The 115,343-nt window shown below is 40.9% G+C and carries 89 protein-coding genes and 2 riboswitches (2 of these 91 only partly in view); of the genes, 59 read left to right on the top strand and 30 right to left on the bottom strand.

Annotation, left to right across the window (positions count from 1 at the left end):
- The 13 genes from BM192_RS02440 to BM192_RS02380 form a co-directional block, all read left to right on the top strand.
- Positions 1-795: the 3' portion of a glycosyltransferase family 4 protein gene (locus BM192_RS02440; RefSeq protein WP_037444780.1), read on the top strand. Its footprint begins 363 nt before the window's first position; 795 of the gene's 1,158 nt are visible here — the last part of the coding sequence; the start codon falls outside the window, past its left edge; its stop codon occupies positions 793-795.
- A complete protein-coding gene (locus tag BM192_RS02435) occupies positions 789-1,913 on the top strand; it encodes a glycosyltransferase family 4 protein (RefSeq protein ID WP_037444772.1) in 1,125 nt (374 codons plus the stop codon). Before BM192_RS02440 ends, BM192_RS02435 begins: the two co-directional genes overlap by 7 nt.
- A 17-nt stretch (positions 1,914-1,930) precedes the next feature.
- Positions 1,931-2,878, top strand: a complete 948-nt coding sequence (locus BM192_RS02430; RefSeq protein ID WP_074963871.1) for an acyltransferase family protein — start codon at positions 1,931-1,933, stop codon at positions 2,876-2,878.
- Positions 2,856-3,977, top strand: coding sequence for a glycosyltransferase (locus BM192_RS02425; RefSeq protein WP_037444770.1), 1,122 nt, complete (start codon positions 2,856-2,858; stop codon positions 3,975-3,977). The genes BM192_RS02430 and BM192_RS02425 overlap by 23 nt, the downstream gene beginning before the upstream one ends.
- 92 nt (positions 3,978-4,069) lie before the next feature.
- The gene (locus BM192_RS02420; protein ID WP_037444769.1) at positions 4,070-4,507 is read left to right on the top strand and encodes a S24/S26 family peptidase; all 438 of its coding nucleotides are present in this window, start codon (positions 4,070-4,072) and stop codon (positions 4,505-4,507) included.
- Positions 4,508-4,532: 25 nt separating this feature from the next.
- Entirely contained in the window at positions 4,533-4,817 is a 285-nt protein-coding gene (locus BM192_RS02415) for a PqqD family protein (RefSeq protein WP_037444768.1), read from the top strand.
- Complete coding sequence (locus BM192_RS02410; protein WP_037444767.1) at positions 4,807-5,904, top strand: nucleotidyltransferase domain-containing protein; 1,098 nt, start codon at positions 4,807-4,809, stop codon at positions 5,902-5,904. The genes BM192_RS02415 and BM192_RS02410 overlap by 11 nt, the downstream gene beginning before the upstream one ends.
- Before the next feature lie 3 nt (positions 5,905-5,907).
- On the top strand, positions 5,908-7,533 hold the full coding sequence (locus tag BM192_RS02405) for an ABC transporter ATP-binding protein (RefSeq protein ID WP_037444765.1): 1,626 nt from the start codon (positions 5,908-5,910) through the stop codon (positions 7,531-7,533).
- A gap of 11 nt (positions 7,534-7,544) precedes the next feature.
- Positions 7,545-8,519: a phosphoenolpyruvate carboxykinase (ATP) gene (locus BM192_RS02400; protein WP_051760287.1), complete on the top strand. Its 975-nt coding sequence runs from the start codon at positions 7,545-7,547 to the stop codon at positions 8,517-8,519.
- A gap of 10 nt (positions 8,520-8,529) precedes the next feature.
- Positions 8,530-9,324 (top strand): polysaccharide biosynthesis/export family protein, encoded by a 795-nt coding sequence (locus BM192_RS02395; RefSeq protein WP_201771432.1) that lies wholly within the window; start codon positions 8,530-8,532, stop codon positions 9,322-9,324.
- Between the two features lie 5 nt (positions 9,325-9,329).
- On the top strand, positions 9,330-11,714 hold the full coding sequence (locus BM192_RS02390; protein WP_037444762.1) for a GumC family protein: 2,385 nt from the start codon (positions 9,330-9,332) through the stop codon (positions 11,712-11,714).
- A 78-nt stretch (positions 11,715-11,792) separates the two neighbouring features.
- Entirely contained in the window at positions 11,793-12,980 is a 1,188-nt protein-coding gene (locus tag BM192_RS02385; RefSeq protein WP_234797498.1) for an OmpA family protein, read from the top strand.
- A 139-nt stretch (positions 12,981-13,119) separates the two neighbouring features.
- Complete coding sequence (locus BM192_RS02380) at positions 13,120-13,548, top strand: hypothetical protein (protein WP_037444757.1); 429 nt, start codon at positions 13,120-13,122, stop codon at positions 13,546-13,548.
- Between the two features lie 30 nt (positions 13,549-13,578).
- Here the strand turns inward: BM192_RS02380 and BM192_RS02375 are convergent, their stop codons facing one another.
- Positions 13,579-14,325 carry a sulfite exporter TauE/SafE family protein gene (locus tag BM192_RS02375; RefSeq protein WP_037444755.1) on the bottom strand — a complete coding sequence of 249 codons (747 nt, stop codon included), beginning with the start codon at positions 14,323-14,325 and terminating at the stop codon, positions 13,579-13,581.
- Positions 14,326-14,520: 195 nt separating this feature from the next.
- Here BM192_RS02375 and BM192_RS02370 point away from each other — a divergent pair, with 195 nt between their 5' ends.
- Positions 14,521-14,892 carry a hypothetical protein gene (locus BM192_RS02370; protein WP_037444753.1) on the top strand — a complete coding sequence of 124 codons (372 nt, stop codon included), beginning with the start codon at positions 14,521-14,523 and terminating at the stop codon, positions 14,890-14,892.
- Between the two features lie 159 nt (positions 14,893-15,051).
- On the opposite strand, the gene BM192_RS20700 is transcribed toward BM192_RS02370, so the two are convergent.
- Together BM192_RS20700 and BM192_RS02365 are read right to left on the bottom strand one after the other, a co-directional pair.
- Positions 15,052-15,204 (bottom strand): lmo0937 family membrane protein, encoded by a 153-nt coding sequence (locus BM192_RS20700; protein ID WP_139218388.1) that lies wholly within the window; start codon positions 15,202-15,204, stop codon positions 15,052-15,054.
- Positions 15,205-15,281: 77 nt separating this feature from the next.
- Positions 15,282-15,779, bottom strand: a complete 498-nt coding sequence (locus tag BM192_RS02365) for a DUF892 family protein (protein WP_074586308.1) — start codon at positions 15,777-15,779, stop codon at positions 15,282-15,284.
- Between the two features lie 223 nt (positions 15,780-16,002).
- On the opposite strand from BM192_RS02365, the gene BM192_RS02360 reads away from it, so the two are divergent.
- From BM192_RS02360 to BM192_RS02350, 3 genes are all read left to right on the top strand, one after another.
- A complete protein-coding gene (locus BM192_RS02360) occupies positions 16,003-16,851 on the top strand; it encodes a helix-turn-helix domain-containing protein (protein WP_037444746.1) in 849 nt (282 codons plus the stop codon).
- Between the two features lie 81 nt (positions 16,852-16,932).
- Positions 16,933-18,279 (top strand): amidohydrolase, encoded by a 1,347-nt coding sequence (locus tag BM192_RS02355; RefSeq protein WP_037444744.1) that lies wholly within the window; start codon positions 16,933-16,935, stop codon positions 18,277-18,279.
- A 3-nt stretch (positions 18,280-18,282) separates the two neighbouring features.
- Positions 18,283-19,473, top strand: coding sequence for an MFS transporter (locus BM192_RS02350; protein WP_037444743.1), 1,191 nt, complete (start codon positions 18,283-18,285; stop codon positions 19,471-19,473).
- Positions 19,474-19,619: 146 nt separating this feature from the next.
- Here the strand turns inward: BM192_RS02350 and BM192_RS02345 are convergent, their stop codons facing one another.
- The gene (locus BM192_RS02345) at positions 19,620-20,192 is read right to left on the bottom strand and encodes a hypothetical protein (RefSeq protein ID WP_037444742.1); all 573 of its coding nucleotides are present in this window, start codon (positions 20,190-20,192) and stop codon (positions 19,620-19,622) included.
- Positions 20,193-20,555: 363 nt separating this feature from the next.
- On the opposite strand from BM192_RS02345, the gene BM192_RS02340 reads away from it, so the two are divergent.
- Positions 20,556-21,107 carry a hypothetical protein gene (locus tag BM192_RS02340; protein WP_037444741.1) on the top strand — a complete coding sequence of 184 codons (552 nt, stop codon included), beginning with the start codon at positions 20,556-20,558 and terminating at the stop codon, positions 21,105-21,107.
- A gap of 18 nt (positions 21,108-21,125) precedes the next feature.
- On the opposite strand, the gene BM192_RS02335 is transcribed toward BM192_RS02340, so the two are convergent.
- Positions 21,126-21,359: a hypothetical protein gene (locus tag BM192_RS02335; RefSeq protein WP_037444740.1), complete on the bottom strand. Its 234-nt coding sequence runs from the start codon at positions 21,357-21,359 to the stop codon at positions 21,126-21,128.
- Between the two features lie 138 nt (positions 21,360-21,497).
- A riboswitch (SAM riboswitch) is annotated at positions 21,498-21,605 on the top strand.
- A gap of 297 nt (positions 21,606-21,902) precedes the next feature.
- Here BM192_RS02335 and BM192_RS02330 point away from each other — a divergent pair.
- Both BM192_RS02330 and BM192_RS02325 read left to right on the top strand, forming a co-directional pair.
- Complete coding sequence (locus tag BM192_RS02330) at positions 21,903-25,076, top strand: SusC/RagA family TonB-linked outer membrane protein (RefSeq protein WP_037444738.1); 3,174 nt, start codon at positions 21,903-21,905, stop codon at positions 25,074-25,076.
- Positions 25,077-25,086: 10 nt separating this feature from the next.
- The gene (locus BM192_RS02325) at positions 25,087-26,520 is read left to right on the top strand and encodes a SusD/RagB family nutrient-binding outer membrane lipoprotein (protein WP_037444736.1); all 1,434 of its coding nucleotides are present in this window, start codon (positions 25,087-25,089) and stop codon (positions 26,518-26,520) included.
- Positions 26,521-26,616: 96 nt separating this feature from the next.
- On the opposite strand, the gene efp is transcribed toward BM192_RS02325, so the two are convergent.
- Complete coding sequence (gene efp / locus BM192_RS02320) at positions 26,617-27,177, bottom strand: elongation factor P (RefSeq protein ID WP_037444734.1); 561 nt, start codon at positions 27,175-27,177, stop codon at positions 26,617-26,619.
- Between the two features lie 178 nt (positions 27,178-27,355).
- Between efp and BM192_RS02315 the strand changes: the two genes are divergently transcribed.
- A complete protein-coding gene (locus BM192_RS02315) occupies positions 27,356-29,764 on the top strand; it encodes an outer membrane beta-barrel family protein (protein WP_037444731.1) in 2,409 nt (802 codons plus the stop codon).
- 43 nt (positions 29,765-29,807) lie between these two features.
- Here BM192_RS02315 and BM192_RS02310 read toward each other — a convergent pair whose 3' ends face one another.
- The gene (locus tag BM192_RS02310; RefSeq protein ID WP_037444729.1) at positions 29,808-32,303 is read right to left on the bottom strand and encodes a family 20 glycosylhydrolase; all 2,496 of its coding nucleotides are present in this window, start codon (positions 32,301-32,303) and stop codon (positions 29,808-29,810) included.
- A gap of 233 nt (positions 32,304-32,536) precedes the next feature.
- Here BM192_RS02310 and BM192_RS02305 point away from each other — a divergent pair, with 233 nt between their 5' ends.
- Positions 32,537-32,764, top strand: a complete 228-nt coding sequence (locus BM192_RS02305) for a hypothetical protein (RefSeq protein WP_037444727.1) — start codon at positions 32,537-32,539, stop codon at positions 32,762-32,764.
- Between the two features lie 201 nt (positions 32,765-32,965).
- Positions 32,966-35,440 carry a glycoside hydrolase family 95 protein gene (locus BM192_RS02300; RefSeq protein WP_234797497.1) on the top strand — a complete coding sequence of 825 codons (2,475 nt, stop codon included), beginning with the start codon at positions 32,966-32,968 and terminating at the stop codon, positions 35,438-35,440.
- A gap of 4 nt (positions 35,441-35,444) precedes the next feature.
- Here the strand turns inward: BM192_RS02300 and BM192_RS02295 are convergent, their stop codons facing one another.
- Positions 35,445-36,560, bottom strand: a complete 1,116-nt coding sequence (locus BM192_RS02295; protein WP_234797496.1) for a LacI family DNA-binding transcriptional regulator — start codon at positions 36,558-36,560, stop codon at positions 35,445-35,447.
- A gap of 68 nt (positions 36,561-36,628) precedes the next feature.
- On the opposite strand from BM192_RS02295, the gene BM192_RS02290 reads away from it, so the two are divergent.
- Complete coding sequence (locus BM192_RS02290; RefSeq protein ID WP_037444725.1) at positions 36,629-37,342, top strand: DUF4397 domain-containing protein; 714 nt, start codon at positions 36,629-36,631, stop codon at positions 37,340-37,342.
- 69 nt (positions 37,343-37,411) lie between these two features.
- Here BM192_RS02290 and BM192_RS02285 read toward each other — a convergent pair whose 3' ends face one another.
- Positions 37,412-38,203 carry an endonuclease/exonuclease/phosphatase family protein gene (locus tag BM192_RS02285; protein ID WP_234797495.1) on the bottom strand — a complete coding sequence of 264 codons (792 nt, stop codon included), beginning with the start codon at positions 38,201-38,203 and terminating at the stop codon, positions 37,412-37,414.
- Positions 38,204-38,587: 384 nt separating this feature from the next.
- Between BM192_RS02285 and BM192_RS02280 the strand changes: the two genes are divergently transcribed.
- Positions 38,588-39,307 carry a DUF3891 family protein gene (locus BM192_RS02280; RefSeq protein ID WP_051760285.1) on the top strand — a complete coding sequence of 240 codons (720 nt, stop codon included), beginning with the start codon at positions 38,588-38,590 and terminating at the stop codon, positions 39,305-39,307.
- Here the strand turns inward: BM192_RS02280 and BM192_RS02275 are convergent, their stop codons facing one another.
- Together BM192_RS02275 and BM192_RS02270 are read right to left on the bottom strand one after the other, a co-directional pair.
- The gene (locus BM192_RS02275) at positions 39,308-39,964 is read right to left on the bottom strand and encodes an HAD-IIA family hydrolase (RefSeq protein ID WP_234797494.1); all 657 of its coding nucleotides are present in this window, start codon (positions 39,962-39,964) and stop codon (positions 39,308-39,310) included.
- A gap of 207 nt (positions 39,965-40,171) precedes the next feature.
- A complete protein-coding gene (locus tag BM192_RS02270; RefSeq protein WP_051760282.1) occupies positions 40,172-41,296 on the bottom strand; it encodes a Gfo/Idh/MocA family protein in 1,125 nt (374 codons plus the stop codon).
- A 149-nt stretch (positions 41,297-41,445) separates the two neighbouring features.
- On the opposite strand from BM192_RS02270, the gene BM192_RS02265 reads away from it, so the two are divergent.
- Both BM192_RS02265 and BM192_RS02260 read left to right on the top strand, forming a co-directional pair.
- Positions 41,446-42,033, top strand: a complete 588-nt coding sequence (locus BM192_RS02265) for a Crp/Fnr family transcriptional regulator (RefSeq protein WP_234797493.1) — start codon at positions 41,446-41,448, stop codon at positions 42,031-42,033.
- A 109-nt stretch (positions 42,034-42,142) separates the two neighbouring features.
- A complete protein-coding gene (locus tag BM192_RS02260; protein WP_037444720.1) occupies positions 42,143-42,805 on the top strand; it encodes a DUF1349 domain-containing protein in 663 nt (220 codons plus the stop codon).
- Positions 42,806-42,855: 50 nt separating this feature from the next.
- Here BM192_RS02260 and BM192_RS02255 read toward each other — a convergent pair whose 3' ends face one another.
- The 3 genes from BM192_RS02255 to BM192_RS02245 all read right to left on the bottom strand — a co-directional run bounded on the left by BM192_RS02255 (position 42,856) and on the right by BM192_RS02245 (position 45,761).
- Complete coding sequence (locus BM192_RS02255; protein WP_234797492.1) at positions 42,856-44,241, bottom strand: BamA/TamA family outer membrane protein; 1,386 nt, start codon at positions 44,239-44,241, stop codon at positions 42,856-42,858.
- Positions 44,242-44,358: 117 nt separating this feature from the next.
- Positions 44,359-44,844, bottom strand: coding sequence for a hypothetical protein (locus tag BM192_RS02250; RefSeq protein ID WP_037444717.1), 486 nt, complete (start codon positions 44,842-44,844; stop codon positions 44,359-44,361).
- A 47-nt stretch (positions 44,845-44,891) separates the two neighbouring features.
- Complete coding sequence (locus BM192_RS02245; protein WP_037444715.1) at positions 44,892-45,761, bottom strand: AraC family transcriptional regulator; 870 nt, start codon at positions 45,759-45,761, stop codon at positions 44,892-44,894.
- A 103-nt stretch (positions 45,762-45,864) separates the two neighbouring features.
- Between BM192_RS02245 and BM192_RS02240 the strand changes: the two genes are divergently transcribed.
- Positions 45,865-47,580: an IlvD/Edd family dehydratase gene (locus BM192_RS02240; RefSeq protein ID WP_037444712.1), complete on the top strand. Its 1,716-nt coding sequence runs from the start codon at positions 45,865-45,867 to the stop codon at positions 47,578-47,580.
- Positions 47,581-47,584: 4 nt separating this feature from the next.
- Positions 47,585-48,355, top strand: coding sequence for an SDR family NAD(P)-dependent oxidoreductase (locus BM192_RS02235; RefSeq protein WP_201771430.1), 771 nt, complete (start codon positions 47,585-47,587; stop codon positions 48,353-48,355).
- Between the two features lie 59 nt (positions 48,356-48,414).
- Here the strand turns inward: BM192_RS02235 and BM192_RS02230 are convergent, their stop codons facing one another.
- Positions 48,415-49,410: an NADP-dependent oxidoreductase gene (locus BM192_RS02230; RefSeq protein WP_037444709.1), complete on the bottom strand. Its 996-nt coding sequence runs from the start codon at positions 49,408-49,410 to the stop codon at positions 48,415-48,417.
- Positions 49,411-49,676: 266 nt separating this feature from the next.
- Between BM192_RS02230 and BM192_RS02225 the strand changes: the two genes are divergently transcribed.
- The 5 genes from BM192_RS02225 to BM192_RS02205 all read left to right on the top strand — a co-directional run bounded on the left by BM192_RS02225 (position 49,677) and on the right by BM192_RS02205 (position 58,445).
- Entirely contained in the window at positions 49,677-51,872 is a 2,196-nt protein-coding gene (locus tag BM192_RS02225; protein WP_037444707.1) for a M28 family metallopeptidase, read from the top strand.
- A gap of 7 nt (positions 51,873-51,879) precedes the next feature.
- On the top strand, positions 51,880-52,449 hold the full coding sequence (locus BM192_RS02220; protein WP_234797491.1) for a TlpA family protein disulfide reductase: 570 nt from the start codon (positions 51,880-51,882) through the stop codon (positions 52,447-52,449).
- A 107-nt stretch (positions 52,450-52,556) separates the two neighbouring features.
- Entirely contained in the window at positions 52,557-54,983 is a 2,427-nt protein-coding gene (locus BM192_RS02215; protein ID WP_037444703.1) for a zinc-dependent metalloprotease, read from the top strand.
- A gap of 116 nt (positions 54,984-55,099) precedes the next feature.
- Positions 55,100-57,781 carry a DNA ligase D gene (ligD, locus tag BM192_RS02210; RefSeq protein ID WP_037444701.1) on the top strand — a complete coding sequence of 894 codons (2,682 nt, stop codon included), beginning with the start codon at positions 55,100-55,102 and terminating at the stop codon, positions 57,779-57,781.
- Positions 57,782-57,830: 49 nt separating this feature from the next.
- Positions 57,831-58,445, top strand: a complete 615-nt coding sequence (locus BM192_RS02205) for an alpha-ketoglutarate-dependent dioxygenase AlkB family protein (RefSeq protein ID WP_234797490.1) — start codon at positions 57,831-57,833, stop codon at positions 58,443-58,445.
- Between the two features lie 432 nt (positions 58,446-58,877).
- Here the strand turns inward: BM192_RS02205 and BM192_RS02200 are convergent, their stop codons facing one another.
- On the bottom strand, positions 58,878-59,480 hold the full coding sequence (locus tag BM192_RS02200; RefSeq protein WP_037444699.1) for a DUF4142 domain-containing protein: 603 nt from the start codon (positions 59,478-59,480) through the stop codon (positions 58,878-58,880).
- Between the two features lie 80 nt (positions 59,481-59,560).
- Positions 59,561-59,929, bottom strand: coding sequence for a YccF domain-containing protein (locus BM192_RS02195; RefSeq protein WP_037444697.1), 369 nt, complete (start codon positions 59,927-59,929; stop codon positions 59,561-59,563).
- 102 nt (positions 59,930-60,031) lie between these two features.
- Between BM192_RS02195 and lspA the strand changes: the two genes are divergently transcribed.
- Positions 60,032-60,526 (top strand): signal peptidase II, encoded by a 495-nt coding sequence (gene lspA, locus BM192_RS02190; protein ID WP_037444693.1) that lies wholly within the window; start codon positions 60,032-60,034, stop codon positions 60,524-60,526.
- 50 nt (positions 60,527-60,576) lie between these two features.
- Here the strand turns inward: lspA and BM192_RS02185 are convergent, their stop codons facing one another.
- The gene (locus tag BM192_RS02185) at positions 60,577-61,407 is read right to left on the bottom strand and encodes an SMP-30/gluconolactonase/LRE family protein (RefSeq protein WP_037444691.1); all 831 of its coding nucleotides are present in this window, start codon (positions 61,405-61,407) and stop codon (positions 60,577-60,579) included.
- 204 nt (positions 61,408-61,611) lie between these two features.
- Here BM192_RS02185 and BM192_RS02180 point away from each other — a divergent pair, with 204 nt between their 5' ends.
- Entirely contained in the window at positions 61,612-63,765 is a 2,154-nt protein-coding gene (locus tag BM192_RS02180) for a S9 family peptidase (RefSeq protein WP_037444689.1), read from the top strand.
- A 95-nt stretch (positions 63,766-63,860) separates the two neighbouring features.
- Positions 63,861-64,355: a hypothetical protein gene (locus BM192_RS02175; protein ID WP_037444687.1), complete on the top strand. Its 495-nt coding sequence runs from the start codon at positions 63,861-63,863 to the stop codon at positions 64,353-64,355.
- A gap of 71 nt (positions 64,356-64,426) precedes the next feature.
- Here the strand turns inward: BM192_RS02175 and BM192_RS02170 are convergent, their stop codons facing one another.
- From BM192_RS02170 to BM192_RS02155, 4 genes are read right to left on the bottom strand one after another with little or no spacing between them, the layout of a single operon-like run.
- Entirely contained in the window at positions 64,427-65,293 is an 867-nt protein-coding gene (locus tag BM192_RS02170) for a glycine betaine ABC transporter substrate-binding protein (protein ID WP_037444685.1), read from the bottom strand.
- A gap of 18 nt (positions 65,294-65,311) precedes the next feature.
- The gene (locus BM192_RS02165) at positions 65,312-66,142 is read right to left on the bottom strand and encodes an ABC transporter permease (protein ID WP_037444683.1); all 831 of its coding nucleotides are present in this window, start codon (positions 66,140-66,142) and stop codon (positions 65,312-65,314) included.
- Positions 66,139-67,377 (bottom strand): quaternary amine ABC transporter ATP-binding protein, encoded by a 1,239-nt coding sequence (locus tag BM192_RS02160; protein WP_037444681.1) that lies wholly within the window; start codon positions 67,375-67,377, stop codon positions 66,139-66,141. The genes BM192_RS02165 and BM192_RS02160 overlap by 4 nt, the downstream gene beginning before the upstream one ends.
- A gap of 14 nt (positions 67,378-67,391) precedes the next feature.
- The gene (locus tag BM192_RS02155) at positions 67,392-68,567 is read right to left on the bottom strand and encodes a hypothetical protein (RefSeq protein WP_201771429.1); all 1,176 of its coding nucleotides are present in this window, start codon (positions 68,565-68,567) and stop codon (positions 67,392-67,394) included.
- Between the two features lie 450 nt (positions 68,568-69,017).
- On the opposite strand from BM192_RS02155, the gene purL reads away from it, so the two are divergent.
- Positions 69,018-72,677, top strand: coding sequence for a phosphoribosylformylglycinamidine synthase (gene purL / locus BM192_RS02150; RefSeq protein WP_037444677.1), 3,660 nt, complete (start codon positions 69,018-69,020; stop codon positions 72,675-72,677).
- 10 nt (positions 72,678-72,687) lie between these two features.
- Positions 72,688-73,200, top strand: a complete 513-nt coding sequence (locus BM192_RS02145; protein WP_037445075.1) for a hypothetical protein — start codon at positions 72,688-72,690, stop codon at positions 73,198-73,200.
- 71 nt (positions 73,201-73,271) lie between these two features.
- Here BM192_RS02145 and BM192_RS02140 read toward each other — a convergent pair whose 3' ends face one another.
- From BM192_RS02140 to BM192_RS02130, 3 genes are all read right to left on the bottom strand, one after another.
- Positions 73,272-73,859 (bottom strand): DUF4142 domain-containing protein, encoded by a 588-nt coding sequence (locus BM192_RS02140; RefSeq protein ID WP_037444675.1) that lies wholly within the window; start codon positions 73,857-73,859, stop codon positions 73,272-73,274.
- 158 nt (positions 73,860-74,017) lie between these two features.
- Positions 74,018-75,523 (bottom strand): RagB/SusD family nutrient uptake outer membrane protein, encoded by a 1,506-nt coding sequence (locus BM192_RS02135; RefSeq protein WP_170844837.1) that lies wholly within the window; start codon positions 75,521-75,523, stop codon positions 74,018-74,020.
- A 22-nt stretch (positions 75,524-75,545) separates the two neighbouring features.
- Entirely contained in the window at positions 75,546-78,632 is a 3,087-nt protein-coding gene (locus BM192_RS02130) for a SusC/RagA family TonB-linked outer membrane protein (RefSeq protein ID WP_037444673.1), read from the bottom strand.
- Between the two features lie 477 nt (positions 78,633-79,109).
- Between BM192_RS02130 and BM192_RS02125 the strand changes: the two genes are divergently transcribed.
- Together BM192_RS02125 and BM192_RS02120 are read left to right on the top strand one after the other, a co-directional pair.
- A complete protein-coding gene (locus tag BM192_RS02125; RefSeq protein ID WP_037444671.1) occupies positions 79,110-80,084 on the top strand; it encodes a 3-keto-disaccharide hydrolase in 975 nt (324 codons plus the stop codon).
- Positions 80,085-80,214: 130 nt separating this feature from the next.
- The gene (locus BM192_RS02120; protein ID WP_037444669.1) at positions 80,215-81,534 is read left to right on the top strand and encodes an amidohydrolase; all 1,320 of its coding nucleotides are present in this window, start codon (positions 80,215-80,217) and stop codon (positions 81,532-81,534) included.
- A 47-nt stretch (positions 81,535-81,581) separates the two neighbouring features.
- On the opposite strand, the gene BM192_RS02115 is transcribed toward BM192_RS02120, so the two are convergent.
- Positions 81,582-81,962: a DoxX family protein gene (locus tag BM192_RS02115; protein WP_037444667.1), complete on the bottom strand. Its 381-nt coding sequence runs from the start codon at positions 81,960-81,962 to the stop codon at positions 81,582-81,584.
- Positions 81,963-82,187: 225 nt separating this feature from the next.
- Positions 82,188-82,381: riboswitch (cobalamin riboswitch) on the top strand.
- Between the two features lie 94 nt (positions 82,382-82,475).
- On the opposite strand from BM192_RS02115, the gene BM192_RS02110 reads away from it, so the two are divergent.
- Positions 82,476-84,560 carry a TonB-dependent receptor plug domain-containing protein gene (locus BM192_RS02110; protein WP_051760277.1) on the top strand — a complete coding sequence of 695 codons (2,085 nt, stop codon included), beginning with the start codon at positions 82,476-82,478 and terminating at the stop codon, positions 84,558-84,560.
- On the opposite strand, the gene BM192_RS21105 is transcribed toward BM192_RS02110, so the two are convergent.
- Complete coding sequence (locus BM192_RS21105) at positions 84,537-84,710, bottom strand: hypothetical protein (RefSeq protein ID WP_234797489.1); 174 nt, start codon at positions 84,708-84,710, stop codon at positions 84,537-84,539. The genes BM192_RS02110 and BM192_RS21105 overlap by 24 nt on opposite strands.
- 16 nt (positions 84,711-84,726) lie before the next feature.
- On the opposite strand from BM192_RS21105, the gene BM192_RS02105 reads away from it, so the two are divergent.
- From BM192_RS02105 to BM192_RS02095, 3 genes are read left to right on the top strand one after another with little or no spacing between them, the layout of a single operon-like run.
- Positions 84,727-85,701: a YncE family protein gene (locus BM192_RS02105; RefSeq protein WP_234797488.1), complete on the top strand. Its 975-nt coding sequence runs from the start codon at positions 84,727-84,729 to the stop codon at positions 85,699-85,701.
- 11 nt (positions 85,702-85,712) lie between these two features.
- Positions 85,713-86,816, top strand: coding sequence for a DUF5074 domain-containing protein (locus BM192_RS02100; RefSeq protein WP_037444663.1), 1,104 nt, complete (start codon positions 85,713-85,715; stop codon positions 86,814-86,816).
- Between the two features lie 12 nt (positions 86,817-86,828).
- Positions 86,829-87,779 carry a hypothetical protein gene (locus BM192_RS02095; RefSeq protein ID WP_037444661.1) on the top strand — a complete coding sequence of 317 codons (951 nt, stop codon included), beginning with the start codon at positions 86,829-86,831 and terminating at the stop codon, positions 87,777-87,779.
- 7 nt (positions 87,780-87,786) lie between these two features.
- Here the strand turns inward: BM192_RS02095 and pepE are convergent, their stop codons facing one another.
- Positions 87,787-88,494 carry a dipeptidase PepE gene (pepE, locus tag BM192_RS02090; RefSeq protein ID WP_037444660.1) on the bottom strand — a complete coding sequence of 236 codons (708 nt, stop codon included), beginning with the start codon at positions 88,492-88,494 and terminating at the stop codon, positions 87,787-87,789.
- A 19-nt stretch (positions 88,495-88,513) separates the two neighbouring features.
- Entirely contained in the window at positions 88,514-89,557 is a 1,044-nt protein-coding gene (locus BM192_RS02085) for a hypothetical protein (RefSeq protein ID WP_037444658.1), read from the bottom strand.
- Positions 89,558-89,763: 206 nt separating this feature from the next.
- Here BM192_RS02085 and BM192_RS02080 point away from each other — a divergent pair, with 206 nt between their 5' ends.
- From BM192_RS02080 to BM192_RS02050, 7 genes are all read left to right on the top strand, one after another.
- Positions 89,764-90,369 (top strand): RNA polymerase sigma-70 factor, encoded by a 606-nt coding sequence (locus BM192_RS02080; protein WP_037444656.1) that lies wholly within the window; start codon positions 89,764-89,766, stop codon positions 90,367-90,369.
- Positions 90,370-90,444: 75 nt separating this feature from the next.
- Positions 90,445-91,755, top strand: coding sequence for a FecR family protein (locus tag BM192_RS02075; protein WP_051760276.1), 1,311 nt, complete (start codon positions 90,445-90,447; stop codon positions 91,753-91,755).
- 113 nt (positions 91,756-91,868) lie between these two features.
- Complete coding sequence (locus BM192_RS02070) at positions 91,869-95,384, top strand: TonB-dependent receptor (protein ID WP_081857577.1); 3,516 nt, start codon at positions 91,869-91,871, stop codon at positions 95,382-95,384.
- Between the two features lie 41 nt (positions 95,385-95,425).
- Positions 95,426-96,937 carry a RagB/SusD family nutrient uptake outer membrane protein gene (locus BM192_RS02065; RefSeq protein ID WP_081857576.1) on the top strand — a complete coding sequence of 504 codons (1,512 nt, stop codon included), beginning with the start codon at positions 95,426-95,428 and terminating at the stop codon, positions 96,935-96,937.
- 18 nt (positions 96,938-96,955) lie between these two features.
- Positions 96,956-99,697 (top strand): M14 family metallopeptidase, encoded by a 2,742-nt coding sequence (locus BM192_RS02060; protein ID WP_051760274.1) that lies wholly within the window; start codon positions 96,956-96,958, stop codon positions 99,695-99,697.
- A 218-nt stretch (positions 99,698-99,915) separates the two neighbouring features.
- Complete coding sequence (locus tag BM192_RS02055) at positions 99,916-103,413, top strand: TonB-dependent receptor (RefSeq protein ID WP_051760272.1); 3,498 nt, start codon at positions 99,916-99,918, stop codon at positions 103,411-103,413.
- Positions 103,414-103,436: 23 nt separating this feature from the next.
- Positions 103,437-104,915 carry a RagB/SusD family nutrient uptake outer membrane protein gene (locus BM192_RS02050; RefSeq protein WP_037444650.1) on the top strand — a complete coding sequence of 493 codons (1,479 nt, stop codon included), beginning with the start codon at positions 103,437-103,439 and terminating at the stop codon, positions 104,913-104,915.
- A 73-nt stretch (positions 104,916-104,988) separates the two neighbouring features.
- On the opposite strand, the gene BM192_RS02045 is transcribed toward BM192_RS02050, so the two are convergent.
- Positions 104,989-105,618: a DUF4159 domain-containing protein gene (locus BM192_RS02045; RefSeq protein WP_037444648.1), complete on the bottom strand. Its 630-nt coding sequence runs from the start codon at positions 105,616-105,618 to the stop codon at positions 104,989-104,991.
- A 151-nt stretch (positions 105,619-105,769) separates the two neighbouring features.
- On the opposite strand from BM192_RS02045, the gene BM192_RS02040 reads away from it, so the two are divergent.
- The 7 genes from BM192_RS02040 to BM192_RS02010 all read left to right on the top strand — a co-directional run.
- Positions 105,770-106,768, top strand: coding sequence for an AAA family ATPase (locus BM192_RS02040; RefSeq protein ID WP_037444647.1), 999 nt, complete (start codon positions 105,770-105,772; stop codon positions 106,766-106,768).
- Positions 106,768-107,655: a DUF58 domain-containing protein gene (locus BM192_RS02035; RefSeq protein ID WP_037444644.1), complete on the top strand. Its 888-nt coding sequence runs from the start codon at positions 106,768-106,770 to the stop codon at positions 107,653-107,655. Before BM192_RS02040 ends, BM192_RS02035 begins: the two co-directional genes overlap by 1 nt.
- Position 107,656: 1 nt before the next feature.
- The gene (locus BM192_RS02030; RefSeq protein ID WP_037444642.1) at positions 107,657-109,087 is read left to right on the top strand and encodes a BatA domain-containing protein; all 1,431 of its coding nucleotides are present in this window, start codon (positions 107,657-107,659) and stop codon (positions 109,085-109,087) included.
- On the top strand, positions 109,080-111,242 hold the full coding sequence (locus BM192_RS02025; protein ID WP_037444641.1) for a DUF4175 family protein: 2,163 nt from the start codon (positions 109,080-109,082) through the stop codon (positions 111,240-111,242). The genes BM192_RS02030 and BM192_RS02025 overlap by 8 nt, the downstream gene beginning before the upstream one ends.
- Positions 111,243-113,039 carry a hypothetical protein gene (locus tag BM192_RS02020; protein ID WP_037444638.1) on the top strand — a complete coding sequence of 599 codons (1,797 nt, stop codon included), beginning with the start codon at positions 111,243-111,245 and terminating at the stop codon, positions 113,037-113,039. It begins immediately after the preceding gene.
- Between the two features lie 88 nt (positions 113,040-113,127).
- On the top strand, positions 113,128-114,762 hold the full coding sequence (locus tag BM192_RS02015; RefSeq protein ID WP_037444636.1) for a TldD/PmbA family protein: 1,635 nt from the start codon (positions 113,128-113,130) through the stop codon (positions 114,760-114,762).
- Between the two features lie 2 nt (positions 114,763-114,764).
- A protein-coding gene (locus BM192_RS02010) for a TldD/PmbA family protein (protein ID WP_037444634.1) crosses the window boundary here: on the top strand, positions 114,765-115,343 show its 5' end (the start). Its footprint extends 738 nt past the window's final position; 579 of the gene's 1,317 nt are visible here — the first part of the coding sequence; the start codon lies at positions 114,765-114,767; its stop codon lies off the right edge, out of view.

Genomic DNA, 115,343 nt, shown 5'->3' with positions numbered 1-115,343 from the left:
CTTGAGATCCATTTCTCTCGTTATAAACGTTTGCAGTACGGCAGGAGGGGTATTAGAAAGTTAATTGACCAATTCCGTAGCCGGACAGATCTGGATACGGCGAAAAAATATGACAGTTTTGTCGTATTGACTCATGAGGATAAAGGATATTGGGGAGATTTGCCTAATATAAATGTAATTCCAAACTCGAATAGCTTCATTCCTCAAGCACAAGCTCCTCTCCTTGAAAAAAAGGTAATAGCAGTAGGAAGATATGATTATCAAAAAGGATTTGATGAATTGATCCAGGCTTGGAAGCATGTATACAAGGTGCATCCTGACTGGTCGCTTTCCATTTTTGGACAAGGACCATTAGCAGACGGGTTGCAAAATTTGATAAATGACCTTGGGCTACAAGGTGTGGTGTTTTTACGCGCTCCGGTAAAAAATATCGAAAATGAATATCTATCGAGTTCTATTCTCGCTATGACGTCCCGTTATGAAGGCTTACCTATGGCTTTATTAGAAGGACAAGTCTGTGGTTTGCCTTTAGTATCCTATGCTTGTAAATGTGGACCAAAAGATATTATTCGCGACGGAGAAAATGGTTTTTTGTTGCGCGAAGGCGACCAGGCAGAATTAGCCAGAAAATTAATTCATTTAATGGATGATACCGGACTGCGAGTGCAGATGGGGCAGAATTCCCGTTTGCTGTCCTCGAATTATGCTGAAGATCTGATTATGCATCAATGGTTATCGCTGTTCAAGCAGATAACTAGTAAAGACGTAGCTCCTAACAAACTTCCAATATGCTAAAGACCCAAGAACCTCATACAACAATTGTCGTGTCAGCTGTCAACCTTATTGAAGGAGGAACACTAACTATTTTGCGGGAATGCCTCGCTTATCTTTCGATACTCGCCACTAAAGAGAACTACCGTGTCGTCGCGCTGGTATTCAAAAGAGAGCTCGCAGATTATCCTAACATTGAATATGTTGAAATTCCTTGGCCCAAAAAATTATGGGTGAATAGATTGTGGTTTGAGTACGTCTCGGCAAAGAGAATGTCTAAAAAACTTGGCCCGGTCAGCCTCTGGTTGTCCTTACATGATACTACTCCCAATGTTGTCGCAGAAAGAAGGGCGGTATATTGCCACAATCCTTTCCCTTTCTATAAATGGAAGTGGAGAGAATGGTTTTTTACACCTAAAATTGTTTTACTTGCAATATTTTCTAAGTTCATTTATAAAAAAAACATAACTAAAAACACTCATGTTGTTGTACAGCAGGAATGGATTAGGGAAGCATTTCTACAGATGTTTTACTTGCATTCCAAGCAAATAATTGTTGCATCACCGGACAGACCCTCCGAAGATAATATTTTAGATCTCTCCGCTGGAGAGGAAAATTATAATTTTGTATATGCAGCCTCGCCGAACAGTCACAAGAATTTTGAATGTCTGACGGAAGCGACAGAAATACTTCAAGATCTTGGTGTACTAGGTTTTAAAGTAAGTATTACCGTAAAAGGCGAAGAAAATGCCTACGCACACTGGTTATATAAAAAATGGGGGCATCTTTCCAGCTTAAATTTTGCCGGTTTTATGACGCGAGAAACGCTATTTGGTTTTTATGCTAAAAGTCATTGCCTGGTATTTCCCTCGAAAGTAGAAACTTGGGGTTTGCCTATAACAGAATTTGGTGCGTTTGATAAGCCAATGTTACTCGCTGATCTTCCTTATGCATATGAGACGGCCGCCGGGTGCAATCACGTAGCCTTTTTTGACCCGAATAATCCTCAGGAACTGGCGAAATTAATGATGAGTCTAATTCGCGGTGATTCTAAAGGCCTGGAAAAAGTACAAGAAAAAGTCAAAACTCCTCATGCGGTTAGCTCATGGGAAGAAATGTTTAAGACTTTATTATTTAGTTAGGTACTTATTATTCTGACATGGAATTAGATATTCAATCTTCAAAGATATTAAAAGGTGCGCTAAGCATTTTAATCGTATTACATCATCTTCAATACGGAGTAGAAGTGCCGTACTTTAATATTTTTAAGCATGTAGGTGCGCCTGCAGTATCTATTTTTTTCTTTTTATCTGGATATGGCCTAATGTCATCTTATATTCAGAAAGGAATAATCTATTTAAATGGTTTTTGGAGAAAAAGGATCTGGCATATCGTCAATCCGTTCCTAATAGTTACATTTCTTTACTTGCTTATGAACTATTTTGATCAAAACAGTTTTAACTCAGGTATGCTAACTGATTTGATCTCGGAAGGAATTACACCTTTGCCTTATTCATGGTTTGTTTTTACTATAGTCGTATTCTACACATTTTTCTATTGTGTCTTTAGATCGGCAAATCTGGATATTAATTGGAAAATCATTTGTCTTCTACTGCTAACTGTCCTTTATATTCTGACCATTAAAAATATTTTAGACTATGATAGAGCATGGTGGGTCTCTGTATTAGGCTTTCCGATGGGAATAATTTACAAATTTTATCAAAAGGCATTAACTGGAATATTGACGGGTATATATAGGATATCAGGCATTATAGCTCTTTCAGTGTTATGTGTTTGTTTGATTTTAACTAAGAATGAATGGTTATATATTTTTGTTTATGCATTTATACCTGTAATTACAATTCTATTATTTAATTGTGTAGAGATGCCTAAACCCAGGTTCATAAGTTTCCTGGGGAATATATCTTACGAAATATATCTATTCCACGGGGTTTGGATTGTTTTGTTAAGAGGCAACCATATTTTTATTATATCCAATATTCTTTACGTGTTGGCGGTCTTTTCATTAACCATTGTCACTTCTTATCTATTAAATATCTCGTTAAATAAAAAGAAAAGTCTTCATGAAAATACTTCAAGTCGGTAAATTTTACCCTATACGCGGGGGAGTAGAAAAGGTTATGTACGATCTGATGCTCGGTCTATCTGCCCGGAATATCCACTGTGATATGCTTTGTGCAACTACAGAAGATCATCCGGGGGGCATTTTGTCGGTAAACTCATTTGCTAAAGTAATAGCGATACCGACACAGATTAAATTCGCAGCGACGATGATCGCTCCTAAAATGATCCTGAAACTTCGTCAGATAGCTGGCGATTATGATATTATTCATATTCATCATCCTGACCCTATGGCAACCCTGGCCCTTTTTCTTTCAGGTTATAAAGGCAAGGTTGTTTTACATTGGCATAGTGATATTCTCAAACAAAGAATGTTATTGAAGCTATATAGACCATTGCAGGATTGGGTGATTGAAAGAGCAGATCTGATAGTAGGTACCACACCGGTGTACGTAAATGAATCACCTTTCCTAAGTAAGGTACAGTATAAGGTAGATCATATTCCTATTGGAATAGAGTCCATCACACCAGAAATTGCACAAGTCGAAAAAATTCGTCAAAAGTACGGGGAAAAGAAATTGATTTTCTCGCTGGGAAGATTGGTAGAATATAAGGGTTATGAATATCTGATTCGTGCAGCACAGTATCTCAATGAAAACTATCAGATCGTTATCGGAGGTAAGGGGCCACTTTATGACGCATTGCAACAGTTAATTCTGGAGCTAAATGTAAAGGACCGCGTCGAGCTTATAGGATTTATTTCCGACGAAGATCTTCCTGCTTATTATGGTGCATGTGATATTTTCTGCCTGAGCTCGATTTTGAAAACTGAAGCTTTCGCAATTGTACAGATCGAAGCAATGTCTTGCTCAAAACCAATCGTATCCACGCATATTCCCGGGTCAGGCGTGAGCTGGGTAAATGCAGACGGAGAATCCGGTCTGGTTGTTGAGCTCGAAAATCCAGAGGCGCTAGCCAATGCAATTAACAGTATTTTGCAAGAAAAAGAAAAATATGACCAGCTGTCAGCTGGAAGTTTACAACGTTATCAGACATTTTTCACCCTCGAAAAAATGGTCGATAAATGTCTGAATCTATATCATAAACTCCGCTCAAATCTCTGAGAAATATCGGGCCGTATAAATGCACAAAATGAACAGAGGTATATTTCCTTCTATTTCATATTTTGAACAGAATTTAACGGTGGAAGACATTATTGCTATACAAAGATAGAATTACGATACCCAATAAACTTCTTTTTGAGCAGGTACTTGGCTACATAAAGCAAGGCAAATATGTAACCATACCGGTCAAAGGGACTAGTATGCTGCCTTTCTTAAAAGATGGCAACAGGGTATCGCTTAAATCTTTTCACGTAAGTGAGTTAACCAAAGGTATAATTGTATTAGCAAACGTAAAAGGCGAGATGATACTTCATCGTGTGGTGAAATACGATAGTACAAAAATCTACCTGGCAGGTGACGGGAACGTTGCAGCGCATGAAGTCGTCAATTACGATGATGTGGTGGCAATTGCCCACACCGTCTATCGTGGTGAGACCGAAGTTAAATTAAATCAGAGAAAGTGGCGCTATCTCGGGCAGATTTGGTACTTGATTCGCCCTGTCCGAAGAGTAGCGAGGAAATTGTTCTGAAAATTGTGTTGTAATTAACGGCTTTATGAAAATAAGAGAAGATTTGGTGTTGAGGCATATAGGAGATGATCATATTATTGTCGACCCTGGGCAAGATATGGTAGATATGTCGAAGGTTTTTACGCTGAATGATTCTGCAGCTTGGTTATGGGAGAAATTGGCAGGACGTGAGTTCACCAGTAGCACTATGGTGGATTTGTTGGTGGAACGCCACGATTTGCCATATAATCAGGCCGAAGAGGATATTCGCAAGTTAGTTGAGGTTTTAGAAAAGAATGGATTGCTGGACAAATTAGCTAATGCCGGATAACAAAATTCACAGGGCATTACTATCGCTATTGCGATCAGGACTTTGGGGTGAGAATGAGAATATTATATCATTTCCTTTATCCGGTGAGCAATGGGTTCAGCTATATAATTTTGCCAGGCAACATACTATAGAAGGTATTGTATTTGACGGTGTTCAGCGGTTACCTTTCGATATGTTGCCTCCGCGTGAGCTGATGTTGAAATGGGCTGTAAAGATTGATCAGATTGAGCGGCGTAATATGCAGATGAATGTCTGTATAGAAGAAGAGCTGAACTTTTTTAATGGCCAGGGTTTATATCCAGTATTACTTAAGGGGCAGGGTGTTGCCGCTTGTTATGCTGTTCCAGAACATCGAGTTTGTGGAGACATAGATTGGTATTTTGAACAGAAAAATCAATACCAGAAAGCAAATAGAATACTTAAACAGCGGGGAATTAAGAGCTCCGGTACAGCTGGATTCAGCACTGAATACGTATGGCGCGGAATTCTCACGGAACATCATACACGAATGTTTGATATTCATAATCCTTTCTGCTTCACTTATCTGGATCGTTTGCAGAAACAGTTTTATAACGAAAGACTGAAAAGTGAGTTTCAGGGACACACTTTACTTTTGCCGGCACCTATACTTATGGTTTTACAAGTAAATGTTCATATTCTGAAGCATCTGTTATCGTTTGGAGTTGGATTGAGGCAGTTATGCGATTCAGCGAGAGTATATCATACTTATCAAATGAAGTTAGATGGGCAGGAGCTTAAGCAGATTTATCAAACATTGGGAATTCTAAAATGGATACATCTGTTACATACCGTTTTGGTCAAGTTTATGGGATTACCATCGGCGTCTTTACCTTTTGAACTTCCCGATGCGAGCGATGCAGATTGGATGATGGATGAAATTCTCATGTCGGGGAACTTCGGCTTTTTTCATCCCCGGTTTGAAGGACAAACTGAAAATGCTGGTTTAGTGAGAAGCCATGTGACCCGCCGGCTATGGTCGAATATGAGAAGATACTTTAAGTTTGCACCAATGGAAGCAGTTAGCTTTCCACTGGTGCAATTTTACTCAAAATTAGCAGTAAAATAACCAATGAATAGCACAGCTCTACATCAAATTAATTGGGTGTGGTCTATAACGAAAGGACATAGATCAGCATTACTCATTTATTTTTTGCTTGAGCTCGCAGCAATAGCACTTTCCCTGCTATTTGTACTCTGGTCTAAAAGAGCTGTCGATATCGCAATGCAGACAAATGCTTCCGATATGAAAATGGTGCTGATACTCGTAGCAACCAGCTTGTTGTTCGCTTTAGTTATCCGTGGTTTTTCAGGTTGGTTGAGTGAGCGTACCACTTTGAAGATGGGCCTGCGTTTGCAGCAACAAATGATTGAAGTTCAGATGATGTCTTTATGGAAAGTTGTAAAAGACTGGCACTCGGGCGATATACAGTCACGTATTCATTCAGATTGCAATGAAGTGGTTAGTATGGTGGCGTATTCAGGTATTTCATTTCTGCTGACATTGATCAGATTGCTTGCGTCTTTTGCCTTTCTCTGGAGTATGGATCCCATGCTCGCTTTCATGATTCTGGCCATTACACCTCTCTTTTTATTTTCAAAGGTATACTTCAGGAGAATGCGGCGCCTAAGCAGGGATGTTAAACAGAAAGAAAGCGATTTCTGGAGAATTTTACAGGAAAATTTAAGGTTCCGGATGGTAATTCGCGCAATGGATCTACTATCCGGCAGGAGAGAGAAACAGGAGAATAGCCAGGATTTGATTTACAAGCTGAAATCAGAACAGTTGAATTTCGCCAGCTTTACCCAATTGGCCATGAAATTTACAATCAATATTGGATACTTGCTGACATTTATCTGGGGTGTTTATCGCCTGCGTGCCGGAGAGATCTCATTCGGGACCATGACGGCATTTCTACAATTAGTAGGAAGAATTCAGACACCAATTTTGACGCTTAGTGGCTTTTTCTCGCTTTTTATCAGATTCAGAACTTCCCTGGAAAGAATAATGGAGCTAATGTCAGGAGAAAGAGAACCATTTGTAGCCCCTCAAAAAATACGTGGACTTCGTACGCTTTATATTGATAACCTGACTTTCAAATATGAAGATGAAAAGGTTATTGATGGGTTGACTATAAAAGTAAAGATTGGCGAACCAGCGGCAATTATTGGTTCGAGTGGAAAAGGTAAAACCACTTTAATGCGTTTACTACTGGCATTACTGCAGCCAGAGAATGGCTGGATATGGTTAGCAGACTATCGTCAGAAATACGTTTTGACAGCCGGCCATCGTGTGAACTTTGCCTACGTCCCTCAGGGAAATACATTGTTTAGCGGCTCTATTCGGGAAAATTTATTAATCGCGAACCCTCAGGCAGACGAAGAAAAGTTAAAGTATGCTTTATGGCTTTCATGCTCAGAATTCGTGTATCATTTACCGAATGGTATAGATACGGTAGTGGGAGAGTCAGGACATGGACTATCGGAAGGACAGGCTCAACGTATTGCTATTGCAAGAGCGATGATGCGCGATTGTGATATCTGGCTCTTTGATGAGATTACATCGGCATTAGATAAAGAAACAGCAGGCAATTTAACCGGAAGATTGATAAAAGCCGGTGAAGATAAGCTCTGCATATTCGTTACGCATGATTTTAATCTGGCCGAAAACTGTAGCCAAACCATATACATTAATTGATTAGCGGGAAAATGGTAAATCATATTCAACAAGATGTAATGCCACAGAAAGCGACTTATCAAGTAGCCGGGCTTTATCTGGAACTCGTTTTTCCGGCGATGCTTAAACGCGCAGAAATATTGCCTTCTTTTGAACCTTTTTTAGAAGAGCATGGTATAAACGAAAAATGTATATGCTCCATTGAATTAACTTTTCAAGACGTATCAGTGCAAAATGAGGATGGAAAGCTCCTAAGTGATCTGTCTGTGGTGTGGGGTGATAATTTCCGTTTTTATGAAAGCGAGTATTGCTACACCACAACCATCTGGAGTGAATTTGACGATGGTTTCTGGAAAATGAAAAGTAGTAAAGACTTTAGTCATTCCGTCATATATCTGGTAAATAGAAAAGAGGCTATAAATAACGCACTAAGCTGGTTGGTTATGGTTGCTTTCGGGCAGGCATGCTTATTATATAATACTATTCTAATACATGCCTCTGCCATTTCTAAAAGTGGAGAAGGATATGCTTTTTTAGGTAAGAGCGGAACAGGAAAAAGCACGCACAGCAGACTATGGCTGGAAAATATTCAGGGGACACAGTTACTTAACGACGACAACCCGGCAGTCCGGCTTGAAAATGATGGCCATGTCTATATCTACGGTACCCCATGGAGCGGCAAGACTAGCTGCTACAAAAATATCAAAGTTCGTTTACAAGCATTTGTACGGCTTAAGCAGTCACTTTATAATCGGCTGACACAGAAAAAAGGAATGGCAGCTTTTGTTTGTGTTCTGCCAAGTTGCACAGCAATCCGTTGGAACAACCGGCTTTTTACCGCAATGAGTAACACTGTGGAACACGTTTTACAGAGAGTTATGATTGCTGAACTGGAGTGCCTTCCCGACCGGGAGGCAGCCCTGCTTTGCTACCGCGAAATTTTAAAAATTGATAAACAAAGTTTACAAAATTCCGGCTACCAGGAGGTTACGGGAACTAAAAATTAATTACACCTATATGAAAAAATGTCTACTTATTCCCTTTGTCGGCTTCGTACTACTTTTAAACTCTTGTGTTGTGAGTAAAAAAGTGGTATACGTCCGCGATATGGAGCCGGATACCACTTATCGCGCCATGTCCGCTCCTCCGTTACGTATTCAAAAGAGTGACCGCCTGAGTATTGTTGTTAGCGCTAAAACCCCCGAACTGGCTATTCCTTTTAATCAGGGCGTTGGTGCTTATCAGGTTAATGATCAAGGTGATATATCTGCGGGATCATCTGCAGCAACAGAAATTCAAGGTTATCTGGTGGACGATAGTGGTGAAATTGAATTCCCCATACTCGGTGCATTTAAAGTGGAAGGAATGACACTGGAGGAAATTAAAAATTTGATTAAAAGCCAGTTGGTTAAGGAGAAATTGATTAATAACCCAGTCATCAAGGTCGAATTGTTAAATCTTAAAATCAACATGATGGGGGAAATTAACAAGATAGGTGTGCTAACTGTACCTGATGCCAGAATTACGCTTCTTGAAGCGATATCGTGGGCAGGCGGCTTGACTGTAAATGCCTCTCCGGGTAAAATAACTGTAATCCGTGAGGAAAATGGTGTACGTAAAATGGTGATCAATGACATCCGGTCAAGGGATATTTTTAATTCACCCACCTATTATCTGCAGCAAAATGATATCGTATATATCGAACCCCTGGATGCACAGCCAACACCTAAGGTCCAGACCAATTGGCGATATATCACAACAGGTCTTGGCTTAGTGGCAACTGTATTTACTATCATCAATGTTTTTAAATAAGCTGTATGGATAATCTTAATAACATTAACCTTATGCCAAAGGCAAAGGAAGAAAAATCCATCAACTTGCTGGATATTCTGAAGTACCTGCTCTTTCAGTGGAAGTGGTTTTTATTGTCAATATTCATATTCGGCGGATATTATCTATATCAGTATAGTAAGACACCATTTATCTATAGCCGTTCCGAGACCATTATGATCAAGACTCCGCTGAATACGATGCCGGGTACCCGTATCACAAGGGCTAATTATTACAACACTGTAAATGTTGCCAGTGAGATTCTGCAGCTTCGGTCTAAGGAGCTAATGCGTAAAACTATTGATCGGATTGAAGGTGATATAAGTTATACTGTAAAAAAAGGATTGCGGGAATATGAACTATATAAAGACGCGCCCGTTAAAGTTCAGTTTATAGATGCTAAACCTGAAGTTGGTTTTTCCTTGCAAATAGAGGCTGTAGATCAGGATCACGTAGCACTTTCTTCATTTTCAAAAGGAAATACGTCTCAAGTTCTTAAGATTAAGCTGAACCAAACCGTTCGTACACCTATAGGTCTGCTTAAAGTCACGAGATCACCTGGATATAAAGTTTCGGATTTTGATAAGCCTGTAATTGTCCGGAAGTATCCGCGTGAAGCAATGGTTGGCTATTATATGGCCAATTTGAAAATTCAGCAAATGGAGGAAGATGCATCTTTATTACAGGTTTTTGTAGAAGATAGCTCGCTGCAGCGTGCAGATGATCTGATCACTACTTTGATTACAGTATATAATGAAGATGCAGTCGAAGATAAAAATAAGGTTGCAATTAATACAGCTCAATTTATAATGGATCGGATTCAGATCATACAAAGTGAGCTGGGGTCTGTAGAGTCTAATTTAGAAAACTTAAAAGTATCAAATCAGGGAATTGATGTGAACGCGGCCAGTCAGATGTATGTGAGCGAAGGAATGATGCATGAATCTGCTGGTAACGATGTTCAGACGCAGCTGAAGCTGGTAGAGATGATGCAGAACTATATGCGTGATGCAGATAAAAAGGATGACTTGATTCCTAATAATACAGGATTGGTAGATGTCAATATTGAAAACCGGATTAATGAATATAACACAGCCTCACTTAGAAGAAACCGGCTGCTGGAAGGGAGCAGTTCTGAAAATCCTATTGTTCAAGATCTGAATATAACCCTCGCAGCCATGCGTAAGAACATCTACCGGGCGATGGAAAATGCAGTTAGTGGTTTACAAATAAAGATTAATAATCTAAAAAAAGAACAAACACAAGCAAGAAATAAGGCAATGGCTGTTCCAGCGAAACAGCGGATGATGCTTTCAGTAGAGCGTCAGCAAAAGGTGAAAGAAGAACTATATCTGTTACTGCTTAATAAACGCGAAGAAAATGCGATTAACCAGGCAATGACAGAAGATAATGTCCGGATTATTGACCCGGCTTCAGGTTCGGATGCACCTATTTATCCTAGCCGTATTAAGAAATTAGCACTAGGTGTAGGAATCGGTATCGCATTGCCAGCTATAGTGTTTTTATTAATGCTTATGTTGGATACGGGAGTACGCAGCCGTAAAGACATCGAAGAAGTATTGTCTGTGCCCTTTCTGGGTGAGATTCCCTTCACCCTTAAAGATAAAGGAGGTGAAGCTGTTGTTGAGGAAAAAGGACGGGATTATACATCTGAAGCATTCCGTATTCTCAGGACAAATATTGGTTTTATGGCTGCGGGAAAAGAGCAGCGTGTAATCACCTTTACATCTTTTAATATTGGAGCCGGAAAGACATTTACAGCGATTAATCTTGCCGCAAGTTTTAGGTATTTGAATAAGAAAGTCTTGTTATTGGATTTAGATCTGCGAAAAGGGACCCTAAGCAATAGGGTAAATGCCCAAAAAGAAAAAGGGTTGGGTGTGACAAACTTTTTAGCAAATCCAAAAGTAACTGTTGATGACATTATTTATCAAGGTCTTGTAGGCGGTATAATAGATGTTATTCCTATCGGTGTAATTGCACCAAATCCTGTAGAACTTTTATTGAGCACAAGGCTAGATGAATTGATCATTGAATTGAAAAAAAGGTACGACTATATCATTGTAGACAATGTGCCTGTCAATTTGGTTGCTGATGCTTCAATTGTAGACCGTATATCTGAATTAACAATTTTTGTGGTCCGCTCAGGAAAGATGGACCGCAGGCAACTGCCTGAAATTCAATCCTTATATGATCAACGAAAAATTTCCCATATGGCAGTGCTGCTGAATGGTGTGCGTCTGAATAAAGGGGGGTACGGATACGGCTATGGATACGGTTATGGGTATGGTTACGGTTATGGGAACGAAACCAAAAAGACTATCTGGGATAAATTATTTGGAAAACGCTAGTAAGTGTGCATTTGTGGTATTCGCTCCATAATGCCTCCAGATTTTACAATAATATTTTAAACAAAAACAATTATGATTATGAAAAAAGAATTAATGATTTTGCTCTGTTTGTTTTGCGGTGGTGAAGCATGGAGCCAATCTGTAGAGTCGGTAAAAGATACTGTAGTTCAGCAAAGTACCGATAAATATAAGGTTGAAACAAACAGGTTTTTTGACAACTGGTTTATCGGTGCTGGTGCCGGTGCACAAATTTTCTTCGGTGATCACGACAAACAAATGAAGTTTGGAGATCGTTTGACTCCGGGATTTGAACTTTATCTTGGTAAATCGTTCTCGCCTGGGGTTGCGGTACGTTTAGCAGTGAACGGTTTCAAAATTAAGGGTCTCACCCAGAATGGTGCCCATTCTACCGGCGAAGTGTTCGACGCTGGGAAACGATTGTCAAAACAAGAATTCAATTATTACAACGTGCATGGTGATGTACTATTCAATTTAAACAACCTTTTAAGTGGTTACAAAGAAGATCGCGTTTATACTTTAAGTCCATATGCGGGTTTAGGATGGATGCACACATGGGATAGGCCAGTGGAAAGCGGTGTGAGCGCTAACGTTGGTATTTTAAATGCCTTCCGTGTGAGTGACGGCCTTGATATCACAATAGATCTGCGTGGAAGTATGGTTGATGACCGGTTTGATGGCGAGACTGGAAACAGAAAACAGGATGGTCTTGCTACTGCAGCTCTGGGTTTGAAATATACATTTAAAAAGCGCAATTGGGATAGAAGTTCTACAACCGTTATCCGTCAAAGTGATAAAGAATTGAATGCACTGCGTGATCAAGTAAATACTTTAGCAAATGATAATGAAATTTTACGTAAACAATTAGCTCAGGCTGGAAATAAATCTGTTACAGATGTAGTTGTCGAGAAAAATATTATAGTTGCACCTGTACTGTTGACGTTTCCAATTAATAAAAGCGTCATTAGTAATGAAATGCGTGTAAACCTCGGATTCCTCGCGAAAGTGATTAAAGACGGTGGTGCAAAGGTTAAATATCGTGTCACTGGTTACGCAGACAAGGGCACAGGGTCTAAAAAGACTAATGAGCGACTAAGTAAAGAGCGCGCTCAGGCAGTCTACAATATTTTAGTAAAAGAGTTCGATGTACCATCATCACTGATCGATGTTTCTTATGAAGGTGGGGTAGATAATATGTTTTATGATGATCCTCGCCTAAGTCGTGCAGTGATTACCATTGCAAATTAATTTATCGGCTAACAGGGTTTAACAAAAACAGGCAGATCATTTTGAAATGATCTGCCTGTTTTTGTTTGGAATTATGTGTAGCGTTTTTCGAATGGTTTACGTTATACCAGTATTAACCATTATAAACCTTATTTAAATTATGAAAAGAGCGCTTTCTCTCCTCAGCATTACCCTCTGTATGACGGTTTTATTTATTGCGTGTAAGAAAAACAAAGACGGGGAACCAAACCATGAATTGGTTAATCGATGGCAGGAAAAATTATCCGGAGGATTTACAAGAACACTAATTTTCAGTTCAGATGGTAAGTTCTCGATGGAGTTTGCCGGTGGTGATGAAAATTCAGTAGTGAACGGAAAATATATTGTCAATGGTAATTCACTGAAAGTGAATTTAACCGAGTCTCTTTCGAAACTAGGTACTTCAAATGTCGTCAGGACGAAAATAGATTACGAACTGTTTGAGAAAGGCACCTATAAGATTGAAGGGGCGGTGTTAAAAATTCAATATATAAGTTATCCTGCAGATGCACCTGTACAAACTGAGACGGAATACACTTTAACCAAATAGATGCCCATACCATTTAGATTATTAACCGGCTTATCCTTTAGTATTCATCAGTGAATTAATTACTAAAAACCCGCCTATTAATATTAAACCATAATAAACATATTTGAAAAAGGAATCATTTTTAAGTTTCTGGTTTAGATACCTTCCTAGAAAAATTGCAGGTATAATTGCAGGTAATGAGATTAGAAAATATTTGAATACTTCATAAGTTAGCAGTCCTTTGAACATATATCCCAATATCCCGATGAAACTGGCTGGCAGAAAATAAGCCTGAAGGGTGGCGCGGAAGTGTTTTGCACTCCAGTTTCTCATATTACCATAGACAACAAGAGGTGGGCCATTCACTCCGTAAGCACCTCCCAAAATACCTGATAGAAATCCACAGATGAATAACCACCATTTATTATCATTTGGGAGTTTGATACTTTTTTTACCATATAATGCATAAGCTGAATAAGCGATAATTAATATCCCAAGTCCAATTTTAACCCAAAATTCATTGCCGTAAATCAAGATTAGCAGCCCGACTGGTATCCCTAAAATTGCAAAAATAATTAACCATTTCGCGCTGTCAATATGAATCTGGCTATGGTCCTGAATTACTACAACAAGCCCAACCAAAACTGACATTAAAACAGATAGCGGTACCGCGACATCCAAAGGCATAAACAGAATGAACAAGGGAACGGCAATTAAGGATTCGCCAAATCCAAACGTTGATCTGACTAAAGTGGCGACGAAGGAAATAATTAATATAAAGAGGTAAGTAAGCTCCATAGAAATAGTAGGAATCTAGATTTATAGGGATTGGAACTGGTGATTCGAGAGCATTAAAGATACGGTTTTTGCAAAGAAAAACCGATTGAAATGTAACCTTTTGACCCTTCTGTGCGTCTTATAAAATATTGGTGTACCTGATTATTATCAGAAATATAATCAGGGCGGCCGATACTTTATCTAATATATATAAATATGATAATCCTTAAGATTTCTATCCTATGCGGAGTTTTGCTTTTGAACGCACAAAATTATACCAAGAACTGGGAGGGTAGTGATCTGCCCGGCCATAGCTTTGCTAAGTTCGAAGATTTCAACGGAAAGCAGGACTTTAAAGTTAAGCTCGATAAAAATGAAAGTTTCGTTTTTAATTACACAGCTAATGTGAAAAAGGGCGAACTTCATCTGGAAGTTAAATCTCCAGGCGGAACGGTATTCACAAAGAACATTACAGGGACAGATTCAGGTGAGTTAAAGGTGCTGAACCTAAAGGGAGAACAGTACAAATTCATTTTCCGGGCCAAACATGCCGAAGGCAACTTTGACATTAAATACAAAAAGATATAGGAATAATGACCCTATCTTGTGATTACACAACAGTCACTGAGTAGAATCAATGCAAAATATACATTGAGGCTTATTCGTAAAAGTAAAAAGGCCCGTTTTACTCTACCCATAGATAGTGTCTTATCTTTAGGATCGGTGTTAAAACGGGCCTTTTCTTATTTAGGCGGCTCGTCTGATTACCCCTAAAATGATTGCAATGATAGCGATTACAATAAGGACGTGAATAATTCCGCCGGTGTAATATCCGCCTAAGAAACTAATGGCCCAAATGATGACCAGTATGACTGCGATAGTATAAAGTAAATTTCCCATAGGTTTGAGTTTTAATTAGGATTCGAATCTACAACCGCTTTCAACGCATTTTGTTTTTGGATTTTTTCAAAAATAATCTACATAGACTCTGGATAGATAATATTTCCAGAGATTTGCAATAGATAACTATTGCTGTTTTGATTATCTTTTGAGCACTGTTCTAATAAGATAGCATCCTCATCTTGCTGTAAAGTCAGGGCCATAAGATGTAAGGATTGATAAGCAGAAACTTTCAGCTGAAAGATGAGCTGACCATACTCCAAAATGTCAATATCTCTTGCACGTGATGATTTTTTTTTGGGTTTTATTAAATCAGCACACAGCTTTAGTAGTGTGTCAGTCAGGATGTCGTTTGTGTTTGCGCCCTTAATTTTTTGACGTGTCATACATTGTTTGAGCCTTTCAATATGCTGATCCATTTCCGTAGATGACGGAGAGAGAGCCGTTTTTAACTCGTCGGTAAAGGCTGCTGCTGACATGTCACGGAAACATTTCAGATATTTCTTTTCCCTGTCCATCAGAGCTGCCAACCGTTGAGAATATACAGCCGACAGATTTAGTGTAGTTTCGTTCATATGTTCCAATTTTATGCTTTTGTAGAGGAGAATGAGACAACAAAACCAAATCGAATAGGTTTAGGTTATTCGTTTATGAACTAAAAAAGGGGCAAGGTGAAAAACATTGAGCTCGACGGCCCAAAATTCGCTATGAAGCCCGCTTATGAACACATATGTCGAAAAAGATAACCGGCCAATTACAAGTTTATATTATAATCGAATGATTTTGTAATTTCCCCTGGTGAAAGCAAAATCCAACATCCCGGTACTTCGAATCAACGATTTTCAAATTGATCTGCAGTCAGACGGCAGTATTCAGTATCATGAAATTTTTGGTTCCAGGTTGATTGATAAAGCTCATCAGCACGACTTCTTCCTTTTTCTGCTATTTGAAAACGGTGGGGGCACCCATACTATTGATTTTATACAACACGACGTTTCCTCACACCAGCTACACCTGTTATTCCCGGGTCAGGTACATACCTGGAGCTTATCCGAAAACACACGTGCTTTTCAGATAATGATTAGCAAACGGATCTTTGAGATCTTCGCTACTTCATTGCGTTATGATCTGATACGCTATCAGGAAAATCCTGTACTGGCACTTAGCGCGACAGCCTTTCAGCAGCTTTTATACGAATTTAAAGAAATTCAGGCAGAACTAAGCCTGGAAACCAGGCTGTGGGACATTATCAGCTCCAGATGCAGGATTATTGCGCAACTGGCTAGCCGTGAAGCTGAAGAAAGATTCGCCGGGCTGACGGCTTATCAAACTAAACCGATATTAGCCGACTATCTTTCCTTAATAGAGCTGAACTTTAAACAGCAAAGGTCGGTGGCATTTTACGCTGAAAAATTAAATATAACACCAAACTATCTTAATATACTCTGTAAAAAACACTTTCATAGTTCTGCAACATCATTCATACATAATAGATTAATTCTGGAGTCTAAAAGACTATTACTCACCTCTAAAAATTCGGTAAAAGAGATAGCTTATGAATTGGGGTTTTATGATCTGGCTTACTTCTCTAAATTTTTTAAAATGCAGACCGGCACCAGCCCGAGAGAATTCAGGTTACCATTATAATTATAAATTTTACAAGTAATGGGATGAATTAGACCATCTGTAACTACGGTGCGGTTATAACTTTGTATAAAAAAGAATATTATGTCTGTACAATCAATTTCACGCAAAGATTTTATAAAAAATTCATCAATTCTGATAGCAGCCGGTACCGGTATATTGGGGCCTTCCTCCGCATCTGCCGGGGACAGATCTCCTAACGATTTATTAAAAGCTAAATCCGCCGCAGATAAAGGCTTTATTTTAAAAAACGTCAGACTGGAAACCGGTTTTGATTACGAAGATGATGAAGTCAGCCATACCAAAACCGACCTTTTTACTGTGCAAGTCAGTGATGGTAAGATTAAGTCGATTTTGCCTAACCAGCCCAATTCAGATGCAATCGATGCAAAGGGACTATTGATGCTTCCGGCATTTCGGGATATGCATATTCATTTGGACAAGACGGGCTATGGTTTACCCTGGAAGGCCAATCCGAGTAAACGCAAGACTGTGAAAGATATGATCGCATATGAACAGCAAATTATCCCTGAATTGCTTAAAACGTCAATTCCAAGGACAGAGAAGTTGATAGAACTGATGCAAAGTTACGGCACAAACTACGCCAGGACACATGTAAATATTGATCCCACGTCTGGGCTTGACTCTTTAAGGCATCTGGAGAAAGCCCTAGAGAATAAAAAAGACTCTTTTCATGCAGAAATAGTGGCTTTCCCGCAACACGGTATTTATTACACAAAGTCGGAACAGCTCATGAAGGAAGCTGCAAAAATGGATGTAGATTTTATAGGTGGACTGGATCCTTATACCATAGACGGTGCCATAGAAAAACATATGGATCTGGTTGTTCAGCTTGCGCTGGATAATAATAAAGGTATCGACATACACCTGCATGAAGCGGGAGAGTCAGGGATGAAAACCATAAATTATCTGATAGATAAAGTAGTGGAGAACCCAAAGTTAAAAGGTAAAACATTTATAAGTCATAGCTTTGCGCTGGCGAATCTTGATGACGCTAAAACAGAAGAGATAGCGGAAAAACTGGGTAACGCGAAAGTTGGAATTACTTCAACTATACCATTCACACGCAATGTGATGCCAATCCCTACGCTTTATAAATATGGAGTAGACGTCATGGCAGGGAACGATTGTATTATTGACTGGTGGAGTACATTTGGAAGTGGTAGTATATTGCAGAAAACGAATCTTTCTGCACAGTTATACGGGTATCGTAATGAGTTCGACCTTTCCAGAAGTCTGAGATTGGCTACTCATCATGTTCTGCCATTAGACGACAAAGGAAATCAGGTTTGGCCGAAGGCTGGTGATACAGCAGATTTCGTGCTTATAGATGCTAGTTGTTCAGCAGAAGCGGTTTCCAGAATATCACCCGTGAAATCGTTAGTCCATCGTGGAAATATTGTATACTAAATAATGAAACAGAATAAACCAGAACTCACTAAGACTACATTATGGCTAATGACTATTGCCAGCGGGCTGGTGGTTGGAAATAACTATTATAACCAGCCTTTATTGGGTTTGATCGCCAGAGATCTGTCTGTGACTGAAAGTCAGGTGAGCAATATTGCAATGCTTACACAAGTAGGTTACGCATTTGGATTACTCTTCATTGTCCCTCTGGGTGATATGTTTCTTAGAAAACGGCTTATTCTGATTGATTTTTGTTTTATCATCCTTTCCTTGCTCGGAATGACCTTAGCTCCAAACCTCGGTTGGCTGTTACTTGCAAGTTTTACAGTTGGTTTTACCTCGGTAATCCCACAGATGTTTGTTCCGATGGCTGCAGAACTAGCCAAAAGAGAAAAGCAGAGCTCTGCAATCGGGATGGTTATGAGCGGGTTGTTAATTGGTATTCTCTTGTCTCGAGTGGTCAGTGGCTTTGTCGGGGATTTATGGGGTTGGAAAGCGATGTACTATATTGCTGCAGCACTGATGGTAATCCTGGCTGGAATGGTCGCTGTAAAATTACCTGAAGTTCCGCCGTCATTTAAAGGCAGTTATACTGCTTTGATGAAATCCCTTATTCATTTGACCAGAACTCAGCCCGTACTTCGCCTTGCAGCATTCCGCGGAGCGGTGGGTTTCGCTGCATTCAGTGCATTCTGGACGATATTGGTGTTTCATTTGAAGGGTCCGCCATTTTATGCGGGCGCTGCAGTTGCCGGATCATTTGGAATAATTGGTGCCGCCGGTGCGCTGGCAGCAGCACTAGTCGGTAGAATTAGTAAAAGCGTAAAACCTTTCACTATTGTTCTGGCAGCAATTATGATGCTTATTTTGAGTTGGGTAGTTTTCTATTTTGCCGGGTATACATATATCGGGCTAATTTGCGGCATAATACTTATTGATCTGGGTTTACAATCCATGCATATTATGAATCAGGCTGGTTTTTTTGCCTTAAATCTGGGAGCGACCAATCGCCTGAATACAGTTTATATGTTTAGTTACTTTATAGGTGGTTCGATAGGTACTTATCTGGCATCTTTAGCCTGGGGATATTACCAATGGGATGGGGTCGTTATGGTTGGTTTATTTTTTACGTTTCTGGCTCTTGGAGCGCATTTGCTATACGGGAGAGTTGACCTAACCGTTGACGACAATTGAGGAAATTTTAGTGCAATGTTCCTTCTATATCGAGAAATTTCATCGTGACAGCGGGGGAGATTTCATCACTTGTATGTTGAGTATACTCAAGTTTACATTTAGTTGTATAGCTAAATGTAAACTTATATCCTGGGTTCTGTTTTAATTTATTTTCTCAGCAAGTATGATTTCTTGATCTTAAACAAGTGGTTTTTGCTCATATTAAGCAACTTAGCTAATATCGCTGCATTAACCCTGAACAGAACTGATCTCTGGTTTTTAGCAAAGGCGTTAAATCTTTCTTTAGCATTTGTCATTCTGAGCAGTATCTCTCTTTCTTTGGCTAAATGAAGGCTTTCTTCCTGTATTTCTAAAAACAGCTTACATAAATATGGACTGTCCCGAAGTATCAATTCCGCTGTATTCATCTCTAGTGCATACACCCGTGATTCTTCAATTGCCTGTATATTTTCTTCGAATGGTAACTGATTGGAAAAGACCCCGGCAGGCGATATAAATCCGTTGTCGATTATCCAGGAAGGATAGGTTAGTTCGTTGATGATGCAGCTACCCATCACCAGTCCCTCTTCTACATAGTATAAAGTAGGATATGAATATCCACTGTTGTCCAGTGACATTCCCTTTCTGACTGTAAGTTCTACAAAAAGATCTTTGAAGGCCGTAATATCGTGGAACTGGGTAGCCCGCATAGACAATAATTTTTTATGTAGTTCTTGCATAGTACAATTAAGCAAATATCTTTTATATAAAAGATAACATTTGATTCTATTTGAACATGATCATAGTTTTTGTTGAAATTTTTCCTATTTAAAATCTAACTAACTCTACAAATACTAAATACCTATATAGTATTTTGTATATTTCCCCATAGATGCATTCATTTTGCGTAAGCAACTGGTTAAAGCTTCATCCAAATTCCTTATCTGGCAAAATGGAAAAGTCGATCAGGCTTGAGCTGTGAATTTAGGTTGGACTGAGAAAAAAATCTATCAATTTCTAAAGCTCTTAAGGTTTTATATAGCGAATATCCTGTTTAGTTTATCTTTGTCTCCGCAATAATGCCGAGCTCAATAGCTATTTGAATGAAATCTGTTAAAAAATGTGACCTATCTGTATTCGTGTTGATTTTCTTTTGCTGTTTATCTTTTACCCTATCTGCACAGGAATCCAGAAGTGGTGCGCGTAAGCTTTCAGACAGACCATATTTTCTGGAACACGAGCTAAAAAGTAAGGATAGCCTGTTTGCCGTAGACACTCTTACGCTCAAAAAGTATATCACATTTGACAGTCTTGATGTGGAGTTGCTGAAAGCACCTGTATTAAGGGAGATTTTATTAGGAGAAGCCAGGATTGGCAGGCCCGCAACTTATCAGACAATGGTAACTTATATAGCTTACTACCGGCAGACAGTCGCTTACAGAGAGTTTCGTGAAAATTTGTCGCTATTTAAACGAATGGAATCTCTGAAAGTAAACCCTTTGAATTGGGAAATGGACAAGGTGCTTTTTAACCGCCTTGGGTTTACTGAAAGCGATCTGGAAGATTTTAAGTCCTACATTTCGTCTCCTGAACATGCTGATATGAACTATAAGCAGGCCTATATAGGTTACATGAATGAAATAATGGCCTTATAAATGTAAATTAACTATTGATTAATCCTTGTCTTGTGTTGGTGTGGTTAACATTTCCTTCCCACTTCCTTTGCTGTTTCTTCGGACTTCCTTCGCTGTTCCTTCGGTCAGAATCGAATAAGGAGCGAGGGAAAAGCGGATGATTTTTAAATGAAAATCGACCAAATGTAAAACTGTATACTTTCTTCCGGAGAAAATATAGCGGCCTAATAAAGCGAAGCTGAAAAAGCTTAATAAAAAGCTTTTTATTTTCATCGGTCAGCTTATTAGGCTACTAATTAAATAGTCAAATATAGCTGGCTATTATGCGCAGATAAAAAATATTCAAATAAATTCTACAGAATAAGTAGTTTTTAAATTATGAATGATATATTTGCCCCGGTTATTTTAAAGAACTTATCAAGAAAGGTGGAGGGAATGGCCCTTTGAAGCCTTAGCAACCGTCCGTGAAAATGGAAATGGTGCTAATTCCATCCCGGGACAGCCCGGGGTAGTTAAGTCAGTTGAATGCAAATAATTTATGTCTGACATAAACGCAAGCACTTCTGATTTTCAGCGGTGTTTTTTTTTGCCGCTTTTAATTGTATTGGATGTTTAATTTAAATGAGTACAGATGTAAAAACATTACCTAAAGAGTGATCTACCCTCAGCCAGACCGGATTACGTTTACGTATTGGCTGTCTGGACAAACAAATTTTAAAGACACCTCCTGTTATATTTCGAGTTTAAAAAAAAGCGGACGTAAGCCGCAGTGGGATTGGTATGTCTAAATTTTCTTATCATCAATAATCAATAATTATGTTTAAAAGTATAAAACTGTCAGCGATACTCTTCCTGATATTGCTTTCACAACTGACTTTCGCACAGGATACCACTATTAAAGGAGTTGTTAAAGCCTCCACGGGGGAGACATTACCGGGGGTGTCCGTAGCCCTTAAAGGCTCCTCTCAGGTGGTTGCTACAGACATCAACGGCTCTTTTTCTATTGTCGCGCCGGACAGAAGCATACTGGTGTTTTCTTATATAGGTTTTCAAGTACAGGAACTCCAGATTAATAGAAATGCAGGCGCATTACTGGTCACATTACAGCCGACTGAAAATGCGCTTAATGAAGTTGTCGTGACCGCACTGGGTATTAACAGGCAAAAAAAATCATTGGGGTATGCCGTGCAGGAAATTAAGGGTCAGGATTTGGCGGAGGCGAAAGAAACGAATTTAGTTAATGCGCTGGCTGGAAAAATCGCCGGTGTGAGAGTAACGAACAGTCAGGGAGACATGGGTTCCTCAAGAGTGGTGATACGTGGGGAAACCTCTATTTCAGGAAATAACCAGCCTCTGTTCGTAGTAGATGGGATTCCGGTGGATAATTCTCAATTGAATTCTGCAGGTGCACGTGATTATGCTAATGCCATTTCGGACATTAATGCAGACGATATAGAATCGATCAGCGTACTGAAGGGGCCAAATGCAGCTGCGCTTTATGGATCGCGTGCTGCGGCTGGTGTCATCATCATTAAAACGAAGACTGGTAAATCAAAACGAGGAGTGGGCATCACAGTAAATTCCAATACTGTGCTGGAGACTATTGCTACATTGCCTGTTTATCAAAATGCATTTGGCCAGGGTTCTGAAGGCCTGTTCAGTTATGTCGATGGAAAAGGAAAGGGTCTGAATGATGGGGTCGATGAAAGCTGGGGACCAAGAATGGATGGACGTTTATTGCCTCAATTTTTTTCTAAAGGTGTCGCGGTTCCATTTGTCGCACACCCGGATAATGTACGTGATTTCTTTCAGACAGGATATTCATTGAATAATGGTATTGCAATTGCAGATGCAACTGAGAAATTTGATTACCGGTTATCATATAATAATTTAAAACAGGTCGGTGTAGTTCCGAATTCAGGTCAGGGAAAAAATTCAGTGACCTTGAACACAACATTAAGGCTTACACCGAAATTGAGTCTCACCGCCAATGCTAATTATAGCAAACTTGGCTCAGACAATCTTCCTGGAACTGGTGGCTCAAGGTCTACGAGTACAATGCTTCAGTTCGCTTGGTTTGGAAGACAGGTAGATATTAATGAGCTCAAAAATTATCTGGATGAAAACGGAAATACGTTCAACTGGAATAATAGCTACTATTCTAATCCTTACTGGGTTGCCTACGAAAATACGGTGTCCCAAAACAGAAACCGTTTAATTGGAAGCGTAGGTCTGAATTACAAAATTATTGATGGTCTGGACTTTAATTTTCGTACAGGTACAGATTATTATAATGACCGCAGAAAGGTTCGTGTAGCTTACGGTACGAACGGATCGCCTTTCGGCTCTTATACAGAAAGTGCTTTCACTGTTAGTGAGACTAATACAGATGGGACGCTGAATCTTAATAAAAAACTAAGTTCTGACTTTACACTAGAAGCACTCGTAGGGGCAAATATCCGGTCGAGGTATATCGAGCAGAATGATCAGAGTGCACCGCGTCTTGCAGTAGCCGGTTTGTATGCGCTGAATAACTCACGTGATCCGCTCACTTCGTCAAATATTTATAATAAGCTGAAATCTTACAGTATTTATTCTTCCGCGCAACTCGGTTTCAGAAATTATCTTTTTGCAAATATTACGGCACGTAATGATTGGTCTTCTACTTTACCGGCGCAAAACCGGTCTTATTTTTATCCTTCATTTAACGGAAGCTTTGTTTTAACGGAGGCTCTGGATATTAAGAGTGAGGTACTTGATTACGCCAAAATTCGCGGAGGCTGGTCTAAAGTTGGTAAAGATGCAGATCCTTACCGTTTAATTAACACTTACGGTTTTAGTGCCCCATTTGGGTCCAATCCACAGTTGAGTCCTTCCACAACAGATCTTAACCCTAATTTAAAACCGGAAACAACGACTTCAACTGAATTAGGAGCAGAAGCGAGTTTCTTTAACAAAAGAGTCCGTTTGGACCTGAGTTTATATAATACAAATAGTTATGATCAGATCTTGAGCGTAGATGTGAGTCAGAGCACGGGTTTTAAGTCTAAACTGCTGAATGCCGGAAAGATAAATAACAAAGGTATTGAGGTTCAATTAGGTGTAACTCCTGTTAAAAAAGCTTTCACCTGGGATGTTGATGTTAATTTTGCGGCGAACAGGAGCAGAGTCATTTCACTGGATGATGCCGGACTTCTGCAAAATTACGTAGTTGCTACTAACTCTGCTCAGGTAATTGCGTCTGTTGGACAGCCTTATGGTACCTTATTTGGAAATGCTTTTCTGAGAGATGCCGGCGGAAATATTATCGTTAACTCTACAGGCGCGCCACAAACAGATCCCTCTAAAAAGGTATTGGGAAAATATACACCAGATTGGATAGGTGGCATTTCAAATACTTTTAGTTATAAAGGACTAAGCCTTGGTGTACTTATCGATGCGAGTATCGGAGGTTCAATTTACAATGGCACTTATGCTACTGGTACTTATACAGGTGTATTGGCATCTACACTTCCGGGAAGGGGCGCCGAATTTGGCGGCATATCGTATTACTATCCGGATAATAAAAAAGCTAATGGTACTGTCCGGGTGGGCAATGGGGCTGCTGCTCCAACTGGCGCTGTTGTTTATGACGATGGTATCGTATTTAATGGTGTGAGTGCCGACGGTAAGCCAAATGAAAAAGTTCTGCCTGCACAGCAATATTATAAGTCATTCCGTACAATAGATGAGGCCAATATTTTTGATGCTTCTTATGTCAAATTAAGAGAGGTGAAATTGAGCTATAATTTACCAGCCAAATGGATTCGTCCTTTAAATCTTCAGGGAGTCTCAGTTTCTTTAGTTGGCCGTAACCTTCTGATAATTCACCGCAACGTTACTGACATAGACCCTGAAGTTGCTTTTAATACCGGAAACGGGCAGGGGCTGGAAAGTTTGTCAAATCCGACGACACGAAGCTACGGCTTCAACATTAACATCAAAATTTAATAATCTGGACATGAAAAATAATAGACTATATATCATAGCTGCACTGGCATTCTCCCTGGCGTCCTGCGCAAAGGAACTGGATAAAATTAATATCAATCCAAATGCAACTGAAAAAGCACAGCCTGATTATCTGTTGACAGGCGCAATTAAAAATACAGCAGATGTATATTGGGGAACTACCAATAATATGAATTCAAGCCTGCTTTTTTCTCAGCAATTTGCAAAGGTTCAATATACAGAGGAAGATCGCTTTATCTATTCGAACAGTAGTTTGACTACATTGTGGTCAAATGGTTATTCTCAAGGTATCATTGCTTTTAACAAGATAATCGAAGCCGGCGATGCACAGGATAATCCGAATTACCGGGGCGTTGGCCTGGTCTTACGTTCATGGGTGTTTCTTCTGCTGACAGATGCGTATGGCGATGTGCCTTATACTGAGGCCGGGAAACTAAACGAGTTTATTACGCCTGCTTATGACAAACAGAAAGATATATATTTCGGCTTGCTGGAAGATCTGAAAGCCGCTAAAACGGTACTCAATCCGGCTGGCAAGGCAATCGGAGGCGATATTATTTACAATGGAGATATTTCGCGCTGGAAAAAACTGGCTAACTCACTCCGGGTCCGGATTGCATTGCGTATCGCAGACCGGGAACCTGCAAAAGCAAAACAAGTATTTGATGAGATTAAGGCAGATAATGATGCATTGATTAGTGAGAATGCAGATATAGCACAGTTAATTTATCAGACCTCTCCTCAACAGAATCCGATTAGCGCACAGTTTGAAACCCGTGACGATTACCGGATCAGCAAAACAATCGTCGATAAGTTGTCCGAGCTTAAAGATCCCAGACTAGCAGTTTATGCCAGTAAGACGCAGACGCCTACACCAGAAGAGTATGTTGGTTTACCAAACGGACTAACGAACTCTGAAGCGAGTGCATTAGGTTTTGCAAAGGTATCTAAGCCAGGCGCTTACTTTCTTTTACCTCAGGCCCCGGCTGTAATCTTCAGTTATGCAGAATTACTGTTTGACAGGGCAGAGGCTGCTGCCAGGGGATTCACAACTGAAAATGCTGCAGATCTTTATCAGCAGGGGATTAAAGCTTCTTTCAGACAGTATAATATTTCTGATGCCGCTGCGGCAGCTTATGTAGCTCAGCCCTTCGCTCAATATGATCCGGGTAACTACAAGAAATCAATCGGTGAACAAAAATGGCTGGCTTTATTTGGGCAGGGCCTTGAGGCCTGGGCCGAGAGGCGCAGGTTGGATTATCCGGTGCTGAAAGCCTCGGTTAACACGGTTTTAAATGGCGAAATTCCGGTACGTTTCATTTACCCCGGAACAGAACAATCTTTAAATATTCAAAGCTATAAAAATGCAGTTGCGAGCCAGGGTCCCGACCTGCTGACCACTAAGTTATGGTTTGATGTGAATTAGCTGAAAGGCCAATTCTGAGTCATAAAAATGCCCCCGGAAAGTGTCTGACTTTTCGGGGGCATTTTAGGATATCCGTGATGCTTTTTTGAATGTAAATTATTTTACACGCTCTATGTATTCACCTGTACGGGTGTCTATTTTAACTTTATCACCTTGATTCACAAACAAAGGTACCTTAACTTCGACTCCATTTTCTAATGTGGCATATTTTAATGCACCTGAAGAAGTATCACCTTTTACAGCTGGTTCCGCATAAGTAATTTCCAGTTCTACAAAATTCGGTGTAAGGGCCATAATAGGTTCTTCGCTTTCAAAAGAAACCACTACGCTCATTCCTTCTTTTAAATATTTAGCAGCCGGTCCAAATAATGCTTTAGGAATGTTAAACTGATCAAATGTTTCATTATCCATTACCACAAAATAATCACCGTCTTCATACAGGTATTGATAGTCATTGGTTTCAACACGGCATATTTCCACCTGCTCATCTGTTCCTAAACGTGCTTCAACTATTTTTCCGGTTTTAATATTACGGAATTTACCTAAGTAGAAAGCTCCGCCTTTACCTGGTGTACGGTGAATGAATTCTGTAACTGTTACCAGTTCACTGTTGTAACGTAAAATATTTCCTACTTTAATTTCAGATGCCTTTGCCATAAAGAATATAATTGTAAAATTTGAGCCTAAAGATAAATGCTTTTTTGAATTTATAAGATTAATCTGATCAGAATAGTCTCAAGCCAATTTTTTATTTGTCTTCTCCGAAAATCCCTATATTGTAGAGGAATTCTTTAATCTAAAGAATGTCAGCCTCTTAAAACCTAATATTTATTGTATGCACAAAATTCTACAAGCGGGATTACTTCTTCTCCTTCCTCATGCTGTCTCAGCTCAACTATCCTCAAAAGGTAAGGTTAGCAACGAAAATAAAGAACCCGTGGAATTGGCAATAGTCAGTATTAAAAAAGGCAACGTGATAATCGGAAATACTATCACAGACAGTTTAGGCCATTATCAATTTCCGGATCTTAAAAATGGAGCGTATACTATTTCGGTGAAGAATATAGCTTTTAAGGATACTACCTTTCTTGCTGTGGTCGATGCAAATACCTTACCTGATATTTCTCTGCGTCGTATTGGCGACCTGAAAGAAGTGGTTGTAACAGCCAAAAAGCCTGTTTTTCAACGTGAAATTGATCGCCTGCGTTTTAATGTCGGAGAAACGGACCTGGTGTTCGGAAACAATATCTGGGATGTTATTGAAAAAACACCACTTGTAAATGTTTCCTCGGACGGAACCATTCAGATCAGCGGTACTTCAGGTGCGATTGTATACATTAATAATAAGCGAAAAGTGCTTAGCGGTAATGCGCTGAAAAATTATTTAAGCAGTATTCCGTCAGATAATCTGGATGCAATTGAAGTTATAACTACACCACCGAGCAAATACGATGCAGAAGGTGGCGCAGGAATTATTAACATCCTGACCAAAAAGAATAAGGAAGAGGGGCTGGTCGGGAATACCGTGCTTAGTTCCAGGCAGACTGCCGTTAATTCGCAGGGTGCCAGTGTCTATTTGAATAACCGTCAGGGGAAATGGAATGTATACTCAGATTTTTCTATGGGTAACCGGAGCAGGCAGCCGGAGTTTAAAAAAGATATATATTATCCTGCCTCCGGTACAAAAAGTCTTTTACACCGGAATATTACCTCTAATACCGATTTTCAGAACCTATATCCCGGTGCGAATCTTGGAATTGATCGTGAGATTAATGAAAATCATGTAGTCGGTTTATTATTTGATTATGCAGGTAGCTGGCACAAGGAAACGCGGGATGCATTCAGACGCGATTATTACCCGGACACGGACTCACTCAGCAAAACGAATAACAGGGATAATTTGAGTTCACAGACTTTCTCGCTTAACCTGAACTACCAGGGCAAACTGGATTCTTCCGGCAAAAAAATCAGCATTGATTTTGATGCACTGGAATACACTGCTAAAAACAACTCGGTAAGTAAGACGAATGCTTTAGACCTTGGCACGCAACAACCACTGTTCACAGAAGATTGGTTTAGAAGTGCATCTCCGCAGAAAATCAGTAATCAATCGGTTAAAGTTGATTTTGAATGGCCGGTTAATAAACGTGTCGGTGTAGAATTTGGGTCCAAATTATCCTTCTCCAATATTGATAATACCCTTCTTTTCGAAAACAGAAACGGAGATGATAACTGGGTGAAAGATTTGAGCAGAAGTAATCTTTTCAGGTATCAGGAAAATATCAATTCTTTATATGGACTGATAAAGCATAAGGTCAGTGCAAAATGGTCATATCAGCTGGGGTTGCGTTTGGAAAATACAGTTGCAACAGGATGGCTGGAAGGTGTAAAGGAAGTAGACAGAAACTATGTTAATGTTTTTCCTACTGCCTTTCTGAAATATACAACCAGCCAGAACAGATCATTTGTGCTTGCGCTCTCCAGCAGAATCACCCGACCAGGTTACTGGGATGTTAATCCGTTTCGTACTTATACTACCGATCAGACTTATTTTGAGGGAAATCCATTTTTGTCTCCGTCTAAATATTACAGACAGGAGCTTAATCATACGTTTAGTAGTCAAAACGGCACATTTTCTGTCCAGTTTGCGGCTGGCCAGTTACTGGACGAGTTTTATGCACTTCCTTATAATCCTTCGGGCAATATTATCGCGAACAAGAAAGTTAACTACGGGAATAAATACAGCTATTCCAATACGATTACCTATTATAACCAGATTTTACCGTGGTGGAAATTTACAGGTACGACGCTAACTGGATATGTGGTATCAAAGGGGAAATATGCGAATGATGTGATTATCGATAACAAGACAATGTTATTGAGTATCTCTACCAATCAAACTTTTACGCTTTCTAAAAAGGAATCTCTTTTCTGTACTGTAATTGCGAATAATACTTTTCCCGTAACTATTGTAAACACAGCTATCGGAAACAGACTGGAAACCGAAATAAGGTTGAGGAAATCATCGGGCCCGTGGAATATCACTTTATCCGCACAGGACTTATTGAAGAGTAATAAAGACCGGTATAAAGTACTGCTAAACGAACTGAGTATTGTTGATATGAATTACTATGACACTAGAAGCGCAGCACTGTCTGTAAGCTATAGCTTCGGCAAATCTTCTGTTAAAAGCAAAAGAGACAGGGATGCAGGATACGAAGCAATTAAACAAAGGCTGTCGTAGTTAAAGATTGCCGAAATAGACGTGTATACACGTCTATTTCGGTTTACAACTGTACTTTAATTAAGTTACTTCCCCGTCCTTTAGCATTTATGGTTTTAAAAGTATAATTTCCTTTCTGGCTGATCGGTGCGGTATACTTCTGGCTGTTCTCATTAGGGTCAGAGCCATCTGTTGTATAAACTATGGTTAATCCCGGGTAAAGAACGTTTGCGGACAATGTTCCGTTTTCCACCTTAAGTCCGGGAGTAGGGATCCGGTAATTAAATCCACCAGACAGATTATCAAGCCTTGGGAGTTCATAGTTGCCAACGGAGTTTAGAAATGACTGGTACGCAGCATTATACTGCGCTTCTGATTTTGCTGCATCTTTTTCTAATGCCCATGTCGGATCCTGTGCCCAGGCTCTTTCGGCCAGCCCGAATAATTTCGGAAAAAGCAGGTATTCGAATCTTTCTTTGCTGAATATAATCTCGCTCCAGAGTGGTGCTTGTATACCTACAATATTAGACTTTCCAAATTCGGTAAGCTGTACCATGTTTTTGAAATGACCAGGGACAATTGCGTTTCCACGTTCATCTTCCTTCTGGTTTTTGGTGTAGTTATAAGGAATAAAGCTGAACGGTTTATCGATATCTACATAACCGCCCCAGTATTGACCGGGCTCTGCGTAACTTTTGCTGTATGCCAGATCCAGGTAGAGGTTGGTAACATTGGTCAGCACTACTTTGTAACCAGCATTGGCCAGTCTGTAAGCGAGGTCTTCGTTACCGGATAAATTATTCCAGACATCTGTATGGAAATTACTTTTAGCAAACCTTTCATTGACCACCATCTTTCCCTTGACTTTATGAAGGCCGATTTCTTCCCATCCGGAAAGATATAGCCCTTTGCGTTTTAACATCTGGTCCAGTTTATTAAAGTAATAGGGCCAAAGCTGCCCGGTGTTTTTAACTGAAGGATTTTTTCGCATCAGCGATAATACTACCGGAGATTTTTCCCAGACGCCTGCAGGTACTTCATCTCCGCCGAAGTGGATCGTTTTTAATGGAGCATCTGCAGTTTTATACATCGCGATCAGTTCGTCAGTTACCTTTTCAAGAAAAGTGTAAACAGAGGGCAGAGCTGCGTTTATGACATTATCTTTAAATCCCTGAACAGATCTGTACACAGATTTATCCTGCAAATCCCGCAGCAGGTATTTTTCGGCTTCTATTTTATTTCCGGACTTGATCAATCTGTTGTAACGCGCATTCATTGCTACGATTGCCGCTCTGGCATGCCCGGGAGTTTCTATTTCCGGAATAACAAGAATATGTCTTTCATGCGCAAATTTCAATATTTCGATGAAATCATTTTTAGTCAGGTAACCGCTGCCGGTCAGGTTATCCCGATTTGGCCCTGATCCATAAGAAGGGTTAATCTGGTCATTTTCATCTGTGGTATGTCCTCTGTGCCCACCAACCTGCGTTAGCTCCGGTAAACCAGGTATCTCAAGCCTCCATCCTTCGTCGTCAGTAATATGGAAATGTAATACGTTAACCTTATACAATGCCAATGCCTCAATCAGTTTTTTGACCTCGTCTTTAGGTTGATAATTACGCGCGATATCCATCATAAATGCCCGATGTCCAAATCGGGGTTCATCATTTATTTCCAGTGCATTTATAGCGATGTTAGCTGGTGAACCCGTTCCTTTTTGTAGAGGTAACAGCGCTTTTAAAGATTGGAATGCGTAAAAAACTCCTGCTTTTGTCGCCGTTTGTATCTTAATTTCTTTTGGACTGATATGGAGATTGTAAGCCTCGGGTTTAATTGTGTTTAATAGTTGTACAATAATCTGATTTTCTTTTGCTTTTCCATTTAGCTGTGGTTTGATACCGGTTGCTACCTGCAGGTCATTTAAAAATAACTTTGCCTCAGCAATGAATTCCTTTGGTACAACCAGGTTAGATTGCCCGCTTAGTGAAAAAGAACCTTCCTTTTTGACCAGAGATTTAGGAGTAGGCAGGATCGGAGAAAAACTGTCTGAGCGGGCAGCCATCGTTTTTTCAGTCTTATCATACACCGACCGGGCAATCGCTAAATCTCTGGCATTAAGATCTTCTGTGGTGTTTTGCTTAAGTTTAACTGGAAAAGTCCGTTTGGTGCCAGTGAACGCAATGTAGAACCCTTTTGGGTAGTCTGTTAAGTTTTTGAGTTGTCGGGTGAGGATAGGAAGATCGAGTTCTTCTCCGGGTTTTAAAGCTTTAAAGCCCGATTTAGGAGAAAGGCTGTAAAAGTCTCCGTTAATATAAGTTATAGTCACCGGCGCACTCTCCGGATTCTGTAATTTACCATTTAAGGAGTTATAGTAGATGACCCATCCGGATGCCGGAAGATCCGTTTCTCCCAGATTTTTAAGTTTAAGTACTGAAAGCGCCTGGTTTGAATTTTGATAGTTTGGTTCGGTAACGGACCAGGTAATTTCCAGGTCTGTACTTTGAGCCTGAACAGAAATTACAGACAGGATCAATAAAGTAGTAAAAATCAGGTTTTTCATATTTGGTAAAAGATTTATATATCCCAATATAGTAATTATCGGGGGTAACGCAACTCCTCATTCAGCGTCCGATCACTTAAAGAAAAAGTTCATACTAAGGAATAAATTGATGATGTCTTTGTTTTGCGTTATTTTACTCGAACGTTATTTTTATTTTTTTTTAAAATTGTTTAAACCTTTCCGTATAGTGCCTGTTTACCAGTTGATTATAAATCACCTAAATTTTTGAACTTATGAAAAAGTCATTAATCACTTTGCTGCTGACAGCGTTCTGCTGGACAGCATTTGCGATGAGTGTTCCACAACAGGATACCACCCGCAAAAAACAAGATACGACCAAAAGACATGATCAAAAAAAGAAATCCAAGATGAAAAATCAAAGTAAAAAGGATTCAACCTGGAAAGACAGCACGAAACGGAAAACCTGGGACACTCTTTCCAGGGCACAGAAACCAATGTAGATCATCTCTATGTGAAATATTCTTGATGTGTTCAGATCAGTCTGTTGTTTAAAAGCCGCAGACTGATTTTTATTTTTTTAGCCCTGCTCAATAGAACAAGTTTTTCTTAGTTTAACGTTTTAAGGTCGATTAATGATATATTAAGGTTTTTAATTGCGTCAGCTTAATTTATGCTGAAACCAAATATAATATTAACGGCCTATGCATAATTCTATCCGAAATAAGGGTATGGTTTTCACCATATTTATTTCTCTTACAATTTCTGTCTCCGCACAAAACACCGATCTCAAACTATGGTACAATGCCCCGGCCGAAAATGTATGGGAAGCTGCGTTGCCTGTCGGAAACGGAAGATTGGGGGCAATGGTCTTTGGTAACCCGGGTCAGGAACAGATCAGTCTAAACGAAGCAAGCATCTGGAGCGGCGGTCCAAATCGGAATGACAATCCGGAAGCACTGAATGCTCTTCCGGAAATAAGAAAACTTATTTTTGAAGGTCAGTATCAGCAGGCCAGTAAGATGGCGGCACAGCATATCCAGTCGAAACGCATTAATGGCATGATGTATCAGCCAGCAGGAGATTTCCGGCTAGTCTTTCCGGGACATGAAAACTATGCCGGCTATTACAGGGAGCTTGATCTTGAGAGTGCTGTTGCTAAGACTACCTACAAGGTTGGAAATATCACTTATACACGTACTGTTTTTTCTTCTGTTCCGGATCAGGCTATTATAATTCACTTGACAGCAGATAAGCCGGGTAGCCTGACTTTTGAAGCCTCCTTGCTGAGTGAACATAATTCCAAAGTTATAGTTGCAAAAGATAATATACTTTACCTGTCAGCTCAGAGCAGCGATAAAGATGGGGTTAAAGGCGCAGTTAAATTCGAAACTGGTGTCGGAATAAAGCAAAAAGGCGGTACGATTTCATCGGACAATGGGAATTTGAAAGTGTCCGGGGCAAGTTCTGCTACCGTTTATATTTCAATAGCGACCAATTTTGTCAATTATAAAGATATCAGTGCTGACGAAAAAACGAAAAATGCTGCGTATTTGCATGCGGTAATGCAGAAGAGTTATCGCCGGTTATCGAAAGATCATATAACTGCTTATCAAAAGTATTTTAACAGGGTGCAGATTAATCTGGGGAAAACTCCTTCCGCGGGGCTTCCGACAGACCAGCGTGTCGCAGAATTTGCAAAGGGAAATGATCCACAGCTTGCAGCGCTTTACTATCAGTTTGGACGTTACCTGCTAATCTCCTCATCACAGCCGGGAGGGCAGCCGGCAAATTTGCAGGGAATTTGGAATAATAAGATGAATCCACCCTGGGGTAGTAAATACACTATAAATATTAACACAGAAATGAACTACTGGCCTGCAGAGGAATCAAATCTCTCAGAAATGCACGGGCCGCTGATTGAAATGGTGAAAGAACTCTCAGAGACAGGGAAAGAAACTGCCAGAGTTATGTACGGAGCCGCGGGTTGGGTTACGCACCATAATACAGATTTATGGCGTATAAGTGGTCCGGTTGACGCAATAAATTACGGCATGTGGCCAATGGGCGGTGCCTGGTTAAGCAGGCACCTTTTCGAAAAGTATCTTTACAATGGTGACCGGGAATATCTGAAAACAGTCTATCCAGCTTTAAAGGGAGCGGCGCAGTTTTACCTCGACTTCCTGGTAGAAGAGCCCGTAAAGGGTTGGATGGTTGTAAGTCCGTCAATGTCGCCTGAGAACTCACCTAAATCTCATCAGGAGATCTCGATTGCCGCTGGCACAACTATGGATAATCAATTGGTTTTCGATCTGTTTACCAATACAATCCGTGCTGCAGAAGCCTTAAACACTGATGTGGTTTTAATCGACAAACTTAAAAAAATGAGAATGCGTCTTCCGCCGATGCAGGTAGGACAATATGGTCAGCTACAGGAATGGATACAGGACCTGGACAATCCAAATGATAAACACAGACATGTTTCCCATTTATTTGGTCTTTATCCGGCCGGACAGATTTCACCTTATCATACTCCTCAATTATTTGAGGCTGCAAAAAATAGTATGATACAGCGTGGCGATGTTTCCACCGGCTGGTCAATGGGTTGGAAAGTGAATTTATGGGCCAGGCTGCAGGATGGGAACCATGCCTATAAACTAATAACTAATCAGCTTACACCTGCAGGGGTAAATCAGGGAGAAAACAGTGGGGGTGGCACCTATCCGAATCTGTTTGATGCACATCCGCCTTTTCAAATCGATGGGAATTTTGGCTGTACTGCCGGAATTACAGAAATGCTGATGCAAAGCCATGATGAAGCCATTCATTTGTTACCTGCTTTGCCCGATGCCTGGAAAGATGGAAGTATTAGTGGTTTGAGAGCGCGTGGCGGATTCGAAATCGAACGCCTGGTATGGAAAGACGGCCATCTGTATGAAGTCGTTATAAAATCTACTTTAGGAGGTAAATGCCGGTTGCGTGTTCCTAACCAGATCAAAGGAAGAAAATTGGCAGTAGCCGCAGGTAATAATCCAAATCCATTCTTTCAGTCTCTGGAGGTAAAGCCTGCTATTATTTCAGCAACTGCGGGTCTGCGACCTGCTGAAATTAAAGATACCTTACTTTACGAGGTGGATACTAAACCCGGTAAAACCTATAAGTTTAAAATTAGTCAGTAAATTATTAAACCCGGTTTTTATTCCTGAGTGTCGATGATCTGACGATTAATTGAGGCTTAATACTCACCGTTTGCGGGTGGCTTCCATTGTCCATAAAATCGATCTCCTGGAAGTATAGATTAGCTATAGCTTTACCCATGCTCACACTGTACTGATCAATCGTAGTTATAGAGGGGCTTGTTATTTCTGTAAATGGCTCATTAGAATAGCCACAGATTCCGAGTTCTTCTGGTACTTTCAAGCCTTTTTTTGTTGCTACCTCTAAGACACCTAATGCGGAGAAGTCAGAGGTAGATGCAAAAATGGCGTCTGGAGGTTCAGGAAGGCTTAATAGTTGCCGGGTAGACTCAGCACCTAGCTCTTTCGTCCATGCATTTTCCTTAATTAATTCCGGTACTAGCGGGTAGTTATGTTTTTTCAATGCTTTGAGATAACCTTCTTTTCTTTGTCTGAAGATATTAAGGTTCTGCGGCCCTTCCAGTAGTGCAATTCGTTTGTAACCCTGTTCGATCATATGACTCACGGCTTCCATTGACGCCTGCTCGTTATCATTTAAAACTTTAAAAGTGTCCAGGGTATCTGTAACCCTATCAAATTGAATAAGAGGAATACCATGTTCTTTAATGTTCCTCAGATGACTGTCGTCTTCAAAATCAGCACAAATGGAAATCGCAATGCAGCTTACATGCTGATTAATCAGCGTATTTACACACTTAATTTCTCTCAGATAAGATTCATTGGACTGACAGATAACCAGATTGTATCCTTTTTGATAAGTTACTTCTTCCAGTCCGGCAATGATGTCAGCAAAAAAATTCTGATTAATGTGGGGAACGATTACACCTATGGTCTGATTCTGCCCCTTACGAAGATTCGATGCCATACTGTTTTGCTGGTAATTAAGTTCTTTCGCAGTTGCCAGGATTAATTGCCGGGTAGCTTCGCTCACATTACTGTTGTTACTCAGAGCTCTGGAGACAGAAGAAGCATTTAAATTCAGCTTTTTCGCTATATCATAAATAGTTGTTCTTTTCTGCTTTTTCATAACGACGTAAAGATGGCTAAATAATGAGAAATAATTATTAGGATTTGGAATACGGTTATTATAGGAATTCATCATAAAATATAGCTGGCACTGTTGCATTTCGGTCTCGACAGGAGTTTTCCTTAAAACAATCAACACGATCAATGATGGAAACAAAAAACTACACAACCACATTTTTAAAAAAAGGCATAATGATTCTGCTTGCTGTATCGGCGTTTACCGCCTGCAAAAAAAAGGACGATAATGCTTCTTCGCCTGATCAGAAGGCAAAACTTGCGATATTGATATCTTCACCAGGTGCAAGTGAATTATCATTTTATATTAATGGCAACAAGACGGGTACCACCAATGTCTTAAATTTCAATACAGTAGTCAATTATTTTGCCACCGAACCAGGCACCGGAGAATTTGGATTTTCTAAAAAAGACTCAGAAGTGATATTAGCAAAAGTAGCTTATGACCTTAAACCGGCCAGTTATCATTCTTTAATATTCACGGGAAGATCTCCCGAAAGTGATGTGATTCTGGTAGAAGATGATCTTTCTGCTCCAGCAACAGATAAAGCTAAAATACGCTTTGCCAACCTTAGTCCGGACGCGCCCGCACTGGATCTATATATGCAAGGAAAAACAGACCCAGGACTAAGTAATAAGACATTTAAAACAGTATCAGGATTCATCAACGTTGACCCGGCAGTGAATCCAAAATTCGAAATAAAGACTACCGGAGGGACAAATGTGCTGGCGAGTCTCGAAAATTTTAAGATTGAAAAAGGAAAAATTTATACGATTTGGGTGAGAGGACTAATCGAGGCAGGCGACGGGCCTAAGTTAGGCTTAGAAGCAATGACAAATTAATTAAATCATGCTGCACAGCAGGGGGTAAAAGTCTTTTGTTATCCTGCTGTGCTTTGATAAAACTGTTTTTTAAAAAATCTCGATTGGCTTTGCCAATTTTTCTTCTGCGAGCTCCTTGTCTTCCTGATCAGCTACCGGAGCTTCATTTCGAGCTTCTGAGTCACTGTCAAACTGAAGATCGGCACACATCGGAAAATGATCAGAACCACAACTCTCTAATCGCTGAATACTCGTTAAGGTGAAATCGGTGGAACAGAAAATATGATCCAGTGGGAAACGGAGGAAAAAGTATTTAGCGTTAAAACTATTAAAAAATCCACGACCTCTTCTTGGGTCTAACAGCCCGCTTATTTTCGAAAATAGTTCGGTTGTATAACTCCATGCCACATCATTCAAATCACCTATTACAATTACAGGCTGAGCACATTTTTTCGCTTTTTTCGCAATCATCAATATCTCCTTATCCCGTTCTGTTGATCTCGGGTTTTCCTGCGGCACAGGTGGCTGTGGATGAAGGCAGAAAAGCCGGATCAGTACTCCGGACCTGAGTCTTACATCTACCTCAATAGATGGAATATCGTCCTCTACCAGAAAATTTACTTGTCCATTTTCCAACTCAAATCTGGAATATAATATCATGCCGTACGTGTTCTCAAGCGGGATCTTCAATTGATGCGGATAATCCGAACTTATAGAATCCATTTGCTTTTGCCACCATAAATTAGTTTCAACAAGAAGAATCAGATCGGGGTTGCATTGGTCTATTATGCGGTGGTAATCTGCAGCGCGGCGATTTTCCTGATAGACATTTGCGATGAGCAGCCGGACATTATTATCGCCGGGAGGATTTCGGCTCTTCACAATTTGTTTAGTCCCCAAAATTGTAAAAGGGTATACCTGGTAGCACAGATATAATAAATTTAAGAATAGTGCAGCTAATACTATCCAGGCAACGGTATTTTCCGGCATATACCAGACAGTAATTATCAAAATTACGATCAGATTTAAAATTAGTTTTTGAAGTCTGGGATACTCAAATATTCTAAAAATCCAGTAATCATGGCGAATTAGTGGAATCAGTGTGGAGATAATGAGGAATAAACTGAAGCAGAGTAACGGGAGTGGGAGTGTCAACGATTAGAGTTTAAATGAAATTATTCAGATCCTAACCAAATAACAGGCCAGTTTTTTATTTAGGGTTCGTAAAAATGCAAACCATTATTGCCTGTATATGTTAGGCAAAAGATGATTGTAAATTATACAGAGTCCGGTTGGCAAGTTATTACACAACGTTCACATGGTTTACTCGCCGCTCAAATCTGTGCGAACTGGAAATTTAATGAACAATATGGAAGCAGGTGGATTGAGACTTTGACTGCTGTAGCGGAGCATGATGACGTTTATAACGAATTTGAAAATGATGATTTGTTAAACGAATACGGTGGACCGGTCAATTTTAAAATGACTGTTTTCAGAAAAGACTATTGTACGCGTCTGATCGAGATGGCTATAACAAAAAGTTCCTGGATTGCCTTACTGGTTTCCCGCCATATTCAATTTGTCCACGGTAGCAATCCGGCTGCTGCTAACTTTATCAAGGGATTGAAAAAACAGGAAAAGGATTGGATCAGTACAAGAGGTGTCACATCAAAAGAAGTCAGTGAAGCATATTTGCTGCTGCAGTTTTGCGACGCGTTTTCACTATTAATTTGTCAGGGAATGATTCAGCCCGAGCAGCGAAAAATTGAGATAAGCAAAGGCCCTGGACAAGTTAGTTATATGTGTGTGGCAGGTGGTATAAATAAGTTGCTGGTAACCCCCTGGCCATTTGAAAAAGAAAAGTTCAGGGTGAGTTTCGAATCCAGAACGCTGCCAAGGCTTACTTTTAAAAATGCGGCAGAGTTCCGGAAAGAGTTATGGAGTGTGGAAACCGTTGTACACCAGTTCAGTATTAGCGCTTTTTGATTACCACCAGGCGAGCGGGAACTCAATTTCGTCCACGGAGCTTGCAATTAAATCGGGTTTAAATGCATAGTAACTTAATCTCTCTTTGGTGGAGATTCCCGAAAGAACCAGGATCGTTTTATAACCCATCTGTACGCCCCCCTGAATATCCGTTTCCATAGTATCGCCGATTACTGTAGTTTCCGAAGTTTCCAGGCCTAGAAATTTTCTTGCCGAACGCATCATTACCGGACTCGGCTTGCCTGTAACAAATGCCTTTCTGCCGGTAGCTTCTTCGATCATAGCTGTTGTAGCAGCGATTCCCAGATTATTCCATCCCGGTTTTTTAGGAGACGGATCCCTGTTCGTCGTAATAAATTTGGCTCCTGCAAGGATCATATCCACTGCACGTTGTACCATTTCCAAAGTAAAATTCCTTCCTTCGCCCAATACTACGAACTCCGGATCGGTATTGACCAGTGTAATTCCATTTTCATGAAGGCTGCTTAGTAAACCTCCTTCGCCAAGAACATAGGCGGTACTGTCCGGACTCTGATCGCGCAGAAATTTGCCGGTTGCCATTGCGCTGGTATAGACGTGCCGGGCTTCCACCTTTATTCCCAGACCTTTAAGTTTCCTTACGACCTCCAGACTGGTGCGCTGACTGTTATTAGTCATAAATGCGAAAGGGATATCTTTTTTATCAGGTTATTGATGAATTTATCGGCACCGAAAATTAGCTCTTCGCCACTGTAGATTACACCGTCCATATCGATTAAAAGTCCTTGTTTCATAGCTGATAGCTTTAGAATTGAAAGATACAAAGAATCATTAATTTCCATTGTTTCCGATCAACTAGCAGAAAGTTTTTTTTTAACCGGTAACTTATTTTAAATAAACTTTCTGACCTTTTTTTGCAGATTCTTTCGCCGCCTCCAAAATTTTAACAACGATTAGATTATTCTCTGTTGAAGACAAATCATTAGCCGGGTTTATCTGACCTTTCAGAACTGCGGAAAGATAACCCAGATAGCCACTAGCAGATGGAGCAAGTGCGGCCGGTTGAGTAGTTTGATAGGTATCGCGGTTATGTTCCCTTGAGCGCACATTTCCAGGGTCAACAGCCTGTAAATAACCAGTCTGGCCAAATACTTCAAAGTCTTTGATATTGAACGGCCAGTTCCAGGAAGCTTCGATGATTCCGGTTGCGTCTGGATATTCTAAAAGGATAGTCGCATCATCATCGACCTTAGGATAAACGTCCTTTTTAATTTGTTTAAGAACAGCGGTCACCGATAACGGAGCTTTACCATCCATCATCCAGGTCATAAGATTGGCTCCATAGCAACCAAAATCAATAACAGCGCCCCCACCATTTTTAACAGGATCTGTTAACCATGCTAAAAACTCTTTACTGACTCCAATTTCTTTCGGACCCTTATGGCCGTCATGGGCGACCATTTTTCTGATATGACCTATAGACTGGTCCTTTTTTATTTTTTGATAAAGTTCCTGATTGCTTGCATACCAGGTAGTTTCATAGTTTGTCAAAAGGTGTATATTGTATTGTTTGGCCAATTGAATCATGCGTTCCGCATGTTTGACAGAGACAGCAAGCGGCTTTTCCACCATGACCGATACATGGTAAGGTGCTGCCGTTTCTACGACAGAAAGGTGATCCTCGATGGCATTAAATGCTAGAACGGCATCAGGTTTTTTATGTTTTAATAAGTCGTCCAGTGTGTTGTAAAATATAGAATCGGGGAGCTTAGCTCTTTTCTTAAACTTTTCAATCAGATCTTTATTTGACTCCGCAATTCCAATTATATGAACCAAGCCTTTGGAATAATCATTCATAATCAGGTTCACGTGATCATGACTCAGTCCGGCAAGTGCCACATTCAGTTTTTCCTGACCATATACTTTCCGAAATGAAGAGCCTGTCAGCAGGACCGTAAAAAAAAGGAGGGAATACACAGCTCTTTGAGCGTACTTCAGCAGCTTAATCATCGTATTTATATTTGGTTATTAGTTTCCATTCAAACTACATAAATAAACCGTGAATTCAATTTTTATGATGGCAATGGATGCGTGGCAAATAAATCAATAGTGCAGGGCCAGCAGATGCTTGGAATATCAATTAATATTATATTTGCGGGGTGGATACAAGTAAAAACAGACATATATTTTTCAGGACGCATATCAGCCAGATTGTGCAATTGACTGACGAAGAATTCGAACAGGTATTAAACTGTTTCACCTTTCGGAAATACAAAAAGCATCAGTATATCACGCAGCAGGGAGAGATTGGTTCACACGAACATTTTGTGCTTAAAGGAATTGTAAAGTCTTCTTATACGGATCCGAGCGGGAAAGAACATATATTACAGCTGGCTATGGAGGAATGGTGGTTTTCGGACATTAATGCTTTTAACAATGAACAACCGGCCACTTTCAATGCTGATTGTCTTGAAGACACTGAAACCTATTCTATTTCTTTCGAGAATAAGGAGAAGCTCTGCGCAGAATCTAAAAAAATGGAGTACTTTTTTAGAAAAAAGTATACTTCAGGCAACATTGCACTACAAAAAAGAGTACTTGCACTTTTATCCAGCAGTGCAGGTGAAAGGTATAATCAGTTATTGATTCAATATCCTTCATTATACAAACGGGTGTCTAAAACAATCATAGCTGCCTATCTAGGTGTAAGCCGTGAAACACTCAGCCGATTATCCAGTACCGGTTAATCCGTGATATAGCTCAATTAAAATAGTGATGTACATCCTTTAGAATCCTCCCTGATTGCGCTAGTTTTGAGATCAATTAAGTTCTGTACCAAACAAACATACTGTATCAATGAAAATCAAATTACTAGCCGTAGCGGGAATCCTGGCTCTATCTGCAGTTCAAACTGTATCGGCACAGAGCCTGGAAAAAATGAACTGGTTCAATGAACCGGAGCAATGGAGCATTCAGAATAAGAATACATTTAAAATGTCAGTTCCTGGTAAAACAGACTACTGGCGCATCTCTCATTATGGATTTACAGTCGATGACGCCCCTTTTTATTATGCAACTTATGGTGGTGAATTTGAAACTAAAGTAAAGATCACTGGTAATTATGTGACAACCTTCGATCAGATGGGTATTATGTTGCGTATTGATCATGAGAACTGGATCAAGGCAGGAGTGGAGTTTGTAAATGGCAAACAAAACGTAAGTGCGGTAGTGACACATAAAACCAGTGACTGGAGCGTAGTCGAATTGGAAAAGGCACCTTCTGCGATCTGGATTAAAGCAGTCAGAAAATTAGATGCAGTTGAGATTTCATACTCACTTGATGATAAAAAATATACAATGATCCGTACAGCGTGGTTTAAAGACAATTGCCCTGTGATGGTTGGTTTGGTTGGAGCCAGCCCGGATGGTAAAGGTTTTGATGCTGTATTTGAAAATTTTAAAGTTATACAAACACCAGACCAGCGTAGGGTAGACTGGGCAGACAAACAAAAAAAATAGAATCGTATTATTTTTTAATCCACACGCTTTCACAACCGGAAAGGTGTGGATTAAAATGCTTCGTTTAAACCCAGAAAGAAACCCCTTGCGCCATAATTTCCAAACGCGTAGTCCAGGCAAAGATTTGTCCGCGTTGCTTTGTTAAAGAGTACACGTAAACCAGCGCCGCCTCCGGGCTGCCATTTTTGAAATAACTTCGTCGCAATATCATCACTGGCTGTCTGTACATTAAAAAATGTCACACCACTCAGGAATTTATTCCTGGTGATCGGAAAGCGATATTCCAGTTCAGAGTAGAAATATTTCGGACCCTTAAAATACCCGACCGTATAACCCCGCCCACTGCGGAAGTTTACATCCTTTCCAGTTCCCGGAAGCTCAAGGTATGGCAATGCCCCACTAATCAGATAAGACCCCCAGTTCCAGAAAGCGAGAACATGTTCAGGATTTGTTTGAGAAAGGCTCCAGTATTTTCTAAAGTCGGTAGTGATCTGTACCGCACTTTTAGAACTTCCCATCCACTGTTGATTTACCCTGACACCAGCATCGGCATAGATCCCTTTATAAGAACGGTTTTGATTATCTCTGGTTGTGTATTGCAAATTGAAAAGTAGGCCATTAGACATGTAGTTGTCCCGGTCAAAACCGTAACGATCTGTATAGATATTATATGGCGTCATTTCAGTTTCAGTCCTTCTATCCTCAATTTTTCTTCGGATATCAAATGATACACCTGCACCAACGAACAGGTTGTCCATAATCTGTTTATAAACCTTCTCGCGAATATTGTAAAACTGGGCATGCAGAACATAACCTTTACGATCTGGGTTAGTCAGCGCCAGATCTTCCTCACTGCCATCTGCACCCTGTCCTATACCGAGCCCGTAATCTGGTGTGACTGTTTTTGCAGCGACCAGACTCCCCTGGAAATTCCATTTATTACCGGGGGTGAATACATTATGGCTGAGGTAGAAATACAGAATGCCTTTGGTGGTGATAGACGCAGATGAGGCCGCTACCGACATAAAAGTATTTGGTTCGTTTCCAAGCACTTTACCAGCTACAGCTTTAATGCCAATCTGCGCACCGATACTTGGATTATAAGCAATGTTGGGCATGGGTGTGATGCCAGATTTCTTTTTAAGTGGTTTAGGTGGACGGTTTGGATGTATGATGTCCCTGATTAAATCTGCAACATCATATTGCACCACACTTGAGTCCGGGACACTTTGTTTTTTGATAGTATCCTGTGGAATGACTGCGGAAGGAATAGTATCTGCAGTTTTCGTTGAAAAATGATCAGGGATACTACCGGCAAAAGATGAATACTGAATCCCGGCCAGAAAAAACGCCAATAATATCTTCAGGTACAGCATAGATTTGAAGGGCGCAGAGGTGATTCCGGCTTCTGTACGTATCAGTTTTGTATATTTCAATATCTTTATATTTTTTTTGAACTGACAGCAAATTTTACACCAATAAATGGATAATGCTGTATTTCAAGCTAGTCGCTAATCCGAATTCTATCGATAACCCCTGTTTTTTGAGATTGATTATCTCGCAGTTTCGCGCAAATACTTTTCGGTAATTGTTCTGTCTACACCAGCCTTCTCAACTTTCTCCACACCTGTTTGTACGAGCGTATCACCCTGTATTTTAATGGTGAAAGTAAATGATTTCCCCTCCCAGTTCGGATCGTTATAGAAATCCAGTGATTCTGTATACTGGTCTCCGATGAGCTTATAACTTCCGCCACCAGCATCGAAATTGTTTTTACCTGCTTTATTGGGTTTAAGGTCATGTTTTAAAAAAGCAAAATGATCGTCATTAATAATTTTGATCATCCTTTGAGCTTTGGAGTAGTCTTGTACCGTGGTTTTTCCGTTCTCGAGCGTTACCGCTGAAAGTAAACGCCATGAACCTTTGAGCTGGCCAGCCAGTTCATTTTTATTATCGTCGGCCAGGTTTTCACTCTTTTGCTGCGTACAGGAAATGCCTGCTGCCAGGCAGCACATAAATGGTAGAAGGTATAATTTCATTGCTTATAAATTTAAATAGGGTTTAAATTAAATTTGGGGTTTAATAATTAAGACAGGTTAAATTCTCGCCGGTAGGAAAGCGGTGAATTGCCCGTGATCGTGCGGAATTGACGGTTAAAATAAGACAGGTTATTAAATCCGCAGGCAAAGCAGATCCCGGAGACGGCAATATCGGAAACAGTGAGTAGATGGATAGCATGGGTAATTCTCACCGTATTTACAAATTGGGAGAGTGTTTTGGTCGTTCTACGTTTAAAATATCTGCAGAAGGCTGCTTCGTTCATAGATACTATGGCAGCGGCATCCCTGGTAGTAACTTCGTCTTTGAAATTAGCCATAATATATTTGCAGACACGTTCGAGCTTATCTTTGCTTTCCTTTTCCTCTGTGCTGATCCGGTATAACGAACTACTGATATAATTGATACCATGGTCTGGCAGGGAGGAGATATTCTCCAGCATGGATAAAAGGTTAATCACAGCTTTTAATGCGGGAAGTGCAGGGAAAGCCATCATAAACTCCTGCAGTTCATTGGAAGGATCCCTTATTTTAATTCCCCTGGAAGATTCGTTTAGCAGATCTTTCAATTGGCTGAATTCCGATTTTTGATAGAATTCGCGTCCCATAAAGTCTTCGTGAAACTGAACGAAAATAGAGTGAACATGTTCAGATTGCCGATTCAGAGATCTGTCATTGACGAAAAAATGAGGAAACCCAGGACCAAAAAGGTATAAATCACCAGCTTTAAAATTCATTACACTATCCCCGCCATAGAATTTACCCTGACCTTTCACTATATAAGTGAACTCATACCCCTGATGATAATGGAACGGAGCTGTGAACTCCTGGCCGGTTTCCTCTTTCACGATCAGACAGGTGTCCTCCGGCATTGAAAGTTCACGTAGTAATTTTTTCATTTTACACTATTTTGTTCGTGTTTGTATTTATAAATGTAAATAATGTATTAGAAACGGCAAATGGTGTTGTAGTTAAACCTATGGCAGAGTAGTAAGTTTGAATATGAAAGATCAAGTGCTCCGTAGCAGAGAATGGTTTGGCCGTAAAGGAAAAGATGGTTTTATCTACCGTGCATGGATGAAAAACCAGGGCATTCCTGATTATGAATTTAACAATAAACCGATAATAGGAATATGTAATACCTGGAGTGAACTCACGCCATGCAATGCGCACTTCAGGGAGCTTGCAGAGTCCGTTAAAAGAGGAGTATTGGAGGCGGGAGGTTTTCCTGTTGAGTTTCCGGTCATGTCACTTGGAGAAACTTTGATGAAACCTACTGCTATGCTTTACAGAAATCTGGCCAGTATGGACGTTGAAGAATCTATCAGGGCAAATCCGATCGATGGGGTGGTTTTACTTTGTGGCTGTGATAAGACTACCCCGTCACTGGTTATGGGGGCTAGCAGTGTTAACTTACCCACAATTGTCGTATCCGGGGGACCAATGCTTACAGGCAATCATAGAGGAGGGCATATCGGTACCAGTGATGTTTGGAGATACCATGACGAGGTAAGAGCTGGAAAGATGCTGGAAGAAGAACTGTTAACGATAGAATCTGCAATGTGTCGAAGTCAGGGACATTGTGCGGTTATGGGAACAGCATCGTCTATGGCTTGTATGGTGGAGTCTCTCGGACTAAGTTTGCCGGGGAACGCTGCAATCCCCGCTGCTGACTCCAGACGTAAAGTATTGGCGCAGCTTTCCGGCTTGCGGATCGTGGAAATGGTTGCTGAAGACTTTAAACTATCAGATATTTTAACCACCCAGGCATTTGAAAATGCAATAAAAGTTAATGCGGCAATTGGCGGATCGACTAATTTTGTTATCCATTTACTAGCGATAGCCGGCAGGATAGGGATTAAACTAAACCTCAATGACTTCGACCGGCTTTCGGCGGCTGTTCCATTGATTGCCAATCTGCAACCATCCGGTAAGTATTTTATGGAAGATTTATTCTATGCCGGAGGTTTACCAGCCGTTCTCAGAGAGCTGGATGGGATGCTTAACCGCGATTGTATCACTGCAAACGGAAAGTCCATTTCGGCTAATTATGAGCATGCAGTTTGTTATAATCCAGATGTGATAGCCACTATTGAAAAACCTTTTAATACTGCAACAGGGCTGGCAGTGCTCACTGGCAATCTGTGTGAGAGTGGTGCGGTTATCAAACCTTCAGCAGCCAGTCCGCATTTAATGCAGCATACCGGAAAAGCAGTTGTATTTGAAAATATCGAAGATTTTAAAGCAAGAATAGATACCGATGAATTAGAGGTTGACGGAGACAGTGTATTGGTTTTGAAAAACGTCGGGCCCAAAGGTTATCCGGGAATGCCGGAAGTCGGTAATATGGGCATTCCCAAAAAGTTGTTGGAAAGCGGTATAACTGATATGGTTCGTATTTCCGATGGAAGAATGAGTGGGACAGGTTTCGGTACGGTGGTGCTGCATGTATCGCCTGAAGCTGCTGCCGGAGGTAATTTTGCAATGATCAGGACGGGAGATATGATTACACTTGATGTTCCAAATCGCAGATTGGATACGGATATTGGAACTGCAGAATTGGAGCGTCGCAAAAGGGAGTATATTGAACCATTACCTGTAGCGGAAAGAGGATATATTAAATTATACACTGATCACGTACAGCAGGCACACTTAGGTGCCGATATGGATTTTTTAAACGGCGGGTCAGGAAGTAAAGTATTAAGAGATTCACATTAAAAGAATGATGAGATTTAAAGATAAAGTAGCAATTGTTACCGGTGCAGGACAAGGCATTGGATTTGAGATCTGCAGAATGTTGAATTTGGAAGGTGCTGTGGTTATCCTGAATGACGTCGATCCGGAATTGTGCCGGCAGGCAGCAGAAAAAATCAATGCCGCAGGGCATGAAGTCTGTATTCCCCTCACTGGAGATGCCGCAGATCTAAATTTTATTCAGGAACTCGTAGATACAGCGGTTAACCGGTACGGAAAACTCGATGTGGTTATTGCCAATGCAGGTATTACATTGTATGGAGATTTTTTTAGTTACAGCAAAGACGCATTCGATCAGGTGATGCGGGTAAATCTTGCCGGAACTTTCTTTTTGGCACAGGCAGCGGCTAATCAGATGAAAAAACAAAACGGCGGCTCCATACTTTTCACTTCTTCGGTGGTCGGACACAGGGCATTGAAGGATCTCGCGGTGTACGCAATGACTAAAGCAGCAGTAGAAATGCTGGCCACAAATCTGGTTATTGAGTTATCGGCTTATGGTATTAATGTGAATACTGTCGCCCCTGGCGCCACGCTTACTGAACGTACTGCAGAAGAAGCTGATTATGAAAAAGTATGGTCTGAGATTACGCCGATGGGCCGGCCGGCTTATGCAGCTGATATTGCCACTGCAGCGCTATTTTTTGTGTCTGATGCTGCAAGGCACGTTACAGGCCAGCATTTAATTGTTGACGGTGGATGGTCAGCTATAAGTACATTGCCGCAGGGACTTAAATAATTGCCGGAGCCGTCAGCAGCCGGAAGCCCAGCCACTGGCGGGTAGCCAAGCATGAAATTTTAGACCTTAACAATCATTTTACCTTCATTTTTACCCTCGAAAAGATCAATGAAAGCTTGTGGGATTTCATCAAAACCTTCCACGATAGTTTCTGTATAATTTAATTTTCCTTCTTTCAGCCAGGTCGTCAGTGTTTTTATGGCTTCAGGAAATTTATCGGCAAAGTTTGAAACTATAAAACCTTGCATCAATGCGCTGTTTTTTACCAGAATCGCTTGTACACGGGGCCCCAGGGATACTTCTGTGTTATTATATAAAGATATTGCACCACAAACGGGGACGCGTCCGAACTTATTTATATTGGCTAAGACCGCATCAGATATTTCGCCACCAACATTATCAAAATAAATATCAACTCCCTCAGGAGCAGCATCTTTAATAGCTTGTTGCATATCTTCGGTCGTCTTATAATTTATAGCCTCGTCAAAACCAAATTTGTCTTTTAAGAGCGCTATCTTCTTTTCAGAACCGGCAATTCCGATTACTTTACAACCCAATATTTTCCCGATTTGACCAACGACACTTCCGACAGCTCCGGCTGCTCCGGAAACTACAAGCGTTTCGCCTTTTTGGGGCTTTCCGATCTCCGTAAGTCCAAGGTAGGCCGTTAAACCGGTCATTCCCAGAATACCGAGATAAGCGCTCGGACTTGCAGCTTCCTTGTCTATCACCGTTAATCCTTTTCCATCTGAAACCTGAATCTCTTTCCAGTCAAGGTTACCAGACACAAAATCTCCTTCTTTAAAATCCGGATGATTTGATTCTGTAACTTCTGCAACAATTCCAGATTGTATAGGGTCACCAACTTTAAAAGGCGGTACATAAGATTTAGCATCACTCATCCTGCCTCTTAAATAAGGGTCGACCGAGACATATTGTGTCTTCAGCAGCAGTTCATTCTTACCAGGCTGCGCTACAGATTCATTCTTGAATTCAAAATCTGTTAATACAGGTTTTCCAGCGGGTCTTTTTTGTAATAAAATTACTTTACTCATGATAAGGGGTATTTAATTGAAACATTCTCCTAGTTCCAACACACCGCTCCGGGTATTGTTTGTGTTCTAGGTAGCTTTTGGGCAAGGACCGGTTTCAAAGGGATATTATTTCATTGAAATAAATACTACTAAATTAATAGATATTACTATATTTAGGGCCTAAACCCAAACCTATTAAGCATTAACAAACGTAAACCACCACATTCTGGTGGGCGGGAATCCCTATGCCTTAAAGTGGGACTTTAAATAATAAGCAATAATGAAAAATGAATAAACGACTACTATTCTCCACACTCTCAATGAGCCTGATTTCAGGTTTTGTATTTGCACAGCAACCTGACGGTCAAACTCAATTGGAAAACCGGTTTGACCAGTTTTTAAGTAAAGAAAATATTGGACATTCTATTAAAGAATTATCCGCTAAACCCCATCATCTGGGCTCGGAAGCAGGAAAAGAGGTAGCCTTAAAACTCAATGACCTATTTAAGTCCTATGGCTGGAATAGTCAGATTGAGACCTTTTATGTATTATTCCCGACACCTGTGGAGCGTAAGCTGGAACTCCTTTTACCTGTCAAATTCAGCGCTACTTTAAAAGAGCCTGCAGTACCCGGAGATGCAACTTCCGGTCAGCAGGGACAGCTGCCAACCTACAATGTATGGGGAGCTGACGGCGATGTAACTGCACCACTGGTTTTCGTTAACTATGGTTTACCTGCCGATTATAGAGAACTGGCAAGCCGCGGTATAGATGTAAAGGGCAAAATTGTTATCGCTAAATACGGGAACTCCTGGAGGGGAATTAAGCCAAAGGTAGCCTATGAACATGGCGCTGTAGGCTGTATTATTTATTCTGATCCGATAGACGATGGCTATTATCAGGGAGATGCTTACCCGGAAGGCCCTTTCAAAAATGAACATACCGTACAGCGGGGTTCAGTAATGGATATGGTCATCTATCCCGGAGATCCCCTAACTCCGGGATATGCCTCGGTTAAAAACGCTAAACGCTTAACCAAAGACGAAGCAGTTACCATATTGAAAATACCAGTATTGCCTATTAGTTATCATGATGCCAAACCACTGCTTGAGGCATTGGATGGACCTGTCGCACCTGCATCCTGGCGCGGGGCATTGCCATTTACTTATCGGATTGGCGGCGGAGATAAAACAAAGGTCCATTTGAAAATTAAACAGAACTGGGATATTGTGCCGGTCTATAATGTCGTTGCAAAAATCAAGGGGAGTGAATATCCTGATGAATGGATTATTCGTGGAAATCACCACGATGCCTGGGTTAATGGGGCATCTGATCCGGTCAGCGGGCTGGCGTCTTTACTTGAAGAAGCAAAAGCAATAGGTGAGCTGGTTAAACAGGGGTATAAGCCAAAAAGAACCTTGGTATATACGGCATGGGATGGAGAAGAACAATCTCTTTTAGGATCGACAGAATGGGTGGAGCAGCATGCTGAAGAATTAAGTGAGAAGGCAGTTGCTTATATCAATACCGATAATAACAGCAGTGGGTTTTTTAGTGCCGGAGGATCGCATGCTTTATCGGACCTGGTGACCTCTATTACTAAATCAGTTAAAGATCCGATTACGCAGGCTACAATTTTTGACCGTAAACGTGCTTCTGAGATTATCAAGGCTAGTGGAACAGCGAAGAAAAAAGCTTTGCTGGAGAGTCCGGACTATAATTTAGGTGCATTGGGTACGGGTTCAGACTATTCTGCCTTTTTACAGCACTTAGGTATTCCAAGCTTAAACTTCGGTTTCGGCGGAGAGAGCACTGGTGGCGAATATCATTCAATCTATGATTCTTATGATAATTATATTCGGTTTAAAGATCCCGGATTTAATTATGGACTAGCATTATCGCAGGCAGCAGGCAGGGCTGTTCTAAGGCTGGCAGATGCAGAGAAATTACCTTTCAACTTTACAGGACTTTACACTGCTGTTCAGAATTATACCGATGAGGTGATCGGATCAGCGAAAAATTTACAGCAGGAAGCTGGGTTACAGCACCAGTTGATTGACAGTGATATTTATAAGCTGGCTGCTGATCCGAAAGAACCCTTTCAGGCTAAAGAAAAAACAGTCGAAGTTCCCACCTTTGATTTTATACCGCTTACGGATGCACTGCTCGGTTTGAAGAAAGAAGCCGCCGCGCTCCAGCTAAGACAGCAAAAGTTCACAGGCGATCAGAAGGCTATCCGTCAGAATAATCAAAAGCTATATCAGGCAGAAAAAACACTACTGCTGGAAAACGGATTGCCTAGAAGGCCATGGTACAAGCATAGTATCTATGCGCCTGGATTCTATACAGGCTATGGTGTTAAAACACTTCCTGGTATCAGAGAGGGGATAGAGGAAGGACATTACGACGAAGCTAAACAAGAATTAGTTAAGCTAACCGGTGCGATAAATAAACTAACACAGTACTTAACAACAATCTATTAAATCAGACATGATGAAAAAAACCTTATTTACATTAGCTATGGCCTGTTCGTTCCTGCTGTCTGTTGCGCAGGATAAACCACAAAAAGGCCCGCAGTTTGAAAATCCAAACAGTGACAGCAGGGGATACCTTGTGAAAGTCGGCGATACTGCACCTTCAGATTTTCAACTGGTATTACATGACGGTACAAAGACTTCACTGGCAGAATTAAAAGGTAAAATTGTGATCCTGCAATTTACGGCTTCCTGGTGTGTGGTATGCAGAAAGGAGATGCCGGAACTGGAGAAAGAGGTTTGGCAGGCTTATAAAGATAAAGGAGTTGTACTTATAGGTGTCGACCGTGACGAGCCGCTTGATGTGGTACAGAAATTCCATAAAGATATGAATATCAGTTATCCGCTTGCTTTAGATCCCGGAGCCGGAATTTTTCAGCGCTTTGCCGATAAAAAAGCAGGTGTTACACGAAACGTGGTTATAGACAGGGACGGTAAAATACAATACCTGACCAGGCTCTATAACCAGGAAGAATTTGAAGGTATGGTTAAGGTTATAGAACAATTGTCTATAACAAAATCGTGACAGTATTCCGGTTGCCATCAAACAATGATATTTAATGGTTAAAACTTCTGTAATTTTCCTCATCAATCTAAATTAACGGCGCCTAAACCTCTAATTATTAAACAGACATGAGAATCTTTACCAGAAAACTTTTACTGTTAATCGCCATGTCCTGCATCTTGAATACCGTTCAGGGACAGGATATGCTCTCCATTGTAAAAGGTCTAAAAAAGTATGATGGCTATTTCCCATTTTACTACGATGCAAAAAATGGAAAAATACTACTGGAAGTAAATAAGCTCGATCAGGAGTTTCTTTACTTCGCGTCCCTGCCTGCTGGCGTGGGATCTGGTGGTCCGGAACTCGGCAAAGCCAAATCGGATATCGTAAAATTTACGCTATTGGGTGGCAAATTATTATTAATTCAACCTAATTACCGCTTCCGCGCAGTCAACGGAAATAAGGATCAGGTCAGGTCGGTGGAAAATGCATTTGCTAAATCTGTGATCTGGGGATTTAAACCTTTGGCTACAGAAGGAGATAAAGTGCTCATTGACCTCACTCCATTTTTAATTTCCGACAGCCAGCAGATTGGTGGAACTCTCGGTAAAACACCTTATAAACTCGATGAAAGCCGAAGTGCTATCGCTATCGAAAACACAAAAAACTTTCCGCAGAACACAGAATTTGAGTCACTTATCACATTTACCGGCGGTGCTCCTTCAGGTGGTTATGGCGGTGGTGGTATCGCACCGGATCCAACTGCTGTAACTGTTTCGATGAGACAGTCATTTGTCGCATTACCCGAGCCGGGATTTAAGCAGCGGAAATTTGATCCGCGATCAGGTCTGAATCCGTTTAATTATTATGATTTCAGCGCTGATATGGATCAGCCGTTGATAGCCAAATTTTCAAGAAGACAAAGGCTGGTTAAGAAAAAACCAGGATTAGCACCAAGTGAGCCAGTTAAACCGATTGTATATTATGTAGACCGTGGAGCGCCTGAAAAAATCAAACGGGCACTCATAGAAGGTGGGAATTGGTGGAACGAGGCATTTACTGCAGCGGGTTTTATCAATGGATTTGTTGTAGAAGAACTGCCGGAAGGAGTAGACCCGATGGACATCCGCTACAATGTAATAAACTGGGTAAACCGCAATGGCAACCCAAGAGGTTATTCTTTTGGAAATTCTTATATAGACCCGCGTACCGGCGAAATTATTAAAGGTGTAGTAACACTTGGATCTGACAGACACCGTCAGGATTATTTAATTGCCGAGGGTTTACTTCAACCTTATCAAGAGGGAAAGCCGGTTCCCAAAGAACTGGAAGAGCTTACATTGGCGAGAATTCGCCAGTTGTCTGCACATGAAATCGGGCATACCATTGGTCTCTACCATAATTTTGCAGCCAGTGTAAAAGACAGGGCATCGGTAATGGATTATCCGGCTCCGTATTTTACAATGGATAAGAACGGAAAGATAGATGTTCAGCACGCCTATGCTAAAGGAATTGGAGAATGGGATAAAAGAGCGATCATGTGGGGTTACAGCGAATTTGATGCTGGTACAGATGAAAATAATGCGCTTGATCAGATCATGAAAGAAACCCTTGCCAAAGGTTTTATACAAATTCCGGATGTCGGCGGAGATGTGCACCCGCTTTCCCATCAATGGGATAATGGTAACGGCGATGTAACTGGCGAACTGAACCGTTTACTGGAGATTAGGAAACAGCTGATCACTAATTTTTCAGTGAAAGCAATTGCTGCGAATGCACCGATGAGTACGCTGGAAGAAGTTTTGGTGCCGATTTATTTGCTGCACCGGTACCAGATAGAGGCTGTTTCGAAACTGATCGGTGGATTATATTTTACACATGCATTGAAGGGCGACGGGCAAGTTCCAACGGCGCTAATCCCTCCCGGCCAGCAGAAGGCTGCATTAGATGTTTTACTATTGACGATAAAACCCGAAAATCTTCGTATTCCGGAGCAATTACTTGAAAAAATTCCACCCAGACCTTCAGGATTTCCCGGGGGAAGAGAAGTATTTTCCAGAAAGACAGGGCCGACATTCGATCCTTTATCGGCTGCGGAGTCTGTCGCTGGTTTCACCGTTGCATATCTGCTTGACGGAAAGAGAGCTGCCAGGTTAACCGAATATGCAGCCAGGGATGCTAAACAACCAGGGTTTATTCATATTGCCGGACAACTCATCAACCAGACCTGGAAGGCACCAGATGCAGGTGGTATGGATGGACAGTTGCAGATCGTTGTCAATAACCTTGTGCTTAAGTATCTGCTTGCTTTAGGTACTGGAAAAGACGTCTCCGAAAACGTACAGGGACAGGCCTTGCTGAAAATAGAAGAACTGAATCACTGGCTGGAGGCTAACAAATACCTGGGCAGTGACCAGCAGAATGCAAACCGCCTTTTCGCGCTGTCTCAAATTAAAACATTTCAGTTAGATCCAGCTAAGTTTGAGATTGCTCCTGCGGCAGAAATGCCTCCCGGCGCTCCAATAGGTATGGATAACCCTAATCTATTGCAATAGGCATATTCAGGTTAATGCTGTATAAAGAGCTTTTATCTTTCGAAGATGAAGGCTCTTTTTTGTTGCACAGAACATTACCGCCTGGTCATTGTTAATGAGCAAAACGGATATTGGTTATGGCACTGGAACAATACAAAAAGAAACGTGATTTCAAAAAGACTACTGAGCCACAGGCCGGTACGTCAAAAGATAACAGTAAGTTACACTTTGTTATTCAGAAGCATGCAGCCTCGCATCTTCATTACGACTTCCGGCTGGAAATGGAAGGCGTGTTGAAAAGCTGGGCCGTACCAAAAGGACCATCGACAGATCCTAAGACAAAGCGTCTGGCGATGATGGTAGAGGACCATCCTTATAGCTACAAAGATTTTGAAGGATCTATTCCCAAAGGAGAGTACGGCGGAGGGACGGTTATTGTATGGGACCATGGGACGTATGAACCAATTGAAACTATAAAAGGTAAAAAAGCACAGGATAAACATTTGCTGGCGCAGCTGAAAGCAGGTTCGCTGAAGATTAAGCTAGACGGTGAAAAATTAAAGGGAGAATACGCACTGGTTAAAACGCATGGGATGGGAGAGAATGGATGGTTGCTGATTAAACATAAAGATGAGTATGCAGCTACGGCTGACATCACAAAAAAAGACAAATCAGTACTTTCCGGTAAGACGATAGCTGAAATGGAAAAACATAGTGAAAAGGTGTGGCAGCATGGTGCGGAAGAGGATATTGAACTGAAATCTGATGCTGAAAAACCAGAAGCAGAGATTACATCGATTTTAAAAAAAGCAAAAAAGAAGAAAATACCGATTGGCATGAAGCCTATGCTGGCTACGCTTGTAGATGAACCTTTTGATGATCCTGACTGGTTATATGAAGTTAAATGGGACGGTTACAGGGCATTGGCGTTTCTAAAAAAGAATGGTGATACCGAGTTGCTATCCAGGAATAATAAGCAGTTTAATGAACGGTTTTATCCGATTTATAAAATACTGCAAACCTGGAGTATGGACGTAGTGCTTGACGGCGAGATCCTAGTGCTTAATGAAAAGGGGATCTCCAATTTTGGTAAACTGCAGAACTGGAGAAGTGAAGCAGACGGAGATTTGGTGTATTATGTATTTGATGTACTTTGGTATGACGGTAAGGACCTGACAGAATTGCCTTTAGTTGAAAGGCAGGAAATCCTGGGTAAAATTCTGCCTCAGGAGGATGACCGTATCCGGCAGAGTAAAGTGTTCCGTACCTCCGGAAAAGAGTTTTTTAAGGCTGCGGAAAAAATGGGTCTGGAAGGTATTATAGCTAAAAAGGCATCGGGTTGTTATACTTTCAACAACCGCTCATCGGATTGGCTCAAAGTGAAAGTGCATCAGAGACAGGAAGTTGTAATCGCGGGGTTTACCAAAAATGAGAATACATCTAAATCGTTCAGTTCGCTGTTGCTTGGTGTCTATGAAAATGGAAAACTTACTTATGTTGGAAAAGTGGGTACAGGGTTTTCTGACCAGCTGCAACGGGAAATGATGGCCCAATTTAAACCGTTGATCACCAGTAAAAGTCCTTTTGAAATTTTGCCTGATGTGAATAAACCTTCGCGTTTCCGGCCCAATCCTCCGAAAGCTAAAGCGACCTGGCTGAAACCAGAACTGGTCTGCGAAGTCGCTTATAGTGAAGTGACGTCCGATGGTGTTTTCAGGCACCCTTCTTTTAAAGGGATGCGGGAAGATAAGCCGGCGCTGGACGTGGTCCGCGAAGCCGCTGTCGAAACTGAGGCCGTGATTAATTTCGATGAGATAGCCGAAGTTAAAGTGAGCAAGGAAGTTTCGCATGCGAAGGCTATTAAACCGCCAAAAGCCAGCGGACGCAAATCTTTACTTAATCCTAAGGATGAAACGCAAGTGAGAAAGGTTTGTGGACATGAGTTGAAATTTACGCATTTAAGTAAATTGTACTGGCCCGAAGATAAGGTGAGTAAGCGAGATATGTTTAACTATTATTATCAGGTGGCAGACTATATTCTACCTTATTTAAAAGACCGTCCTATGTCTTTAAACAGGTTTCCTGGTGGAATTAACGGTAAAGGTTTTTATCAGAAAGATGTAAAGGGGAAAGCTCCGGATTGGGCGAAAACTTTTCCTTACAGTACTGGTGAGGGCGAAGAAAAGGAATACCTGGTCGGCGCAGATGAGGCAACGTTACTTTGGATGGCATCTTTGGGATGTATAGAAATGAACCCCTGGTTTAGCCGGGTGAGTGCGCCGGATAATCCAGACTATTGCGTAATTGATCTCGATCCGGATCAGCACAGCTTTGATCAGGTTGTGGAAGCTGCACTCCAGGTTAAAAATATACTGGATCAGATTGAGGTCCCAGGCTACTGTAAGACTTCTGGATCCACAGGGATGCATATTTATATTCCTTTAGCGGCCGCTTACACCTATGAGCAGTCACAAATGTTTGCCAAAATTATCGTTAGTCTTGTACACCGGCATATTCCTGAATTCACAACTCTGGAAAGAATGATCAAGGCGCGCGGAGGGAAAATGTACTTGGATTTTCTTCAGAACAGACCAGGCGCCACCATTGCAGGGCCTTATTCATTACGTCCGAAACCAGGGGCGACGGTTTCTATGCCGCTGCATTGGGATGAAGTGAAGCCAGGTTTGGCAATGAAAGATTTTAATATTTTTAATACGGTAGAGCGGTTGAAGTCAGAGGGCGATCTTTTCAATGGAGTTTTGGGTAAAGGGATTGATCTTGCAAAAGCCATAGAAAAAGCTAAAACCGTGTTTGGCTAAATAATTTAGTAATTTTTTTGTTGGCTAATATTTTTAGTTTAAATTTGTAATGATGATGGAACAGCTTAGTTTTTTCTCTGAATCGGGGCATACACCCGGTCTTCCTTCCGATTTATTACAGTATACACCGGACTTTTTCAGCGAGTCAGAGAGTGAAATTCATTTGGCGCATTTAATCGCAGAAACACCCTGGAAACAAAAAGTGGTTAGTATGTATGATAAGCAGGTTGTTACGCCGCGGTTGAGCGCTTGGTATGCCGACCCGGAAATTTATGATTATACTTCTTTGCGCAAATCTTCCCCGAATTTCTGGACTCCTGAATTGATGCTTATCAGGAATAAGATCGAAGCTTTCACCGGAATTAAATTTAATAGTGTGCTATTGAATTACTACAGGGACGCTAACGATTCTGTGGCCTGGCATAGTGACAATGAAGAAGCTTTAGGAACACATCCGGTGATCGCCTCACTAAGTCTTGGGCAGGTAAGAGGATTCGATATTAGAAATAAACAAAATCATAAGCAAAAGTATACTGTAAAATTGGAGAACGGGTCTCTTTTGTTAATGAAAGGGAATCTTCAACAACACTGGGACCATAGAATTGCGAAATCCACTAAAAAGATGAAAGAAAGACTAAATCTTACTTTCAGAATTGTACACTAGAAAAAAATATTATCTTTTTTTTTCTAGTGTACAATAATATCAACGTAAGAGCGTCTATATATGTGAGAGCGTTAATTAGATAAGCGGTGAAAGGTTGTAATGACCGTTCACCGCTTTCTTATTTGTGGTATTTCCATTTTGAGAAATGTCAACAGAAATTTGAGTCTGAGGGTCAGTAAAGGCATAAATTCTAATGGTATAGTATTCTCTTTTTATGATAATATATATTTAGGGTTTCGTATTGCCAGGTTGGATGACGCTTCAATACCTAACCATACTTCCCTCGTTGATCGTTCAAATCCGATTGAACAAACAATGAAGGAAGTATGAAGAAACATTGAACGAAGTTTGAATAAAACAAAAGCATTTCCCTACCAATGCCAGGTTAACTGGTGGTTAAAATTTCAGGACACGTTGGAAGGATCTGTGGTTTTATCTTTTGTTTTGATCGAATTTTGAAGCCAGTTCGCGTGCCTGTTTGTAGTGTTTCTGCAAGGTAGGGAGTAATTTTAGCGCATAATGGCTGACAGCGGTGTCCGGAGATTTAGAAGCACCTTCAAATAATGCAATATCCGTGAGATGGTTTTCTACCATCATGTTCGTATAATAACTGTCAAAATCTTTCCCTGTCATTTGGCTCAGGTCAGTGAGATGTTCCTGTTTTTCAGCAGTAATTGTTAAGGGTAAAGTTAAATTTTTCGCTTTAGCGATTTCTGCAAGCCCAGTGCCGGCCACTTTATGATCTCGTTCAATTGTAGCCGCATAGTCTTTTATCGCTTGCAGTTGTGCTTTTTGCTGCCCGATTCTACCCATTTCATTTTCCAGCAGGCCCGAAACCGCCGCTTCACTAATAAACTGGGCAGAAGGGTCTTCTGAACCTGCCTTATTTGCAGGGGTGCCGGCGGTATCCGAGCCAGAAGGCCGTGCATTACTGTTTACAGTAGTATCCCGGCGATCTTTTGATTGTTCAGAATGGCAGGAGGTCAAAGACGCCCCTGCAACTAATAATAGGGTGGCAATAGCTGTGGTTTTCATAAGCCTGGTTGCTTTTTAAATTCATAACAAGCGATTTGTCCTGGTGTTTTAAGATTGACAGAATTGCAATGTTATTTTATTTAAAAGATGCTCTTACCGAAAGGAGAGAACGCCAGATTCATTAGCTTGAAGTGCTGTCTGCCGAATGGTATGCCTACAATGGTTAAGCATAAAAGTGCACCAAAAAATAAATGGGTAAGTGCAATCCAGATACCTCCAAATATTAACCAGATTATATTCATAACAGTCGAAAGGCAGCCGGTATCGGATGCAGTATCTGTAATTCGCACGCCAAATGGTGCCAGCCCGACAAATGCGAATTTAAAACATTGAAGGCCGAATGGGATTCCGACAATAGTCAGGCAAAGGATTAGTCCGCCAATTATATATTCAAAAAATATAAATATCCCACCAAAGATCATCCAGATGATATTACCAATTAAATTCATTTCCTAGTTTATTTTAAGACGCCTCAGGGGGTACGGATGTTACAATTTTATATTTAGCTGGTGAAATTTTAATAAATTCAGCCGGAATTAAGTGCCATATAGATGCCGGAGAAGAAGACCTATAGTAATTATTTTATAATTGTACTCATCATGGGGAACTTGATCTTAGATCAGCTCTCTAAATATCTGGTCAGGGTGTACCTGATTCCACATGATATTGTAGAAATTATTGGTAGAAACTTAATTTTTATGCATGTAGAAAATACCGGTGCTTTTCTAAGCGCGGGAGCGTCGCTTAATGATACTTTTAAATTTATAACCCTTACCGTACTGCCGTTTATGGCATTGTGTGCAGTGATTGTATTTATGCTGAAATACAAGTCTTTACCTTTATTGCTGGTAATCGGACTGAGTTTTGTTGTGGGGGGAGGGTTAGGTAACTTATTTGACAGGTTCCAGTTTGGGGCTGTTACCGATTTTATTCATTTAGATTTCCTGTTTATTAAAACCGGAATATTCAACCTGGCCGACGTTTCGATCATGATAGGGGTAATTTGTCTTGCACTAAATATTTATTATAAAAAGATATTGCGGTAAAAGGGCAGGGAAACGAATACCGATTAATAATACGTCTCCCTGCCCGGTTGCTAATTCTTACTCAACTGGTAGGCAGCGACGCTGTTTTTAAAGAACGTCGGTACGTAAACAATCTGCTTTACCGGGTCATAACCGATATCAGCCGCATTGATCTTATCTTTTTGTGTATCCAGCAGTAATTCGTTCCTGCCATCCGCATATACGTAATAAATTAATCCACCCCAGGCTGAGAAAAGAAAATCTCCGTTACCGATTGGTTCTATCCCATCTCCACCATGTGGCAGTCCTGCAATCTTAGTTAGTTTTTTTGAGGCATCGGCCTTTAATAGATTTTTACCGCCGCCAGCAATAAAAAGGTCTGATCCCACTGCCTTAAGGCCATTCAAACCGTCTATCTCTTCAAGATATACAGTAGTCTGCTTGTTTTTATGTTGATGTATGCGTTTTGTTTTTGAATCCGAAACATAGATTACACCTTTGTCGTCTGCGGTCACGTCATTTAAGAATGCCGATCCGGGGATTTCTATACGCTGTTCGATTTTTGAAGAGGGTATGTCTATAATAACCAGATCTGTAATATCTGCGACATATAATTTATCGCCATGTCTGGCCATTCCCTTGGGAGAATTCATTCCGGTAATCCAATCCATATTTTTGACCTTGCCATTCAGGTCAAAAATTGCGACGCCACCTATACTGTCTTTGGTATCGGAAGTCTGTCCCATCACAGCGACAAACAGATGTTGTTCTTTGGCGTCAAATAAGACAGATTCGGGTAAATCAATGGGTGTGGTCGTCTCCCAGATTTTAACAAGTTTAGGTTGCGCTTTCGCCTGCACACTTAATAATGCAATGAGGATAATTCCGAAGAGTTGTTTCATAATCTATTCTTTGATCTTTTAGATAATTGGTTGATTTACTTAAATATAGTAAATTTATGAGACAAGATCCGCTTTCTTGTTAACAGATGGTTAAAAAGGAGGAGTGACCAATGTAAATATGGGGTGAGATTTGTAAAAAACAGACTACAAGCGAAGAATGATTTTAAAAATACTTAATTTTCTGCCCATACCTAAACCTCAATTATGAAGAAACTGATACTTGTTAATTTTTTGATTTTCAGCACTACGGTAGTCTGCTGGTCGCAGACTGGAAAAGATGCTGTTCAGATTACAGACATGCTAAAGATACAGCGTGCCGGACAACTGGATATTTCACCAGACAAAAAGAAGATCCTGTTTACAGTGCAAAAGATTCAACCGAAAGCTATCGATTCAGCAAACTTTGAATATGAAAACCAATTATGGATAGGTGATTTGGGTAAAGATCATAATCTGCGCCAGTTAACTTTCAGTAAAGAGAATCCCGGGCAGGCATCATTTTCTCCGGATGGAAAATCTATTTTGTTTATTCGTAATGTTAATGGCAAAGGGCAGTTTTTTATCCTGCCATTAACAGGGGGTGAGGCCAGGCAGTTGACCACTTGTAAATACGGCGTCGGATCTCCAAAATGGAGTCCTGATGGTAAAAAGGTCGTATTTTCAGTGAATCTTAAACTAAATGACCTGATTTCAGACCTGACCTTGAATCCCAGCCAGCAGGTTCCTGTATGGAGCAGTGAGAAACCTGGATTTGCCAAAAATGATTATTTCTCAATTGGTAAAACTAAGGGAGACCCAAATGGTGATCTAGCCCAGATCAGAGCATACCTGAATAAAAATGAAATTGATAATAAAGCCAAAGTTATTAATAAACTGCAGTTTCAGGGTGAGTCGGCAACCTCTGCTGATATTCAGCTTAGCCAGGTATTTGTATTTGATGTCTCCGGTAAATCTGAGCCTGTTTTAGTCACTCCGGGATTCAATTCCTACAGCGACCCTTACTTTGTAAATAATCAGGAAATACTGGTAAATGGTCGCCTGGATGAAAATGTTTTTCCTGACCGCTCACAGGAGTCCGCTATATATAAAATTAATATTCAGACTAAAGCTGTTAGCACGGTTTTAGGAAAAAAAGAAAGCAGCTACAGGATCGGATCAGTAGCTCCATCGGGTAAGTACCTTGTTTATGGAGTGTCTGAAATCGGAAAGCCTAGTGTGGGAAAAGTATCTGTTCAGGATCTTGGATCAGGAAAAGATATCAGTACAATTCAGCTGGATCGTAATCTGAATGGGTTCAAATGGTCAGATAAAGAGGATATACTTTATTTTACAGCCCAAAGCAATGGCGGCGTCCCTTTATACAAAACAGCGGTTAGAAATGGAATAGTGAGTAAACTATCTGACGAATCTGAAGGAATTGAAGATTTTGTATTGGGTGAAAAATCGTTTATTTACAGTAAAACCAGCGTGCAGAACCCCTCAGAACTGGAAATTGCCGATGAACAATTTAAAAATACGAAGGTAATTACCGCTTTAAACTCAGGTTGGCTGGCACAAAAGAACATAGTTTTACCAGAAAAACATACTTTTAAGAATGATGCTGGCATGGATGTGGACTATTGGGTTATGAAACCAGCTAATTATCAGTCCGGTCAAAAATATCCTTTATTACTGGAAATTCATGGTGGACCAAGTGCGATGTGGGGCCCGGGAGAAGCAGGAATGTGGCATGAATATCAGTATTTCTGCTCAATGGGTTACGGAGTAGTATATAGCAACCCTCGTGGTTCAGGAGGTTATGGAGAGCAGTTTCTCAGGGGGAATGTAAATAATTGGGGTGAGGGTCCGATGAACGATGTAATGGGCGCATTAGACAGGACTGTTGCTGAAGGCTGGGCAGACACCACTAAACTGGTGGTTACCGGCGGTTCTTACGCAGGTTATCTGGTCAGCTGGATAGTTGGACATGACCAGCGTTTTAAAGCTGCTTGTGCGCAGCGCGGAGTTTATGATCTTAAAACCTTTTTTGGGGAAGGAAATGCCTGGCGGTTAGTACCTAATTATTTCGGTGGCTATCCATGGGAAGAGACCGCAGGTAAAACTATCGAGCGTGAGTCTCCGATCAATTACGTCGCGAATATTAAAACCCCGCTTATTATATTTCACGGAGAAAATGACCTGAGAACAGGGGTTATCCAAAGTGAGATGTTGTATAAGAGCTTAAAAGTTTTAAACAGACCGGTTGAATACGTAAGACATCCTGGTGCTACACATGAAATTACGCGGAGCGGTGACAACAGGCAACGCATTGATCAAATGCTGCGTACTTATGAGTTTTTCGAGCGTTTTATTCATTAATTGAAAGCTTACAGTTTGAAAATTCTGGTATAATTATTATTATTACATTGTTTTATAAGTTTATCTCAAGCATTTTTTTGAATAACAAATATCAAATGAAAAAAATAATTCTGACTGTCGTTCTGATGTCTTTCTCTGTTTATGGTTTCTCCCAGTTTAAAGTTGGCCGTTCTAAAGAGGAAGTGAAAGCAGACAAAGATAAAGTGACACCAAAAAGGATTGGAGTTAAGACAACTGCGTTAACTGCAGACTATGAGCTTTATGCTGTCGGAGACGATAAAGAGTTTTTGCGGTATATTACTAAAGGCGGAATGGGAACCGAAATTTATGAAGTGATTAATTTCACAGATATGAAAGAGGAAGCTGATTTTTATAAATACGTCCTCGGGTTATATGACGATTTTAAAGATAATGAGATCTTAATTAACAAGATGAAGATCGTGCCCCGTGAAATGAAATTGCTTGGTATGAAGAATATCATGTTTGACGTATATCCAAAAAGCAATTCTGATTATAAGAATTCTACGATCATGTTGTCAAAAAAAGCCTGGGTTAACTTGTTTAAAAACTCCAGAATCCATAAATTATAAATGCAAAATAGAAACGCCTCCTCATTAATTAAAATGACGAGGCGTTTCTTACAGCACAACAAATCAAATCACTAATTAACTGCTTCTGTTTTAATAAAGGAACTGAGTTGTCTTTCCAGATCCTGGTTTTGCTCCAGCCATTTTTCAACAGCTGCCTTATCATCACCTGCGCCAGCGAGCTCACCCATTAAAGAGCCCAACTGGACTTCATTCAATTTAAAGTTTCTGAAAAACGCAGTTACTTTTGGATTAGAGCGGATAAAATCTTTGTTGGCAACAGTTTGAATAGTTTCTACATCGCCAAAAATACCTTTAGGGTCTTTTAGGAATTTCAATTTATAATTGCTGAACATATAATGAGGAGACCATCCTGTTACTATAACAGGGGTACCTGCATCAATGCTTTTTTTAACAGTAGCCATCATAGCTGCTTCACTGGCGGACTGAAGTTCCAGTTTTAGGCCATAGGCTTTAATAGCTTCTTCTGCTTTGTTCATAATGCCAGCGCCGGCATCAATACCCACTATTTTACCATTAAATAACGCAGCATTAGTATTTAGTTCATCTATGCTGTTAATGTTTACAGATTCGGGTACAACGAACCCGATGCGGGCGTTGTCAAAATTAGTACCAAGTACCTCCAGCTTCGCACCGAATTTTTCGAGATATTCCTTGTGAGTTACCGGCATCCAGGTGTCTAGAAATACATCGGCATCCCCACCTGCAACGGCTGCGAATACAGGTGCGACGTCTGCATTTTTCAATACTACGGTATAACCTTCTTTTTCCAATAGTACCTTAGATAACTGTGTCATTGCCACTCCTTCTGCCCAGTTCACATAAGCAATAGTTACTTTCTTATCGTCATTTTTTGGACTGCATGCATACATTGATGTCAATATAACAGCGACGAATATTCCTATAATTAATTTCTTCATGTGTATTCTATTTTTTGATTAATCAGATATTTTAACTTTTTTTGAGCCGAATGATTGTGTAATTCTATCCAGTATAATCGCCAGGATCACAACGGAAATACCACCTTCGAATCCAATCCCTATTTTTAATTGTGTAATTCCTTTTAAAACAACTTCACCTAATCCGCCCGCTGCAATCATGGCGGAAATAACTACCATGGACAGGGCCATCATAATCGTTTGATTTACACCTGCAAGGATAGTCGGCAGGGCGAGTGGCAATTCGACTTTAAATAATAACTGTCTGGATGTTGCGCCAAAGGAACGCGTTGCCTCTACAATATCTTCTGGTACCTGGCTTATCCCGAGTGTAGTTAAGCGTACGGCCGGCGGCATGGCAAATATAATTGTTGCAAATGCTCCGGGAACTTTACCTAATCCGAAAAACAGTACTGCAGGAATCAGATATACGAAGGCTGGCATAGTTTGCATGAAATCCAGGATTGGTCTGATGATCTTTTTAGCCATTGGATTTTTTGCTGCCCAAATGCCAACAGGAATTCCCAGTAGAAGGGCAATAAATGCAGAGGAGAGAATCAACGCTAGCGTTGCCATCGTCTGTGACCAATACCCCATAGCCCAGATGAGCGTTAGTCCAAATAAGGTTAAAATAGTAACACCCATTCCTGTTCTTTTCCAGGCCAGGAATGCTATAAGTAATATAATTACGTAGAAAGGTGGAAACATAAAAACCCATTCTACACCGTTCACTATCGATTCGACTACAATCTTAATGGCGTCAAAAAGACCTGAAAAATGCAGTGTCAGCCAGTTTATAAATTGTTCTATATAAGGTCCTATATGTATCATATAATTTCATTTTGTAAGTTATCAATTGAATTTCCTGTGATATTCTCCCAGGATGTTCCTGTAGTTTCAATTAGCAGGGAGGTCTGTGCGACAATACCCAGTAATTTACGGGTGTCTTTGTCAATGATCGGAACAGCGCGGCCGTTCTCTGCTATAAATGGAAGCATAGTTTCTACAGTTGTTTCCGGATAAGCCACGGGAATATCAGTGATAATAGCCGCTTCAATCGTATGATGACCTTTTGCTTTAATCTCCAGAATATCTTTCAGGTAAACAAAACCAAGAAATTCTTTGTCAGTGGAGACTGCGGGCAATGCTGTGAGGCCCGAACTACGCATCTTACGCAGGGTACCCTCGACACCGTCTTTTCTGAAAATTGCGACTGTCGGTTTTTCGAACATCAGGCTTGCTGCAGTAATAATAGACTTACGGTCAACTTTTTCCACGAATGAAGACACGTAGTCTGTAGCTGGGTTTGTCAGAATCTCTTCCGGAGTACCAATCTGGATGATTTCACCATCTTTCATGATGGCAATTCTGTCTCCCAGACGTATAGCCTCATCCAGATCGTGCGTAATAAATACAATCGTTTTATGCATGGTTTTCTGCAAATCAATTAACTCATCTTGCATTTGAGTCCGGATCAGCGGATCAAGGGCGGAAAAAGCTTCGTCCATGAGTAGAATCTCAGGCTCATTAGCCAAAGCCCTGGCCAAACCGACCCTTTGCTGCATACCTCCTGAAAGAGCAGCAGTTGGCTGGTTCTCATAACCCTGCAAAGAAACAAGCTCAATTACTTTCTTCGCTTTTTCCTCGCGTTCTTTCTCCGGAATATCCTGTAATTCTAATCCGAACGCAACATTTTCGAGTACAGTACGATGCGGGAGTAAACCGAATTTCTGGAATACCATTGCCATTTCTTTACGGCGTACATTTTGCAGTTCTTTATCACCCAGGCTGGTAATATTTACCTCGTTAAGTATTACATTTCCAGAAGTTGGCTCAATAAGCCTGTTCAGACAGCGTAAAAGACTGGACTTACCACTACCGGATAGACCCATGATAACAAAGAATTCGCCTTTTTCAATTTCGAACGCCGCATTTTTAACAGCTACTGTGCATCCGGTTTCTTTCAGGATTTCTGCTTTAGTACTTCCTTTCTTTAATAGCGAAAGGGCCTCTTCTTTTTCTTTTCCAAAAATAAGGGTGAGGTCTTCTATTTTAAGTATGGACATTTCTTTAGTTTATATTAGAAGTAATAACCGATATTAATATTAAACCGGCTGTGCCATTTGGCATCCGGATTACCTTGTGCAAGGCCATTTTGCCATTCAGGACCTAACCAGGGTTGGTTTTTCCCTGCTGCCCAGTCTATATAAGTAACCAGGTTACCTGCGGCAATCATGCATCCTGCAACATTCATCTGGGTATCTGCATAACCTTGCTGTGGTTTTTGCATATAGGCGTAATTCTCGTAGAACGTGATATCTGTAACCGGGCCAATTTTTACCGGTTGTTTGTACGAGAAAGAAGCAGTATGAATTGCTGCCTTACCCGCCACGGTGTACGACGAACCATATGCTGCCAGGTCTACAGTACTGTTAAATCCAGCGGAATCTGCAGGATTATAATGATAGTACATCGATTGGAGCTTAACATTAAGCTTTCCAAAAGTAAGATCTGTGTGTAATGCTGCCGCCCATCGGGTACCCATGTTACCGGTTGGTATATTGTATACACCACCAATCATGCCGGAAATGCCTATTTGCTTATCTTCAGCAAGCATATAAGCGGTTTTTATATTACCCTGATTAACTTCTTTATTCCTTCCGGCGACATCATATGAGTATCTGGATGGATCTGTTTCAGTCTGGTCGCCAAAGTTAAGTTCCATTGCATTTTTAAAGAAAGCGATATCATATACCCAGCGATTCCGCTGTTGGTGAAATTTAACACCCATTGAGAATTTATCTTCAAATCCAAGATAATAGGGGAGATTAAAAAACCAGTTGTGGGAGTTGTAAGTAGTGTTTCCGAAGGGATTCTGTACCAATCCGAAATCTAATTGCGTTCTGTTATCTACATGATAGCGGACATAACCTTCTTTTAAAAAGCCTCCGCCAAAATCTTTTGAATAAAATCGGTATTCCGCATGCAGGTCTAACTTTTTAAATGCCGCATCTGCATTGATTCTAAACATGTCCAGGCCGAAATCTCCGCCTCTTTTGACCTGTTCCTTTTTCCAGGTGGAGAGGTTGTAGTTGAATCTTAAGGCTCCACCAATCTTCAATGTAGGTTTTTCTGGTCTGTTTTCCACCAAACTGGTGTCTGTTGCGACCATAATGCTATCCTGAGCAAAACTTGCGATGGGAAGGAAGAGTGTTAATCCAAGGTATTGTAATTTGTATATGAATTGTTTAATCATAAAATAGTTTAGATATGCCAGCCTAATTGCTGCATATAAAAAATGCTTTAAATAAACATTTGTATTGAAAAATCAGGGGGCAATCCCCAAAGACATTTAACCAGATAAGAAGCTGCTCCTGACAAAAACACGAACCCTAAATAGGACGGGTACAGCGGTGGTTTAAATGAAAAACGATGCAAAGGTAGGCAAAAATAAGTTAATAGGCAAATATTTGTTTCAAAAGGATGTTTTTTAACCCAATAAGCAATATGATTATGATTTTTGTTTTTGCTGTAAATGACGCCTTATTTTACTTAAACCCAGTAAAATGGAAATTGAGCCTTTGTGTCTTCATCATGGATTTTAAAATTTATATGAACTGGAAAACACGTCAGATAAATGCTAATTATTCACCGTTTTTAGGTACAACGTGTAATTTTGGTTAACTTTGCGGCATAAAATAAAACCATGATTTATTTCTTTTCCAACGAGAGCAATACTGTATTTGCTGTACAACTAGAACGAACCCTCAATTCGTCTGATATTTCGAAATTAGCCTGGCTGTTTGGCGATGCCAAATTGAATGAAGAAAATTCCCTGCAAGGTTATTTTATCGGTCCGCGTGCTGCGATGATTACTCCATGGAGTACAAACGCTGTGGAGATTACTCAAAATATGGATTTGCATGGTATCGTAAGGATTGAAGAATTTCAGGTTTCTGCTACGGAAACTCAAGATTTTGACCCGATGTTGCTGCAGTTGTACAATGGATTAAACCAGGATATTTTTACAGTAAATATTCAGCCGGAAGCAATTTTGGCGATAGGGGACATCGCTGCTTACAATCAGCAGGAAGGTCTGTCCTTAAGTGAAGAGGAAATAGATTATCTAAATAAATTATCAGAGAAACTTGGCCGTGAATTAACCGACTCGGAGGTCTTTGGATTTTCGCAGGTCAATTCAGAACATTGCCGTCACAAAATATTTAACGGAACATTTGTAATTGATGGGGTAGAACAACCAACCTCCCTTTTTAAAATGATCCGTGAGACTTCAGCAGCAAATCCTAATGGCATTGTTTCTGCTTATAAAGATAACGTCGCATTTGTAAAAGGTCCTACCGTTCAGCAGTTTGCACCAAAACGTGCAGATGTACCTGATTATTACGAAATTAAAGACTTTGATTCAGTAATCTCTTTAAAAGCTGAAACGCATAACTTCCCGACAACTGTCGAGCCATTTAACGGGGCTGCTACTGGGTCCGGGGGGGAAATCAGAGACAGATTAGCGGGCGGACAAGGCTCATTGCCTTTGGCAGGTACTGCAGTTTATATGACCTCTTTTTCACGCCTTCTGGCAGATCGTCCCTGGGAAAAAGCGATGGAAGAGCGCAATTGGCTATATCAGACACCAATGGATATTCTGATCAAAGCGTCTAATGGTGCTTCAGATTTCGGCAACAAGTTTGGGCAGCCATTAATCACAGGCTCTATCCTAACCTTCGAACATGAAGAAGATGCAAGAAAGCTTGGTTATGATAAAGTGATCATGCAAGCTGGTGGTATTGGATACGGAAAAGCGAGTCAGGCTAAAAAATCTACTCCGGCTGTGGCAGATAAAATTGTCGTACTTGGTGGTGAGAATTACCGGATCGGGATGGGTGGTGCAGCAGTATCATCTGCAGATACCGGTGCAATGGGCTCAGGTATTGAGTTGAACGCAATTCAGCGCTCTAATCCGGAAATGCAAAAAAGAGTTGCAAACGCTGTCAGGGGAATGGTTGAAAGTGATCATAATGCTATTGTATCAATTCATGATCATGGTGCAGGCGGCCACTTAAATTGCCTGTCTGAATTAGTTGAAGAAACAGGCGGTAAAATAGATTTGGATAAATTACCGGTAGGGGACCCAACTTTGTCTGCAAAAGAGATTATTGGGAATGAATCTCAGGAACGTATGGGATTGGTTATTGGTAAAGCAGATGTAGAAACACTGCAAAAGATTGCTGACCGGGAACGCGCACCGATGTATACTGTCGGCGAAGTTACAGGCGACCATAGGTTTACTTTCGAATCGGCAACCACCGGTGCTAAGCCAATGGATCTGAAAATGGAAGATATGTTTGGCAGTTCTCCTAAAGTGGTTATGCAGGACCAGACTATAACAAGAAAATATGAACCGGTTACTTATGATATTTCACAGATAAATACTTATCTGGAAGCTTTGCTTCAATTGGAAGCTGTGGCATCAAAAGATTGGTTAACAAATAAAGTAGATCGTTGTGTAGGTGGCCGTGTAGCTAAACAACAGTGTGTCGGACCATTACAGTTACCTTTAAATAATTGTGGGGTGATGGCTCTGGATTTTCAGGGTAAAGATGGTGTGGCAACTTCGATTGGCCATGCACCACTCTCTGCACTGATTGATCCGGCTGCAGGTAGCCGTAATGCAATTGGAGAATCGCTTTCGAACCTGGTTTGGGCACCGCTTAAAGACGGATTGGACAGTGTTTCCTTATCTGCAAACTGGATGTGGGCATGTAAAAACGAAGGTGAAGATGCCCGTCTTTATGCAGCAGTTAAAGCTTGTTCGGAATTTGCTATAGATCTTGGCATTAATATTCCAACCGGGAAAGACTCGCTTTCCATGAAACAAAAATATAAAGACCAGGAAGTAATTTCTCCGGGTACTGTAATTATATCAGCAGCCGGACATTGCGACGATGTAAAAAATATTATTGAACCGGTATTCAAAAAGAATGGTGGGGCAGTTTACTATATTAATTTATCTGGAGACGAATTTAAACTGGGTGGCTCTTCTTTTGCTCAGATCCTGAACAAGATTGGAGAATCTACACCAGATATCCTGGATGCGGGTCAATTCAAAAACACTTTCAATACGTTACAGGAGCTAATAAAAGCAGGTAAAATTCAGGCAGGCCATGATATTGGCAGTGGTGGTTTAATCACAACACTGCTCGAATTATGTTTTGCAGACAGAAACCTGGGTGCAACAATTGACTTGAGCACATTAGGTAGCCAGGACATTATTGCTAAATTATTTGCTGAAAATATCGGTATAGTATTTCAGGCTGATAATTCCGCGGAAGAATTACTAAATGCAAGAGGAGTGATCTTCCATGAAATCGGACAGGTAAATGCTGAAGCAAAACTGCAGGTTAAAGATGCTGCAGGTGAATGGAGTTTTGACATAGATCAACTGAGAGATGTTTGGTTTACCACCTCTTACCTGCTGGATCAGAAACAAAGCGGACCGGTAAAAGCAAAAGAGCGTTTTGATAACTATAAGAATCATTTGCTTCAATATAATTTCCCTGCGTCATTCGACGGACGGAAGCCGGTTATTGACGAGACTAAACCGAGACCGAAAGCAGCGGTATTACGCGAGAAAGGATCTAATTCCGAAAGAGAGTTGGCTAATGCGATGTATCTTGCTGGTTTTGATGTTAAGGATGTACATATGACTGACTTGATCTCCGGAAGAGAGACTCTGGAAGATATCCAATTTATAGGTGCTGTTGGCGGTTTTTCGAATTCGGATGTATTAGGTTCAGCAAAAGGCTGGGCAGGTGCTTTCCTTTATAATGAGAAAGCCAAAACGGCTCTGGAGAACTTCTTTAAAAGAGAAGATACGCTTTCTGTTGGTGTTTGTAATGGCTGCCAGCTTTTTGTAGAGCTCGGCCTCATTAACCCTGATCATGAGCAAAAACCTAAAATGCTGCATAATGACAGTCAGAAACACGAAAGTGGATTTACTTCATTAACGATTCAGGAGAATAATTCAGTAATGCTTTCAGATCTTGTCGGAAGTACTTTAGGTGTATGGATCTCTCATGGTGAGGGTAAATTCCAGTTACCTTATACTGAAGATAAATATCAGATTGTAGCTAAATATGGTTATGATACGTATCCGGCAAACCCGAATGGTTCAGACTATAATACTGCTATGTTATGCGATAACTCAGGAAGACACCTGGTAATGATGCCGCATATAGAGCGTTCTGTATTCCAGTGGCATTGGGCGAATTATCCGGAAGGACGTAATGACGAGGTTTCACCTTGGATCGCTGCCTTTGTGAATGCGAGGAAATGGATTGAGAATAAATAACATCAAAACTATGAAAAACTATCATTTTCTCTGGTCTGCCGCGATATTATCGCTGGCAGCCTGTACAACGGCTAATAAAGCTGGTTCGACAGCCGACTCTGTTTTAACTCAAACTACTGTTGCTTCTGTAGATAAGGGCATTTTCGCTAAAATGCACATGAAGGATGAGCTGAAAGCAGGAGATTCGCTATTGCTTGACTTTACTGTCTATAACGGTTCAGATACTGCTATGAAATTTTGTAAATGGCACACGCCGTTTGAGCCGCTGATGAGCTCCTATGTGGAGATTAAAGGTGAAAATGGGGAAGAGGCTGCGTATAGTGGCGCAATGGCAAAAAGAATCATGCCACCTCCCGCAGACAGTTATATTACTTTGAACCCGAAGGATAGCCTGAAGACAAAAGTAAACTTACTAAAAGCGTATAGGATCGAAAAGCCGGGAAAATATACGGTGAAATATACTGGTGAAAATATGAGTGGTATTGTGGTGAAAGACAGCGTCACTTTTGTATACAAACCCTAATAGGGCATAAAAAAACTGGCCGGAATAATTCGGCCAGTTTTAAAAAATTAATTAATATCTGTTTATACAGCTTATTTTAACGTTTTCTGGATTTTTGTAATCATATCCAGATGCGTTTGAACAACAGGAGCTGTTTTAGCGGCAAAAGATTTCAAATCTGCATCTTTTCCGTCTTTAGCTTCCTTATTCATTAGATCTAAGGTGCTTTTGTGTCCGTCTACCATTGCATCAGTGTAAGCTTTATCGAAGTCAGCTCCCGATTTCTGTTGCAAATCATTCATTTTCTTCTGGTGTTCTTCATCTACCATTCCAGGAAGCGTAATGTTTTTCATTTTAGCCACAGCCATCAATTCTGCATTTGCCTTTCCATGATCGTTAACCATCATATTAGCAAATTCTTTTAGCTGTGCATTGCTCGTTTTTGTAAGGGCTAGTTTTCCCAATTCAACTTCTGCCATACCACCTACAGCTGCTTTAGTCGCAAATTCGGCATCCGATTGATCAACAGCAATTCCGCCAGTAGCCATTTCATTAGACGTAGTGTCTTTTGTTTTGTTTAAACTGTCTGCAGTTTCTTTGGCATCTTTTGTGCCGCTGTTACATGCCTGAAATGCAAACGAAGTTGCAGAGATGGCAAGGACATAAATTAACTTTTTCATAGGGTTAGATTTTTGTTTGATCTACAACACCCCAGTTCATAATTAGTTTACAAAATTTTCAACTAATTGAAAATCATGCGTATAATCTATTATTTTTACATGAAAAAAGCCTGGGCGATTTAAATTCCCAGGCTTCTCCAAACTTGTAGTAAACACTTTTACTTGTTGATATCAGGATTAGTGTTCAATTCCGACTGTGGAATTTTAAATAGATAGTATGGGCTGTTGGGCACGAATGCAGACCCATCTGGAAATTTCAAAGTAGTATGCGGTCTGGTGCTGACGGACTGAATATTTCCGTTTTTATCTTTGACATTTATTTTCACAGGCTGACCTGTTGCGTCGGTATAAGGTTTTCTAACTACCGCTGTCTGGGTTCGTAAGATATCTGATAGTGCAAAACCTTCGCCCCAAAGTTCTTTTCTGCGTTCTACAAGAATCGCATCAATTATAGAAGTCGCTGTATTACCGGAAGATGAAAACGGCGCAGCGTTCCGTACTTGTCTGAGTTCATTTAAATATTGAACTGCAGAATTCAAATCTCCATTTCTAGCTGAAGCCTCTGCCTGAATAAGCGTCATTTCCGAGGAACGCATTAGCACAATATCACCTGTCTCGTCGGGGCGGAACTTAAACTTTCCGTAACGCAGATAACCCTCTCTGCCTGCCTGTTCGTCCCAGGAAAACAATTTGGATCTGATGTCATTGTCTTCAAATAATAATTTGAAGTTTGGATCTGCCATAAAGCTATAATAATAAGAATTTGGTGAAGTTACATCTAGAAAATGGAATGAATAACTTGCCGTATTCTGGTCTGGCTGCTGCCCGTGCCCCCAGATCCATTCTCCATTAGTAAGGTCATTAAACCCTGCAGCATAGTTTGCAGCAGACATGTAGCTGTAATTTTTACGTGCTTCTGCAGCACTTTTAGCTGCTGATGCCCATTTACCTGTATTTAAAAATGTCCTCGCCTGTAGACCATGTACAACGTCCAGATTGATCTTGTATTTGGCGCCACCTGGTCTGGTATAATTCTGAAGCAATGTCTCGGCCTCCGCAAGGTCTGCGTTTATCAAAGTATAAACTTCTTCCAGGGTGGATTTAGGTTTACCCTGCGTTTGTGAATTAGTGGGCTGAGTATAAATTGGAACTGCTTTTGCATTCGGGTCTTTTAGGTAGGAGAATTGATAATATGTTGCCAATGTCAGATAGCTGTTTGCACGTAATGCCAATGCCTGACCTTTGATCTGTGCTTTTTTCTCTGCTGATCCTTCTGCTGCATCAATTCTGGTTATAATATTATTACAGTTGTTAATCACCTTGTACAAGATGGTCCAGATGGCATCAAGCCGGGTCTGGTTATTTGCAAGCGTAAATTCATACGCATCCCTGTAGCCGTATTTATTAGTGATAATTGCGACATCGTCGCCCATGGCATCACTGGTACGCAGAATAGTGGAGTATCCGGGGTTGGCATAGGTGAAATAGGTGTCGTTCATATAAGCCCAGGTACCATTTAAAACTTTTTCGATATTGTTCACATCACCATAGATCAGTGACTCTGAAACAGCAGTGGTCGGAGTGGTAGTGAGCTCCTTTTTACATCCTGAGGCCACAAGGAGTAGAACAGCGGCAAACAGGGGAGTTATGATATTAATTTTCATGTGGATTTCAATTAAACTGGTGTTAGAAAGTGAGATTAACGCCTGCAGAGAAAGTTCTCATGGCCGGGTAGCGAAAATAGGTTGCCCCGTTTACGGTTTGTTCCGGGTCCATTCCTTTATGACCGTAAAAGGTCAGCAGGTTCTCTCCGGATAATGTAAATCTCAGGTTGTTAATGTTCATTCTGCTTACCATTGCTTTTGGTAAGCTATAACTCAGGCTGACGTTCTTCAGGCGTGCATAGGTGGCATCATATAAAAAACGTGTTGACGTTTGTGTCCAGCCCAGGTTATCTGTAGTTAATCTGGGTACATTTGTGTCTGTGTTTTCCGGTGTCCAGTGATTAAGCATTTCCACAGACCAGGTTCTTCCGGGACTATTTCCATTGTGCATCATTGAGGTATAGTCTCCATCAAGTATCTTACCACCCAGGCTGTAAGATAATAATGCAGAAAGTTCAAATTGTTTATAGGTGAATGTATTGCTGATACCACCCACTAAATCAGGTAATGCACTTTTTTGAACATATTGGGTAGCTTCAGAATAGGTTTCGGTAACTACCTTCTGACCTTGTCCATTATTTTTATACCACTGTGGATTACCATTTTCTGGATTTACCCCTGCCCATTCCCGGAGGTAAAAATCATAGATCGAACCGCCGATTCTCAGGAGTTTATTTCCGGAGATCAGGTTATCCTGCGGTAAGTCTGTAATCTTGTTTTTGAAGTATGTTGCATTAATGCCGAATGTCCATCTGAAATCTGTCGTGCTTATCGGAACTGTATTTAACTGAATCTCAATTCCTGTGTTTTTTAAGGAACCTATATTAGCGTCAATTGAACTAAATCCTGTTGAATTTGGCATAGCTTTACTAAACAACAGGTCTTTTGATCTTCTGTTAAAGTATTCTATGCTACCACTGATTCTGTCTCTGAATAGGCCAAAGTCCATACCGATATTCAGGTTCAGGTTGGTTTCCCATTTCAAATCGGGAGTGGGAAGTCTGGAAGTCACCACGCCATTCTCCCCTAAATTATTTCTGATGGCATATAGAGCATCGTATGCATAGTATGTACCAATATTATCATTTCCCTGAGCACCATAACTGGTTCTGAATGTAAGGTTGGTCAACCATGTTTTGTCTTGTAAAAAATCTTCTTTCGAAGCTCTCCAGGATGCACCTACAGACCAAAATGTACCCCATCTGCGGGCTGGTGAAAATCTGGATGAACCATCTGTTCTCAGGGAAGCCGAAAGCAGGTATTTGTTTTTGAAATCATACTCTGCCTTACCCAGAAAACTCAATAACATATAATCAACGGATGATCCATTAAAGCTATTCAATTGAGCTGCTGCATCCGGTTCAAATAGGTCTGGCAGAACAAAATTCTGTCTGCTCCCCGAAATACTACGTGAATTATATTTGTAGATCTCATGACCCGCTAGCAGATTTAAGTGATGATCTTCATTAAAAGTCTTTTGATAAGTAAAAATATTATTCCAGGTCCAGGAGTAAATTCTTCTGCTGCTTTTTGAAACCGATCCTCCGTTTGCAGCGCCTCCACCTAATAATGGATTGGTGTAATAATGATCATTCATTTCTGAGTAATCCCCGCTATAGGATGTTTTGAATTTAAGTCCTTCAGCTATGTCAGCTTCCATAAATGTTCTGGCAGATACATTGTCCTGCAGGATTTCGCTTTTATCCAGTCCTACAGTTGCTGCGAGATTACTTCTTGGAATTGCTGAACTTGGTCTATAATCTCCGAAGTCATAAACCTTATTTCCCGATGCATCCAGCCGGTAACCTCCATCGACATTTCTCTGATAAACAGGATAGAAACTCGGTACAAGTCTGGAGTAATTAATTACATTACCGGTATTGCTGTCTTCAGATGTCGGGTAGTTCTGTGTAGAGCTTGAGGCTGAGATGTTCAGGCCGACCTTTAACCATTTTTTGGCTTGAGTAGTCAGATTTATCCTTGCGTTGTATCTTTTATAACCTGAACCCAGAGCAATTCCTTTGTCATTGAGGTAACCACCGGAAATGAAATATCTGGTGGTTTCGTTTCCTCCGCTGAAACTCAGATCGGCTTGTGTGCGTAAAGAAGTCTGTTCCATTTCTTTACCCCAATTATCATCCCATAGCGGTGCTGCTCCTGTAACTATTTTGCCATCTGCGCCAACTGGCTGAGGGTAGGCCGCTCCATAGGGGTTAATTCCCAGGTCTGCAATTAGTTGGTTACTGGCGTTTTGTCCGGCCTGTACGTCGTTGATGCCATTGGTTAATTGTTTGTTTTTAAGTGCGAGCCAGTAGCTTTCAAAATACTGGTTTGTGTTCATCTGCGCATAGTCTTTCACAGCACGGTTAGATACACCTTGACTAAAGTTGGCACTGATCAATGTTTCTTTGGAGTTTTTGCCGGATTTGGTGGTTATAATGATTACACCGTTCGCTCCTCTGGAACCATAGAGTGCACTTGATGCTGCATCTTTAAGTACACTGACGGATTCTATATCATTTACATTAATCGAATTGATATCTCCGGAGAAAGGATTTCCGTCTACTACATATAAAGGTGCACTTGATGCATTGATAGAGCCAATCCCCCGGATCCGGATGTCGGCAGTGGTACCTGGCTGACCACTGGACGAGGTTACCTGTACACCAGGAACCATTCCCTGTAGTGCTTTAGATACGTTTGAAACTTGCCTGTTAGCAAGTTGTTCCGACTTAATCTGTGATACTGAACCTACATAACTTGCTTTTGAAGCTGTTCCATAAGCGACTACTATAACTTCATTCAGGGCATTGGAAGAGTTGTCCAGGCTGATATTCATTGGCGATCCGGAGGTGCCAGTTAATTCTTTAGTCTTGAAACCGAGGTAGGATACAATCAAAACAGGCTCGTCGGACTCCGATGAGATGGCAAATAAACCATTTTGGTCTGTTGTTGTTCCTGTTTTAGTGCCTTTGACTAAAATACTCACACCGGGTAGTGGGATTTGCGTATTACTTTCGAAAACCTTTCCGGTTATCTTTTTAGAGGATTGCGCGTAACCCAGATTGATACTGAGAAACAGAAGTAGTATTGGTAAAAATACTTTCATAATTTGATAAAATTGGTGCATAGTATACCATTGCCGGAGCCCGAAGGATGGATACGATATTTGAGAAAAATAGTAGGGTTTTAAATGGCTGTCCGCTGTTTAAAAATTACGGCAGCAGCGATGATGCTGCAAAATAAAGGGGGGGTAATAGGGCATCACATTCGGGAATCTTGAATCGGCTTGTAAAAATAAATTCATCATTATTTGTTTTTTTGAGTGTGTGGTGCCATTGAATGGTAAGCTCAATGTGCCGTTTTAATAATTTAAAAGCATTTCAGTTTAGGTTTGCAATATTAGATAAATTCTACCGGCTAGGTATAGTTAATATTTTTTCTGATTTAAAAATGACAAAGTTTATTGGGCTCAGCTTTGATTTATTAGCTGAGAACTTTAGAAAATCTTATCTTACCGATGAGTAAGTATTTTAACTTTAACTCTTTATTGTAATAAATCTATTTAAATCATAAAATCACTGATATGAACAAGAAATTTATAGTTTTAGGCCTGACCAGCCTTTTATCTGTTGGATCTGCCAGTATTCTGCTCGCGGCAAACCGTAATCCGCAAACATCGTCAGCAGAAACGGTTGCTGATTCTGAATTAATAGGAAGATGGGATATTACTATGGACGACAATGGGAAACCTGCGCCTTCATGGCTGGAAGTGAAGCTTTCTGGAAACAGGATACTAGTTGGCAGCTTTGTTGGTGCTTCAGGTAGTGCAAGGCCGGTTTCAAGAGTAAAACTAGATGGTCAGAAGTTTAGTTTTAGTCTTCCGCCCCAGTGGGAAAGCGGAGATAATGACTTTGTCATAGAGGGGGAGCTGTCAGGTGGGGAAATCCGTGGGACGATCACAACCAGTGAAGGTAAAAAACATACTTTCACCGGGCAGAGAGCGCCATATCTTAACCGGACAGGTACGGTATCATGGGGTAAACCGATAGCGCTGTTTAATGGTAAGGATCTGACCGGCTGGAAAGCATTGGGACAGAATCAATGGATTGTTAAAGATGGTGTGCTGACCAGTCCTAAATCTGGAGCCAATCTGATCTCTGATGAAAAGTTTACAGATTTTAAGTTACATGTAGAATTCAAATACCAGAAAGGTAGCAATAGCGGTATTTATCTCAGAGGTCGTTACGAAGTTCAGATCGAAGACAGTCCTGCTGACCTGCATCCTGCGAGCGTGCTGTTTAGCGGTATCTATGGATTCCTTGCGCCGAATGAAATTGCGGCCTTGGGGCCGGATCAGTGGCAGTCTTATGATATCACATTGATTGGCCGTAAGGTAACTGTGGTTGCCAATGGCAAGACAGTGATCACAAATCAGGAGATCCCTGGTATCACCGGAGGGGCTTTAGACAGCAAGGAGGGGGAACCCGGACCAATTTATATACAGGGCGATCATGGTCCGATTGAGTTTAGAAAAATTACGATTACACCTGTTAAATAATTTTAAAACTACATCAGCTAAGTTTCAGCTGATGTAGTTTTTCTGTTTTTTATAAAAAGGACAAGTCTTGTCACCATTTGAATAGTATTATTCCGAATTATCCTTGATAAATTTGTTCTTTTAACCCGATATGAACAGAAAGAACTTTTTATCCTTATCTACCGGCATGGTTGGTGCCGGCCTCCTGGCTGGTGTACCCAAACCATTAGTGGCCATGACAGCGTTTACTGGAAGCAGTAACAAAGCGGGGAATATCACGCTTAAAAACGTTTTGCTGGAAACTGGATTTGAATCAGATGAGTTTGAAATAACTGCTACTAAAACAGCATTGTTTGTTGTGGAAATCCGTGATGGAAAAATCTTCAGCATACAGCCGAACTCAGATTCGAAGGATGCTGTGGACGCGAAGGGGTATCTTATGCTTCCTGCGATGAAAGATATGCATATCCATCTGGATAAAACTTTTTACAGTGGTCCGTGGAAGGCAAGGTCTAAAAAACAGAAATCTATTGTTGACATGATCCGACTGGAGGAACAGATTATCCCTCAGTTATTGCCTCATTCTACCGAAAGGGCAGAAAAGATAATCGAGTTACTGCAGTCTCAGGGCACAGACTTTGCCCGCAGCCATTGCAATATCGAACCTACTTCAAAGTTAAACTCCTTAAAGAATCTTCAACAGGCCATCTTGAATAAGAAAAACTCGTTCGGAGTAGAGATTGTTGCTTTTCCGCAACATGGACTATTATACTCAAAATCTGAGGGGCTGATGAAGGAAGCTGCACAGCTGGATATAGATTTTATAGGCGGCCTGGATCCTACATCTATTGATCGGGATATGATTAAATCAATGGATCTGACCATCCGCCTGGCACTGGATTACAAAAAGGGAATTGACATTCACCTGCATGAATCGGGTGAATCGGGTCTGGAAACTATCGAATATCTCACTAGACGCGTGATGGAGAATCCAGCGCTGAAAGGTAAGACATTTGTTAGCCACGCCTTCGCTTTAAGCAGACTGGAAAAACCTAAACTGGATCAGGTATGTGCAAATCTTGCCGAAGCGGGTATTGGTATCATATCTACCGTGCCGATAGGGAAATCTGTGATGCCTATACCAACTTTGTACAAACATAAGGTAAGGGTAATGACAGGTACGGACAGTGTAATTGATCATTGGTCTACTTTTGGCTCTGGCAATATGCTGGGAAAAGCCAATTTGCTTGCACAGCTTTATGGCTGGTCGGACGAACTGGCACTGTCCAGATGTCTGCGAATTGCAACCGACGATATTTTGCCGCTGGATGACAACGGTAAACAGTTATGGCCGAAAGTTGGTGATGCAGCTAGTTTTAACCTGTTTAAGGCAAGTTGTTCTGCTGAAGCAGTGGCGCGTATACCGCCATTGCGTGCCAGATACTATAAAGGGGTGGAACAGCAAATTTGATATCCTGATTATGATCCCTGCCACGAACTCCAGCGGCAGGGATTTTTTTATGCAGGAACCGTACTATTCAGTTTGTGATAAGAGGAATAGGAGACCAGCAGGACGATAAACATTACAATCGGACTGTACCACATACCGCCAACTCCGTCTACGGCAAGAATAGCAATAAATGCAGAGATAAAATCTATACCGAAAGCTACATAAGTCCATTCCTTTAACCGCTTCGGGAAAAGAGGTACAATGAGTATAATACCGCCAATGAACTTAGCGATGCCTAATTCCCAGTGAAACCATAAAGGAAGACCAAGGTGTGCTGTGCCATCTAATGCCATTTTACTGTTAAGGAAAAAAATACCTGGGATGATGAATATGGCCAGTATCCCTGTGCTCACCCAATACGTAATTTTTGTTTTTTTTGATTCGGTCATAGGTCTTTGATTTTTTTTAAATCTCTATATTAATATACGAAAAAATCAGGGGAGTATGAGCCAATAATAAGGGCTGTAAAGGACATTGAATTTCATAATCCTGACCTGGAAAATTCCCCGGACGGCGACGGGATCAGGATCGATAAAAAAGTAAGCCGTAAGACTTATTACGCCGATAATCAGATTAAATATATGCCTCAAGACTAAAATCCGGCACGTTTTAATTACATTTGCTTCGCTTTTGGTTCTCTATGTAAGTCGCATAAAGATTAAAAGGGAATCTGGTGTAAATCCGGAACTGTCCCGCAGCTGTAAGCTCTTTATACCAAACCCAATCTATAGTCACTGTTCTGTTCAGAGAATGGGAAGGCGGGGCAAGGAGAGCAAGTCAGAATACCTGCCTCTAGCTTTATAATTCATAGCTTTCGTGGAATGGAGCTGGAATGAAAATACTTATCGTGTTTTTTCATTTATAGTTTAAATCTGGTTTGCTGTGGGGTTACTATACCACACATGGAATTAATTGCGCTTCCTACGCTTTTAGAGCGTAAATACCTTTCTTGGATTCAGTGTTTATATTTCACTCTTTTAGTGTCGATGGTGGTGTGCTGTCCATTCACTGTATCTGCCCAGATCAAAAAAAACATCCAGGATCGCAAAGCGGATACATCAAAATTTTTCCAACTCAGACAGGTTAATATTGCTACGGTAAGGGCAGGTATACGCCATACGTCTGCAACTCCTGTCCAGTTGTTGAAAGGTTCCGAATTAACCAGACTGAATAGTTTTTCTGTTGCTGATGCACTGCGTTTTTTTAGTGGGGTCCAACTGAAAGATTATGGTGGCATCGGGGGGCTCAAAACCGTGAATGTAAGAAGTCTTGGCTCTATGCATACTGCTGTTTTTTATGATGGTGTACAATTGGGAAACGCCCAGAACGGACAGGTAGATCTCAGTAGATTTTCTTTGGACAACCTGGAGGAAATTGCCCTTTATAACGGTCAGCGTAGCGAAATCTATCAACCTGCGAAAGCGTTCAGTGCAGCGAGTTCTATTTATATGAGGTCTGCCAGACCAGAATTTAAGCCTGGCGAGCACCGGCACATTCGGGTTGGTGTGAAAAGTGGCTCCTTTGGTTTAATTAATCCTTCTGTTCGCTGGCAGGAAAAAATAAGTCCGCATTTATCTGCAAATTTAAGTACAGAATGGCTCCATGCAGACGGAAGGTATAAATTCCGGTATACTAATGGAGTTTATGATACTACCGCACGAAGAAGTAATACTGATATTACATCGGTGCGCCTGGAGGCAGGGTTGAATGGTTTAACGGCAGACAGTAGTTCCTGGTTTGTTAAAGGTTACCAGTACAGATCGGAGCGGGGGTTGCCTGGAGCCGTCGTAGCGAATAAGTTTGACTATACTCAGCGACAGTGGGACAGGAACACTTTTGTTCAGGCAGGTTACCAAACGAATGATAAAGGACGCTATAGTTTAATGGTTAATGCAAAATATGCGCATGATTACCTTCGTTATCTTGATCCTGAATATGTGACCACTTCTGGATTTCTGGATAACCGGTTTAAACAGGATGAACTCTATGTTTCTGCTGCCGGCCGCCTCCATCTGCTGCCGGTTTGGGAAATTGCCCTGTCTACAGATTATCAGATGAATAAATTGGACGCGAATCTTTACAGATTTCCTTTTCCAACCCGTCATACCATCCTGACTGCGCTAGCCTCGGAGCTGAAGTTGAAACGCTTTAATCTGCAGGCCTCCGTATTAGGAAGCTTTATACGGGACGAGGTCCGTGAGTATACGAGTGCGGGCAGCAAGCATGAATTTACACCAGCCGTGCTGGCCTCATGGCAACCATTTGATACCGAAGACTTCAGGGTCAGGGCATTTTATAAAAGTATTTTCAGGATGCCTACTTTCAACGACCTTTACTACACATTTATAGGGAATACCTTATTAAGGCCTGAATATACAAGCCAGTATAATTTTGGATTGACCTACCATCATACATTCTTGCACCAGTCTCTGGTGAGCCTGTCTGTGCAGACTGATACATATTATAACCGGGTTAAGGATAAAATTGTAGCTGTCCCCAGTCAGAATCTTTACCGCTGGACAATGTATAATATTGGGGTCGTTGGTATTAAAGGGTTGGAAGCCAATATACAAACAATATGGAATGCGGGTAACGGAGTTGGTATTCAGGCAGGTGTTAATTATACTTATCAGCAGGCCAGGGATATTACCAGCACAGAACGTTATAATTATAATATTCCTTATACACCCATGCATAGTGCTTCGCTGACCCTGGGTGCTGATTATAAAAACTTTGAATTCAATTACAGTTATATATATACGGGCGAAAGATATAATCAGCTAAGTACGGACCAGAATCAGGTGTACAATTATATGCAGCCCTGGTATACCCATGATGTTTCCGCGGGCTATAATTTCTTATTAAACAAACAGCAGTTAAAATTCCAGATAGAGATTAATAATCTACTTAACCAGGATAGGGAGATTATTGCGAGTTTTCCAATGCCCCGCCGGTTTTATCGCCTAAAACTTCAATACACGATTTAATATGAAAAAGCCCAATTCTCTCTTTATCTGCATACTTATAGCTTTTTGTATAGTTTTTTCTTCCTGCCGGAAAGATCCGTCTGTGATTCCTTCCCAGGAAGAACTCGTATTTCCTCCCAATCCTTCAAGTACATTGAAAGGAATGTTCATATTAAACGAAGGAAATATGAATATGAATAAAGCTTCTCTGGATTTGATTGATTTCCGGACAGGAAAGTATCAGCGCAATATTTATAATCAGGCAAATCCTGAAGTTACCAGAGGACTGGGCGACGTAGGTAATGACATCCTGGTTTATGGGTCTAAGCTCTATGTGATTGTGAATGTGTCAAATAAACTGGAGGTTCTGGATGCTAAAACAGCTAAAAGAATTAAACAGATCGATATTGTCAATTGCAGATACATCACGTTTAGTGAAGGTAAGGTATATGTGAGTGCCTACCTGGGTAAAGTGGGAGATGCTTCTGCGACACAGGGAATTGTGGCCCAAATTGATACAACAAGTTTAACTATAGAAAAGAAAGTAAATGTAGGCCGGCAGCCCGAAGAAATGGCCATAGTCGGTCGAAAATTATTTGTCGCAAATTCTGGTGGTTATAGTCCGCCGGATTATGAGCGTACATTATCAGTGATTGACCTGGTCTCTTTTAAAGAAATCAAGCGAATTGACGTAGCTATTAACCTGAACAGGGTAAAGGCAGATCGTTATGGTGATCTTTATGTAACCTCACGTGGTGATTATTACGATACCCCTTCCAAATTGTTTGTTATTGATACTCAAAAAGATGCTGTTAAAAAGGTGTTCGATATCGCTGCAAGTAATCTCTGGATTGATGATGATATTGCATATCTGTATGCGAGTACATGGAGTTATCCTTTACAAAAAAACACCATTTCATACACGATGATTAATGTAAAAGATGAAACGGTAATGGACCGCAAGTTCATAAACGACGGGACAGAAAAAGAAATTCTTGTTCCTTATGGAATTAACGTAAATCCTTACACGAAAGAGGTTTATGTAAGTGATGCCAGGGACTATGTTACCCCAGGTAAATTATACTGTTTTGATCCTGCAGGAAACAAAAAATGGTCAGTGACAACAGGGGACATCCCCGCACATTTCGCATTTATAAATTAACCATAAATAATATGAAAACAAAACTACCCTTATTAAAGACGGCTATACTTAGCGTTTCAATTTGTCTGATTGGTTTGAGTTCTTGTAAAAAGGATCATACCGAGATTGAAAGAGAGAGATACACAACGGGCATATATGTGCTGGGTGAAGGTACGGTCGGAAACAATAACAGTGCAATATCTTTCTATGACGTGGAGAAAAATTTAACCGTGGTTGATTATTACAAACAGGTAAATGGAATCGGGCTGGGTGAGACAGCGAATGATCTGCAGCAATATGGTAGCAAAATGTATTGTGTAGTATCTGGTATTCAGGGTGAGAAAAAATCATTTGTCGATGTGATGGAATTATCAACAGGAAAGTCTATCAAAAGAATCTCTTTTAATACGGAGACTGATGGAGCTATTCCACGTTTTATTGCATTCTATAAGAATAAGGCTTATGTTTCCCGTTATGACGGGAAGGTTAGCCGGATTGATACCGCAAGTCTGACAATCGACGGAGAGGTAATGCTAAGTGAAGGTCTGGAAGGTTTGGCAGTAGCTAATGGTAAATTATATGTGGCGAATTCTTCTCACAGGTTTTACCAGGAAAAAGGAGCTAAAAACAAAGTTTCTGTAATTGACCTGCTTAATTTTAAAAAGATCAAAGACATCGAGGTGAACAATAATCCGGTGAGTGTCGCTGCAGGTGAAAATGGTCAGGTTTTTGTCGTGACTGTAAATGATTATATTATCGGTAATGCTCCATCTCTTGATCTAATAAACAGTACAACAGATACGAAAGTAAGTTCATTCCCATATGATATCGGATCGATTGCAATTCAGCAGAATATAGGATATGTCGTTACAGATCCTTACATGAATGCACAGGTAAAACCTCTGGACCTGAATACTGGTGCCTTAGGTAGCCCGCTGATTACTGATGGTACATCAATTAAGACGTATTATGGTTTAAGTATTAATCCGCTTAATAATGAGGTGCTTGTTTCTGATGCAAACGGATACGGTACAACCGGCTTCGTTTACGCTTTTGGAACTGATGGTAAGAAGAAGTATGAAGCCACTGTTACCGGACTGCCGAAACATGCAGTTTATCTATACAAGACAAGATAATAAATTATAAAAATGAAATTTTTGTTAAAATCTTTAGCCCTGACCGCGATCTGCGGTCTTGGCTTCAATTCCTGCAAGAAAGATCAGCAGGAAACTCCGGAAAATTTCAGTCCGTTTATCAGTCAGGTATTTGCTTATGTTCCTGCGCCGGGGCAGTTTGTTAATGACCCCTCGTCTGGTACGGCGGAAAAGGCAAAAGATCTGATAGGCGGTGTAGATAATGGGCTGGTTTCATTAGGCGCCTATGGTGGTTATATCATTTTTGGTTTTGACCACAGCATTAAAAATGAATCTGGTCCTGATCTGGGGATTTTTGGTAACCCTGTTACTATAAATGGTGCAGAATGGTCTGAACCTGGCATTGTCATGGTAATGGAGGATACCAATAAAAATGGTCTGCCGGATGATACATGGTACGAGATTGCCGGAAGTGGGCACGCTGCCACCGGAACAATCAAAAAGTATGAGATTACCTATTACAAGCCGGATAAGTTGCAGGATGATATCAAGTGGACGGATAATCAGGGTAAAAGCGGATTTATTCTTCGGAATGCTTTTCATACCCAGGCTTATTATCCGGTTTGGGCGAATGAGAAGGCATCTTTTACTTTCAATGGAACATTACTTGAAAACACCTTCAAAGATGGGGGAGTGTTGAGCAACAAACCTTTTGATTTTGGCTATTCGGACTCTGGGTCAGCAGAATATTTAAGACTTCAGGAGACCAGGGGCAGAGGATATAATGCTTTTGATATCGATTGGGCAATGACCGAACAAGGTGAGCAGGCTAATCTTAAAAAGATTGACTTTGTAAAAGTATATACCGGCCAGAATCATAATGGAAGCCCGGTAACAGATGCAGCTAATTCAACAGCCCGGGTTACCGGAGAAGTATCCACAGAGGTTGCAGGAGCCGTAGACATCAGATTGTATAATAAGTTTTTTAGCCCGATTCCACAGTAACATTTAATTATTGCAGATGATCCATTGCAGATCCGGGTTCCAGCTCTGCTGCTTCCTGCCCTGGTAAAAAAATACGGGTGCTGTGGATGCCTTCCGTGGTTACTTTCCCTTCTTTTACCCTGATCCAGCTTCCTTCCCTTAGACCCGCAACAGGTGTGGAGTTAAATACATGGAACTCTTTAATTCTGGTCTCCCGGGTTTCTCCATTGTGTTTTAGTCCGCTATCCGGATCCAGATAATGTGCATTAATATTAAAATTAATTAAACCCATAGTCCTGAAGTCAGGCGGATAGACGATAGGCATGTCATTGGTGTTCTGCATATTTATACCGCCTATATTACTCCCGGCGCTGGTTCCAAGATAAGGTTTGCCGGATTCCGCGGCGTCTTTTAGTTCAGCCATTAGATCCAATTCGTGAAGCTGTTTGACTAATAGAAATGTGTTTCCTCCCCCTGTGAAGAATCCTTTGGCCTGCCGGATTGCCATTTTTTGATCGTCAAAAGTATGCAGTCCCTTAACTTTGATATTTATTGTTTCGAAGAATGAGACTGCTTTCGCAGTGTATTCATCGTGAGTGAGACCTCCTGGTCTGGCATAGGGGATAAAGATTATTTCGTTTGCCTGTTGAAATAATAATTCAATCTCAGGCTTAAGGTAGGCGAGATATTCCTCCCCAAAAAGGGAGGAGGTACTTGCCAGAAGGATGTTTTTCATCTGTTTTATTATCTTTTAATTATAATTTAACCTGTCGTATGATATTTTTAATATTCAGTTCTACCAGGTCAGTCATGGTCTCGCATTCCAGGTAATCCTGATCTTCGAAGTGCCTGGCCATCCCATTTTTAAGGGTTTCAATATTTTCTGGTGTGGTGAGTATCTCTGTATTGGATACATCTCTGAGGTCCCGGAGCCTGTGCCGCTCACTGCGTACACGGTGGAGGATGGAAGATTTCTCTTCCTGCTGATACTGTTGAAAAGTTTTATCACTAAGGTGTTCCATACATAATTTAACGTAGGGAAGGTTCTCCTTGAAAAACTGGGCCATATAAATTTTGATATTTCCTTCATAAAACTGCTGATCAAAGTCAATAGCCCTGATCCGGAATTGTATGTCGTCAAAATCAGGTGTAATCTGTACGACGAAGTTATAAGCGCGCATGTCTCCCAGAAGCATAACCAGGCAACGTTCGTTGAATTTGACAAATTCCTTCGCTATCCGGGTCGGGTTATATTCCGGGTTTTCTAAATAACCTTTTGCGAAGACATCTCCCGGAATACCGGCAACATGTTCTTCGATCAAAGTTTCTCCGTCTACCAGATAATTGACTTGGTTTGGTGAGAGTATTTCTTCCAGCTCCAGTCCATAAATCCTGGATGCATCGGCTTTCTTTACGTAGAAATAATCATATACGTCATTTAACCTGTTAACTATTCTGATTCTGAAAGGATTTGTATTGCCAAACGTGCAGTATTCGATCTTATCTATATACTTGTGCTGAACGATTCTAAGGTTTCCAGATGCCTTTAAATTGGCGTAGATCACCTTTAGGCCATTGTGGATATGCTCAATACGGTCTGAGGCGTATATCGGGCCTTCCCATAATGAATCTTTTCCATGCTTATCCATTATCGGATAAGATTCATCAAAAACCAGAAGATCATTGTAGGTTATTGGAAGTTTCGAATCGCGCTGGTAAGATTTAAGGTACTTCTGCAGCGCCGCACTTACTGGGTAGATCGGTTTCTTCTTCGATATTCTTACATCAGTGGGTTCCATAGAATTTGTTTTGCGCCAATTTAGTGTTTTTAGCAATTATTAGTAGAACTACATTAATTACCATGTACATTTTTTGACTGTATTTTCCTTATTCATAAGGTTCTTTTTCTTTATTGTAATACGACTAAATTGTTACATGCTTAAATTATAACTCATCTGCTTTTACTCTATATTGACAATGTTTATATATTATTTCTGCATGAGCCTTGGGACTGAAACCTTTAAATAATGAATCATATCTCCTGAACAGGATAGCTCAAGACGACGAACTGGCTTTTGAGGATCTGTTTATGGGCTACCATCATCAATTAGGGGAATATATATTAATGTTAACGCACTCCCAGGAGCTTACTGAGGATATTGTTCAGGAAGTTTTTCTGAAAGTATGGATCAATAGAGAAAAACTAGCTGAGATTAGTAATTTTAGTTCCTATCTTTTTATTTTAACACGGAATTTTACTTTGAACAGCCTTAGAAAGATGCTTAATCATCATAAGTATCAGGAATATTATAAGCAACAATTCGATGATACAGAACCTGCAGAAACCCCTGCAGATAATCTGAATAGTAATCCTGATATTCAGGTTCTGGTAGATCAGGCAATCGCTCGCCTGCCATCTCAACAACAAAAGGTCTTCTTACTCAGAATGCAGGGTTTAAAAAATCCGGAAATTGCTGATAAAATGCAGATATCAACAGATTCAGTCAAAAAATATCAGCAATGGGCACTTAAATCAGTGTCATGTTACGTTAAAAGCGGTAATATTTTATACTCTTTACTCTTATTAATGTGCTATCTGGAAGATTTGTAAAAAATATCACTTTCTGATATCCACTTTTTTAGCCTTTAGTGTCTTTATAGTAACAAGCCCCAGGTAACTGGTGAAATGTTTCAAACAGACGCTCATATGGTAAATACCCGGATGTCCTTATTGTTCCAGCTTTATCTCGCTAATCAGGCCCGGCCTGAAGAGAAAGCCGAACTGCTTGCTATGCTTGCAGATCCTGAACATGAAGAGGAAGCCAGGGAATTATTGGGTGAGGCATGGAATGAATTTGTTCCCTCAAAAAAGATTTTTACCCCTGCGACAAGTAACCAGATATTACGTAATATCATGGAAAGCAGTCAGACTCCTGTCGTTTCAATAGGAAGAAGCTGGAACATAAAAAGAGCATTCACAGTTGCTGCTGCGGTGTTTATACTAATTTCATCAGGAATATGGTGGCTTTTGACGCCTGCGACACTGCCGGAACGGAAACTCGTGGTTGCGAATACTATAACTCCGCATGTAAAAGTGGCAGACGCAGTTCCTGGAGGTAATAAAGCTATGCTTACTTTGGCTGATGGTACGCAGATTACCTTGGATGACATGTCTAATGGAAAAATCGCAAGCCAGTCTGGTATTAGTATTACCAAAGCTGCGGACGGACAATTAATTTATACATCCTCCGGCAGTAATCATGAAGAACGCCATCTCGCAGAAAGTCAGATCAATACTATTTCTACTCCAAAGGGTGGTCAGTATCAGATCAATTTACCAGATGGAAGTAAGGTTTGGCTTAATGCAGCCTCTACTTTGAAATTTCCGGCAATTTTTTCCGGGAATGAAAGAAGGGTAGAGCTAAATGGAGAAGCCTATTTTGAAATCAGACCGTTACTTAATAAAGAAGGCAGACAACCATTTAAAGTAGTGACCAGGGAGGGTGGCAAAAATCAGGAGGTAGAGGTATTAGGTACACATTTTAATATCAATGCTTACGGGAATGAGAAGTTTATGAAAACCACATTACTGGAAGGCAGTGTGAAAGTAACAAATTTAAATATTTCGGACAGTGATATCCTCCGGCCCGGTCAGCAGGCTATTTTGAAAGGAAACCAGATGAAAATTGCCTCTGTAGACCTGGATGAGGTTATGGCATGGAAGCATGGGAATTTCCGTTTCAATAATCTCAGTTTGGTTGATATTATGAAGCAATTGGAAAGATGGTACGACGTAGAAGTTGACTATGCTCATCTGCCTGAAACCCGTTACCAGGGGTTTATTTCTAAAAACGTTACACTTTCCCAGGTACTTGATATGCTGGAGCTCACCGGAAGCCTGAAATTCAGAATTACAGAAATGGCAGACGGCAAGGGGAAAAGGATAGAGATTAATCGAGCTAACACAAACACAAACATAAATGTCAAACCTAATTAATATGCCTATGTAAATTTAGCTCTACTTCAACCAGAATTGGGGATTAACCATCCTGATTCTTCAGCCAAAATCAAAACACCTAATTAAAAACTAACCAAAACTAATTTTAGCGTATGAATTTCCGTGTCGTAAACACTTGGATGTCCCGCTGTTGTGTACCCAGCAAAATCAATTCAGCATTTATTAATAATCTGCTGAAAGCCAAAAAACTAACTATTTTTATTCTCGGCATTACCGTATTTCAGGTGAATGCTAAAAGTCAGGTGAATAATATCACGATCTCTGAAAAGAATGTGATGCTTGATAAAGTTCTACAGAAAATACGAACGCAAAGTGGCTGCAGCTTGCTTTATAACGAAGAATTGATTGCAACTGCTAAACCTGTGTCTATTGATGTAGCTAATGTCTCTCTGGAGGAAGCACTCAATGAATCTGTAAAAGACCAGCCTTTTACTTATGTTGTTAAGAATAATACAGTACTGCTTACCCCAAGAAAAACAATTGTTAAAAATGTACCGCCGATAGATGTCCGAGGTAAAATCGTTGACGAAAAAGGATTGCCCTTACCAGGTGCCTCTGTGAAGGTGAAGGGTGGCGGACAAGGTACAATGACAGATCAGAACGGTGCCTTTGCATTTAAAGGTCTTGCTGACGACGCTGTCTTGCTTATTTCCTTTCTTGGTTATCAGACTAAAGAGGTTAAAGCATCTGCAAATCTCGGGACTATAGCATTGAGTCCAGATAACTCCGATCTGAACGAAGTGGTTGTAATCGGATATGGAACGCAGAAGAAATCTGAAACCACGGGCAGTCTTTCCAATTTAAAAGGAAGTACCCTTGCGGACCAGCCGGTAGCAAGTTTTGAAAGTGCGCTGAACGGTCGTGCAACGGGAGTTAATATGACCGCAAACGCCGGTGTAGTTAACCAGGCTCCTGTATTCCGTATCCGTGGTGTAAACTCATTATCGTTGAGTTCTTATCCTTTGATCGTGGTAGATGGCGTGCCAACCTTTACCAATGAAAATGAATCTAATCTGGGCTACGCTGCTACAAATCCGCTGTCTGCAATTAACCCTGCAGATATTGAGAGTGTAGATATTGCCAAAGATGCGGCAGCAACCAGTATATATGGGAGCCGTGCAGCAAACGGAGTCGTATTTATCACGACAAAAAAAGGTAAACAGGGTGCTGCAAAGATTAACTTCCAGAGCTCTGTAGGTTTTAGTAATGCAAACCGGTTGCCTAAATTGTTAAACGCTGCGGAATATATCGAGATTAAAAATGAGGGCCTCAAAAATGAAGGTACTTTTAATCCAGAGACAAATTATTACGGATTATCATACGATGCAGCAGGTAACCCTATTGATACGAGATGGTATGACTATATCTACCAAACAGGTGTTTCGAATAATAATAACCTTAATATCTCCGGAGCTACCCAAACGACAAAATATTATGGTTCAGTTGGCTACACCAAACAGGACGGTATTTTCAGAGAGAATAAATTCGACAGAAAGTCTGCAATGTTCAATGTTGACAATAAAACGAATTCCTGGTTAAGTCTGGGTGCGAAAATTAACTATGTCAATGAAAATAATGCGTCGGCAATGTCTACCGGGGCGGCAGGAAACTCCTCTGCATCGGGCGCTATGTCCAGACTGGCATTAATTAATTCGCCGATTGTAAGTCCGTATAATAATGACGGTTCTTATAATAATACTTCAAATGGATACCTTGGGATTCAGGATAATACCGGACATCTAAACCAATCGAGATTAGGTTTCTATAACCCTGAAGTATCACTGAATACCAATTATTCCAGAAATAAGGTAAATAATATTCAGTCCAATGCATATATCCAGGTTAATCCGTTGCCATGGCTGGCTGTGAAGTCAATTTATGGTATTGATTATAGGTATACAACTTATGAAAACTACTACAGCCCTGTCAGTGGTGAGGGGATAGCTACAAATGGTAGCAGCAGCAGCGCGAATTCGACGAGAGAGAGATGGGTGTGGACAAATACTGTCACCGCAGACCATGTGTTCGCGGATCATCACTCATTTAATGTCTTGTTAGGTCAGGAACAGCAGAAGACCAATGGTAATCAATTTGGATTACAGCGTCAGGGGCAGTCAGATCCTTTATATTCAAATATTCAGGGCGGATGGCAGAATGTATTTGCCTATAACACAGATAATCAGGTTTATGATAATTATCTGTTCTCTTTGTTCTCCCGTTTGCAGTATAACTTTAAGCAGAAATACTATGTGACAGGTAACTATAGAATGGATGAGTTCTCTGCATTAGGCCCTAATAATAAAAAAGGTACTTTTTGGGGTGTTTCTGCCGGATGGGAAATTATGAAAGAGGACTTCTGGTCTGGTTCTGTACTGGATAAAGTATTCAGCAACTTAAAAATCAGGGCGAGTTACGGTAAAGTTGGTAACATCGGCGGACTAACGGATTTCGGAGCTCTAAATACTTATTCTGCTAACTTGTATGGCGGGCAGCCAGGTCTTGGCTATTCAGCTGCCGGAAATCCGGATCTTAAATGGGAGACCAGTAAGAAAACGGATATTGGTATTAATTTCGGCTTGTTAGGTGGGAAACTGAATGGTGAACTTGCCTATTACAAAAACAATATCGACGGACTGATTTTCGGTGTACCGCTGCCTCCGTCTGCAGGTATCCCTAACTCAACAAATAACAGTATTCTGCAAAATGTAGGTACAATGTATAATCAAGGTGTTGAATTCTCCCTGAATGGTGCGCCGGTCAGAACGGATAATTTCACCTGGAACAGTTCATTTAATATCACTACTAATAAAAACAAAGTCACTTCCCTTGCCGATGGGGTGCCAAGTATTATCGTGGGCAGTGTGGATACTTATAGTATTACACTTCCGGGGTATGCAGCGGGCATGATCTACGCAATTCGTACCGGTGGTATTGATTCGCAAACCGGCAGAAGAGTCTTTATTAACAGTGAAGGACGTAAAGTGCTCTATCAGCATGTAGTTACACCTGGCGGACCTTCTGCTTACCAATGGTCTTATGAAGATGGGTCTCGTGCACCTGCTATTACACCTGCAGCAGATGCTGTAGCTTATAAAACTTCAGCAGCAAAAATGTTTGGTGGCTGGTCAAATACCTTCCAGTACAAACAGTTTGAGTTAAGCGTTCTGTTAACCTACCAGATGGGCGGGTATATGATGAATGGAACACAGGCGACTATGCGTGATCAGCGTTTCTGGAACAACTCTGTGGATGTATTAAATCGCTGGAGAAATCCTGGTGAAGTAACTAATATCGCAAGGGTAGTAAATGGAGATAATGTTTCGAGCGGAAACTCTATGCCATTGGACGTTAACGTAAGTTCTACTGACTTCCTACGATTGAAAAACGTGATGTTATCCTATAATTTGCCTAATGATTTTCTAAAAAGGATCAAAGTAAGCAATGCGAAAGTATTCGTCAGCGGACAAAATCTTGCTTTGTTAACGAACTACACAGGTTTAGATCCTGAAGTAACGACGAATGCGAATAATGCAATCACTCAGGGAATGGATAAAAACCAGAGTCCGAATGCAAGAACAATTACTGTTGGGTTAAATTTTGGTTTCTAAACCATTAATCGGATCAGAAAACGCTAATTAAAAAATTGACAATGAAAAGATCGACACACTTATTTAAATATAAATTCAGCTTCAGGAAGTTAATGGTATTCGGTACCTGTCTGATGCTGCTTTCTGCCTGCAAAAAAAATGAACTCCTTAACCCGGATCCTACCACACTGATTACTGACGCAGCTGCGTTCAGTACTGCACCCCGGATTCAGAATCAGGTAAACGGACTTTATTTTACACTTAAAAAGGGACGCTTTCTGGGAAGCTGGTATACGATTGCCAGTGATATCCGGGCCGGAGATTTTATTTGTACCAATTTGAATGCAGCGACAGGTGCAACTACTTATCAATTGCTGAATCAAACGACAACGAATGACGTCGTTCAGATCTGGGAGTTTGGTTTCCAGGCTATTAATGCTGCCAATGTGTTTATTGATGGCATGAACAACACCGGTACGGCAGTAGTAGGTGCAGAGACCGCTGCGGCTTATATTGCAGAAGCGCGGTTAATTCGTGCACTCGCTTACTATAATCTGTTACAGCTTTATGCAAGACCATATTTGGATGGTGCAGGCTCTAAACCAGGACTTCCTTTACGTCTGGAAGGTAATAAGCAACCGGGTAATTATAACCTGGCAAGAAGCAGCGTAAAAGAAACTTATGCACAAATTCTACAGGATCTGGACTTTGCAGAGGCAAACCTTCCGGCTAACTATGCCTCGGCCGTTCTGAACACAACCAGAGCACATAAAAATACAGCTATAGCCCTGAAAACCCGTGTTTTTCTCAGTATGCAGGATTATGCAAAAGTAATTACCGAAGCAAACAAAATTGTTTCAGCGGGAGCGCCTTTCACCACTACAAGCGGTGTGAAAAATGCATTGGAAGCTGACGTGAAAAATGTATTTACAGCGCCTTATACTTCCGATGAATCAATTTTCTCTATGCCTTTTTCCAGTAATGATGCACCGGGCCCCGCATTAGCTGGTTATTATTTGCCGGGTACCAGGGATGGAGGAACAACTTCCAGCAATGGTGCAGGCGAATACTCGCTGAACCCTAATGGAATTGTTGCTGATCCGGATTGGTCTGCTGCTGATGCAAGAAGGTCTTTTTTGAAGATCGGACCTTCTACTAAAAAAACATGGTTGTTTAAGTATTCTCAGGCAGCACCTTATCTGGATTATGCGCCCGTAATCAGATATGCGGAGGTTCTACTGAACCTTTCGGAAGCATTAACAAAAAGTACTTCCAGTGTGGACAGCAGAGCCGTTGCTTTATTGAATGCTGTGAGGAACCGGTCCGATAAAAGCAAAACTTATACTATTTCTAATTTTGGCAGTGCTACGGAATTGACCAAAGCGATTATAAAAGAAAGACAAATAGAATTTTTGGGAGAGGGAATCAGAAATAGTGATATTATGAGGTTAGGATTAGACATTCCGGCAAAACCTGTACATTCTGTACCTGCAGCAGATCCTTCTTCACCTAACTATATTTTCCCGATTTCGAATGACGAATTGATTCTGAATAAATTAATGGTAAATAACTAATTATTAAACAAACAGACGATGATGAATTGCAAACACCTTTTATACGGTATGGCCCTAAGCGCATTGATATGTGCCGGGCCGGTAATGGCCCAAACCATTCCTAGTCCTAAGGAACATTTCGGATTTAATATCGGGGATGATTATAGCCTGGCCAATTACACCCAGGCAGAGGCTTATTTTAAGAAGCTGGCCGCCGCTTCTGACCGGGTATTACTCCGCGAAATAGGGAGTACAGAGGAAAACCGTAAGCAATATGTGATGATCGTTTCTTCACCTGCCAACTTGAAGAAGATTGACAGATATAAAGAAATCTCCCAAAAACTAGCAAGAGCAGAAAACCTGACAGACGAGGAAGCCGCAAAGCTGTCCCTTGAAGGTAAGCCAGTGGTTTGGATTGATGGAGGGTTACATGCAACAGAAACTGTGGCTACCCAGCAATTACTCGAGACCTATTATCAGCTGGTGAGCCGTAAGGACCCTGAAACAATGCGCATTCTGGATGACGTGATTATACTCCTCTCTCAAGTTAATCCGGATGGGCAGGAGTTGGTTTCAAACTGGTATATGCAGGGTAAAGACTTGTCTAAACGGAATATGAATATACCGCGTCTATATCAGAAATATATTGGGCATGATAACAACCGTGATTTCTATATGATGAATATGAAGGAGACGACAAATATCTCCAAACAGCAATATGTAGAATGGATGCCGCAAATCATTTATAACCATCACCAGACCTCACCTGAGGGAGCGGTGGTTGCGGGGCCTCCATATCGTGATCCTTTCAATTTCGCTTATGATCCTTTACTGATTACCGGCATTGACGGCGTTGCAGCCTCAATGATCAACAGGTTGAACGCAGAAGGAAAACCAGGATATACCCGTTTAAGCGGCTCTGTTTATTCTACGTGGTGGAACGGTGGACTCAGAACAACACCATATTTCCATAATATGATTGGTATCCTCACAGAAACTACAGGAAACCCTACACCATCAAAAATTGCCCTGGTACCGGAAAGGTTAATCCCTAATAATGCAACACCATATCCGATAACCCCGCAGGAATGGAAATTCAGAAAGTCGATTGATTATTCTGTTTCTATGAATTATGCAATCCTGGATTACGCGAGCCGAAGCAGCGATAAATTGCTGTATAATATTTACGTAATGGGACGTAATGCTATTCAGAAAGGTAATCAGGATAATTGGACTTTACAACCGAATTATATCGCTTCTATTAATGCGGCTTACGAGAAAGATAAGAAAGCTGGGCTGATTGCGAAGAGCGAATCTGTCGGTCGTGGTGGTCCTGAAATTCCAATGAAATATTATGACGACGTGCTTAAAAACCCTGCTCTGCGTGACGCAAGGGGCTATATTATTCCGGCAGATCAGTCAGATTTCCCGACCGCAGTAAAATACATTAATTCTTTGCTGAAATCTGGAGTTCTGGTAGAGCGTGCAACGGCTGCTTTTAGCGTTAATGGCAAAAACTATCCTGCGGGATCTTATATTGTTAAAACTAATCAGGCATTCCGTCCACATGTTCTTGATATGTTTGAACCACAAGATCACCCTAATGATTTCCAGTATCCCGGAGGTCCTCCGGTTCGTCCTTACGACGCAGCAGGCTGGACTTTAGCTTTCCAGATGGGTGTTCAGTTCGATCGTATTCTTGAAGGTTTTGAAGGGCCTTTCGAGCGCGTGGCTTATGGTGAGCTTCAAAATGCACCGGCAGCTAAAGTTACGCCATCGGCTGGTGGTTATCTGTTAAGTGCTGCGGTTAACAACTCGTTTATAGTTGTTAATGATTTACTAAAAGCTGGTATTGAAGTATCGAGAATTAACAGTGCACAGGACAAGATGCCTGCGGGTTCATTTTATGTGCCGGCTAAAGGTCTGGCAATTTTGCAGAAATCAGGTGTAGAATTCGGGACAGCAGCTACTGGTGTAAAAGGTAAGCCAAATGGTGCTGTTAAAATCACTCCAGCAAAAATTGCCTTGTTCGACCAATACGGCGGTTCTATGCCATCCGGTTGGGTACGTTGGATTATGGAGCAGTATCACTTTGCCTTCCAGTTGGTTTATCCAAAAGATATCGACCAGGGAAAATTACGCAGTAAATATGATATGATCTTGTTCATTAGCGGAGGTATTCCACCTGTGGGCAGAACTGAGCCGGTATGGGGCAGAATGCCCAAGGAAGATGAAGTACCTGCAGAATTCCGCGGCTGGTTAGGAAGCATCACACCAGATAAATCCATTCCACAGCTTAAAGCTTTCCTGGAAGAAGGGGGTAACATAGTTACTATCGGCAGCAGTACAAATTTGGCTTATCATCTAGGTCTGCCTGTTAAGAATGCACTTGTAGAGACTAAGGACGGTAAGGAAGTAAACCTGCCAGGTGATAAATTTTATATTCCGGGTAGTATTCTCCAGGTTAATGTAGATACCAGTCTGCCTTCTAATTGGGGAATGCCCGCAAAAGCAGACGTGGTCTATAACAACAGTCCCGTATTTCACTTCGCTGATGGGGCAGAAGCACAGGGTATTAAACCTTTAATCTGGTTCGGTAAAGAAGATTCGCTGAGAAGCGGGTGGGCATGGGGACAAAGCTACCTTAAAGACGGTGTGGCAGCTTTTGTTGCACCAGTAGGTAAAGGTAAACTTTACGCCTTCGGACCAGAAATCACTTTCAGAGCTCAGTCTCACAGTACCTTTAAACTGCTCTTCAATGAGCTTTATCTAAAAAAATAAACCACCAATTCTAAACTCCTTTTAAGGTTGTCCCCTGCCGTTTTTTAAACAGCAGGGGGCTTCATGGAAGGTCTTTGCCCTGATTTTTGAAAAAAATTAATTGATAAGCCTATGTAACAGGAACCAGACACAGCACACACAGGCGGTCTAACCAACTGTCAGATTCATCTACCTCTACCTTATGTAATTTATCTATAATCTTCTAAACCAGTAGCATTATGAATTTCTATTTATCCAATGCCCTCATACGTTGTTATCAGGAATACAGGAACAGGAAAGCTGTTTTTCATAACAAAATAAGTTTAATCGGTAAACTTAGCGTGATGATTGTCAGCACCACCATTTTGCAGGTGAATGCCAGCGGGCAAGTCAATAATATCACTTTATCAGAAAATAATGTACCCCTGAATAAGGTACTCGATGAAATTAGAAAACAAAGCGGTTATAAATTACTGTATAATGCGGATATGCTCGATAAAGCGCATCCCGTTACGATTCATATGGAGAACCGTTCTCTGCGTGACGTGCTTGACCGCTCGATCAGCGACCAGCCATTTGAATATCAGTTGAAGAATAATACCATATTGATTACACCCAAAGCAAATGCTTTTATGGATGTAAGGGGTAAAGTGCTGGACGAAAGAGGAATGGCGCTCCCTGGAGCTTCTGTTAAAGCTAAAGGAACATCTTTAGGTACAATGACCGATGCAAATGGAAATTTTGCATTAAAAGGCGTGGAAACAGGCGCTACGTTGGTGATTTCATTTGTTGGGTATCAGCCTAAAGAGGTTAAAGCAGCAGCAAACGTGATAGTTAAGTTAGAGCCTGATAAATCAGATCTGAACGAAGTGACTGTAATTGGATATGGCGTTCAGAAGAAATCTGAAGTTACAGGAAGTATCTCGAGCGTTAAGGGAAGTGCACTTGCTGAGCAACCTGTAGCAAGTTTTGAGAGTGCTTTGAATGGCCGCGCGACTGGTGTGAACATGACAGCTAACGATGGTGTTCTAAATCAGGCACCTACTTTCAGGATCAGGGGGACAAATTCTCTTTCTTTAAGTTCTTATCCGCTTATTGTTGTAGATGGGGTTCCTATGTTTACCGAAGATGTTAGTGTCGGGGGAAATGCAGCTTCCAATCCCTTATCAGCAATTAATACGAATGATATTGAAAGTATAGACATTGCAAAAGATGCGGCAGCGACGAGTATCTATGGAAGCAGGGCGGCTAACGGTGTTGTTTTTATTACTACTAAATCAGGTAAAAAAGGGAAAGCTAAGTTTTCATATAATGCCTATTATGGAAATAGTAAAGCTACCCGTCTTGCTGAAGTGTTAAATGGAGCGCAGTATCTTGAAATTAAGAATGAAGGTTTAAAAAATGCCGGGACTTATGATCCAGTGAAAAACTATTATGGCACTTCACTGGATGCAAATGGTAACGTGATTGACACCAGATGGTACGACTACATATTTCGCACCGGTAATTCTCAAAATCATAATATCAGTTTGTCTGGTGCAAATGATGCAACTAAGTATTATTTTTCAGTAGGTTATACCGATCGTCAGGGTATTCTTAAAGGTAACGATTATGAAAGGAAATCTGTTAGTTATAATGTAGAGCATAAGGTAAATAATTGGTTTAAGGTTGGTTCCAAAACTAATTATAGCAGCGACGAAACCTCAGCAATCCTATCAACTGGTACCGGGGTTAGTTCAGTATCTTCGAACTCCGTAGCTTACCGGCTTGGCTTTATTACTGCACCGATAGTCGGACCATATAATGCCGACGGCACATTTAATGTTATCGGGCAGAATGTCGGGATTATGGATAACGCAGGTCACCTGACTTCAACCGCACGTCTGGGATATACCAATCCGGTTCTGAGTTTACAGGCAAATAGTGACAATACTTCTAATAACTACATTCAGTCCAATATATATGGTGAAATCACACCGCTACCCTGGATTACTTTCAGAACGGCATATGGCGTGAATAACATGTACAGCAGAACTAATCGTTATTTTGATCCGCGTACCAATGAAGGTATGAGTTCAAATGGAAGTGCGACAGGCGTTTCAGCGAAGAAGGAAACAAATGTCTGGACTAATACGCTAACGGCAAACAGGAAATTTAAAGAACATTCATTCGACCTGTTATTAGGTGAAGAGGAGCAAACCACAAACGGAGACAGGTTCGGGATAAATCGTTCTAATCAGTCGGATCCGTTTTATACGGATATACAAGGTGGATTCGGTAACGTGGCGGTTAGCAATACAGCGAATCAAAAATCTTATAATTACCTGATCTCTTTATTCTCACGTGTTCAATATAACTATGCAAGGAAATATTTCCTGACAGCGAATTTCAGACGTGATGAAGCATCTGTACTCGGTTTACAAAATAAAGCAGGTAATTTCTGGGGTTTCTCAGGTGCATGGGAATTGAATCAGGAAGGCTTCTGGGCAAATTCTGCGATGTCGAAAGTGTTCGACTCTTTTAAATTTAAAGCGAGCTATGGCAAGGTTGGAAATCTTTCTGGAATTGGCGATTATGCAAGTTTATCGACCTATGGTGCGAACCTGTACGGTGGATTACCGGGACTTTATTACTCGGCAGCAGGAAATCCGGATTTGCAATGGGAAACCAGTAAGAAAACAGACCTTGGTATTAACTTCAGTATGTTTAATTACCGTTTAACAGCAGATTTATCCTATTACAAAAATAATATTGATGGTCTGATCTTCGGGGTGCCGGTCCCGGCATCGGCCGGTTTGCCTGGTGCTAATCAGAACACAGTGCTGGCGAACGTAGGCAGTATGTATAATACTGGTATTGAGCTGTCACTGAACGGCGTGCTCATTAAGAAAGATGATATTGGATGGAATACAAACTTTAATATTTCTTATAATAAAAATCAGGTTAAATCGCTCGCTCCGGGTGTGTCTAGTTTGATTATCAACGACGTTGGAGGGTCTTCCGGAATGGTATCTATCTCTCTTCCGGGCTCGCCTGTTGGAATGATCTATGCAATCAGGACTGATGGCGTTGATCCTGAAACCGGAAGAAGGATTTTCCTGGATGGCTCGGGCAGAAAAGTTTATTATGAGCAAGTGCCTGCCGCCGGTCATAATCAATGGGAGTATGAAGATGGATCTATTGCGAAGGCGGTAACTACAACCGATGACGGTGTTATCTATAAAAACACCAATCCGAAATTCTATGGTGGTTTGTCTAATACATTCCGCTATAAGAACTTTGATCTAGATGTTATGCTAACCTATCAGTTCGGCGGTAATATGTATTATGCTACCCAGGCTTCTTTGATGGATTACCGATTCCAGAATAATGATGTTAAAGTTCTGGACAGATGGCAGAAAAAAGGTGATATCACCGATGTGCCGAAAGTACAGGACGGAGACATTACTTCATGGGGATATTCTTTACCGATTACCGCAAATGTATACAAAAGCGATTTTGTGAGATTGAAAAATGTGACGCTTGGGTATGCATTACCTAAATCTGTAATGGAAAAAGTTAAAATTGAAAGTGCCAGATTTTATGTAAGCGGCCAGAACCTGGCAATCATTACACCGTATCCAGGTGCAGATCCTGAAGTGACCAGTACCGGCAATGCGACTGCAACGCAGGGATTCGATAAGAATATGACGCCAAATGCCAGAACATTTACGCTGGGTGTACAAGTAGGGTTTTAATTAAAAATATGAATTGCTCAATTATGAAATTAATAGCTAAAAGTATGCTGGTTATGGGCATGGTAATGTCCTTAACAGCTTGTAAAAAAGAGAGTAAACTTAACCCGATCCCAACTTCACTGATTTCAGATGCCTCTGCTTATGATTCACCTGATCGTATCGCAACTCTCGTGAATGGCTTATACGCCACATTTAAAGGATCTGGATTTTTCGGAACACAATACATTTATTATAGTGAGGCCAGGAGTGGGGATTTTATTTCTACCAACCTGAATCCGACCCGTGGTGGATTAACCTATCAGATGACTGTGGATCCAGGAATATCTGATGTTTCTGCAGTATGGACGCAAGGCTATCAGATCATTAATGCCTGTAATGTTTTTATTTCCAGTATGGAGGAGAAGGGAATTAAAGTGTTGACGCCACAGATTGCAAATAATTATCTTGCTGAAGCTCGTTTCCTGCGTGGCCTGTCTTATTATTACCTGCTTCAGTTGTATGCAGAGCCTTTCACAAAAAATAATGGGCAGGGTAAAGGTTTGCCATTGCGCTTAACACCTAACAAAGGCTTGGCGGAGTATAATCTTGCCAGAAGCTCAGTAGCAGAGGTTTATAAACAGATTATAACAGATCTGGATTATGCAGAAGCTAATTTGCCGGCAAACTATTCTTCAGCAGCATTAAACACTACACGTGCGCATGTAAATACTGTCATATCAGCCAAAACAAATGTTTACCTGAGCATGGGAGATTATGCGAATGTGATTAAAGAAGCAGATAAGATTGTGCCGGCTACCGCACCATTTGTCGCGCCAACAGGAGTGAAAAATGCTTTGCAAACGGAAGTTACTGCAATTTTTAAAGCGCCCTATACCACCACAGAATCGGTATTTTCAATGCCTTTTTCTAATACAGATGTACCGGGTACCTCACTTGCAAATGCTTATCTTCCTGATGGGGCAAATGCAACAGGATTAGGCTCAGCAGGCACTGGAGATTTTTATCTATTTGAGGGCGGCATTGTGAGCGATCCGCTCTGGAAAACAACAGACAAGCGCCGGGCATTGGTTTTCACAACAATTGCAGGTGGGAATAAAGGCAGACAGTGGAGTACTAAATACGCAACCGGGTCTCCGTACACCGATTATGTACCGGTAATCCGGTATGCCGAAGTCTTATTAAATCTGGCAGAAGCACTAGCTAATGTTAACGGGGTGGATTCCAGGTCCCTGGCTCTACTAAATGCTGTCAGACAAAGAGCTGACCAAACTACGACGCTAACAGCTTCCAGTCAACCAGAGCTGATCAGCAAAATTATACATGAGCGTCATATTGAATTTTTAGGAGAGGGTATCCGCAACGCAGATCTAATGCGGTTAAAACTATCTGTGCCTGCGAAAACGCCACTAGGTTCTTCGCCTGTTCCACAGATTAATCCCGAGAATCCGAATTATTTATGGCCGATTCCAAATACAGAATCACTTTACAACAAGGATATCTAAGGCTTCATAACCAAATAGATATTTGAGCAATGCCTCTTACTTTATCTCAGGATAGTAAGAGGCATTTGTACGATCAGGAATTAATGCCCATGGCATAAAGAATAATGTTTACGCCAAACTTTGTATTGTCCTCTGAAAGGAAACGTTTATTCCGGAAATCATAATCCCACTCGCAACCATAATCCTTATTACTATATAACACACCAATTCTGTTATTGACTGTGATAGCTTTCAGGTAGTCATGAACTAGGTCGTCACCCCAGCCATTGAGTTCAAAAGATGTTGTTGGAGGGCCATTTTCAAATTTAAAGAAGGAGTTATAGATAGGATGGTTATTCGCGATCTTTTTCAGTGCCTGCGGACCAAAAAGATTACCCATTTGGGTTTCAAATGACTTTGCAAATAGTCCGTCGATATCGTGATTACAGTCATCGACGAAAACAAACCCTCCATTATTAATATATTGTTTGAAGTTAGCGGCTTCAGCCTGATTAAACTGCACGAGTTTATGGCCGCTCAGATAGCAGAAAGGATATTTAAAGATGTCTTTGCTGCTGAGTTCTACAATTTTTTCTTCCTTCTCCAAAGGAATACTTGTGTACTCCAGCAAAGAATTAAGCAGGTTCGAAGGCATACGCTGGTCGGTGTCCCAGTTGCCTGAACTGTACTTGATTCTGGCAAAAGTAAATTTTGATCTTTGCATTGGTCTAAAATAAATCAATTTTAATTATTCACCATTTTTATAGATCGTATTGTTGTAATTTTTTTGATATTCTCAGATTTATGCCTGAAATTTTTACTGAATATGCCCTATATTGAGGCACATTCTCATTATCTACTAAAAATCAATTGCTTTGGAAATATCAGAAAGTAACATCAAAGTTTTAATACAGAAAATAGCACAGTTAAAAACTGAAATTCAAAAAGTAATAGTCGGGCAGGATGCTATCATTGAAGAGATGCTGGTTGCGCTCATGGCTGGTGGACACTGCTTGTTGGAAGGAGTGCCTGGTCTGGCCAAAACACTAATGGTGAGGACCATGTCACAGGCTTTAGACTTGTCCTTCAGGAGGATTCAGTTCACACCAGACCTGATGCCGACGGATATCGTTGGAACGGAAATTCTGGAAGAAGATCATGTGACAGGCAAGCGCTTTTTTAAGTTCAATAAAGGGCCTTTATTTGCGAATATCATTCTTGCTGATGAAATTAACAGGACGCCGCCAAAAACGCAGTCCGCATTACTAGAAGCGATGCAGGAGTTTGAAGTAACTTATGCAGGACAAACTTATCCGCTGGACCGTCCGTTTTTTATATTGGCGACACAAAATCCTATAGAACAGGCAGGTACTTATCCTTTACCCGAGGCGCAGCTGGATAGATTCCTGCTTTATATTAAAATTGGTTATCCTACCGCTGCAGATGAGGTGAAAATCCTAAGCAGCACTACAGGTGGGGTTAAACATAAAGTAGAAGCGGTAATTGGTGCCGAAGAAATTAAACAATTGCAGGCACTTACGCGCGAAGTGAGTATCAGTGACGATCTGATCACTTATGTAAGTGAACTTATCAGGGCTACCAGACCAGATACCTCCACAGTATCATATGTGAAAGAATGGGTAAGGTGGGGTGCAGGGCCAAGAGCAGGGCAGGCACTAATTCTCACAGCAAAAGCTAAAGCCTTGATTCAGGGACGTTATGCTGTGGTAATGGAAGATATACAGCATATGGCTTATCCTGTACTCAGACACCGTGTTTTAATGAATTTTAAAGCAGAGGCCGAGGGCGTCCACCCGGATATGGTTACGGCAGAATTATTTAAAAGTATTTCCAGAATACAAACCAAGTTGTAATGAGTTCATTGCTGGATCCTAAAATAATGATGGCGATTAAAGAATTGTCTCTTTCTGCTAAGATGACTGTAGATGGGATGATGAGCGGAATAAATAAGAGTGCAGTTAAAGGGCCCGGTATGGAATTTAGCCAATACAGGAGCTATCAGCCTGGAGATGACCTTCGCTCACTGGACTGGAAGATGTTTGCCCGGTCGGATCGTTATTATATAAGGGAATCAGAAATAGAAACCAATATCTCCATCAGAATGCTCATTGATGCCAGTGCTTCAATGGAACATCAGGACGGAGAATTTACAAAAATCGACTATGCGCGTTACCTTGCCGCATCACTCGCTTATCTTGGAAACTTACAGGGAGATGCATTGGGTTTGTATGTATTTGAAGAAAAAGGGATTTATTCATTGGCGGCTAAACAGGATTTTCAGCATTTGTCCAGGATATTCTATCAACTTGAACAGATCAAGCCCCAAGGAAAATTTACAACACCAGTTCATTATAAGGAGCTCTATGCTGGTTCCAAAAACAGGGAGCTGCTGATATTAATGACAGATTTATACCAGACCAATGCAGAGATCTTTACCTTATTAGACACGCTGACAAGTTTAGGTCACGAAGTGCTGGTTTTTCATCTGCTTTCCAGAAATGAACTAGAGCTTGATTATAAAGGATATTCAACATTTGAAGATCTGGAGAGTGGTAAATCTATTCAGATAGATCAATCTAAGGTAAGGCAGGAATATCAACAGCAAATGAAAGATTACTTGGAGAAAACCAGGACTGAACTGCTCGACAGAGGCATTTATTACCGGTTAATGGTTACCGATGAGCCATTAGATCAGGCTTTGAGGGATTTTTTGAAACAGAGAACTAAATTAAGAGTATAACGTGCAGTTTTTATATCCGATCGGTTTGCTGGCGCTGGCTGGAATGTTAATTCCCCTGCTAATCCATTTGTGGAATATTAAGCAGGGTAAGACCTTAAAAATCGGCAGTATAGCACTTCTTGGAGAAAGTTCTCCGCTGAGCTCCAGAAGTTATAAGTTAACCGACTTATTATTGTTATTACTGCGCCTGCTAATTCTGCTTTTCATCGCCTTTCTAATCGCCAAACCTTTCCTCAACCGTAATGATAAAAGGACAGCTGACAAAGGCTGGATCTTATTAAAAAAACAACAGCTTGTACCGGTTTATCAAGAGCACGGTAAGACTATAGATTCTTTATTAAAAGCAGGCTATAGTATCCACGACCTGTCACCAGGTTTTCAGCAGATATCACTTAAAAATACTTCGAATTCTATAAATTCAATTGACACATTATCAGTTGGTTATTTTAATTTACTTCAGGTGTTAGATCAGCAGAAGAAAACTGGTTTTAGGACAGTTGTTTTTGCTGATCAGAGGCTCGAAGAATTCGGCGAAGTAATGCCTTCATTAAACATTGATCTTAAATGGATATCGTTGCCTTCCAAAGATACCGTTGCAACCTGGACATCCGATCTGATAACCGGAGAATATGAGGCTGTGTCCACACCCGGATCAACAGTTTACACGAAAGTTCCCTCGGCAGTGAAGCAGGTAAATATAATGGTTAATGCCGGGAATTATCCTAAGGACGCACGATATATCCGGGCTGCTGTGCAAGCCTATTCTAAATATAGCAAGAGTAACATTATACTTTCAGACTATCAGCCAGGCCGCATAGAAACTGCAGATGTGCTGATCTGGTTTTCAGAGAGTCAGGTACCAGAACAGACGCTTTCCGGGATGAAAAAGGGTGGAAAAGTATTCAGTTATAAACCTGGTAAATCAGAAGCCATAAATTCAACATTCCATTTTGCAGATATGGGAGCCGGTAATACGCCGGTTATCCATTTAAACCGAAGGATTAATGCAGCTGCAGACACTGGAGTGCCAGTATGGACAGACAGTTTTGGCAGCACAGTGCTTTCAAAGTCTGAGCATAAAAATGTTATAGAGTATGGCTACTACAGCCGTTTAAACCCTGACTGGTCAGATCTTGTCTGGTCTTCACAGTTCGTAAAAAGGCTTATTCCGCTTCTGATAGACAATTCAGAGCAGCAGGATAAAAATGGTTTCGTCCGGAGCGCAAAGGATCAGCGCACTTTTAAACCGGATTTTAAGAAAATAAGGGCTGCGGATCTCAAAAATTCCGATCTCGGCGGACCAGAAGAACAGGTCAAAAACAGGGTCAAACAGGCTTCTTTGGAAAATTATATATGGGTCGTTTTATTGGTACTGCTTTGTGCCGAGCGATTTTTGTCTTTCCGTAAATTTAAAAACCTGAACAATGGATAGGCAGGAAGGAAGAAATAGGATAGAAAATTTACGATTGAAATGGCAGATGTTGGTTTTTGCCGAGCGTTTGTGCATCAGCTTGTTGTTTGCTTTACCTTTAAGTGCTGTCATCATGCACTTTATCGGTTTCGGAAATTGGGTATTATTACCATTAGTAGTGCTGAGCTTTATAAGCTGCTCCTTGTTTAAGCCCTTCTGGAAAATCAGCACATATGATGTGGCCAGATCGCTTAATATCAGCCACCCTGAGTTAGAAGAGAGTGCCGGACTTTTATTGCAAGAGACCAATCAGTTAAATACATTACAGTTATTTCAGCAGCAGAAAGTGGCCGATACGCTATCTGGAATCAAAGTTCAAATATTGTCGGGTAATACCATCATACGTCTGTCCGCTTACCTGGTTACAGCTATTTTGTTGTTTATTGGTATCCCGCATCTGAAATCGGGTAGTCCGGCGGTTTTATCAGGTTCCGTATCGCACAGCGCTGAAGGTGTAGCCAGGGGGCAGGGCTTACCGCCACAGTTAAACCGTATTCAGGTACAGATTGTCCCTCCGGCCTATACTGGAGTGCCTTCAAGAAAACAGAATCAATTGAGCATTAAAGCCGAAAATGGCGCAATTCTGCGTTGGGAGATGCAAACCTCTATTCCGGTTAAGAATTTCAAGTTTATTTTTAATGATAAGGAGAAAATCAATCTCCAGTCGGAAAATGGAGAAGGGAAAAGCTGGACATTGAGTAGGAAAATGGTAAAACCAGGCTTTTATCAGATAGAGATGGATGGAAAGAAGTCCGATTTATATCAGATTGAACTCGTCGCCGACAGACCGGTTGTTATTCAGATCACGCAGCCAAAACCACATACAACTATAGATTTTGGCGAGGCAAGAAGAGTGAATATGAAAGTTAGCCTTGACGATGATTACGGCATTCAGAACGCTTATATTTCGGCGACGCTAGCCAGTGGAAAAGGAGAGGGCGTGAGTTTTACTGAGAAAAAGCTGGTCTTTAATACCAGTTTCAATGCACAGAAAAGTATGAAGCTTCAGAAAGAACTGGATTTGAATGCCCTTGGCATGAAGCCTGGAGATGAACTTTACTTTTTCGTGGCTGCGACCGATAATTATGGACAGGCAAGCCGTTCCGATGTTTATTTCGTTTCTATCGCAGATACCACTGAGTTGATGAGCCTTGCCGGAATGACCAGTGGCGTGAACCTGGTACCGGAATACTTCAGAAGTCAGCGACAGATTATTATGGATACGGAAAAGCTACTTTCAGAACAATCCAAAATTACGGTTCAGCAATTTAAAACCAGGAGTAATGATCTGGGGACAGATCAGAAGCTATTGCGCATGCGTTATGGAAAGTTTCTGGGCGAAGAATCGGAAACGGAGATTGGTGGCGGTCACGACCATGACGAAGAGGGTCATGACCATGAAGAAGGACATTCACATGGAAAGGAACCTGAGAAAGCAGCTGCATTCGGCGACGTTCAGGCTATTATGGATAGTTACGCCCATAAACATGATATCGCAGAAGACGCTACATTCTTTGAGCCGGAAGTGAAAAGCAGATTAAAAGCGGTACTGACCGAGATGTGGAGTTCTGAATTGAAATTAAGAACCTACCAGCCGCAGGAGGCTTTACCATTTGCATACAAGGCATTAAGATTGCTAAAAGATCTGCAGCAAAAGTCAAGGGCATTTGTTGCTAAAACAACAGTAAAAGTATCACAGCTTAAAGAAGAAAAACGCTTTTCTGGAGAACTGGATAAGATTGGACAACCGGTAATGGAGCAGAAAAAAGTAAAGACCGACCAGCGTGATGAAGTCTTGAAAAAAGGTCTTTCTTACCTGGATACCTATAAAACAGCTTCGAAAATTGATGCTGGTGCCACTGCTAATCTTTGGGAAATGGAGAAATACCTCGTAATTTCTGCTGTAGATCATCCGGATACCTATTTGCCAGCACTAAGAGCGATCAGAGAACTGAGAAGTGGTACTTCAGTTAAAAAGCCTTTAATTGACCGCATACAAAAAGGTGTCAGGAAAATGCTGGAGCAGGAAGTGACTGTTCCGCAGGCTGGTTCAGATTTGCCATCTTCTGATTTATATCAGCAGTATTTTAATCAATTAAAAAAAGATCTGCGCTAAATGGAATTTAAATATATAGCCTTAATAGCTTGTGTAATACTGGGAATTGTTCTCCTGTTCTTTGAATATAGAAGAAAGAACAGAAATAATCTTTATGGTAGATTAGCTGCAACTGTCGTATTGGTATTTTGCCTGGCATTGCTCATCTTTCCGGTTCAGTACGAAGTAAAGGGAGTCTCCAATAGTCATAGTATCAATCTGTTGACTGCTGGTACACCCAAGGATGAAGTTCTGGCAGCCGGCATACAATCTTATACCACAGATCCTGGACTTTATCAGGCCTCAAAAAAAACAAGGGTAAAATATATTGCAGATCTGATCTATTATCTGGCTGATCATCCCGAAATTATGCATATCAACATCTATGGTTATGGTTTATCTGCCGAAGAGGTCCGACAACTGAATAAATATACTTTCAGCTTTCATCCGCCCAAAGAGCCTGCTGGAATTGTATCTGCCAGTTGGAATAACAAATTAAAATCTACCGAATTTCTGCAGGTGCAGGGGACATTTAAAAATCAGACAAATAAAACTGTTAAAATTTATCTGGAAGGTTTTGGTACGCGTTTGGATTCGCTTACAGTTCCAGGTGGAAATAATATAAGCTTCAGTTTTAGAGATCAGCCAAAACAGACCGGACTGGCCATTTACCGGCTAGTTGCAATTGCAGGTAACGACACCATTGCAAAAGAACCTGTTCCATTCGAGGTTAAAGCTGAGATTCCGGGAGCAATTTTAATGTTATCCTCAGCGCCTGATTTTGAATTTAAATTTCTGAAAGATTGGTTATTTGATCATCAGTATCCATTGATGTTACGCAGTAGGATAAGTAAAGATAAGTTTAGTACAGACTTTCTAAATACACCGGTTGTTAAGCTCGAAAGGATAAGTACAGAGCAGTTACAGAAAACGGCCTTGCTGATTATAGATGAAGACGAATTCACTGCTTTAAGTATGGGCGAAAAAGAAGCGGTAGACCGTGCATCTGCCAGAGGAATGGGCCTGTTGATCAGGGCGTCGTCCGGTGACCAGAAAAAACTTCAGGAGTTTTCCATACATACCGAAAATGTTCCTTCATTCAAGGAGCAGGAAGTTGTTCCCGAGCTTACAAATAACGCTTATCGCTTTTCAGCGTTACCTGCGGGCCAGACCAGTTTTATTCAGCCCGCATCAGATTATAAAATGCTGGTTCAGACAAAAGCAGGAAAGGGTTTGGTCAGCGGCAGGATTAATGGAGCAGGAATGTTACTTTACTCGGTAATTCCAACCACCTATAATTGGGTACTGGACGGTAAGAAGTCAGATTACACTATATTCTGGTCAACTATTATAGCCGCAGGAATTCGTAAGACTACAGAACGCTTTAGTTATGAAACGCAAACATCATTTCCTGTAATTTCTGAGAAGCTAACCTTAAATTTGGAGGTTGCTGATAGTAAAAAAATGCCTCAGGTGAGTATCAATCAAAACAGGTGGAGTCCATCACAACACCCGCAATTTAATTCTTTGTGGCAGGTGAGTGGCTGGTCCGGCCGGGCCGGATGGAATACTTTAGCAGTTAATGGCAATCAGAGTGCATTTTATGTCTATGCAAATTCCGACTGGAGTTCTGCCAGGTATATTCAAAGATTAAACTTTAATAGTAAGTTAATCAATAATCAAAATGGACGCGCTTCTTCTTCTGAAGCCCCGAATTTCGTAAAAGAAGACCTTTCCCTATGGTGGTTTTATGCAGGATTTCTACTTTCAGCTGCATTTCTATGGTATGAGTCGAAAAATCAGGAACAAAACGGCTAATGAAACTAAATTGTTATAGAAAATCTGATATTTTGACTTTGATAAATAGCTAAATTGGGATATTCCTAATTAACCTAATTCAAATCAATTGAAAAGAAAAGATTTTCTCTATTTATCCGGCCTGGGTATGGGTGCTTTAATGCTGCCTGATCTTTCAGCTTTCGGAAATACGATCGACCCTCTCCAGGCATTGGAAAGCGTTGATGTAAAAATTAAAAAGGAGCTGGCAGACGTGGCATTAAATGCAGCCAGGTCAAAAGGAGCTTCTTACGCAGACATCAGAATCGGTCGCTATCTTAACCAGTTTGTCTCAACACGTGAAAAGCGCGTTCAGGGGATTGCAAATACAGAATCCTATGGAGTCGGTGTCAGAGTATTGGCCGATGGTTGCTGGGGTTTTGCAGCGACCAATAAAGTAACACGTGATGATATTGCAAAAGCAGCTGAACAGGCTGTCGCGGTAGCGAAAGCAAATGCGAAAATCCAAGGTGAACCGGTACAACTTGCTCCTCAGAAAGGATTTGGAGAAGTTAGCTGGAAAACACCCATCGAAATAAATGCATTCGAAGTTCCGGTTAAAGAAAAAGTAGACCTCTTATTAAATGTAAATGATATTGCCCTGCAGAATGGAGCAAGCTTTGTTAACTCCGTCATATTTGCTGTCAATGAGCAGAAATACTTTGCTTCTACAGATGGTTCTTATATCGATCAGGATGTACATAGAATATACCCAACATTTAACGTAACCCGTATAGACCGCGAATCAGGTAAGTTCAAGACCCGTAATTCACTGAGTTCTCCGATGGGTATGGGGTATGAATATCTCACAGCCCGTCCGCAAGATAAAGTCTCAGGTATTGTTACCCGCTATAAGGGCCGTTATGATATGCTGGAAGATGTAAAAGCAGCGGCTTTAAATGCAAGTGAGAAAATCAAAGCAAAATCTGTTGAACCAGGCAAATATGATTTGGTTTTGGACCCTTCACACTTATGGTTAACCATCCACGAATCTGTCGGTCACCCAACTGAGCTGGACAGGGTATTAGGTTATGAAGCCAATTATGCAGGTACAAGCTTCCTGACACTAGATAAATGGCGTTCTAAAAACTTCAAGTTTGGCAGTGATAAAGTAAACGTTGTTGCCGATAAACTACAGCCAGGTTCTCTTGGAGCAGTAGGTTATGATGACGAAGGTGTGAAATGCGGAAAGTGGGACATCATCAAAGATGGGGTGCTGGTTAATTATCAGGCTATCCGTGACCAGGCACATATTATAGGATTGAAAGAATCTCAGGGATGCTGTTACTCACAAGGATGGGATGACGTACAGTTTCAGAGAATGCCGAATATATCTTTGCAGGCAGGAAAAGAAAAACTGAGTGTTGACGATATGATTAAGAATGTAGAAAAAGGAATTTATATCATAGGAGACGGTAGTTTCTCTATTGATCAGCAACGTTATAACTTCCAGTTTGGCGGGCAGCTTTTCTACGAGATTAAAGAAGGTAAGATTGTCGGTATGTTGAATGACGTGTCTTACCAGTCTAACACACAAGAATTCTGGAACTCATGTACAGCAGTTTGTGATCAGAGTGATTACCGTTTAGGTGGATCATTCAATGATGGCAAAGGACAGCCTTCTCAAAGCAGCGCGGTGTCACATGGTAGTGCAACTACCAGATTCAATGGAGTAAATGTTATTAATACAGCAAGAAAGATTTAATTATGGCAATATTAAGTAAAGAAGAAGCTCAGGCTATTCTGAAAAAAGTACTCAGCTTTTCTAAAGCTGACTCGTGTGAATTGAGTTTAAATGGTTCTGACGGAGGAAATATCCGTTATGCAAGGAATGCAGTTTCTACGGCTGGACAAATTAGTAAAATGAGTTTGGCTGTAAGTTCAACTTTTGGTAAAAAAACAGGTATGGCCACCATCAATGAATTTGATGATGAATCTCTGAAGAAAGTTGTTGCGCGTTCTGAAGAATTAGCGAAGCTAGCTCCGGAGAATCCGGAATTTATGCCATTGCTCGGCCCTCAGCAGTATGCCGATGCACCGACATTTAATGCTAAAACAGCAGCGATCACTCCAGACAGCAGAGCAGAGATGGTAGGTAAAAGTTTGCAGGTTTCTAAAGCTGCAAAACTTGAAGCAGCAGGTTTCCTGGAAAACTCCACCTGGTTCAATGCCATTATGAACTCTAAGAACCTGTTTGCCTATAATAAATCTACTGATATTTCTTTTTCTGTAACGGTTAGAAATCAGGAAGGTACAGGTTCCGGTTATATTGAGCAACGTTTTAAT

It is taken from the genome of Pedobacter antarcticus (assembly GCF_900112985.1).
GTDB classification, from domain to species: Bacteria; Bacteroidota; Bacteroidia; order Sphingobacteriales; family Sphingobacteriaceae; genus Pedobacter; species Pedobacter antarcticus.
Note: the sequence above shows the minus strand (reverse complement) of the source record. Positions and strands in the feature narration are given on the sequence as shown.

Bases quoted from the DNA above. Each gene is read 5' to 3' on its own strand.
- BM192_RS02435 (WP_037444772.1), top strand. From the start codon at position 789: ATGCTAAAGACCCAAGAACCTCATACAACAATTGTCGTGTCAGCTGTC.
- BM192_RS02430 (WP_074963871.1), top strand. From the start codon at position 1,931: ATGGAATTAGATATTCAATCTTCAAAGATATTAAAAGGTGCGCTAAGC.
- BM192_RS02425 (WP_037444770.1), top strand. From the start codon at position 2,856: ATGAAAATACTTCAAGTCGGTAAATTTTACCCTATACGCGGGGGAGTA.
- BM192_RS02415 (WP_037444768.1), top strand. From the start codon at position 4,533: ATGAAAATAAGAGAAGATTTGGTGTTGAGGCATATAGGAGATGATCAT.
- BM192_RS02410 (WP_037444767.1), top strand. From the start codon at position 4,807: ATGCCGGATAACAAAATTCACAGGGCATTACTATCGCTATTGCGATCA.
- BM192_RS02405 (WP_037444765.1), top strand. From the start codon at position 5,908: ATGAATAGCACAGCTCTACATCAAATTAATTGGGTGTGGTCTATAACG.
- BM192_RS02400 (WP_051760287.1), top strand. From the start codon at position 7,545: ATGGTAAATCATATTCAACAAGATGTAATGCCACAGAAAGCGACTTAT.
- BM192_RS02395 (WP_201771432.1), top strand. From the start codon at position 8,530: ATGAAAAAATGTCTACTTATTCCCTTTGTCGGCTTCGTACTACTTTTA.
- BM192_RS02390 (WP_037444762.1), top strand. From the start codon at position 9,330: ATGGATAATCTTAATAACATTAACCTTATGCCAAAGGCAAAGGAAGAA.
- BM192_RS02385 (WP_234797498.1), top strand. From the start codon at position 11,793: ATGAAAAAAGAATTAATGATTTTGCTCTGTTTGTTTTGCGGTGGTGAA.
- BM192_RS02380 (WP_037444757.1), top strand. From the start codon at position 13,120: ATGAAAAGAGCGCTTTCTCTCCTCAGCATTACCCTCTGTATGACGGTT.
- BM192_RS02375 (WP_037444755.1), bottom strand. From the start codon at position 14,325: ATGGAGCTTACTTACCTCTTTATATTAATTATTTCCTTCGTCGCCACT.
- BM192_RS02370 (WP_037444753.1), top strand. From the start codon at position 14,521: ATGATAATCCTTAAGATTTCTATCCTATGCGGAGTTTTGCTTTTGAAC.
- BM192_RS20700 (WP_139218388.1), bottom strand. From the start codon at position 15,204: ATGGGAAATTTACTTTATACTATCGCAGTCATACTGGTCATCATTTGG.
- BM192_RS02365 (WP_074586308.1), bottom strand. From the start codon at position 15,779: ATGAACGAAACTACACTAAATCTGTCGGCTGTATATTCTCAACGGTTG.
- BM192_RS02355 (WP_037444744.1), top strand. From the start codon at position 16,933: ATGTCTGTACAATCAATTTCACGCAAAGATTTTATAAAAAATTCATCA.
- BM192_RS02350 (WP_037444743.1), top strand. From the start codon at position 18,283: ATGAAACAGAATAAACCAGAACTCACTAAGACTACATTATGGCTAATG.
- BM192_RS02345 (WP_037444742.1), bottom strand. From the start codon at position 20,192: ATGCAAGAACTACATAAAAAATTATTGTCTATGCGGGCTACCCAGTTC.
- BM192_RS02340 (WP_037444741.1), top strand. From the start codon at position 20,556: ATGAAATCTGTTAAAAAATGTGACCTATCTGTATTCGTGTTGATTTTC.
- BM192_RS02335 (WP_037444740.1), bottom strand. From the start codon at position 21,359: ATGAAAATAAAAAGCTTTTTATTAAGCTTTTTCAGCTTCGCTTTATTA.
- BM192_RS02330 (WP_037444738.1), top strand. From the start codon at position 21,903: ATGTTTAAAAGTATAAAACTGTCAGCGATACTCTTCCTGATATTGCTT.
- BM192_RS02325 (WP_037444736.1), top strand. From the start codon at position 25,087: ATGAAAAATAATAGACTATATATCATAGCTGCACTGGCATTCTCCCTG.
- efp (WP_037444734.1), bottom strand. From the start codon at position 27,177: ATGGCAAAGGCATCTGAAATTAAAGTAGGAAATATTTTACGTTACAAC.
- BM192_RS02315 (WP_037444731.1), top strand. From the start codon at position 27,356: ATGCACAAAATTCTACAAGCGGGATTACTTCTTCTCCTTCCTCATGCT.
- BM192_RS02310 (WP_037444729.1), bottom strand. From the start codon at position 32,303: ATGAAAAACCTGATTTTTACTACTTTATTGATCCTGTCTGTAATTTCT.
- BM192_RS02305 (WP_037444727.1), top strand. From the start codon at position 32,537: ATGAAAAAGTCATTAATCACTTTGCTGCTGACAGCGTTCTGCTGGACA.
- BM192_RS02300 (WP_234797497.1), top strand. From the start codon at position 32,966: ATGCATAATTCTATCCGAAATAAGGGTATGGTTTTCACCATATTTATT.
- BM192_RS02295 (WP_234797496.1), bottom strand. From the start codon at position 36,560: ATGATGAATTCCTATAATAACCGTATTCCAAATCCTAATAATTATTTC.
- BM192_RS02290 (WP_037444725.1), top strand. From the start codon at position 36,629: ATGATGGAAACAAAAAACTACACAACCACATTTTTAAAAAAAGGCATA.
- BM192_RS02280 (WP_051760285.1), top strand. From the start codon at position 38,588: ATGATTGTAAATTATACAGAGTCCGGTTGGCAAGTTATTACACAACGT.
- BM192_RS02275 (WP_234797494.1), bottom strand. From the start codon at position 39,964: ATGACTAATAACAGTCAGCGCACCAGTCTGGAGGTCGTAAGGAAACTT.
- BM192_RS02270 (WP_051760282.1), bottom strand. From the start codon at position 41,296: ATGATTAAGCTGCTGAAGTACGCTCAAAGAGCTGTGTATTCCCTCCTT.
- BM192_RS02260 (WP_037444720.1), top strand. From the start codon at position 42,143: ATGAAAATCAAATTACTAGCCGTAGCGGGAATCCTGGCTCTATCTGCA.
- BM192_RS02250 (WP_037444717.1), bottom strand. From the start codon at position 44,844: ATGAAATTATACCTTCTACCATTTATGTGCTGCCTGGCAGCAGGCATT.
- BM192_RS02245 (WP_037444715.1), bottom strand. From the start codon at position 45,761: ATGAAAAAATTACTACGTGAACTTTCAATGCCGGAGGACACCTGTCTG.
- BM192_RS02240 (WP_037444712.1), top strand. From the start codon at position 45,865: ATGAAAGATCAAGTGCTCCGTAGCAGAGAATGGTTTGGCCGTAAAGGA.
- BM192_RS02235 (WP_201771430.1), top strand. From the start codon at position 47,585: ATGATGAGATTTAAAGATAAAGTAGCAATTGTTACCGGTGCAGGACAA.
- BM192_RS02230 (WP_037444709.1), bottom strand. From the start codon at position 49,410: ATGAGTAAAGTAATTTTATTACAAAAAAGACCCGCTGGAAAACCTGTA.
- BM192_RS02225 (WP_037444707.1), top strand. From the start codon at position 49,677: ATGAATAAACGACTACTATTCTCCACACTCTCAATGAGCCTGATTTCA.
- BM192_RS02220 (WP_234797491.1), top strand. From the start codon at position 51,880: ATGATGAAAAAAACCTTATTTACATTAGCTATGGCCTGTTCGTTCCTG.
- BM192_RS02215 (WP_037444703.1), top strand. From the start codon at position 52,557: ATGAGAATCTTTACCAGAAAACTTTTACTGTTAATCGCCATGTCCTGC.
- ligD (WP_037444701.1), top strand. From the start codon at position 55,100: ATGGCACTGGAACAATACAAAAAGAAACGTGATTTCAAAAAGACTACT.
- BM192_RS02205 (WP_234797490.1), top strand. From the start codon at position 57,831: ATGATGATGGAACAGCTTAGTTTTTTCTCTGAATCGGGGCATACACCC.
- BM192_RS02200 (WP_037444699.1), bottom strand. From the start codon at position 59,480: ATGAAAACCACAGCTATTGCCACCCTATTATTAGTTGCAGGGGCGTCT.
- BM192_RS02195 (WP_037444697.1), bottom strand. From the start codon at position 59,929: ATGAATTTAATTGGTAATATCATCTGGATGATCTTTGGTGGGATATTT.
- lspA (WP_037444693.1), top strand. From the start codon at position 60,032: ATGCCGGAGAAGAAGACCTATAGTAATTATTTTATAATTGTACTCATC.
- BM192_RS02185 (WP_037444691.1), bottom strand. From the start codon at position 61,407: ATGAAACAACTCTTCGGAATTATCCTCATTGCATTATTAAGTGTGCAG.
- BM192_RS02180 (WP_037444689.1), top strand. From the start codon at position 61,612: ATGAAGAAACTGATACTTGTTAATTTTTTGATTTTCAGCACTACGGTA.
- BM192_RS02175 (WP_037444687.1), top strand. From the start codon at position 63,861: ATGAAAAAAATAATTCTGACTGTCGTTCTGATGTCTTTCTCTGTTTAT.
- BM192_RS02170 (WP_037444685.1), bottom strand. From the start codon at position 65,293: ATGAAGAAATTAATTATAGGAATATTCGTCGCTGTTATATTGACATCA.
- BM192_RS02165 (WP_037444683.1), bottom strand. From the start codon at position 66,142: ATGATACATATAGGACCTTATATAGAACAATTTATAAACTGGCTGACA.
- BM192_RS02160 (WP_037444681.1), bottom strand. From the start codon at position 67,377: ATGTCCATACTTAAAATAGAAGACCTCACCCTTATTTTTGGAAAAGAA.
- BM192_RS02155 (WP_201771429.1), bottom strand. From the start codon at position 68,567: ATGATTAAACAATTCATATACAAATTACAATACCTTGGATTAACACTC.
- purL (WP_037444677.1), top strand. From the start codon at position 69,018: ATGATTTATTTCTTTTCCAACGAGAGCAATACTGTATTTGCTGTACAA.
- BM192_RS02145 (WP_037445075.1), top strand. From the start codon at position 72,688: ATGAAAAACTATCATTTTCTCTGGTCTGCCGCGATATTATCGCTGGCA.
- BM192_RS02140 (WP_037444675.1), bottom strand. From the start codon at position 73,859: ATGAAAAAGTTAATTTATGTCCTTGCCATCTCTGCAACTTCGTTTGCA.
- BM192_RS02135 (WP_170844837.1), bottom strand. From the start codon at position 75,523: ATGAAAATTAATATCATAACTCCCCTGTTTGCCGCTGTTCTACTCCTT.
- BM192_RS02130 (WP_037444673.1), bottom strand. From the start codon at position 78,632: ATGAAAGTATTTTTACCAATACTACTTCTGTTTCTCAGTATCAATCTG.
- BM192_RS02125 (WP_037444671.1), top strand. From the start codon at position 79,110: ATGAACAAGAAATTTATAGTTTTAGGCCTGACCAGCCTTTTATCTGTT.
- BM192_RS02120 (WP_037444669.1), top strand. From the start codon at position 80,215: ATGAACAGAAAGAACTTTTTATCCTTATCTACCGGCATGGTTGGTGCC.
- BM192_RS02115 (WP_037444667.1), bottom strand. From the start codon at position 81,962: ATGACCGAATCAAAAAAAACAAAAATTACGTATTGGGTGAGCACAGGG.
- BM192_RS02110 (WP_051760277.1), top strand. From the start codon at position 82,476: ATGGAATTAATTGCGCTTCCTACGCTTTTAGAGCGTAAATACCTTTCT.
- BM192_RS21105 (WP_234797489.1), bottom strand. From the start codon at position 84,710: ATGAACATTCCTTTCAATGTACTTGAAGGATTGGGAGGAAATACGAGT.
- BM192_RS02105 (WP_234797488.1), top strand. From the start codon at position 84,727: ATGAATATGAATAAAGCTTCTCTGGATTTGATTGATTTCCGGACAGGA.
- BM192_RS02100 (WP_037444663.1), top strand. From the start codon at position 85,713: ATGAAAACAAAACTACCCTTATTAAAGACGGCTATACTTAGCGTTTCA.
- BM192_RS02095 (WP_037444661.1), top strand. From the start codon at position 86,829: ATGAAATTTTTGTTAAAATCTTTAGCCCTGACCGCGATCTGCGGTCTT.
- pepE (WP_037444660.1), bottom strand. From the start codon at position 88,494: ATGAAAAACATCCTTCTGGCAAGTACCTCCTCCCTTTTTGGGGAGGAA.
- BM192_RS02085 (WP_037444658.1), bottom strand. From the start codon at position 89,557: ATGGAACCCACTGATGTAAGAATATCGAAGAAGAAACCGATCTACCCA.
- BM192_RS02075 (WP_051760276.1), top strand. From the start codon at position 90,445: ATGTTTCAAACAGACGCTCATATGGTAAATACCCGGATGTCCTTATTG.
- BM192_RS02070 (WP_081857577.1), top strand. From the start codon at position 91,869: ATGAATTTCCGTGTCGTAAACACTTGGATGTCCCGCTGTTGTGTACCC.
- BM192_RS02065 (WP_081857576.1), top strand. From the start codon at position 95,426: ATGAAAAGATCGACACACTTATTTAAATATAAATTCAGCTTCAGGAAG.
- BM192_RS02060 (WP_051760274.1), top strand. From the start codon at position 96,956: ATGATGAATTGCAAACACCTTTTATACGGTATGGCCCTAAGCGCATTG.
- BM192_RS02055 (WP_051760272.1), top strand. From the start codon at position 99,916: ATGAATTTCTATTTATCCAATGCCCTCATACGTTGTTATCAGGAATAC.
- BM192_RS02050 (WP_037444650.1), top strand. From the start codon at position 103,437: ATGAAATTAATAGCTAAAAGTATGCTGGTTATGGGCATGGTAATGTCC.
- BM192_RS02045 (WP_037444648.1), bottom strand. From the start codon at position 105,618: ATGCAAAGATCAAAATTTACTTTTGCCAGAATCAAGTACAGTTCAGGC.
- BM192_RS02035 (WP_037444644.1), top strand. From the start codon at position 106,768: ATGAGTTCATTGCTGGATCCTAAAATAATGATGGCGATTAAAGAATTG.
- BM192_RS02025 (WP_037444641.1), top strand. From the start codon at position 109,080: ATGGATAGGCAGGAAGGAAGAAATAGGATAGAAAATTTACGATTGAAA.
- BM192_RS02020 (WP_037444638.1), top strand. From the start codon at position 111,243: ATGGAATTTAAATATATAGCCTTAATAGCTTGTGTAATACTGGGAATT.